The following is a 115,343-nucleotide window of genomic DNA, read 5'->3' as shown; positions in this document are numbered from 1 at the left end:
CAAAAAAGATATGTGGTATAATGACTTAAGACCAGACCGGGAATTACTTAATGATAGATATTCATTAATAATGCTGGATTCAGAAAACGCTTACAGCCGTATGTTAGCCAACGCTGATAAGAAACGTACGATAACTAATCTTTTGAGGTTACGGATGGGAATTCGGGATAAAATCCCTAGGAAAACAGTAGATACCAATCTATTGCTATGTTCTTGGAATATTAAGAATTTTGGCACCTTAAAAAACAGAACTGCGGAATCCTTATATTATATCGCCGAAATAATAAACGCTTTTGATATCGTAGCCATACAGGAAATTAATAGAGATTTAAGCGATTTTAAAAAAGTGCTTAGGCTATTGGGAAGTCATTGGAAACACACATTTAGCGATGTTACCGAAGGCAATTCAGGAAACGATGAGCGCTTTGGTTTTATTTACGATTCGCGCCGGGTAGCCCAGTCTGGATTATCGGGAGAAATTGTAATCTCCCCAGAGTCAGTTGCAGAAGATGCCATTATTAAGCAACTTAAGCGAACGCCCACGTTTACAGGTTTTGAAAGTGGATGGCGTAAATTTGAGGTGGTTAGTGTTCATTTACACCCGGGAGAAGGTTCGGGCAATAGGGCGATTCGGAAAGAGGAGGTACGTTTATTAATGGATATTCTTAGAAAGAAAATTAATTCTGCCGCATTTGAAAATAGAAACATTGTGATTGTAGGCGATACAAACTTATATAAGGAAGACGACGATATAGTAAAGATAATAAATGATACCGGTTTTGAAGAAAGCAATGGTTTACAAGGTAAGTTTACCAATACCAGTTTGAATCAAATTTATGATCGGGTTTTTTTAAATGTAAACGATTACTTTAAAATTGCTATGGATGCCGAGGGAAAGGAGAAGGGCGGGGTTTTCAGTTTATTTGATTACGTCTATATCAATACCCCGGAAGAAATAGCGAATTACCATAGCTTAATGCGGCTTCATAAGGGAAATCCTGATACATTAACCAGTAATGCAAAATTCAAGTCGTATTTTAATAGGTACTGGAAACGAAACCAAATAAGCGACCACCTGCCCATCTGGATAGAACTACAAACTGAAAGCAGTGATGAGTTTTTAGCGAATAAGCTTCGTTGGTTCTGAGTGTTATATTTTGCGCAATACAATTTTTAAGGCATTGCCCTGGCTTTAATTATTGCTGTGAGCTATAGCCAATGGCACGATGGTATTTAGAATTGAGCAGAAACTTACTATTGAAAAATTATTGCTTCCTACTCTAAACTATTCCCGAAAAATAGTAAGCTACGCTGTATCTTTGACCACTGAACAATAAATAGGTAGATTTCATGCAAACCAATTGAAATTTCCTTTTACCTATAAAAATTGGACGACTAACCGAAGACGAAGCAACAATGACAGCCAATACTAAGAATCAACAGGAGATTTTAGCAAAACTCAATATAGAGCGCTTAAACCCCATGCAGCGGGAAGCTCTTAACGTAATTAAAACTACAAAAAACACCATTTTACTTTCCCCAACGGGAACGGGGAAAACCTTGGCGTTTTTATTGCCGATCATTGAATTTTTAGACCTAAATAATCCTGAAGTGCAGGCATTAATCCTTGTTCCTACTCGTGAGCTTGCTATTCAGATTGAGCAGGTAATCCGCAATATGGGTTCGGGATTTAAGGTGAATGCCGTTTATGGCGGTAGGGCTAAAAGTAAAGACAAAATAGAATTAAAACATACCCCCGCTATTTTGGTTGGAACGCCCGGAAGAATCTTGGATCATTTTGACGACGAGCGTTTTTCAAAAGCAAGTATAGCCACCTTGGTGCTTGATGAGTTTGATAAAGCGTTAGAAATAGGTTTTAAAGATGAAATGAGCGAGATATTAGACTCCCTGCCAAATTTAAGTAGGCGCATACTAACGTCGGCCACCCAAGGGGTTGAAATTCCAAAGTTTGTTAATTTAACCGATCCAAAAACTGTAAACTATTTATCTAAAAAAGCCGAATTAAAATTGGTGGTTAAAACAGTGGTTTCTCCTGAAAAAGATAAGCTTACTAGCTTGCTGAAGCTTTTAAATTATTTGGGGAACCAACCTGGAATTATTTTTTGCAATTTTAGGGATAGTATTGCCAGGGTAAGTGACTTTCTAGATGACCACAATATTGGTCACACCTGTTTTTCAGGAGGCTTGGAGCAACAAGATAGGGAACGAGCTCTGATAAAGTTCAGAAATGGTACCAGTAAGATATTGGTGGCTACCGATCTTGCCGCTAGAGGTATAGATATTCCAGAGCTAAAATTTATAATTCATTACGAGCTGCCTCATTCCGAAATAGAGTTCACCCATAGAAACGGAAGAACGGCAAGGGTCAACGAAAAGGGAACTGCTTATGTGCTAAAATGGAAAGACCAATTATTGCCAGAGTTTATTGAGAATTCAGCCGTTTTTAAAATTCCAGATGTAGCTTCACAAAGCGAACAAGCTTGGGAAACGCTTTTTATATCTGGCGGAAGGAAAGATAAAATATCCAAAGGCGATATTGCTGGTCTCTTTATAAAACAAGGCGGAATTCCTCCCGATCAATTGGGCGTGATAGAATTAAAACAGGATTGTGCTTTTGTTTCAGTTCCGTTATCAATTGCAGATAAGCTGGTAAGCAGGTTAAATAATAGCCGCCTAAAAAAGAAGAAAGTGCGAATTTATGTGCTCTAGCTTGCACTCACAAACTAACCAGGACCTTAGGGCTTCCTTTTTCTGAATAATTTTCGCATGTATTTTTTAATTATTATTTCAGATTGGTTATATTGGGCACTATGAGAAACACAAGAATTTATAATTTAAATAATCAGAAATAATGTTAAGAGCATTTATAAATAAGTTGATGAATACCAAAAAGCCAGAACCTAGAAAAGAAGGTACTGTAAAGTTTTTTAATGTTTCAAAAGGATATGGTTTTATTAATATAAAAGGTACCGATGACGATATTTTTGTTCATATATCTAATGTCATTGACAAGATTCGCGAAGGCGATAAAGTAGAGTTTGGTATTGAGCAAGGAGAAAAAGGCCCGAGTGCCACAGAGGTTAAAGTAGTTTAACACAAGAAAATTTTAGTATAAAAAAACCATCTTAACGGATGGTTTTTTTATGCGAAAAAGTTTGGTTCTTATTATAGGGGTGTTTGACTAAAACAGATGAAATGATTTATTAGAAAAGCAGACAATTTAAGGCAATGACGCTAAAATCCCCCTATGGTTTTTTATAAGAAGAATATGGGGCTAGCACATGCTAAGTACGATAATGCTGTACTAAACAATTACACCCGCACATCAAGCTTTTTGTTGGTTAATAGTTGGCTATCTTGATAATGCGGGTGCTCCCTAATATGTAAAAAATATAGCTTGGTTAGCCACGCGTTAACCAACCACTTTTGCTGGCAGTGGCTATGGCATAAGGTGTAATCCAGAATAGGCCAAAAGTAAACAGCACACTATATGAATACGCCCAAAAAGACTCTGATAGGTTGTATCGTTTTGCATAAAACAACATGGGAAAACTAGACATAAGCAAAATTCCGAAAAATGTTGAGCTTAAGAAAAGTATAGGGTGGGTAACAATAAAGAACATCATAAACAGAATAAACGGGTAGCTCATAATTATCTTTAATGATTGGCTTATAAACAACAACCTTGTTCCAGATTTTGCTCCTGATCTAAAGTCTGTAAAAACGTATTTAGACATTTCAATATTTTCACGAACGTTACTACGGCCCCATCTAATAAACATTTTATAGAGCCCGGTATAATTTTCAGGGACATTGGTGTAGGCGTATGCATTTCTTTGAAACAACACTTTATGCCCTTGTTTTAAAATCATATTAGTCATTGCTCGGTCTTCGCCAATATCAGAAGGCTTACCCATAAAAGTTTGTGAAATCCATTCAGGAAGACATTCAAAAACAGCGGTTCTTCTATAAGCCGCCAAGGCACCTGGCGTACATAAAACAGAGTTTAGGCTACTTTCTGCAGACCGAACAAACTCAAAGCTCAACACAAAACTCACATCTAGCATTTTTGGTAAGAGTGCTTTCTTTTTATTTAAAACACGAATATTACCTGCAACTGCACCACAATTTTTATCTGTAATAAACGGGCTTACTAAATTTCTTAAAGTATTAGCTTTTACTATAGAGTCACTATCAACGGTAACAAAAACATCTCCAGACCCTAAGTTAAATCCGCGGTACAATGCATGTCGCTTTCCTTTATTCTTTGGTTGTTGGTAAATATCAACACGGGTACCCAATACTTTTTTCGCTTCTTTCATCCAGTACCATGTATCGTCTTTACTGCCGTCATCAATAGAAAGCAATTGTAGTTTAGCTTTGGGGTAATCACTCTTTGCTAAGCTCATCAGGGTGTCGTAAACTTGTTTTCCTTCGTTATAGGCAGGAACAATAACCGTACATGTTGGCAATTCCGAATCACTTACAGAGGCAATGGCTTTATATTTAAAATACCTGAAGAGGGTATAGACAAAAAAACCGGCTTTAAATATGAATAACCCAGTTGCCAATGCTAAAAATGCAAAGCCTAAAGTTGAGCTTAAACGCTCTTCTCGAAAAGCGGCAAAATCGTTATCTAATAAAAAGAATAGATAAGTAGCTCCAATCATTAAAAGAAAGGTGCTTGCTAAAACAAAAATCCCCCATGGGTTTGATCTCATTTTAGGTGGCGTTCCTGCGGTTTTCATCTTCTTCTCAATATTGGTCAATTCCATTGTAGGTGTTTGTACTTCGGAAGAAAATTTTGCTTTGCTTTTAGCATCTGATTTTTTTATGTTAAGCGTTTCGGTTTCCATAGTCTTCTAATGTGGGGTTTTTAGATGTTTATTTCAGAAACGGTTTTAACAACTGCTATGCCATTGCGTAGGTGTCTGTTAATCAGTAATGTTTAAAAAAAATTATGGTTATGTATGTGTAATTATTATACATATTAGGTATACAATTATACAGCCTGGGTACAAAGAAGAGACATTCAACAAAGTTTTTTAGTAGTGTCCGATTAAAATAATTAAAAAACCACTTGTTTCAACAATAGTAAGCTTTTAGAATAATATTAAAATATAACACCTTGCTATTGAGATTCCAATAAAGGATAAACATTTTAAAAAAATGTATAACAGAATTAACCTAATTATCAAGACTTTACAATTCTAGTCGTACGTCGTTAGTCACTTAGCGAAGCGGTCGTACATCTTTGTCGGACACTAATGAAAGTTTTTCTAAATCCATAAAATTTATTTTAAAAAAACGTGCGTTGATAAATTAATATGTTCTATTTTCGCGCGGTCAAAAAAAAGACAAGGTATGCTGAAGTGCAATTTTAAAAATATATGGACAAATCGGAGTGGGTAAACTACAGCATATACACTGTTTGTGAGTCCCTTTGATAATCTAATAATCAAGGGGATTTTTGTTTAAAATAGACAGTGAAGTTTAAAAGTAAAAATATTGAGAGTAGTATAAAACCAAAAAAATATAATGAAAAGTGTTTTTGCCTTAAAAATTGAAAAACAAATTGTTTTAAGTGAGTTAAAAAGTTACACTCGTGTGCTTCTTGGCTCTACATTACTATCGGCCGCATACGCCTTACTTATTATTCCGCACAATATTGTTCCGGGTGGAATCTTAGGTTTAAGTATTGTAATTAAGGAGGTTACCGGATTTTCTGTGGGGTATATTGCCCTGCTGATAAATATTCCGCTATTGTTGTGGGGCACAAAGGTTCTGGGGGCAAAAACAGGTTTAAAAACCTTGGTTTCAATGGTCTTAGTGTCATTCTATATTGATATGATATCTTCCTTTACAGGAGGTAAAGTATTTATTGACGATGTATTGATGTCTTCTATTTTTGGCGGTGTGATTATTGGTTTCGCAATTGCTATGGTTATGAATGCTGGTGCTACTACTGGTGGTAACGATATTTTAGTACGCATACTTTCAACAAAAATAAGGCTCCCTTACAACAAGCTGATATTGGCTGTTGACGGATCGGTAGTTATACTTGGAGCAGTAGTGTTTGCAGACTTTACAATGGCAGCTTATAGTATTGTTGCTATTGTAGCTATTAGTAAAACTATTGAATACTATATGAAAAAGTCAGTTCAGAATAAGACCATTTTGGTTTTCTCCACAAAAAATATTCTGATTCAAGAAGAAATATTATTAAACAAAAAGAGCACGGACGGTATTTTAAAATTGATTCACCATGACAGTAACGAAAAAATGATCTTGGTTACCCGAAATACTAAAAAACTGGACGTTTTAAAAAATATCATCCTAAGGATTGACCCAGAGGCTCAAATAAATGTATTAGAGTCAAATAATATACTGGATTGAGTTTTGGAATAGGCTTGCTATATATTAAATATGCAAGCCTTACCTTTACCATCTAAAATAGAATATTATGAATCTGACTATTCCCCAATCTGCTTTCCAATTCTTGTTAAAGCTAAAAGAGAACAACAATCGGGAGTGGATGCAGGAAAACAAAAAGGAATATTTGGCAAATGAAAAGGAGTTGAAGTTGTTTTATGCTGAGATTGAGCGAAGGTTAAATATTACCGACGAGATTGCAAAAGTGAAGCTTTTCCGTATCAATCGCGATATCCGTTTCAGTAAAAACAAAACCCCTTACAATTCGCACCGAAGCGTAAGTTTCAGTAGGGCAGGAGCGCATCGTCGAGGTGGCTATTACTTGCGGTTGGAATCGGGAAACAGTTATATGGCGGGTGGTTTTTTTGCTCCAGAACCAGCCGATCTTTTACGAATTCGGAAAGAGTTTGAAGTGGATGCTTCTGAAATACGGGAGATTTTGGCACAACCCGATTTCAAAAAATCTTTTGGTACATTTATGCAGCACAATGCCGTTAAAACTGCACCAAGAGGGTTTAATAAAGAAGATAAAAATATAGATTTAATCCGTTTAAAAAGTTTTACACTTCGGCATAATTTTACCGATGAAGAAGTTTTTTCTTCAGATTTTGCCGATAAACTTATCTATCACTACAGCCTGCTTCGGCCATTCTTTAATTATATGAGCGACGTTTTAACTACCGATCTCAACGGCGTATCGCTCATAGACTAGCATAGTTAAAAAATTATTACACGGCTAAGCTACTTTAGAACTATTGCTACAAGAAACTAGATAAAGCGCTATTGAGCAACTGCTAGGCTTGCATGTTCAAAATACAATAAGTTGTCTTTTAGACGCTCCTTTACAATATCCATCATTCTTTTGTTTAAATCAGAAGAGTTTTGAGTATAAACATTGTACTCTTCTGTTGTAAATTGACCAATGATCATGCCTTTTAAGGAGTTTCGAAATTTCATATCCTTGTGAATTGAATTTTCAATATAATCCATCTTTTTTGCTACATTAAGATCGTAAAACACATCTTTATGTTTCTTGATATAGTTTTTAAAAGCGGCGAGCAAAAGATTATGTTGAAGCTTTATGACAGGGCGAAGCGTTTGATTCTGAAAACATTCATCTGCAGACATAGAAGCTGTAATTTTTGCTGAAGGAATATCAGGCCGCAATTTTAATAGTAAGCTTTCTCTTGTGTCCATAATAAGGTTTTTCTTAAAATTATAAATTTCATTCCTGATATCTAAAGCTTTTAGAATTAGTTATAAACGTTCTTTTCAACAATATGAGCGAATCTTCTTATCTTTGAGAAATTGCATGCTGTAAATTGCGATGCTACAGAAGTGCTAAAACATTACTTTTAATCAAGAATACCATAAGGACTATTATGAGAATATTTTCCCCCGAACAATTATACCAAGCTGACAAAATGAGCATCAAGAAGCAAGGAATCACTTCTGAAGCACTAATGGAGCGTGCCGGAACACAGGTTTTTAATTGGTTGCATCAACGTTTAAAACACTCGCAGGTGCCGATACGTATATTTTGTGGTATCGGGAATAATGGTGGTGACGGTCTTGTGCTTGCCAGACTATTAATTCAACAAGCTTATAATGTAACTGTTTATGTGGTAAACTTTAGCGATGAACGTTCCGATAATTTTCTTGATAACTATCAAAAGTTAAAGTCCATAACAAAGATCGAAGATCGTATTTTAATGAAGGGGGAACATGATTTTCCTTCTATAGATAAAGATGATATTATTGTCGATGCTATTTTCGGGATTGGTCTAAATCGCGCGCCTGAGGGATGGACGAAAAAACTGATTCAATTTCTTAATAAAAGTGAGGCTTTTAAATTAGCCATTGATATTCCCAGTGGTCTTTTTGCAAATGCACCTATTAAAGATGAAGCTTCAGTTGTGAAAGCAGATCATACCCTAACGTTTCAGGTGCCAAAACTAGCTTTTATGTTGCCCGAAACCGCTAATTTTGTCTCAAAGTTTGAGGTTTTGGATATTGGTTTAGATCCTGAGTTTCTCAATAAGGCCGAGCCTTTGGCGCAACTTATATCAAAGCCTGAAGCGCAACGATTTTATATTCCTCGAAAAAAATTTGACCATAAAGGCACATATGGTCACGCTTTGATTGTTGCGGGAAGCTACGGAAAAATTGGAGCGGCCGTTCTTTCAACCACAGCTGCTTTTAAAATTGGTGCTGGAATGGTGACAAGTTTTATCCCTAAGTGTGGTTATACCATTTTGCAAACAGCAATTCCTGAAGCCATGATAATTACCGATAAGCAGGAAGAAGTTATTAGTGCGGTTACTTTAAACTTTAAACCTGCAGCTATTGCGGTGGGGATGGGAATAGGGAAGGGTAAAAACACCGTTAAAGCCCTAGAGAATCTTTTTGAAATCTCTCAAACTCCTTTTGTGATAGATGCCGATGCCTTAAATATAATTTCTGAAAATAAAGAGTTGCTAGAGTTGCTTCCCAAAAACGCTATTTTAACCCCACATCCTGGCGAGCTGGAACGGCTTATCGGGAAATGGAAAAACGATTACGACAAGCTTGAAAAAGTAAAAGAATTCTCAAAAAAATACGAAGTGGTAGTGGTTATTAAGGGCGCTTACTCCATTACTGTTTTTGGAGATCAGCTGTATATAAACACCACTGGAAATCCTGGAATGGCTACTGCGGGAAGCGGTGATGTTTTAAGTGGAATTTTATGCGGCCTACTATCGCAAGGCTATGATCCGTTGCTGGCTTCGGTGTTTGGTGTCTATATGCATGGGCGATCTGGCGACATTGCTGCGGGCCAAATGGGCTATGAACCTGTAATTGCCAGTGATATTATCGATAATTTACCCAAGGCATACCTCGATTTATTTCAGCAGGAAGAAGTTCAGGAATCGCAAGAAAAGAATGAAGAATGAAGAATGAAGAAATTAAGAATTAAAAAAACCTTCACTTTAACTGTCTTTTGAAGTTAAAATGAAGGTTTTCTTATTTAATAAAATTGTTGTAGCGAAGGCTTATAGCAACTCATCAAGTGTTTTTCTTAATTCCGGATTGGAAGGTCTTGGCGCATCGGAAGAAACAATGTTTCCTTCTGGGTCAACAAGTATAAACCTTGGAATTCCTAAAATGGCATAATCTTTTACAAATTTAGACTTCCAGTTTTGATCTGCCATTAATTGAATGCCCACCAATTCTTTTTCCGTGACCATAGATTTCCACTTATCATAGTCTTTAGGCTCATCTATTGAAATACTCACGAATTGCACGTTTTTGTCACTGTAATCTGCTTCAACTTTTTTAAGCGATGGAATTTCGCGCAGACAAGGCCCGCACCAAGTAGCCCAAACATCAATATACACATATTTGCCTTTTAGATCGGCTAAAGAAGTTGTGCCGCCTTTATGGTTTTCATAATCAAAAGTAGGGGAGGGCTTACCTTTTGTAAGGTTTTTTAGTGTGTTATAACGTTCGGTGATTTTTGCCAAACTTTCCGCATCAGGATTGCTATTTTTATATATGGTATAAGCTTCCTTTAATGAGGAGTCGGCTTTTAAACCAAATTGCAAATACGAACTCATGATTTTATCTTTTGCATAGCCATCTGGCAGTACATCATCTACCTTATTTAAATAGACAAGGGTTTCATTTTGATCGTTATTTTTTGAAGTTTCTTCACTTACCAATCGATTAAAGTGCGCGTTCAATAAGTTTTGATAGGCCACCGAATTCCGGAAAGCTAAAGTGTCGGCAAAGTCAATGCTTTCTAATGGTTCATAAAAATCATCAGATACCTTAAAGTTTTCCTTTTTTGTATAATAGCTGTGGGCATTGCTATAGTTTTCAATCACTATGGCCTTGGAATACTTATCTTCATTGGCTAGTGCCTTTTTAAAGTTCTTGTTTGTTATATTATGTGTGGCGTACAGGCTATCTAGACTTTCTTGGTTTTTGTTCAATTCTTCTAAAAAGCTTTCTTCCTCTAGGGAATACAATTTTTTATAATTGGTGTTTTGTTCCTCCCACAAAAACTTAGAAGCTAGAAGGTTATTTACATTTGCTAAATCGCCCGTGTATTTTATAGTCTCGTCGAACCCGTCGGTATTTAGTGTTACTGAAAGATTTTTACCTTTTTCAAGATATATTCCGGTGCGTTCTCTTCCTATATACATTTCATAAAACCCGTCATTTTTTATATAAACAGTATCAGAAAAACCACCTGCACCATCAATTGGAAGTTTAGATTCAAAGCCATTGCCCCGAATAATTGCGTTATCTGCCGCATTGTTCTCAAGCTTTCCGCTTAGTACGGTGTATGTTGGTTTCTCTTCTTGTTTACAAGAAATTATTGCAAGTATGGAAACCAGTAAAATTAATTTTTTCATATAAAATTGTGTTTTTAGTAAGGGGCAAAATTAACCATTGCTTGGGTATAATCATTCATAACAAAGTATTAATTTTATAATGCATCTTAAGGATTAGAATTTATGTTGAAATAGTTTTGGAGTGAATCAAAACTGGTACAACGATTAAAAATCTGTATTTTTGCAGAAACATAAGATTCCCATGCAAAACACTCATTATATAAGCTCAGAAATTCTTGATTTAACCTTGGTAAAGGAAATTATAGAAAACAACAAGTTGTTGGCACTTTCTGAAGAAGCACAACTCAATATAAAAAAATCTCGTGAATATCTAATTGATAAAATGAGGAATAATGAAACTCCGGTATATGGTATAAATACTGGGTTTGGTTCTTTATGTAATGTAAAGATTTCCTCTGAAAACCTTTCGCAGCTGCAAGAAAACCTTGTAATGTCTCACGCTTGTGGTACGGGTGAGTTTGTTCCGAAACCAATCATAAAGTTAATGCTTCTACTAAAGATTCAATCTTTAAGCTATGGCTATAGTGGCGTGCAGATTGAAACGGTTAAGAGGCTAATCGATTTTTATAACAACGATGTGCTCCCCGTAATTTATACTCAGGGCAGTCTTGGTGCTTCTGGCGATTTGGCACCCTTGGCTCATTTAGCTTTGCCTTTGCTTGGAAAAGGAGAAGTTTATTACAACGACGAACGGGTAGCCGCAAAAGCTGTGTTAAAAAAGTTTGATTGGCAGCCCATAACGCTACAGGCAAAAGAAGGATTGGCCTTATTGAACGGAACGCAATTTATGAGTGCCTACGGTATTTATGTTCTTTTAAAAAGCTACAAGTTATCGTATTTGGCCGATCTTATTTCGGCTGTTTCATTAGATGCTTTTGATTGCAATATGAGCCCGTTTAATGCCTTGGTTCATTTTGTGCGCCCACATCGTGGTCAAGTGAAAACCGCAGCGCAAATTTTAGAATTCTTGGAAGGAAGTGAGTTAGGGCTTACTGAAAAGAAAAATGTGCAAGATCCATATTCGTTCCGTTGTATTCCGCAAGTTCACGGTGCAAGCAAGGATACGCTACACTTTGCAAACAAGACGTTTAAAACTGAAGTAAACTCGGTTACCGATAACCCAAATATTTTTGTAAAAGACGATCTTATAATTTCTGGAGGAAACTTCCACGGACAGCCTTTGGCCCTAGCCTTAGATTATTTGGGAATTGCTATGGCCGAACTCGGAAGTATTTCAGAAAGAAGAACTTATCAATTGGTTTCAGGACTTAGAGGTTTACCAGCATTTTTGGTTGATAACCCAGGGCTTAATAGTGGGTTTATGATTCCGCAATACACAGCAGCGAGCATCGTAAGTCAAAACAAACAATTGGCTACTCCAAGCTCGGTAGATTCTATAGTGTCTTCAAACGGGCAGGAAGACCATGTAAGTATGGGAGCTAATGCGGCTACAAAGTGTTTGCGCATTATAGAAAATGTTGAAACCGTCTTGGCAATTGAATTGATGAATGCGTCGCAAGCACTTAAATTTAGAAAACCTAAAAAATCATCAGATTTTGTAGAATCCTTTTTAAAACCCTATCGCTCAGTAGTACCTTTTATAGAAAATGATAGAGTTATGGCAGATGATATTCATGCAACAGTTGCGTTTTTAAAAGCAATGGATGTTGATTCTGAAATATTATTCGATAATTAAATCTATTTTATATGAAACAGAAACTCTTATTGATAAGCTTTATACTTTTTGGAGTTTCTGTCATGGCTCAAAATTATAGACCAGTACTAGACGAATTAAATGAATGGCATGTTACCTCCTGTTATTTTGGATGTCATACCGATGTTTACTTTACTGATGGTGATACATTGGTAAACGGTAAAAGCTATAAGATACTGGATGGATACCACTATATTTCGCGCACTTTTTTATTGCGTGAAGATATAGCTAGCAAAAAAGTATATTTAAACTTAATAGATCCACGCTATAATGAAGAGTACTTGTTGTATGACTTTACCTTAAATGAAGGGGATGTCTTTAATATGCAAAATCCAATTAGTCCGTTTCCTGAGGATGGCGGCCCTTTTTTATTAGATTCCATAGTTGCAAAACCCTTGGTTGACGGTGCAAACTACCGCCATTTTTATTTTTCTCCAACACCCGGAAATACCAGTAGTACGAACAATGCAGTTTGGGTTGAGGGAGTTGGCTCTTTATCGCTTATTAATGCGCCAGGAGGTAAACCCAACATAAATGCTGCAGGGCATCTGAGTTGTTTTTTTAAAAATACTGAAGTTTTTTACGCCAATCTAGACTCTATTGACGATTGTATTCCGCTTCATCTGCAAGTCAAAAATAACAAGTTGCAAGATCTCGTGCTTTCGAAACAAAATAACAGTGATGAATGTGTTTTAACAAATGCACAAAATGTAAAGAAAATTACTGTTTTTAATCTTTCTGGGAAGAAGTTAGATGAAAAAATAAATAACGGAAATACCTCCTTAACCTTTAACCTGTCCGGTTATCAAAATGGTTTATATATTATTTTAGCCTCTGGAATTGGTAATACCCAGAGAGCTTTTAAGATAAATAAATAGTAGTAACTATTTTTTCAAGGTTTTTTCTTCAATCAATTCATTAATCCATTCTTTCGCTCTATCTAAATTGGTGAAATGCCGTAATGGTTTTTTTGAAAAAATTTGTTCAACTTGAAGGTTTGATGCTTTTAGTCCATTTTCACTTACAAAGGCAAGGGCAATTAAGTTTTCAATTTTTGAAGTTTCCAAATACACCAGTGGGTTTACCGAATAACTATTTTTGCGGCATGTTATATAGCCAAAATAAGTGTCTTTGTAATATTTTTCGGCAATATTTATCAAGTTGTGGGTGTGGGCTGGCTTAACCGTAATACCCTCTTTCATAATAACCACAATGTGGTTTTCAAAAACCTGAACTGTTCCAAACTCAAAATGTAAGGTAAGTGGCATTTTATAGGGTATTTAAAGTTCTAAGTTAGAAATTAATATTTAATTAATCGGTTATATTAAAAATAATATCATAAAAAAATCCTCCCAAATATTGATTTGGGAGGATTGTTAATATAAATTTAAAGGGAAACCATTAAGATTCTGTCGTCTTCTTCTGCTTTTTAATTTTAATTGTCAGTTCATTCTTTTTCTCATCTAGATCCATCGTAATAGCATCACCTTCCTGCAAGCTGCTATTGATGATTTCCTCTGCCAGTGCATCTTCAATATATTTTTGAATGGCTCTATTTAAAGGCCTTGCACCATATTGCTTATCAAAACCTTTGTCGGCTATATAATCCTTGGCTTTATCTGTTAGTTTTAAATCATAACCTAGGTCAGATATACGAAGGAATAATTTATTCAGCTCAATATCAATAATTTTATGGATGTGTTCTCTTTCCAATGCATTAAACACCATTACATCATCAATTCGGTTTAGGAACTCTGGTGCAAACGTTTTCTTTAAGGCGTTTTCTATCACACTTTTAGTATGTGATTCTTCTTGGTCTTTCTTTGCAGAAGTACCAAAACCTACACCTTGTCCAAAATCTTTTATTTGTCTGGCTCCAACGTTTGAAGTCATTATAATAATAGTATTTCTAAAGTCAATTTTTCTTCCAAGACTATCGGTTAAATACCCATCATCTAAAACTTGAAGCAGCATATTGAAAACATCGGGGTGTGCTTTTTCAATTTCATCTAAAAGCACTACAGCGTAAGGCTTTCTTCTTATTTTTTCAGTAAGTTGGCCACCTTCTTCATAGCCTACGTACCCAGGAGGTGCTCCCACTAAACGGGAGATTGCAAACTTCTCCATATACTCGCTCATGTCTATACGAATTAAGGCGTTGTCTGAGTCAAACAACTCACGTGCCAGCACCTTGGCCAATTGGGTTTTACCAACACCGGTTTGTCCGAGGAAAATAAAAGAGCCAATGGGTTTATTGGGGTCTTTTAATCCAGCCCGGTTTCGTTGAATTGCTTTTACCACCTTTGCAACCGCTTCATCTTGGCCAATTACTTTACCTTTTATGCGGTCGGGGAGGGCAGCGAGTTTTGTGCTTTCTGTTTGTGCAATTCTATTTACTGGAACTCCAGTCATCATTGAGATAACTTCAGCAACATTTTCTTCTGAAACGGTTTCCTTATGAAGTTTAGAATCTTCTTCCCATTTTTCTTGTTGGTTGGCTAGTTCTTTCTCCAAGTTTTTTTCGTCGTCACGAAGCTTTGCGGCTTCCTCGTACTTTTGTTTTTTTACAACTGTATTTTTCAGTTCCCGTACTTCTTCCAAGTCTTTTTCTAATTTCAGAATCTTATCGGGTACATGAATATTTGTTATATGAACACGAGATCCGGCTTCATCTAAGGCATCAATAGCCTTGTCTGGAAGAAACCGATCGGTCATATATCTATTGGTGAGTTTTACGCAGGCGTCTAATGCTTCATCTGTATAAATAACATTGTGGTGGGCTTCGTACCTGTCTTTTATATTTTGAAGAATTTCAACGGTTTCTTCTACCGTTGTTGGTTCTACCAATACCTTTTGAAATCGTCTTTCCAACGCGCCATCTTTTTCAATATACTGGCGGTACTCATCTAGTGTAGTAGCACCAATGCATTGAATTTCGCCTCTAGCCAAGGCGGGTTTAAACATATTAGAAGCATCCAAAGATCCAGTAGCGCCACCGGCACCAACAATAGTATGGATTTCATCGATAAAAAGAATAATATCATCATTCTTTTCTAGCTCGTTCATAACGGCTTTCATCCGTTCTTCAAACTGACCGCGATATTTGGTTCCTGCAACAAGGCTCGCCAAATCTAAGGTTACAACTCTTTTGTCATAAAGAATACGTGAAACTTTTCTTTGAATAATGCGCAAGGCCAATCCTTCTGCAATTGCCGATTTACCAACACCTGGTTCCCCAATTAGCAATGGATTGTTCTTTTTTCTACGGCTTAAAATTTGCGAAACGCGTTGTATTTCACTTTCACGGCCCACAACGGGATCTAACTTTCCTTCTTCTGCCATAGCAGTTAGATCTCTTCCGAAGTTATCTAAAACCGGGGTCTTAGATTTTTTGTTCGATTTTGCACCAGAGCCTGTAAACAAGTTTTCCTTATTAGGGTCATTACCTGCAGTATCGCCGTCATTTGGGAATGATTCGGCTCTTGGTGATTCTATAAAATCATCATCGTTATTTGTTATCATAAGCTTAAATTGGTCTTTAACAGCATCATAGTCAACCTTCATTTTGTTCAACAACTTTGTGGTAGGGTCATTTTCATTCCTTAGAATGCACAAAAGCAAATGCGCTGTATTGATAGCATTGCTCTGAAAAAGTTTGGCCTCTAAAAACGTGGTTTTTAGTGCTCTTTCGGCTTGCCGGGTAAGGTGGAGGTTCTTTTTGTCGTTTGTATTTATCGAAACCCCCGGATTTGCCGGGCTTAATATTTCTACCTTTCTTCTTAAATGGTTTAAATCTACTGCCAATGCATTAAGAATGGTTACCGCTTTGCCATTGCCATCTCTTAAAAGCCCGAGCATTAAATGCTCAGTGCCAATAAAATCATGACCCAAACGCAGGGCTTCTTCTTTGCTATAAGCAATTACATCTTTTACTCTAGGGCTAAAATTATCATCCATATCTTTATATCCTCTCTTCTTAAAACTACTAAATTAACCAAAATAGGACAAAAACTGTTCCTCTTTGAATTCATTTTAGTAAAAGGACAAAATATATAGGGGAACGCAAAGGATTAATCTATATACTTATTAACGATTCACCCCCTATAATTTGTTAATAAAAAACCGAATAAAACCGTGTAAAAACCCTGTTAAGCCTACAAAAAGATGTATCTTGCTTCATTAGTTTAACAACGACAAATAAATTTATTTTTTATGACGGAAGGTGAGAAATTGATCCCTATAAACATTGAAGATGAAATGAAATCTGCCTACATCGATTATTCGATGTCGGTCATAGTGTCACGTGCGCTGCCAGATGTGCGCGACGGAATGAAACCTGTACATAGAAGGGTTTTGTACGGCATGCATGAATTGGGAATACGCGCGACGGGCTCGCATAAAAAGTCCGCAAGAATCGTAGGAGAGGTACTGGGTAAGTATCACCCTCATGGCGATACTTCAGTATATGATGCCATGGTGCGGATGGCCCAAGAATGGAGCTTGCGTTACCTTTTGGTTGATGGCCAAGGTAACTTTGGTTCTGTAGATGGCGATAGCCCCGCGGCAATGCGATATACTGAGGCACGTATGCAGAAAATTTCGGAAGAAATGCTGGCCGATATTGATAAAGATACCGTAGATCACCAACTTAATTTTGATGATACCTTAAAAGAACCTACCGTACTGCCAACAAGGGTTCCAGGTTTGTTGATTAATGGAGCTTCTGGTATTGCCGTAGGTATGGCAACTAATATGCCCCCGCACAACCTTACTGAGGTGGTAAATGGTACCATCGCCTATATAGAGGATAATGATATAGACATTGATGGGTTAATGCAGCACATAAAAGCACCGGATTTTCCTACGGGTGGTGTTATTTATGGCTATGAAGGCGTTCGCGAGGCGTTTCACACCGGTCGTGGCCGTGTTGTAATGCGTGCAAGAGCAACCTTTGAAGAAATTAAAGGAAGAGAATGTATTGTTGTTACTGAAATTCCATATCAAGTAAACAAGGCGGACATGATTAAAAAGACCGCTGATATGGTAAATGATAAAAAAATTGATGGCATTGCCAACATTCGCGACGAAAGTGATAGAAAGGGAATGCGGATTGTTTACATCTTGAAACGAGATGCCGTTCCCAATATCGTTTTAAACACCTTATATAAGTACACTGCGTTACAATCTAGTTTTAGTGTAAATAATATTGCGCTTGTAAACGGTAGGCCGCAAATGCTCAACTTAAAAGAGTTAATTCATTATTTTGTGGAACACCGCCACGAGGTTGTAGTGCGCCGTACGGAGTATTTACTTCGCAAAGCTGAGGAGCGCGCCCATATTTTGGAAGGATTAATTATTGCTTCTGATAATATTGATGAAGTAATTCGTTTAATTCGTGCTTCCTCCAACGCAGAGGAGGCAAGAGAGCGCTTAATTGAAGCCTTTGAACTTTCCGAAATTCAAGCCAAGGCTATTGTAGAAATGCGCCTACGCCAATTAACAGGGCTGGAGCAAGATAAACTACGATCTGAGTATGAAGAATTGATGAAAACAATTCAGGATTACAAAGAGATACTTGCTAATAAGGACCGTAGAATGCAAATTATTAAAGAAGAGCTAGAGGAAATTCGCGGTAAATACGGCGATGAGCGACGCTCTACTATTGAATATGCAGGAGGCGATGTTAGTATAACAGATTTAATTGCCGATGAACAAGTGGTGTTAACCATTTCGCATGCGGGTTATATAAAACGTACATCCCTTTCAGAATACAAAACTCAGAATAGAGGTGGAGTAGGCCAAAAAGCTTCATCTACGCGTAATGAAGATTTCTTGGAATACCTATTTGTAGGTACCAATCATCAGTATATGATTTTCTTTACCCAAAAAGGAAAATGTTTCTGGATGCGTGTTTTTGAAATTCCAGAAGGCACAAGAACTTCAAAAGGAAGAGCCATTCAGAATCTAATAAACATTGATCCAGATGATAAGGTAAAGGCATTTATTTGTACACAAGACTTAAAAGATGAGGAATATATAAATAGTCATTACGTTATTATGGCTACCAAAAAAGGACAGGTTAAGAAAACATCTTTAGAACAATATTCTAGACCACGAACCAATGGTATTAATGCCATAACAATTAGAGATGATGATGAACTGCTTGAAGCAAAACTTACCACTGGTGATAGTGAAGTAATGCTTGCCGTACGCTCCGGAAAAGCAATTCGTTTTGAAGAAGAAAAAACAAGACCAATGGGAAGAAACGCATCTGGTGTGCGCGGTATTAGATTGGGAGATGATAATGACGAAGTTGTAGGAATGATTGCGGTAAACCCAGGAGATTCTGATATACTTGTGGTTTCAGAAAACGGATACGGAAAAAGGTCCTTAATTGATGACTATCGAGTTACCAATAGAGGCGGAAAAGGAGTGAAAACCATTAATATTACAGAAAAAACCGGTAAATTAGTCGCCATTAAAAACGTAACCGATGAAGATGATCTAATGATTATCAACAAATCAGGAATTGCTATACGGATGGCAGTGTCAGATTTGCGTGTTATGGGGCGTGCTACCCAAGGGGTTCGCTTAATAAAAGTAAGAGAAGATGACGCCATTGCAGCTGTTGCGAAAGCAATGAAAGAAGACGAAGATGAAATAGAAATTGATGCTGAAATTAACGCTGAAAGCAATGATGGCACTACTCTTGATACTGATGAAACTCAAACCGAAAATAACGAATAAATTTTAACACATGAAAACAAGAATTTTAATAACAGGGCTTGCGTTTGTATCTGCAATTTCATTTGGTCAGAAAAGAGAGATCAGAAAAGCAGAAAAAGCTTTGAAATCTAACGATTACAATGAAGCTCTAGATTATCTAAATGAGGCAGAGACAATGATTGGCTCCGTAGATAATGATATGAAAGCACAGTTTTACGCTGCAAGGGGTAAAGCGCTTTTAGGTTCAGCTGGAAATGATTTTGCAAAATTAAAAGGAGCAGCTTCAGCCTTTGCCGAGGCTAAGACGCTAGACCCAAAGGTGGAAGAGCAATTGGCACCGCAAATACAAAACTTGCGAGCAGCATTGATAAACAGCGCGGTTGCCGACCAAAAAGCACAGCGTTATGAAATGGCCACTCAAAAGCTTTACACGAGCTATTTGGCTTCTAATGATCTATCAGATTTATACTTTGCGGCAGCTAATTCAGTAAATAGTCAGGATTATGATACCGCCACAAAATATTATAATATGCTGATAGATGCTGGTTATACGGGAGAAACCGAAGAATTTGTAGCTACAAATAAAGAAACTGGTGAAGTAGAAGCTTTTGAAAGTGAAAACGTTAGAAATATGGCCGTTAAATCTGGTCAATTTATTAAGCCTGAAACCCAAGTAACCGAATCTAAAAAAGGAGAGATTCTTCGTAACTTGACCTTAATTTATATTGAGCAGGGTGATAATGAAAAAGCGGTTCAACTAATGAAAGAAGCGCGAGCTGAAAACCCAAACGATATCTATCTTATTCGTGCAGACGCAGATATGAGCTATAAAATGGGGGATATTGAACGATACAATGAATTGATGAATGAAATTGTAGCTTCAGATCCAGATAACCCTGAAATTTATTTTAACCTTGGTGTTGGAAGCGCAGAGATTGGAAATAAAGAAAAAGCTATTGAGTATTATAAGCAGGCCTTAGAGTTAAAACCAGATTATCAAGGAGCCTTGATTAACTTAGCCGTTTTAAAGCTTTCAGGTGAAAATGAGCTTGTAAAAGAAATGAATAGTTTAGGAAACTCAGCAGCAGATAATAAAAAGTATGATGCACTAAAGCAGGAGCGAAAAGATCTTTATACCGAAACCCTACCTTATCTAGAAAAAGCACTTCAGCTTGATCCAAATAATAGAGAGGTTGTACGAACTTTAATGAATATGTACGGTCAAATTGGTGATGAGGCAATGTTTAAGCAAATGAAAGCTAAGCTTGAAACATTAGAAACGCAAGGATAATATTTACATCCATAATTAATAACAAAACCCCTGAGCTATCAGGGGTTTTTTAGTTTTTAAAAGCAATCTGTTCGATTAAAAAATTCGCTTTATAACACGAAGTTTATGGGTGTGATTCCGCATCTCATAATTAAAAATACCGCTGTGGTCTAGTCTGTCAATGCGTACTTTTCCGTGGGCGTGAATAATATAATTATCCTCCATAATAATGCCTACGTGGGTTATGCTTCCCTCTTCATTGTCAAAAAACGCTAAATCGCCAGGCTCACTTTCTTCAATAAAACTCAAGGCTTCACCTTGTGTAGCTTGTTGGCTTGCATCCCGTAGTAATCTGTGTCCGTTAAGTTTATAGACCATTTGCGTAAAACCGCTACAGTCTATTCCGAACGGAGTTTTTCCGCCCCATAAATACGGACTATTTAAGTAAAGTAGGGCTGTTTCAATTATTTTTTTCTTCGGAAGTGTTTTAGACAAAAATTTCCCTTCAAACGTATGCTGTAAATATTTCGAAGCCGATACGGTACTTCCCAAACAGATTGAAAACAATTGCTTGTCTGGGGCTGTAACAAAATCTACCAAATCTGAAGAAAGCATAGCTTCTTTGTTTTCAAAGCCCACGTAGTCTTCTTCAGAAATTCGGTAGTATTGCTTGTTGTCTATCCAACCTTCATAATTATCAAATGCCAAACGAATACGGCTCCATTTTTTCCGGCTTTCCAAAACTTTGAAATGCTCGCCGTAAAGTACCTGCGTCACCATTTCGCTCATATCAGAAGCTTCTGCTCTAACAGGGACAATACTCAAATTACAGATACCGTAATCCATCTAGAAATTATTGATAATGGTAGTTAAGAAGTAGTACTTAGGCGTTTTCAATTACCATTGCAGAGGCACCGCCACCGCCATTACAAATTGCTGCTGCACCTATTTTGGCGTCGTTTTGTTTTAAAACATTAAGAAGTGTTATCAAAATTCGAACTCCACTACAACCCAGGGGGTGACCTAAAGAAACAGCGCCACCGTTTACGTTAACATTGCTGTCATCAAGGTTCAGTATTTTCATATTGGCGAGTCCAACAACAGAAAAAGCTTCGTTAAACTCAAAAAAGTCAACATCTTTAATGTCAATACCTGCCTTAGCAATTGCTTTTGGAAGGGCTTTAGCTGGAGCGGTTGTAAACCATTTTGGCTCTTGGGCTGCATCGGCATAGCCTTTAATGTAAGCCAATGGAGTTAAACCTAATTCTTTCGCCTTTGCTTCGCTCATTAAAATCATAGCTCCTGCGCCATCGTTTATTGTAGAGGAGTTTGCTGCAGTAGCCGTTCCATCTTTTGAAAATGCCGGTCGCAATGAAGAAATTTTATCCATTCTTACATTCTTAAACTCTTCATCTTCAGAAACCACCACAGGTTCGCCACGACGTTGTGGCACTTCTACTGGAACAACTTCTTCATCAAACTTTCCATCTGCCCAAGCTTTTGCAGAACGTTCATAAGATTTTACAGCAAATGCGTCTTGGTCTTCACGAGAAAACTCGTATTCGGTAGCACATAAATCGGCACAGGTCCCCATGGCATTTTGATCATACGCATCTACCAAACCGTCTTTTTGCATTCCGTCTATCATAGATGCTGGGCCAAATTTTTTGCCTTTGCGCAAATGAAGGTAATGCGGAATGTTGCTCATACTTTCCATTCCTCCTGCCACAACTATATCGGCATCGCCAAGCGCAATAGCTTGAGTGGCTTGCATAACCGCTTTCATCCCTGAAGCACAAACCTTGTTAACCGTTGTTGCCGGAACATTTTCAGACAATCCAGCACCTAAAGCAGCTTGCCGTGCAGGAGCTTGCCCTACACCAGCTTGTACCACATTGCCCATATATACTTCTTGCACCAAATTTGGGTCAAGATTAATCTTTTCTAAAGAACCTTTTATTGCCGCCGATCCTAACTGGGCCGCGGTTAATGAAGAAAGGCTTCCCATAAAACTGCCTATTGGGGTTCTCACTGCGGATACTATAACTACTTTATTGCTCATTACTCGTGTTTTTAAATTTAAAATAACGACAGCGAAATTACGTATTTCTAACTTAAATATCAATCTTTGCAGGTAATGGTTTTGGGATAACTCGTTCCTTATTTATACCTTTACTATATGTTATAAGCTTATGAAGAACCTTTTTTCATTTTTTGCAAAAAACCAGTCCCTTATTTATAAGGTTTTTCTTTTCATATTCGCTACGCTATTGGTTATTTATTTTTTTCCGAAAGGTGGACAATTTAAATATAACTTTCAAAAGGGGAAACCCTGGCAATATGAAAACCTTTATGCACCTTTCAGTTTCACTATAAAGAAGCATGAAGACACTCTTATAAAGGAACGAAAAGAGATTAGGGCAAATGCAATTCCATATTTTGAATACAATAGTGATGTAAAAAACCAGGTTGTTAAAAGTTTTAAAAACAACTTAAATTTACAATATATTGACAGTCTTTACAATACATCTAAGAGAAGTGTTGAGAGGCTGGGAGAAGCATTTTTAACTAATGCTTATAAAAATGGTGTTACAGACGAAATTCACGGCTATGACGGCGATAAGCTAATTTATTTAAAAAAAGGTAACGAAATTGAAGAACGAACTTATTCACAAATCTTCAAAAAAGACAATCTCAACAAAAAAGTTAGAGATCTTGTAGAGAAAAATAATGTTGAAGATGTTCAAGCTTTGCTTTACAATGCCTTAAAAACAGAGTTTCGACCAAACGTAAAGCTCAATTCAAAGTTAACTGAAACAGCTATTAATGCCGAAATAAACGCGTTAAACCCAAATCGCGGCGTCATAGAAAAAGGCGGACGGATTATTGCAAAGGGAGAAGTTGTTGAAGGCGATAAATTCCAAATTTTAAACTCTTTAAAGGCAGAATTCGATAGCCAAATATGGAGTAAGAATAACTACATGTGGTTGTTGGTAGGGTATGCAATGCTGGTTATGCTGGTGTTTTTGATGCTCTTTCTGTTTCTGAAAAACTACAGACCTTATATTTATAACAACAACACAAAGGTTACTTTTATTTTTTTCAACATATTCTTGATGGTTTTCCTTACTACACTCGTGGTAAAGGTTCATGCAGACTATGTTTATGTAGTGCCCATTTGTATTTTACCACTTATATTAAAAGCTTTTTTTGATGCGCGTGTGGGCTTATTTGTGCATGTGCTAACCGTTCTGTTGCTTGGTTTTATTGTTCCCAATAGCTTTGAATATATGTTTCTGCAGTTTATCGCTGGGATTGTAACTGTTCTTACCGTTTCAGAATTGTATAAAAGAGCCAACCTGTTTATTTCCGTAGGACAAATAACCTTGATTTATATTCTTGGCTATTTTGCATTTTATGTTATTCAGGAAGGAAACCTTCAAACAATGGAATGGCAGAACTTTCAATATTTTATACTCTGTGGTTTAGCAACACTTTTTGCACATCCTTTAATTTATTTTTATGAAAAAATATTCGGTTTGGTCTCAGATGTTTCTTTATTGGAACTCAGTGATACTAATTCTAAATTATTAAAGGAGCTATCAAATAAGGCCCCAGGAACTTTTCACCATTCATTAAACGTGGCGAATTTAGCAGAAACTTCTGCAAACGAAATAGGCGCAAATAGCATGTTGGTTAGGGTAGGAGCCTTATACCATGATGTTGGTAAAATGCTTAACCCTACTATGTTTACCGAAAACCAGGCTAATTCAATTAACTCGCATAACGAACTGGACCCAAAGGAAAGCGCCAAGATTATTATAAACCACGTTATAAAGGGAATAGAGATAGCAAGAAAGAACAATCTGCCCGATCGTGTTATTGATTTTATACGAACCCACCACGGTACTAGTTTGGTGTATTATTTTTACAGCAAGGAGAAAGAGCAGCATGGAGAGGCCAATAAAGAAGATTTTATGTATCCCGGCCCCATTCCTTTTTCAAAGGAGACTGCAATATTGATGATGGCAGATAGCGTTGAAGCAGCGAGTAAGAGTTTAAAGGAACCCTCTTCTACAATTATTGATGAATTTGTTGAAAAGATAGTCAACAACCAAATGGCGCAAGGTCAGTTTTTAAATGCAGATATCACCTTCAAGGAAATTGAAATGATCAAGAAAGTATTAAAGAAGAAATTGAACAATATCTATCACTTACGGGTTGAGTACCCCGAATAACTGTGTTTTGTTCTTTTTTTTTGGATTGTAAGATCCTCATAATTAGAAGTCTCATATTTTATTTAAAAAACCTTGTCTTTTTCTTTGGCTTATATCATTAATAAATCTATATTTGCACTCGCATTTCAGGATGCACGTTCATAAAGAAATTGGAGAGGTGCCGGAGTGGTAACGGAGCAGATTGCTAATCTGTCGACGGGCAACCGTCGCCAGGGTTCGAGTCCCTGTCTCTCCGCATTGACATAAAAACAAATATAGCCTCTAAGTTGCCGGATTTAGATTCTGTTTTTAATGTTTAGTATTGATAGAGTTTTAAATAACTTTTTTAGGGTGTAGCGTAGCCCGTTTATCGCGTCTCGAACTTGCTTCGGGAAGGTCATAGGTAAACAAATCGTAAGGAGTTGAAAGTACTTCGGGGTGTAGCGTAGCCCGGTTATCGCGCCTGCTTTGGGAGCAGGAGGTCGCAGGTTCGAATCCTGCCACCCCGACAAAAGCCGGACAATTAAAGATTGTTCGGCTTTTTTATTTTTAAATGACAATTGTTTTAAGGTTCTCCCAGTGGTTTTTGGGAAGATAGCGCATCCCGAAGCAAGTTCGGGACGGTTATAAAGGAGAGTTTAAATAAATAATGTTAATGGTCGCATAGCTCAGCTGGATAGAGCACCTGCCTTCTAAGCAGGCGGTCGAAGGTTCGAATCCTTCTGCGATCACTTGATAATCAAGCGGTTAACGCTTAAATGTGTTAGCCGTTTTTTTGTATGTACCTATTTTGTACCTATGTAGATAAGAGATAATAAAAAAAACCCGCCATTCGATGAGTATAAGAATGACGGGTTGAAAGCCCCAAACGGCTAATATTATTAAATTTTCAAATCTGCCATAAATAACGGCAAACGTTCTGAATCTTTATATTTTTCTAAAAAAGATATTATTTCGTCTTTGTCTTCATTCCCATAAATATAGAAATGATAACCTTTAGCAAGTAGCGTTTTTAATTGATCGGGTGCTAACTCGGTGTTTCTTATAAACTCGATTAGTTCAGCTATGGAATGAAGACGCACTACCATAATTTAATCTTTTAAACTAATTTCGATAACTCTATCTGAATCGGTTGTTAACTCGGTCGCCTTTAAAGTAGGTAGCACAAACTTCGCTAACTGCATAACTATTGTTAAACGCTCATAAGGTTGTAGCGTGTCCAAGTCATCTTGGAACGTGGAAAGGTTGTTTTCCACTAATTCCTTAAACTTTTCCCGTACTTCAGCGGTTGCCTTGTTTTTACTTCCTTTTGGTCTGCCTGCCTTCATTATATTGATATTGTTTATTCGGTTTTGTTGGTGTTACTTCATTTTTGCTATACGCTCCCCATTTGGTATAATTCTATTTTGTGAAGTGTTAGCCGTTAAAATATCGCCAAACAAAATAAGTTTGTACGCTTCACGCTCTGGAATATAATTTTCTGCTATTGCTTCATTTAATAAGTCGCTAATCTTAACGCCTAAATTATACGCTTTTACTTGGCGTTCCGTTTCGGCATAGGTATAACACTTTTGAATCTGTACAGGTTCTGCCACTAACTCAAACTCTCCGCTTTCGGTCTGCTCTATTGGGTAATCTCGCCAAATTGGAAGATTGTACCGTACGTACTCATTTAACGGCTTTAAATCAATTCCCAACGTTTGAAAGTTTAGTTTATCATCTGCATCTGGAAAGGGAAAATTTGGTTTGAAATATTCTAAGATAAAAGCCATTCCCTTATCTCTGATATTATCCCGCTCCTCTTTGTTAAAAGTGGTTTTGCAAACTGTTTCGGCTTTCTCAATTAATATATTTAATTTCTTTACTCCCGTTTCTGCTTGCTTCTTAATCTGTTTAATTTTGTTCTCGTTTGTTTTTAGTAAAATCTTACTCATCGCTTTTTGTTTTTAATTATTTAACTTTTACTGCTGGTACTTTTTTACCTGTTTTTACTTTTACTGCTGGTACTTTCTTTCCAGTACGATAGACTTGTCCGTCTTTGTTTCTCTTATATTCACTCATAACTGTATAAATTTAATTTGTCGCCAATTAGTAAGGCGGTGCGTGTTAGGTCTGGAAATATTTCTTTTGATATTGCACCGTGTAGCGTTGCCTTATTGGGTGCGTTGTCCAGTTCCTTTGCCAGTCTCTTTTTTAATCCTTTTGGTAGTTCGTACATCTTTAAACTTTTTGTTTGTCGTATATTCCCACGATAAAATGTAACTCATCATCTGATAGCTTTGAGTAGTCCAATTGCTGTGCTTCCTGCTTGTGCGTAGCTTCCATTTTCATCTGGGATTGCTTAGGCATTAAATACGGCAACATCTTTATAATGGCGTTAATCTTGTCATTAGGCTCTAACTGCTCAAATATCGTTTCAAGATCGTCAATTTTACTTTCAATAAATGCACCCATTACGTCTTTCATTTGCTGGGTTGTTTTATTCGGCACGCCTGCACGTGTTGACTTTTTCCCCGCTTTGGATGCTGTTTTTGTTGTAAATGCCATTACGTTACTTTATGTTAGTTTAACGTCTTAAAGATATTGGTTATCACTGATTTAGCCTATTTTTTAGGTGCTTAATTGTTAAAACTTATCAACATTTATTTATTTATAGTTTTTGTTTATAGTAGTTAGTCCCATTCATCAAAATCAATCTTTGGAAATACTACTTCTATTTTCTTGTTTTTTACTTCCTTAACTTCTTTTTGACTTAAATCTATTTTGTGAAACCTTAAATACTCTTGAAAGAATTGTTCCCCTCGGTTGTGAGCTTGCTCTATCTCAATATTAAATGCGCTATGCTCCAACGAGGTATTAAAGTCTTCCAGCTTGGGAATATGTCCTTCAATCTCTTTTGGTGTTTTTGGAACGTACTCCCTATTAAAAGCCTTTGCGCCTTGTTTTATGGTCTTATAATCACTCCCTGAATATTGTTCCATTAAATACGCCTTTTCAGCTTCTATGATACTATTATCTCTTTTGATGCTAACATCTGGATGAACGCCCACCACTTCGCCAAGAATAAAAATATATTGAAGTGCTATTTCTCTATTATTGATTAGACGATTAATCTTTAATAATTCCCTTTCGTAAACCTGTATTTTTCTTTGTGCCAATCGGGTTGTATTTGCCTTTTTATGATGCTCAACAACATAACTTACACCCTCTTTATACATATTACTATAAAGAGGGTAGTTTTTATCTGTTTGAGCATAGGGTTTACGCTTCCTTCCTGTTGTTAACTCATTAATTCTCAATATAATACACTTTATAAATTCGTTTGTTTTGGCTTTACCGTTCATTTTAAATTCAATAAATGAGAAATTGCCATTTGTAAATCTTGTTTTCAGCATCTGGAACAACTGTTTCATTCTTAATTTTTTGTTGACTGTTCCCCTCGCATTATTCAAAGCATTTAAGAAATCAATCCGTTTTCTAAATTTAAGGTTCTCTATTGTTTCAAAATCTCGTGATTGTATCATAATATCATCTTTGCGGTGTAAGTGTTTCACAAGCTCCCGAAACAAGTATCTAAGGTTAAATATTACATTGCTATTCTGGCGAATGTGGGAAAGGATTAAAAACAACTGCATTTTTGAAATTGGTTCTCCATTTAGATAGTGAAGTGTTGAAATCATCTCTATACAATTATTCACAAAATCATCAAAACTGCATCTTTCCACAATATTGAAGGATGCCGAAATATATTCGTATTTCTCGGCATAGAATCGAAACCCGGTCGCATCCCCAATTGCTTTTGGATAGGTTAATATCTGTTTACGAACCATCGGCATATAATTTTCTTTTGTCGTTGGTGGTACACTTGAAATATAGGCGAAGGATAAACGCTTATTTGAATAACCGAAAGTATTTGAATAGATAGGTTTGTTTAGTTCGTCAAAACCAAACACGCATTTATCATCAAAAATGGATTGAATAGGTTTTGTTTTCTTGTCGATAAATATAACTCCATCGTGAAGCCTTCCACCTTTCAAATAAGCATTTTCATTCATAAATAAATCAATGTACCTTTTTTCATACTCACACATAAAATCATAAAACAAAGGATTTTTAGAATGTGTAAGCCCTGTAATGATAGTACACTCACTTTCTGAATACCCACAGGAAATGAGAAAGTTTTTTGTTTGCAGAACCGTTTTGTATTTACCACTATTGCACCACTTGTTAAAAAGTACCTTCGCTTCGGATCGGCTTATGTTGTGGTTTTCTTGAAGGGTTGAATACACCTTGTGCCGTTTATCTGCATTTATAGCAAAATCAATAAATGAAGGAAAGGCACTTTTAATATCGCAATCCACAATTTTAAATGGTGTTATCCCTCGAAGCATTCGGGAACATTTCACAAGTGGGTTATATTCTCGAAATCGCTTTTCGCTAATCTTAAAATGATTGGTTGGCAAATCAAGTTCTTTGCAAATCAAAAACAGAATCAAGTAATGCCATCGCTCAACCATTTTAAACCCATAAACACCTTTTATCTCTTTCTCATCTACTTCTTTATATTTCTTATGCAAGTATTCAATATCATAGCGGTACTGGCTCTCTGGTAGCTTCTTTTGATATTGGGCGTAATGGTTAACGTACGTTATATGCTGATGCCTTCCGAAATGTTCAGAATTAAAAAACCAAGCCGATTGAATCACAAGGTAACAGGCGTTAAATAAGGCGGTATCTTTTAATTTGTAGTATGTAGTATCAATTTCATAAATAGCGGTGTAATTAGTAAGGTTACACGCATCAAAGAAACCTTTAACGCCCTCCACAGTATAAACCGCATCGCTAATTGCGTTTTTTGGAAATATACGCTCATAGAAATACGCCATTGCTAACAATGTCAATTCCGAAAAATTTGTGCCTTTACTATCTTTGTTGTCGCCCTGAATGTTCCCCAATGCAATTTGAAAGTTAATTTCACTCTCATCTGAAATGCGGTTTTGTATGTCCGCATCCAGTTTGCTATCATTGAAAAAATCCAGTTTAATATAATGAGAAATAAAGGCTTTTTGTGAAGCCTGTAAACCCATTACTCAAAAGTTTGAAGTTTGTTATTAAATCTACTCTTGAAATACTTGGGATTGGTTGTAACAGCTTCTACAAGCCTTTTGGAACGTGTGCATCTTATTTGTCCAACTACTTGAGCTGTTCCGCTCTCGATCATATCAATAACATCCTGTGTTACCATAAACGTCATATCGGGATAACCTAAATACGTGGCTGCCATTCTACGGCTTATCGGCTTCTTATACAGGATTTTATAAAGTTGCTTTGCATCCTGTATTTTCTTATCTTTACTGCGCTTTGTGTCGCCTAAAACACTTTTAACGCTATGTGGGTTTTTCCTTTTCATAGCGTTATTTTTTTGGAGTTAAGTAAGTGTGAACCTCTTCTTTTATTTCCGCTCTGGTCTTAATCTTGGATTGTTTAATCCAGTCTATAAGTTCAGACTTAAAGAAAAATAAACGATTGTTTTTCTTGTGGTAGGGGATCGCATTTCTTTGACAATAACCGTATAAAGTAGGAACGGTGTAACCAACAATTTTTGAAGCTTCTTTAATTGTCAGCGGCAAATCTTCTTGCGGCTCTTCGGGTTGTAGTTTGTTTTCAAATAGGTTTAGGAATCTTCTAAACTCTTCTCTAAATTGTTCAAATTCCGAAGGTAAATTTTCTAATGTAATACTCATCTTTTCAATACTTTAAATTAATATTGAAGGCAATGTATTACGGTTATGAAGGGGTTTAAATCGCTTAGGGTTGTTCGGTGGGTTTTTAGTATTGGTCAATCAATCTTTAGGTTTTCACCTGTGAAATTCTTTATAATCTGTTATGTTGAATCCGTAAAAACCTTTATCCATAATGTCAAAATATTTTTGTTTTATTAAGGTTGTATTTCCTTTTTCCCTCTTCTCATATTTATCTAAAAAGGCACGGAATATTCTTCTCACATCTTTTTTATATTTAATGTATTTGAAATTTTGTTTTACTGGTTGCTTATCTATAAAGGTAGATTTTATAAATAAATAAAGCTGTTCGTAAGATAGATAATACGTTCCCTTGTCGGTTGGTTCAATCAAAACTTTGAAGTGATTATAAACCTCTTCAATTGATATTCCAGGAGTTAATTCATTTTGTTCTAAAAAAAGGTCTTCAATTTTAACCTGTACATTAAGTCCGTTTTCTGTTACAATTTTTTGTTTAATAAAATCAATGTTTCGCAACATAGTATTATCTATATTTTGCCAAAAATCATATTCATTATCTAAGTCATCTTCTGAATAAAATCTTTCAATATTCCAAAGCAATAAAGTTTTTTGTTTTTTTATTATACTCATTTCTTGCTCAAAGAATTTCAATTCATCTTTTAAAAATGAAATTTCGCTTTTCTCGGGATGTTGATAAAAATATTCTTCTCTATTTGTATAAAAGAGGTCTTCTGTATAATTTAAAAATCTCTCCGAAGTCATCACCATAATAGTTTTGGTAATATCAAAGGTTTCTTTATCTGGGATAAGTTTGTAGTCTTTCATCTTTTAAAGTTCATTATATTATTTGCGTATTCCTTTTTTTCCTTATCCGGGAAACTATTTAAGTAGTTTTGCGTAGTCTGAATATTTTCGTGTCCTAAACTTTCCATAATAGTTTTTAAAGGGATATTGTCCTCATTGTGGGCAATGGTCGCCCAGCTATGGCGTGCCCAGTATGCCGAAATCTCTTTTGGTAGTCCTATTTCCTTGCATAGCTTTTTAAGGTTCTGCGATATGAAACAATTGAAATTACTTATTTTTTTATGCTGAACATCTGCGGGATCACTTTTTAAAATAATATCAAATACTAAATTGTTAGGTTTGGAATTATCACTTCCGTATTTCTCTATGATAGCACGTGTGAAGTCATTCAAATAAACTTTTATTTTCTTTTTTGTCGATACGGTTGTAACTGTTTTTGCTCTATAAAATGAAAAACTATCTTCGTCAAAATCGCTATACTTTAAATTTGCAATATCCTTTACATTCATTCCGTTGCAGGCATAAGAAAAAAACCAAAAATCTTTGGCTTTCGCTTGCTCTGGTGTTAGTGCTTCGGCTTCAAATAATACCGATAACTGTTCTTTGGTTAACGCTTTTTTTACTGCTTGGGCTTTGGGAATTTGATATTTGTTTTTCTCTCCTTTATATTTTCTGAATGGATAAACAATACCTTGCACCTCGTTATTTATTGCAGTATTAAACAAGGCTCGCAAACATCTTAAATACATACTCACAGTAGCTGAACTCCTACCTCTATTGATCATAAAATCTTCATAGCTTTGAAGCCAAGCGGGTGTTATATTCTGAAATGTAAGTTTCTTGTATTCCTTATTTAGTTTCTCCGCTTCTTTTTTATTCTTTTCGTCTTTTCGTGTTTCGTCCGAAATACTAAGTTGAAACGCTATAAAATCAATTATAGACTTTTCGCTTAACTCGTAGGTGTTGGCAGTTCCTATCTTTTTTCTTTCTAATAATGAATTGATAGTTTCAGAATATGCCACATTTAATAAAGAAGTGTTTCCAGCTTTCCCATACATTACTTTTTCAAATGCTTCAATAGTGAACGGCTTTAAAGTTTTTGCTTTCGCTTTTGCATCTGATACCAGTACTTCCAGCTGTTCCCGTTTTTCTCTATTTTTTCCTCTATTGTCTGGATTGATTATTAAATTATATTCGTCCTCACTATATTCAAATTCCGTTGGATAGCGTTTTTGTTTTCCTTGTGCCACAACTTGTAAACGGACAAAATACTTTCCGTTTTTTCTTGGTCTTTGCTTGTGCAGGGTGTAAGTAATTGAATAATCCATTTTAAAGGCTTTTAATGATAGTAACACAAAAATAAGCCTAAAATATCAATGTACCTATAATGTACCTATGAAATAACGCAATGAACGTGTAAAAGATATTAACAAACAAATGTGTTTAAATGCTTAATAGCCTATCTTTACAGGGTTTTAGGAAAGAAAGTATAATAAAGTAATAATGAAAAGATAGTGTATTTTATGCCTTCTAAGCAGGCGGTCGAAGGTTCGAATCCTTCTGCGATCACATTCAAAAACCTCAATCATCTGTTAATTAGATAATTGAGGTTTTATTGTTTTTGGTTTTGCACACAAACTGCACACATAAGGTTTTTGGATGCCGCTTTTACTCCTTTTTTAGCAAAAAATGATAAACACTTTGGTTGCCTGAACTAAGAGAATAAGCACTTTCAAACTCGTAGCTATATTTTGCAAAAAAATTAAGTGCATCAATCATTGAATTAAAAGTTAACTGTTTGCCGTTTTCGTCTTTTACTTGTGTTTCTTTAGAACTAAAAAATTTATTCTCTTGTCCAAAATCAATATCAATATTTACTTTATTGCTCATCATTCTACTTGTTCCTACAATTTGAATGTATTTAACATCAATATCCTTTAACGGAACATCGTTAACGGTTTGTGAAAAACCACTACTTAAAGCGAATAGAGATAAAATAACAGTTGAAATAAGAAATCTTTTCATAATTGTATGTTTTAATGGTTAAGGTTTCAATATACAAAAAAACGGATCAAGAACAATTGTTGTGTTTATGCAAAGATTGTGGTTAATCTAAAAAGGAAAAATTCTATATTTCTAACACCTCTAAATTGTGTTCTGAAAGCTTTTATTTTAGCATCAAACGACTCTGCTGAGGCATTGGTACTTCTATTGTCAAAATAGTTCAGTATGTTTTGGTAATGTATTAGATCAAGAACAATTGTTGTGCTAGAATAAACACTAAAAAACTTTTGAGCAAACCAGCATTTCCTTTTTTCCTTCCAGATTTGTTATAAAAAACAAATAAACAGCTCCACCATCTGCAATTTTCCATTTTTTGCGAAGCTTTGCTACGGTCTCTGGAAAATTTCGGGTAGTAATGTTCGCTTTTTTGAAGGTGAGTGCTGCACGCATTTCAGATTTTGTGTACGGAACCACATCTTCAATCCGAAATCTTCGCCCTGGGAAATTAATTAGAGTTTCACTTGTATAAAGATGTGTGTTTTTATGGAGTTTGTTGAGTTTTAATTGATTTGAAAGCAAATGGAAAGCACCACTTTTTAAAATGGCCGCATTGGGTTCGTATAGATACTTCTGGGGTGCACTGTAGGTTGTTTCGGCTGTTTCATTCCAATGAAAATTGAATTGCTCTATTCTTGACTTTGTAAAATTGACTGTCTTAACTTGCAATGGGTTCTCAGTGCCATTTTTAAGCAGCCACAGTAACTCCTTAACTTCGTTTTCTACAGCTACAACATGAATTTCCATAACATTGCGAAGCTCTTGTAGGCCTACAGATATGTCTAACATAGGAGAGGTTTTCAGAAGGAATAGTTGACTGTTTTCAAGTATTTCTGAAATATGCTCCGGAATATTGGGTTGACAGTCGTTTAAAAAGAAAACTTTACCCTTGCTATCGTGACGTCGGGAAGGATCTGCATAAATAACGCTGTATTTATTATTTAGAACTTTACTTAAACCATCTTCAGCAGAACAATGCACATTTGGTTTATTTAGAACTTTAAAGTTGTGTTGTGCTATTTGAGAAAGCGTAGGGTTGATTTCAAAATGATGTACGGCTGAAAATTTTTCAGAAAAGAAAAAACCGTCAACGCCAAAACCTCCTGTAATATCGGCTAAAGTTTCACCATCAACTAAATTAGCCTTGTATTGGGCTGTTGTTTCAGAAGAAGTCTGCTCTAAGTTTAATTTTGGAGGGAATAGTATATTGGAAGCGGCAAACCATGTAGGGAGTTTCTTTTTAATCTTTCTTCTACTTTCAATTTGTTGCAGCAATTCTTGAATAGCAACTTTTGGAAAAGGACTTCCAGAAAAAGCTAGTTTTGAAAGATCGCCTTCAAAATTTTTAATGAAATCTTGAACTTCAGTATGTAATAGTGCTTTGTTTATCAATTAGAGGTTTTTAGTAAGGCCTTTAACGACCTTATATTCTGAAAGAAACTCTTTTGCAATTACTTTTATTGCCGTGTAAGTTGGTACGGCGAGAATCATTCCCGGAATTCCGAAAACAAAGCCACCTATCAATATTACCATAAAAATTTCTAAGGGGTGGGAGCGAACACTATGCCCAAAAATTACCGGTTGGGTTATAAAATTGTCAAATATTTGAGCTACGGAATAACCGGCTGTCGCAATTGAAAGCAAGGGGAGAAGGCCTGTAGAAAAATCGGCGCCAAGATTGTTTGATACTATTACAAGCAGCATTAATACCCAACCAATAATAGGCCCAAGATAAGGTACAATATTTAAAAAAGCACAAATTAAAGCAACTGCAATGGCATCGTTTACATCTAAGTAAAGCAATAATACGGCATAAAAAAGTGCTAATATTGAAATCTGCAGGAGTAAACCAATAAAGTATCGCGAGAGCAGCTCGTTTATTTTTATTAGAATACGCTTAAACCTGGCTTCGTCGCCTTTGTTTGAAAATACAAGCACAGATCGTGCCACGAGGTACTCATCTCGCAACAGAAAAAAAGAAATAAACAAAACAGAAAAAATTCCAATAATTGTACCCGTAAAACTTCTAAAGAAAATATCTATAAAACTTGGAATGATCTCAGAATCAAAATTTTCAACCCAAGTAGAGCGTTTTACAGCTTCAACCAGCTGAAAGTGATCAACGCCTAAATAATCACTTGCTTGTATGTTGAGTTCATTTAAGTCTTGCTTAACTTGTTCAAAATCTATTTGAGAAATATGCTTTCCTTGTTCAATGAGCACCGGAATAAAAATACTGAGCAGCAAGCTTATGGCACCAATAATCAATAGGAGGGTTACAACGGATGCAATAGTGTTTCTAAATTTTAATTTATTTTTTAAAAACAGTACAACAGGCCGGCCAATTAAAGAAAGGACAATGGCTAGCCCAATAAACAGAATCAAAGCCTGAATTTGGTATAAAAACCAAAGTAAGATCAAAACGCCAACCACAACGGCTAATGCTTTTAATATTCCTATGGTTATTGCTTTTGCAGAAGTTTTCACAGCGTAAATATAAGATATTCCAATTTACAAAGATTCAAAATTATGTTAACCCTAACGGTAGCCGTGCATTGTAAGCATTTACCCGTAGCTCAACCTTGTAACACTAATAACTTACCGTAGTTATTATAAAAAACTAGTCGTGTCCGACTAAGATATAAGACCGCTGCGATGAAAGACATAAGACGTAAGATTTGCTTTTTAATAGATTGAAAACTAGATAAAATTGATTAAACATACTTTTTAATTGATAAATTTTGATGCTAAGTATAATAGCATGCTGTCATTAAATAAAAATATTCTAATTGCCTATTATCTTTGACTCAACAAATTTTCTCACTCTTTTAATCGGACACTAATGATAAAAAACGAAAGATCAATTAGTTTTCAAATACATATTTAACCATATTAGCACCCATTTGAAGGGCTTTTAGTCTAACCTCAGGCGGATCGTTATGAATTTCAGGGTTTTCCCAACCATTGCCAAGGTCAGATTCATAAGTGTAGAGCAACACCAACCTATCTGCAACATAAATACCGAAAGCTTGCGGCCGTTGGCCATCGTGTTCGTGAATTTTAGGCAGTCCTTTCGGAAATTTAAAAACGGAACTAAAGATAGGATGATTTACCGGAAGCTCTCGTAATTCATTGTTCGGAAATAATTTTGTTATTTCCTTTCTTACGTATTGATCCATTCCGTAGTTGTCATCAATGTGAAGAAAACCACCGCTTTTTAAATAATTTCTTAGGTTTTCAACTTCCTCAGCCGAAAAAAACACATTACCATGCCCAGTCATATGTAGTAACGGGTAATCAAAGATATCAACACTTGCAGGAGTAGTGGTTGCCGGTTTTTCTTTAATTGCGGTGTCTATCTGTTCATTGCAAAACTTAATAAGATTGGGAAGCGAAGTGGGGTTGGCATACCAATCGCCCCCGCCACTGTATTGCAACAAAGCTATTTCCTGTGCCGAAACAGTTCCAAAACACAGTAAAAAGAAGGCAGAAAGAAATATTAATCGCATAACTATCAAAAATAAGCATTTAAACCTAAGCGGTTTTCAAATCCTGTTCAATTTCTTAAAATTCGTTTGCAAAGGCAACGCTATGGCAAGCAACAATTGCTGCTGTTTCGGTGCGTAAGCGGCTTTCTCCTAAGGAAACTGGAGTGTATCCAACCTTTTTTGCCAAAGCTATTTCTTCTAAGGAAAAATCGCCTTCCGGACCAATAAGAATTGTAACCTTTTTATTGGGAAGCAATACCGATTTTAGTGATGTTTTTGAGGTTTCTTCGCAATGGGCTATACATTTTATATCGTTGTAATGGTTTTCTGAAGCTATAAAATCCTGAAACGAAACGGCCTCATTCAAAATGGGTAAATAAGCTTTTAAGGATTGCTTCATTGCACTGAGTATCTTTTTTTCGTAACGTTCTGCTTTTACCACTTTTCGTTCGCTATGATTGCAGATTATAGGGGTTATTTCTGATACGCCAATTTCTGTAGCTTTCTCCAAAAACCACTCGTATCGGTCGTTTAATTTTGTGGGCGCCACAACCAGATGCAATTGATAGGGTAAGGCAGCCTGTTTTTCTTTAGAAACAACCTTTACACCACAGCTTTTTGGGTTTGCATTTATTATTTCGGCATCAAAAAAATAGCCTTTCCCATTGGTTATTTTAAAAGAATCGCCTTCCTTCATGCGTAAAACCTTAATAATATGCTTGCTTTCTTCCTTATTGAAAGTAACTTTGGTTGTGGTTTCTGATATATCCGGATTGTAGAACAGTTGCATTTAAATTGGGTTTTATATTAATTACCCTTAATCTTTATGGGCGAAAGCAAGTTTAATCTTGATCACTATATGAAGGGGTCGGGAGTTGTATCAAGTTCACTAGAATTTTAACCGCGCCGATGCTACCACATCGTTTTCTGCAAAGCTTTGGTTTTTGTATTTCAATTCGCCTACAATTGCAATCATTGCAGCATTGTCTGTACAAAATTCAAACTTCGGGATATGGGTTTTCCATCCGTATCTTTTTTCGGCGTCTTTTAGTGCGTTTCTAATTCCACTATTGGCCGAAACGCCGCCGCCTATAGCTATTTCTTTAATTCCAGTTTCTTTTACTGCGTTTTTTAGTTTATCCATTAAGTACGAAACAATTGTAAACTGAAGGCTTGCACAAATATCTTCCATATTTTCTGAAATGAAATCTGGATTTTGTTTTACCTGCTTTTCAACAAAATATAGTACGGAGGTTTTCAATCCGCTAAAACTGAAATCCATAGGCCCTACTTTTGGTTTTGGAAATTTAAAGGCTTTCGGGTTTCCTTTTTGTGCATACTTATCTACCAATGGACCGCCAGGATAGGGGAGTCCAAGAATTTTTGCGCTTTTATCAAAGGCTTCGCCCACGGCATCATCTATGGTCTGGCCAATAACTTTCATTTCAAAATAATCGGTAACTTTTACAATTTGAGTATGTCCGCCGCTAATGGTCATTGCTAAAAACGGAAAATTAGGCGGTGTTTGTCCTGCTGTTTTAATAAAATGTGCCAAAATATGTGCCTGCATATGGTTTACCGCTATCAAAGGAATGCCCAACCCCATGGCCAAAGATTTTGAAAATGAGGTGCCTACCAATAATGACCCCATAAGTCCAGGACCACGCGTAAAAGCGATGGCAGATAATTGTTTTTTGTCGATATTTGCCTGTTGTAGTGCTTGGTGAACTACAGGTACAATATTTTGTTGGTGGGCGCGTGAGGCAAGCTCAGGAACCACCCCGCCATATTGTTCATGAATTGCTTGGGTGGCAACAACATTGCTACATATTGTGCCGTTGTTAATTACCGAAGCAGCAGTATCATCACAAGAGGATTCAATTCCGAGAATGTAGCAGTTTTTTTGTGTCAAAGCAAAAGAGGTATATTTATTGGATGTAAAATTAAAACTTTAAAAGCGTATCAAAAAACTTCGGAAAATAATAGTTCGCACCTTTGTAATCATTGTATTGCTACTTGTGCTTGTGATTATTGTTTTTTCCATTCCAGCGGTACAGACATGGGCAGCAAAAAAAGCTACTACTGAGCTCAACGAAACCTATGGAACTGATATTAATATTAAACGCTTGGGCCTCAACTGGAAGGGCGAAGTAGATGTTCGTGAGGTCTATATTGCCGACCATCATAATGACACTTTAATCTATAGCCAAGAGCTACAAACCAATATTGTAAGTTTTAAACAACTAATTCAAGGAAACCTTGGCTTTGGTAATATTGAACTGGATAACGCCAAGCTTTATTTTAAGACCTATAAAGGTGAAGAAACAGACAACCTTTCAATTTTTGCTAAAAAGTTCGATACCGGAAAACCGAGCACTGAGCCTTTTTCAATGATTGGAAACGATATAACTCTTACCAACAGTAGGGTGAAAATTATAGATGAAAATTTGGATGATCCTAATATTTTTGTGCTAAACCAGGTGAATATCCTTGCCAATAATCTTAAAATATACGGTCCAGAGGTTTCCGTAGAAGTTAAGGCGCTCTCACTAATTGCAGATCGAGGCTTCGAAATTAAAGATTTACAGACCAATTTTTTATACACCGAAACCAATATGAGTCTGGCAGCCCTAAAATTGAAAACTGCCGAATCTAATATTAATGGACTTATAGATTTAGACTATTCAAAAAACGGAATGGCTAATTTTATAAATGAGGTAGTCATAACTGCAGATTTAAAAGATTCAAAAATAGCCACAAACGACTTAAACGGTTTTTACAATGAGTTTGGATCCAATCAGCTAATTGAACTAGACGCAGAACTTCAAGGTACGCTGAACGACTTTAAGGCTAATAATATAAACCTGCAAACCGGTACTACCCGTATTCGGGGCGATTATGCGTTTCAAAATATCTTGGCACTAGAAAAGGGGTACTCCATAACTGGGACCAATCATAATATCGTTACCAACTACTTCGACTTAAGAAGGTTTATGCCCAATGTTATAGGGCAGGTTGTTCCAGCTGACTTAAAAGCATTAAAGAACTTTAACTTACGAGGAAACACTTCAATTAAAAATGATGAACTAAATACCGAATCTAAATTGACAAGCGAAATTGGCCAAGCTTCTTTAGATTTAAAAATAGGGAATATCAGTAATATTGAAAATGCCTATTATCGCGGCAATGTTATTTTTAAAGATTTTAATCTCGGTAAAATAGTTAAAACCACTTCTCTGGGGAAAATGACTGGAAACCTTGATTTTGATGGTCGTGGTTTTGAAAAAGAAAATGTTAACACCGAAGTTTCAGGGAATATTTCTTCCTTTAGTTTTGAAGGGTATAATTATCAAAACATTGCAGTATCAGGAAATTTAAAACATCCCCTTTTTAATGGAGAACTTAGTATAGATGATCCAAATTTAAAACTGGACTTTACCGGTTTGATCGATGCATCTACAGAAACCAACAATTTAGATTTTCGGGCCAATGTTGAATTTGCGGAATTAAATCGGCTTAACTTAATGACGCGTGATAGTATTTCGGTCTTTACTGGGAATATGGTGGTTGATATGGAAGGAAAAACTATAGACGACGTTGTAGGGACCATCAATTTCAATCAAACTTTCTACCAAAATGAGCGCGATTACTACTATTTTGACGATTTTACAATTACTTCTTCCTTCCAAGACTCTGTACGTACTATTGAAATCAATTCGCCAGATATCATCAATGGAGAAATTTCAGGGAAATTTTTAATTGAAGATATACCTAATCTGTTTCAGAATGGGGTAGCGAGTATTTATGCCAATTATATTCCGCGTGAAGTTACCACCAATCAATATATTGATTATGAGTTTGTGGTCTATAATAAAATTGTGGACGTATTTATTCCACAGCTTAAACTAGGGGATAATACGCGATTAAATGGTTCGGTTTCATCTGATGAATCTAAGTTTGAACTAGATTTTAGATCGCCAGAAATACTTCTTTTTAATAACTATATAAGCGAACTAAATGTTCAAATGGATAATGATAATCCGTTGTATAATACGTATATATCAGCAGATTCAATATATACGGGGTTTTATAATCTAAAGAATTTAAACGTTATTAATAAAACGCTTAATGACACCATGTATGTGCGCTCAGAATTTGCAGGTGGTCCTAAAAAGACCGATCTTTTTAACCTTTCGCTATACCATACCATTAACCCTTCAGGAAAATCTGTAATTGGTGTAAAAAAGTCTGATATAACCTACAAGGGCAATGTATGGTATCTAAATGAAAACAACAATAGGCTAAACAAGGTGTCTTTTGATGATAATTTTAATGAGGTGCGTGTAGATTCCTTGGTGCTTAGCCATAATCAAGAGTTAATACAGCTGGCAGGTGTGCTTCGCGATTCAACGTATAAAGATTTAAAGGTTCGTTTTAAAGATGTGAATGTTGGCAATATTGCACCAGAAATTGACAGTTTAAGGCTTCAGGGAAATATGAACGGAAAGCTTGACTTCCTGCAGAAAAATGGGGCTTTTTATCCCAATAGTGCCATAACGATTGACAAAGTGATTATTAATGAGATTCCATTTGGCGACTTAAAGTTTAATGTTGAAGGAAATAAAGATTTGACTAAATATAAAATCAATACTTCCCTTGCCCGAAATGATGTAAAATCTATTAACGCCGTTGGAGAAATTGACGTCTCGCCACAGCATCCAAAAATTCTGCTCAATGTTGATCTAGACCAATTCAACCTCCAGGCATTCAGTCCGTTTGGCGGAGATGTTATAACAGATATTCGTGGGTTAGCCACTGGGAACGTGCGTGTTTCAGGAAATTATAAATCGCCTGATATTTTGGGGAGGTTGACCTTAGAAAATGGCGGTTTACAAATACCATACCTAAATACAGACTTTAATATTGCCGATAATGCTCAGGTTCTTGTAACAAAGAATAAACTTGAAATAGACCGTACCGATATTACGGACACCAAGTACAAAACTGAAGGGGTTTTCTTCGGAAATGCAACCCACACTAATTTTGGAGATTGGGAATTAGACTTAAATATTGAAGCGCCAAATAAATTATTGGTACTGGATACGCCACCAGAAGAAGACGCACTTTATTATGGAACCGCATTTATAAGTGGACGGGCAACAATAGCAGGGCCAATAGATGAATTGGTAATAGATGTTGATGCTACCACCGAAAAAGGAACCGCTTTTAAAATACCTATTAGCGATACGGAGTCTATTAGTGATGATTCGTTCGTGCACTTTTTATCGCCTAAGGAAAAGGAGGCCCGGATAAAAGGAGAAACAACGGTTTCTGAAGAAGTAAAGGGGCTAACGTTAAAGTTTGAACTGGATATAAATAAAAATGCCGAAGTGGAAGTAGTTGTGGACCAACAGAACAACTCTACCTTAAAAGGGCGTGGTGCCGGTATTTTGCTTATAGAAATAAATACAACAGGGAAGTTTCAGATGTATGGTGATTTCCAGGTTTACGAGGGGCAGTACGACTTTAGGTACGGTGGTATTATTCAACGAAACATAGAAGTGGTGCCTGGCGGAAATATTACTTGGGATGGAGCTCCAGAAAAAGCAAATCTCGACCTTAGTGCTGTTTATAAAACACAGGCAAATCCTTCGGTATTACTCGATAATCCAGCTACAAATACCAAAATACCTGTCGAGGTTTTCGTAGAGCTAGATGGAGTACTCGCTCAGCCAGCACTGTCATTTAATATAGACTTTCCAAGAGTGAGTTCTACCTTAAAAAGTGAGTTGCAGTACAAGCTTCAAAACCAGGAACAAATGCAGAATCAGGCACTTTTTCTTTTGGCATCAAACTCATTTGTAAACGATAATTATGCAGGATCTAATGCCTTTGCAGGAACTTTGGCCGATCGTGTTTCTGGATTGGTAAACGATCTATTTACAGATCAAGATGGTAAATTTAGGGTAGGTCTAGATTACTCTGTTGGCAATAGAACGCCCAATCAAGAAACCGCAGACCGTTTTGGGGTAACACTTTCAACTCAAATTAATGAACGAATTCTAATTAACGGTAAAGTTGGGGTTCCAGTAGGTGGCGTTAATGAAACTGCGGTAGCTGGAGATATAGAGGTGCAATGGCTAATGAACGAAGACGGAAGCCTACGGATGAAATTCTTTAACCGGCAAGCAGACCTTCAGTTTATTGGCGAGGATCAAATTTTTGAACAAGGAACTGGAATTTCCTATTCGGTTGATTTTAATACCTTCCGTGAACTTTATCAAAAGCTTTTTGGCAAAAAAATGGTAAAGGAGTCTGAGCTACCTGCAGTTCCCGATGATAGTAGATTTCCGGTAAATTTTAATACGGAGGCAACAAAAACTGAGGAGGGCCAAGACTAATACCACTAGGTTCTTATCGCGTTGTTTTACGCTTTATAATAAACCTATAACGAAGCAATCACAGAAATCTCAACGTTTACAAATTTCGGGAGATTAGCTACTTCAACCGTTTCACGGGCGGGTGCTGTTTCTTCATTAAAGTAAGTGGCATATACTTCATTTATAGCTCCAAAATTATTCATGTCACTAATAAAAATTGAGCTCTTTATAACATTTTCAAACGTCATTCCGGCTTCGGTTAGTATGGCTTTTACGTTTTCCATAACCAATTTGGTTTCAGTAATTATATTTTCGGTAACCAATTTACCAGACTTGGGGTCTAAGGCTATTTGTCCGGAGGTGTAAAGCATATTTCCGTTAAGCACAGCTTGGTTATAAGGACCAATTGGAGCAGGGGCGTTGGTAGTGTTTATTATTTTTTTCATCTGTTAAAAAAATGGATTTATATGTTTTATAAGTTACCTAATTTTTAGGTCTTTGAATTTTACTTCACTTTAAGAGAAAATTACAACCTTTTATCGCTCTCCCTACGTTTGTCGTATTTAATATCACTAAGCACCGAAGATTTAATTCCTATAAAGAAATACCAGGCTGTGTTGATGCTTCCAATTGGCGTCCAGTTGAAACTCATTTGCCAGCTTTCCAAATCGCGCTGGAAACGAAATTGCGTTAAGGTAACACCTTTATTTTTAAAATCATAGCCCGATGAAACCCCAACCGTCCACCGCGGTGCAAGCTGCAGGTTTGTACTCATCATAAAAGATTGGCTCGAAATTTCATTTTGGCGTTGATTGTTGCCATAGGTTATGGTGTAAGCAAAACGTACATCCCAGGGTATTTTGTAATTGTACCAAGCTACATTGGTTTTGTCTTCTTCTTCCTCGTCGTCATTTCTGTAAATTTGCCCGTCATAGATATCTGAGGCTTCTCCAAAAAGGTCATCGGGACGCCCGCCATTTCGGAAGGTTTCATTGTCCATTCTATCCGTATCTTTTGCCCCTCGCGCAAAATCTTTACTGGAAAAAGAATAGTTAATACTAACATTTGCATTGGTTAATCGGAATAAGCTTCCGCCGTTATTAATGTTGAATACGTCAATTTTATTGTTGTTATTGTCTAGCGCATACGGATCTAAGGTTCCGCTAAAGTTAAAGTCTAGTTTTGGAATAATAGGAATACTTCCTGTAAATCGAAGCGGACTCCACTTTAACGAATCGCCGGCAAGATTATATGCTGTTGAAAAGTTTAAGTTGTTCAGCAGCACCACTTTTTTAGGTTCCCGTGCAGTAGTATCTGCATCGCGCACCTTGGCTTCAAATGTATTGCTTAAGGAAAGGCCAACATTACTGGAGTAGGTCTTGCTGGGTGGGCCGTAAAGCGTGTTTTCAAAACGGGAATATTCATAAACGCCCGATTCTACCTCGTTGGCAGTTTCCGGAACAATAAACTCGTCGTAATACCTATCAAATCCTGGATTGATGTTATAACTAATAGAAGGTCGTGCTACGTGGCGAATAGCTTGTATTTTTTTATTTTTTCCGAAGTTAAATAGACCGTATAAAGTAGTTCCTAAACTGGTTGAAAAATTATAGGTGCGGTAACTCTCAAAGCCTGCGACGGTATCTTTTACAATTCCGCCGTTACCGTCATTGATGTTATCGTCATAACGTTGGCGCGTACTTTTAAGCACCCAGGTTTCCCTAAAGTTGGTTCCGGCAGAAGCACTTAGGTATTTTAATATTTTAAAGTTAGTGGTTATTGGAATATTGTGCTGCGCCCCAATTTGTGCATTATTGAACATTTCCGATTTAAAAAAGAGAGAATCAACCGTCTGGATTCTGTTTTCGGCCGTTAGGTCATATTGAAAGTTAATATTTTGAATAATACCTTTTTTGGTTCCGTTTTTTGGCGCAAATGGATAAATTCTAGAAATACTCGCGTTCAAATTAGGAAGTGACATAGAGATTTCCTGTGTTTTCGTATTTTGCGAATGCGTAGCTGCAAGCGTGACGTTAACTTGCGGATCGCCCTCAAAGGTTTTTGCATACGAAACCGACGAACTCAAAGTATTTACTAGAGCACTCGCATTGTTGGTCTGATTTATAGACTGGGTAAAATATTTACTACTACCAATATTTACCGAAGCCGAAAAACGGGAGCTCGGATTACTTTTGGCATCCTGCGAATGCGTCCACCGAATGTTATAGATACTGCTTTCACTATAATCGGGAAAACCACGCTCACTGTTAACCAAACTTTCAAAACGGGCACTGATACTTCCGCGGTATTTATATTTTAAAACATAGGCAGACTCTGCGCGCAAGGCATAACTGCCATTGGTGTAGTAATCGCCCAGTAGGCTCAAATCTAAATAGTCATTGATAGCAAAATAATATCCGCCATTTTGCATAAAAAACCCACGATTGTTATTTTCTCCAATAGAAGGGATTATAAATCCTGAGGTGCGATCTTCAGACAATGGAAAGTAAGCGAAGGGAAGTCCCACAGGTGTTGGCACATCGGCAATATACATATTGGTAAGCCCTGTAACGATTTTCTTTTTAGGAACAAATTTTGCTTTTCGGGTATAGAAATAATACTCCGGGTCGTCAATATTTTTTGAAGTGGTAAATTTTACATCGCGAAGATATACAACAGAGTCATTTACTTTTTTGGTTACTTCGGCAATTACGTTAAAACCATTTTGTTCGGTACGGCTGTTATATACCAAAGCCTTTTCCGAATTGAAATTATAGCGTATAGAGTCGGGTTCAACTTTATTATTTTGCTGCACAAAAACAGGTCGTTGACTATACACACCAGCGCTGTCTATTCCCTTTGCGTAAACTTCGTTTTTGTTGTAGTCTAAAATAATCAAGCCGGCATCTATACGCATATCCTCATAAATAATGTAGGCATTGTTATACATATAGACTTTATTCTCCTTTCTGTTCAACAACACATAATCTTCGCCGTAATAATCAACAACATCGGTAAGAGTTTCTTTTGGTGGTTTTACCGTATCAGTTTTAACGGTGTCTTGCGATTTTTCGTTAACCTCATTAACAATCGGATTTAGATTTACTGAAATAGTATCTTCTTGAGCGGTTTTGGGTATGTTGGCTTCATTTTTGGGAGGAATATCCTGCGCATACAAAACCATACTGCCAAAAAGCAAGAATGTTAAGAAAAATATGAAGTAATGCCTATTGGTCTGCAATGCTCTAATGCTATTATTTTGTAGATTTGGCTCAGTATTTGAAACGGTCAAAAATAAACATATTTTTTGGGGTAGGTTTTTTTTAATGAAAAATTTGGAAAAAAGAACTTGCTACTTAAAAAAAGACCACCAATCAAGGCTGGGTAAAACAGGAAACATGACGAAGGGGAAAGAGCCTATTTTTAAAATACTAATCAATAATCACAATCGTTAATTACTTTATGAGAACGAAAATATACACGGCTGCCGTATTGCTAATAAGCTTTTTATTGTTTCATTTTAACGTTCAAGCAGCAGAAAACCCTATAAAACCATTTGTAGTAGTCTTAGATGCCGGTCATGGCGGTCATGATCACGGTAATACCGGTAACGGTTATAAGGAATCTGAAATTGCCCTAAACATTGTATTAAAAGTAGGGAAGGAGCTAGAAAAAAGACCAAACGTTAAAGTAATCTATACCCGAAAAACCGATGTTTTTGTAGAGCTACGCGAACGTGCGGCCATTGCCAATAGATCTGATGCCGATCTGTTTGTATCAGTACATTGTAATGCGCATAGTAGTAATGCCTACGGAACTGAGACATTTGTTCTAGGACTTCATAAAAGTCAGGCTAACTTTGAGGTGGCCAAAAAGGAGAATGAAGTAATATACCTTGAAGATAATTATGAGGAAAAATATGGCGGTTTTGACCCCAAGGCCCCGGAGTCACTGATAGGCATGGTGCTTATGCAAGAAGAGTATTTAGATCAAAGCATTCTCCTGGCCAGCTTGGTTCAAAATAATATTGTTAACAATCTAAAACAAAACGACCGTAGTGTAAAACAAGCTGGGTTTTGGGTGCTTCACAACACCTATATGCCAAGTGTTTTGATTGAAACCGGATTCTTGACCAATAAAAAGGAAGGTGCTTACCTCAATTCTTCAAAAGGCCAAATTGAAATGGCACGCGAAATTGGTAAAGCCATTGAAGGTTATATTACAAGCCTTTCCGCAACCGATGAAAAAACCAAACACCCTGAGGTTCAAGAATTGGAAATGGAGAAAGCTTTAGAAACCACTAAGGAAGACATCTTTGAAGATGTTGTTTTTAAAGTCCAATTGGCTGCAACCAGTAAACGAATTTCTCCCAAACCTAAAAACTTCAAAGGCCTCAAGGAGGTTACCCGCGATAAGGAGGATGGCTTATTTAAATACTACTACGGCGAAACATCAGATTACAACAAAATTCAGGTTATGAAAACCTTTGTGCAGCAAAAAGGATATCCCACAGCATATATTGTTGCTTTTAAGGAGGGAAAAAAGGTTAATCTATCTGAACTGTTAAAATCGAAAGCCAATTAATGTGCTTTCCTTATATTTATCACTTAAATTTGTTCACAATCTAAAATTATACACTTGAAACTATCGAGAGAAGTTAAAACTGGGGTTCTTGCCATAGGCGCAATCTTGTTATTGATATTTGGTTACAGCTTTTTAAAAGGCACGAATCTACTTGACAAAAATCGCGAATTTTATGTAAAGTACGATAATGTAGAGGGGTTGGCGCAGGCTGCTCCTGTTACTATCAATGGGCTTACAGTTGGTAAAGTTCAAGACATATCTTTCGCCAATTCAAAAGGTGGGCTAGTAGTAAAATTTACCATTGAAAAAGATTTCGAATTTTCAAAAAACAGCATTGTTAGAATTTATAGCGCTGGGCTTATAGGTGGAAAAAACCTTGGGGTGTTCCCCGAATATGATGCCAGCAACATTGCCAAGAGTGGCGATACATTGCGCGGTGATGTTGAAGATGGAATGTTGACCGCCGTTACAAAAGCCTTGGGCCCGTTAGAAAAGAAGGTTAACAACACCTTAGCCACGGTAGATACTTTACTCTTAAACGTGAATGATATTGTTGATGAAAAAACTCGAAAAAATTTAAAAGAGGCAATTGTTAATTTAAATACCACGTTAAATTCCTTTGCAGGAGTTTCTGAGAATTTAAATCATATTTTAGGAAACAACACCGATAAGTTGGACAATACATTTACCAATTTAGACAAAACGGCTGGCAACCTTTCAAAATTGACAGATTCGTTAGCACAGTTAGAGACCGGAAAGCTAGTAAGCGACCTGCAAAATGTAGTTGATAAGATGGACAACATTGTGGCCGGAGTGGATAATGGCGAAGGTTCTATCGGAAAACTTTTAAAAGACGACAAACTATATGAAAATTTAGAAGGAGCTTCAAGACAATTGGAACAACTTCTACAAGATGTAAAACTAAACCCGAAGCGATATGTTCATATTTCTGTTTTTGGCAAAAAGAACAAAGAATATGAAGCTCCCGACAACCCAGATAAATAAACCATGCAGTACATCCCAAATATACTCTTTACAATTGCTTTAGTAGCCGGTATTGGTTATTTTACTATCAATATTCGTAAAATAATTAGAAACATTAAATTGGGGCATGAAGTAGATGCTTCTAACAATACAGCCCAAAGATGGAGCAACGTGGTTCGCATTGCACTTGGGCAGTCAAAAATGGTTGTTCGGCCAATTCCTGGTTTGCTGCATTTAGTTGTTTACATCGGGTTTATTATTATCAATATTGAAGTCTTAGAAATAATTATTGATGGTATTTTTGGGACCCATCGCGCGCTATCAACCGTACTTCCTACTGGGTTATACAACTTTTTAATTGGCTCTTTTGAAATTCTAGCCTTTTTAGTTTTGGTAGGGGTTATATTGTTTTGGACCAGAAGAAATATTCAAAAGCTAAAACGTTTTTGGGCCAATGAAATGAAAGGATGGCCAAAAAATGACGGAAATATCATTCTGTATTTCGAAATGGTTTTGATGATACTATTTCTTGTGATGAACGCTTCAGATCAAGCATTACAGTCACTTGGCGCCGCACATTATGTTGAGGCCGGGGCTTTTCCTATAAGCCAATTCCTTGTACCGCTTTTTGACGGTCTTTCGCAAGGAACATTAATTGTTATAGAACGATCCGCTTGGTGGCTTCATATTTTAGGAATTCTTGCTTTTCTAAACTACTTGTACTTTTCAAAACACCTTCATATTTTATTGGCTTTTCCAAATGTGTACTTTGGAAGTGTAGAACCAAAAGGAAAGTTTAAGAACCTGGACTCGGTAACCCAAGAGGTTAAAATGATGATGGATCCTGATGCAGATCCGTTTGCGGCACCTGCCGATGATGCAGCAGAAGCTCCGGAAAAGTTCGGTGCCAGTGATGTAATGGATTTAAGCCGTACACAATTACTTAACGCCTATACTTGTACTGAGTGTGGCCGTTGTACCAGCGAATGTCCCGCAAATAATACTGGTAAAAAACTGTCGCCCAGAAAGATTATGATGGATACGCGCGACCGCTTGGAGGAAGTTGGTAAAAACATTGAAAAAAATGGCGAATTTAAACCCGATGGCAAGCAGCTGTTAGACGATTACATTACCCAAGAAGAATTATGGGCATGTACCACCTGCAACGCGTGTGTAGAGGCTTGCCCAGTGAGCATAGACCCGTTGAGTATTATAATGGATATGCGTCAATATTTAGTGATGGAACAATCTGCCGCTCCTAACGAATTGAACGTGGCAATGACCAATATAGAAAATAACGGCGCACCATGGCCTTACAATCAACAAGATCGTTTAAATTGGAATAACGAAAACTAAATTCCATACAAACTGGAGAATTCTCTAAAAAAGAATACGAAATGAAAAAGGAGGAAGTAGAAAAAATCTTGCATGATAAAGTAGAAAAAGGAGAACACGTAAGCCCAATTCTTCCAGAGGGTGTAAAAAACTACTTAATAGATATTGACGGCACCATAACCGAGGATGTTCCTAATGAAGAGCCTGAACGAATGGCAACTTGCAAACCTTTTCCCGATGCTTTAAAAACACTTAATAAATGGTATGATGAAGGCCATATGATTTGCTTTTTCACTTCTCGAACCGAAGCGCATAGAGAAGTAACAGAAAATTGGCTAAACAAACACGGGTTTAAATATCATAGCATGCTCATGGGGAAACCACGCGGTGGCAACTACCATTGGGTAGATAACCATTTAGTGAAAGCAACCCGTTACAAAGGAAAATTTACCGATTTAGTAGAGAAAGAAGTTACTATTGAAGTGTTTGATGATTAAGAATTAAAACCTCAACTTTAATAAACGTCAGTATAAATTCTTGACTAAAAAAGTTTAGGGCTAAAATTTAAAAAAATGAGTGAAAATATAAAAGTCCCAACAATGGCCGAATATGCGGCGCAAGGCAAACACCCCGAAGTACTTTTTTTTGTGGGCTGTGCAGGAAGCTTTGACGACCGCGCAAAAAAAATAACCAAAGCCTTTGTGAAATTACTTAACAAGGCAAAAATAGATTTCGCGGTTTTAGGAACCGAAGAAAGCTGTAATGGAGATCCCGCTAAAAGAGCCGGAAATGAATTTTTGTTCCAAATGCAGGCAATGACCAATATAGAGGTGCTTAATGGCTATGGAATAAAGAAAATTGTTACTACTTGTCCGCACTGCTTTAATACCATTGGCAATGAATACCCCGGTCTTGGTGGAGATTATGAAGTAATGCACCATACCCAATTTTTAAAGTCGCTATTAGCAGACGGCAGATTAAAGGTTGAAGGCGGAAAGTTTAAAGGAAAGAAAATTACCTTTCACGATCCTTGCTATTTAGGCAGAGCCAATGGGGAGTATGAAGCGCCTAGAAATCTACTTGAAAAACTAGAGGTTGAATTGGTAGAGATGAAACGAAACAAAAAACGCGGCATGTGCTGTGGCGCAGGAGGTGCGCAAATGTTTAAAGAGCCTGAACCCGGAGATCAAGATGTAAATGTAAAACGAACAGAACAAGCTCAGGAGACTTCAGCCGAAATAATAGCAACCGGTTGTCCGTTTTGTATGGTAATGATGACTGATGGTGTAAAGGCCAAGAATGCCGAAGACAACCTTGAAGTTATGGACGTTGCCGAAATGATAGCATCTGCAGAAGACTTATAAACTTATCTTTTTTTGATTTAAAAGAAAACTTAACTCCGGTGGCTATCGGTAAAGGTTTTCCTATTGATTTAATTATTTTAATATTTCAATCCAAAATGCTTACAGATTTTAAAAACTTACCTGATGATGCCAGAGTTTGGATCTATCAGGCCAATAGAAAATTAAGTGACGAAGAGGTTGCTGAAATTAAAGAACTAGCTGAAGATTTCTTAGTTAAATGGACTGCCCACGGAGCTGCATTGGAAGCAGGTCTAGAATTAAAATACAATCGTTTTATCGTTTTTGGCCTTAACCAAGCAAATGCTTCGGCATCGGGTTGCAGCATAGATGCTTCGGTACATTTTATTCAATCCTTAGAGAAAAAATATGATATAGACCTTCTGGATAAAATGAACGTTACTTTTTATTCTGGTGAATATATTGCATTTAAGCCATTGAAAGATTTCAGAAAAATGGCGAAGGATAAATCCGTTTCAAAAAATACAATTGTCTTTAACAACCTTGTAAATACGAAAATTGAATATCTAGAAAACTGGAAAATACCGGCACACGAAAGCTGGCACAGTAGATTTTTATCCTAATACCATTAGTTAGATATGAAGAAGCTTTTGTTGGCAGGTCTGTTTGTTTTATTGGTATTCCCGGTTCTTGCGCAGGAAAACAATCCATTAATTGTAAAATCTGACTTTCAGAATCAAAAAAAATGGGTGGATAGCATCTACGACAACATGACCCTTGAGGAAAAATTTGGTCAACTCTTTATGGCTGATATTTTTTCTAGTGATCCTAAAGCCAAAACCGACAAACTAAAAGACCTTATAACCAATTACCATCTTGGTGGGGTTATTTTTTCCAAAGGAGGCCCTAAGCGGCAAGCCAAGTTAAACAATGAGTTCCAATCGCTTGCCAAAGTACCTTTACTAGTTGGCATGGATGCCGAATGGGGGCTGTCTATGCGTTTAGATTCTACCTATGCCTTTCCTTGGAATATGACCTTGGGTGCAATTACCGATAATAAAATTGTAGAAAAAGTTGGGCGTCGTATTGGTGAACATTCCAAGCGGCTTGGGGTTCATATCAATTTTGCACCTGTTGTAGATATAAATACCAACCCCAAAAATCCAATAATTGGCAATCGCTCTTTTGGGGAAGACCGTGATAATGTTACCGAAAAGGCACTCGCATTTATGAAAGGAATGCAAAGCGCAGGTGTTATGGGCAGTGCAAAACACTTTCCGGGCCATGGTGATACCGATATGGATAGCCACAAGACGCTGCCAACTATAGATTTTTCAAGGGAGCGCCTAGATACAATAGAACTATATCCATATAGAAAATTAATAAGCGAAGGGCTAAACAGTGTTATGGTTGCCCATTTAAACGTACCAGCCCTAGAGTCGCAATTAAACTATCCTTCTTCACTTTCTTCAGCAATTATAACTGACCTTCTAAAAAAAGAACTGGGCTTTAATGGTCTTATATTTACCGATGCGCTTAATATGAAAGGTGCTTCAAACTTCAAAAAGCCTGGAGAAATAGAACTCGCTGCTTTTTTAGCTGGAAATGACATCCTGCTTATTTCTGAAAATGTTCCAAAGGCCATGGAATTTCTTATCAAATCGTACAATGATGAAACCATTACTGAACAACGTTTGGCATATTCGGTTAAAAAAATCCTTTACGCAAAATACAAAGTAGGCCTCAATAATTATAAACCGGTAAAGACCGACTACCTATTAAATGACCTCAACTCGGTTATTGATGATGCGCTATATGAAGAAGCTATGGACAATGCGCTTACCGTACTTAAAAATGACCGCGCTATTCTTCCTATAAAAGATTTACAGAAAAAAAAGATTGCTTACGTAAATTTTGGGGATGCTTCAGGGGAAGAGTTTTTAGATGAATTAAAGAAATATAGCGAGATTGATTGGGTGAAATCTAATAGCTTGAGTGGTTATATTGAAAAATTGAAAAAATACAACTATGTAATTATCGGTTTTCATAAATCTAATGCTAACCCATGGAAAGGCTATAAATTCACACAAAATGAACTCGTTTGGCTGTATGAAATAGCCCGTACCAACACGGTTATTTTAGATGTTTTTGCCAGACCATACGCGATGCTAGATTTAAAAACAACAGCAAACTTTGAAGGCATCGTCATGTCTTACCAAAACAGTAAAATATCGCAACAGCTTTCTGCCCAGCTTATTTTTGGCGCGCGCGAAGCAAAAGGTAAACTGCCAGTATCTTTAGGCGAAGATTTTCCACTGAATACTTTTTTAAAAACAAAATCACTACGTCGGCTTCAATACGGAACGCCTGAAAGTGTTGGGGTAAACAGCTATAAATTAAAAAAGATTGATTCTCTTGCAAAGCTAGGGATGAGAGAAAAAATGTTCCCTGGTGCACAAATTTTGGTAGCTCGAAAAGGCAAAGTTATCTATCAGAAAAATTTTGGATACCATGAATATAACAAGGAAATTCCCGTAAAGGACACTGATATTTATGACTTGGCTTCATTGACAAAGATTCTTGCTTCCTTACCCATGATTATGGAATTGGTTGACAAAAAAGAATTAAGTTTAAATACCAAACTCTCTAAAATGTTGCCAGCGTATAAAAACTCCAACAAGGCAGATATAACGCTGAAGCAAATGCTTTCGCATTATGCACGATTTAAGCCATGGATACCTTTTTATAGGCATACATTTAACGAGGAAAAAACAGGAATTTCATCCAAATATTACGCCGACATACCGGGTAAAGATTTTAATGTAGAAGTTGCCAAAGACCTATATATGCGGCGAGATTACATAGATACTATATATAAAACCATTCGCGAAAGCGATCTAAACCCCCGTTTGAGATATAAATACAGTGATTTGCCTTATTATATTTTGAAAAAATACTTAGAAAATAAGTTTGATAAACCACTAGAAGTAGCTGTTCAAGAAAATTTATACCAATCACTTGGCGCCAATTACACGCTTTATCATCCGTTGAGCAAATTTTCAAAAAATCGTATTCCACCTACCGAAATAGACAATATTTTTAGAAATCAGAAAGTTCAAGGCTATGTTCACGACCAAGGGGCAGCAATGCTGGGAGGTGTAAGTGGCCATGCCGGTTTGTTTAGTAACACTAATGATGTGGCCAAAATAATGCAAATGTATCTTTGGAAGGGTTTTTACGGCGGAAAAAGATATTTTAACCCAGATGTATTTGATATTTTTAATACGTGTTATTACTGTAACGAAGATGTGCGAAGGGGCGTAGGCTTTGATAAACCCCAATTAGGAACTGTAGGACCAACATGCGGTTGCGTATCCATGACTAGTTTCGGGCATAGTGGTTTTACCGGAACTTTTGCATGGGCTGATCCTGAGCAAGAGATTGTTTATGTGTTTTTATCAAACAGAACCTTTCCAGATTCCACAAACCGAAAGTTGATAAAAACCGATTTACGCAGTAAAATACAGGAAGCTATCTATGAAGCCATTGATTATTAAAATAGCAGTTATAGGTATTTATTTAAGTATAATGTAAACTTGAAACCAGTTAAATGAAAATAGCAATAGTATGTTATCCTACTTTTGGTGGGAGTGGAGTAGTAGCTACAGAGTTAGGTCTAGCACTAGCAGAACAAGGACATGAAATTCATTTTATAACCTATAAACAGCCCGTACGGCTGGAATTGCTTTCAAAAAACATACACTTCCATGAAGTTTCTGTTCCAGAATACCCGCTTTTTCACTTTCAACCCTATGAGCTCGCCTTATCCAGCAAACTGGTAGATATGGTAAAACTCCATAAAATTGAGCTCCTTCATGTACATTACGCCATTCCACATGCCTATGCGGGCTATATGGCGAAGAAAATGCTGGCGGAAGAAAACATCTGTATTCCCATGGTAACAACATTACACGGAACAGATATTACCTTAGTGGGAAACCATCCTTTTTACAAACCTGCAGTTACTTTTAGTATTAATAACAGCGATGTTGTTACCTCAGTTTCCAAAAGCTTAAAAGAAGATACTCTGCATCTTTTTGATATACAAAAAGAAATACACGTAGTTCCTAACTTTATTGATATTCCTAAAAAAATTAATCCGTTTACAGATTGTCAGCGTGACTTGATGGCCGAACCTCATGAGCGAATCATTACTCATGTTAGTAATCTTAGGCCTGTAAAACGCGTGACCGATGTAATTGAAATTTTTGATCGTGTTCAGAAAAAAATTCCTGCAAAATTAATAATAGTGGGAGAAGGGCCAGACCGAGAGGCTTGTGAGAACCTTTGTGCAGAAAAAGGAATTGAAGAAAAGGTACTATTTGTAGGAAACAGCAATGAAGTAGATAAAATTCTGTGCTTTACAGATCTTTTTATTCTTCCTTCAGAAAAAGAAAGCTTCGGGCTTGCAGCACTTGAAGCAATGGCTTGCGGAGTTCCAGTGGTTTCTAGTAACACAGGTGGCTTGCCAGAAGTGAACATTGAAGGCGTTAGTGGCTTTTTAAGCGATGTTGGCAATATCGAAGAGATGGCAGAAAATGCGATGAAAGTTTTAGCATCAGACGAGACTCTAGACAGGTTTAAAAAGCAAGCAATAGAATCTGCTATGGTTTTTGACACTAAAAAGGTTGTTCCTTTATATGAAAAACTATACGAAAAAGCCATTCGCAAAATGAATAAGCCCGTACAGTCTTAACTTGGAACGATTCAATAATTTTTCGTTATAAAGTTCATTGCATTTTGGCGCATAATGTTTGCTACAACTACTTCAGCTTCAATTCTATTGAAATTATTTAAATGCATTCTGTTTTTAGAAAGGTAAGTTTCGGCATGATTTAGCAATTCTTCACCTAGATCTTTCATGTTTTCGGCGGTCCAGAGGCCGTTTATGGGGTTAACAACGCCATCAAAGTCACTGCCTATGCTTTGAATTCCCCAACAATAAAGTCCCTCTTTGTCTAATACTTCAGCAATATGCGCTACTTGTCTCCACACTAATAAAGCCTTTTTTCTAAGCTGTTTTCGTTTGTTTGGAAAAAACACCTTGCTTTTGTTAATAGCCTTAGAGCTTCCTATACGGCGTTCGTCTAGCTGTATTCCAAATATGCCATTGCTACGTGCAATTAGAATTAATTCTTCGTCAAAAAGATTAATGTCAATATCGCGAAACCAATCCTGATGCGCAGGAAAATCGGTTTGGTCTTTTTCCTTACTGGAACGTTTTCCGTTACAACAAGCATGACTAGCGATAATCGGAATATTTTCAGAAGCATATTTATTAGCAAGTAGTGCATAATAAGTATTTCGAGCGGTGGTACTCATATGCTTTATATCGATGGGAATTCGTTTACCTTTGGTGTTGTCTAGTAATAAATCTATTATCTCATGGCCCAAATCGGTAACCCCCGTATTCAAGCCTCTGTTCTGATTTTTCTTTATCAGCCCTATTGAAATACTTCGGGCATGACCGCAGATTTCATTGTAAAAATGATGTGCCAGCGTAATAAAAATAGGGCGCTGCTCCCAGTTTTTAATGGTTTCGATATTCGCTAAAACCTCGGTACGGCTGGCCATATCTTTCTTCATATCAATACCGGTATTAAAACTATGTCCGCCCTCAATGCTCAACACCACGTTTATTATTTTTTTAGTGTCTGTCTCTTCAGTCATATTGTTTTCAATATCGCTATGGCTATCAACAAGTCTATAGGTATAAAAAACGCCGTCAATACGCACTACTTGATTGTGTAGCTGTTGATAATAGTTATATTCATCGGTCAAATCGGCAAAATAGTCTTTATTGCTTCTTACATAATCCATCCGCGATTGACTAATACTCGCGGCAAAATTTACTAAAACATCAGTAATTCCCTTAATACCGAGAATTTCTTTCCCAAAAAAATGTTTTTCAAAAGGATAAAGTGCCACAATCACAACCTTGGTGTCCGATTTGGCGAGTGCGGTAAGATCTGTTTGGGAAAATTTAGTTAGGGTTAAGAACCTATTTAAGAATTTTTCCAAGAAGTTTGGCGGACTATAATGCCAGATGGAATTCTTTCTATTGGGGTCTATATTATTCTTTTTAATTGGGGTGTACTTAAAGCTTTTACTGTATGGTTTTAAGGACGGATGGCAATGTATATCAACATAATTCATTTCGGCAGAGGAATATTTAGAATCTTATAAAATTCCGATATTTCTTCAAGCTTTAAAACAGGATTTTCCCTATTTCTTTAAAAGGAAAATGCCCCAGTTAAGGAGCATTTTCTATGGTAAAAAAGTTTTAGATGTATTCTAAAATTGGTAACGTGCAGAAATTCCAACATCAAAATTTACATCATCACGGTATCCTAAATTGAACTGTGGTCTAAAATCTAAGGAGAGCAACAGCGGAAAATCAAAACTGTATTCAACGCCAATATCTCCCGTTATAAAGGCAAAAACATCCGTTTCCTTGTCTCTTTTATAGGGTGGATAATCGTAATAATCATAGTCATAACTCACCAATCCTGCACCAGCACCGGGACCAGCATACCAGTTAAAACCTCCGTCTATATTCCAAACCCATTGATAGATTCCAGTTACTTTAACGGCATCCCAGTGACGTTTACTGTGCCAACCTAAACCTAGTTCTAACCTATTGTTATCGCCCAAGCCACGTTGATAGTTAACCTCTGGGCCAAAACCATCACTGTCTCCAAGTCTAAGACCAATTGCGTTTTTTGCGATTTCTTGTGAAGTTGCTTGCCAGCCAAAACCAGCGATAAGAAGCATGATTAAAATTGATTTTTTCATTTATTAATTTGTTTTAGTGGAAGAAGTATTTTAACTGATAATTCCTCCGATAGTTAATATTGATTATTTTAGTTTTTACATTTTTTACAAAGTGTAAAAATACTTGTATTACCCTATAATGAGCGTTAACAAGATGCCAATCCCTTTCTAGAATTTTACAAACTTTTGTTAATGAAGTTTTTTACATTTACAGTATTATATGAAAAAGCAGCTCGAAGATTTTAAACGTTTATTTAATGGTGAATTTTTTATAGATTCATTACATAAGTCGTTGTATGCCACAGATGCGTCGGTGTATAGAAAAACCCCACTTGCCGTGGCATATCCGTTAAACGATAGAGGCATAAAACAACTAATTTCTTTTGCCGAAGCAAACAATACTTCCCTAATACCCAGAACTGCCGGTACATCGCTGGCTGGTCAATGTGTAGGTGATGGTATTGTGGTGGATGTTTCAAAGCATTTTACCAAAATACTTTCCGTAGATACCGAAAAAAGAACAGTACGCGTTCAACCCGGGGTAATTCGTGACGAACTCAATGCATTCTTAAAACCTTACGGACTTTTCTTCGGCCCCAACACCTCTACCAGCAACCGTTGTATGATTGGTGGTATGGTGGGCAATAATAGCAGTGGCACAACCTCCATTCAATATGGGGTAACGCGAGACAAGGTGCTAAAGATGAAAACAATACTCTCAAATGGGGAAGAGGTTGATTTTGAATGCCTTTCAAAAGAAGCGTTTATTCAAAAAACACATTTAAATTCTTTGGAAGGAAGTATTTACAAAACTCTTCATAATGAATTAAACGCTAAAGAGACCCAAAAGGAAATTAGAAATGAATTTCCCAAACCGGAGATTCATCGTAGAAACACAGGCTATGCGGTAGATAGTTTGCTCAATACTGCTGTTTTTAGTGAATTTAATGAAGCTATCAACCTGTGTAATCTGCTCTGTGGAAGTGAGGGCACCTTGGCTTTTACTACTGAAATTACGTTACAGTTAGATCCGCTTCCGCCAAAATATACCGCAATGGTCGCTACGCATTACACCACGCTGGAAGCTTGCTTAAAAGATGTGGTTATAGCCATGCAACACAACCTGCATACCTGCGAAATGATGGACGATGTAATTCTAGATTGCACAAAAAACAGCAAAACCTATGAACCTTATCGTCAATTTGTAAAAGATAGCCCCAAAGCAATTCTATTACTAGAGCTTAAAAGTAATTCTGAAGAAGAGCTAGAAGTGCAAACAAATGCGTTATTAAAATCATTAAAAGCTTCTAATTACAGTTACCACAATCCAGTTTTAAGAGGGGAGGAAATTAATATGGCCATGGAACTCCGGAAAGCAGGCCTAGGCTTGCTAGGAAGCATGGTTGGCGATAAAAAGGCTGTGGCTTGCATTGAGGACACTGCAGTGGCCCTAGAAGATTTGTCGGCCTACATTAACGATTTTACCGACTTAATGAAAAAGTACGATCAACGCGCGGTTTATTATGCCCATGCTGGCGCTGGAGAGTTACATTTACGGCCAATATTAAACTTAAAGAAAGGAGAAGATGTTGCATATTTTCGAAAAATAACGACCGATGTTGCTGAACTTTGTAAGCAATATAAAGGTTCTTTTTCGGGAGAACACGGAGATGGCATTGTTCGTGCCGAGTTTATTCCCTTAATGATTGGCGAAAAAAACTACGCACTTTTGAAACGAATAAAAAGTGTTTTCGATCCACAAAATATCTTAAACCCAGGTAAAATTGTAGATGCCTTTAATATGGACGAATCGCTGCGTTACAAAGCAGATCGAACTGAACCGAAGGTGGAAACCATGATGGATTTCAGTGATTATAAAGGTATACTAAGGCTAGCCGAAAACTGTAACGGTAGTGGCGATTGCCGTAAAACAGCAGATGCTGCGGGTGCTATGTGCCCAAGTTATCACGCCACCAAAAATGAAAAAGATACAACAAGAGCACGCGCCAATGCCCTGCGTGAAGTTTTGACCAACAACCAAGCAGCCAATAAATTTAATTCAAAAGACTTAAAAGAGGTTTTTGATTTGTGCATTAGCTGTAAGGCATGTGCCAGCGAGTGTCCCAGCAATGTAGATATTAGCACGGCAAAAGCAGAGTTTCTATATCAATACAACAAGGAAAATGGGGTGTCTTTTTCAAATAAACTCTTTGCAAAAAGTACGAAACTAAATAAAATGGCCGCTAGATTTCCTAAGCTCTCCAATTGGTTTTTCACCAATCATTTTACTTCAAAAGTCGTAAAAAATATAGCTGGCGTTCACAGTAAACGGTCTATGCCACCTATTTCAACTAAAAGTTTCAGTAAAACATACAAAAACACTAATAATCAGTTGGTTAATAAGAGTGTTTCTAGTAAGCAAGTCTTGTTGTTTATCGATGAGTTTAGCAATTATTTAGATGCCGAAATAGCAGTAGATGCGTGCCAACTATTAACAAGTTTGGGCTATAATGTTAAGGTGGTAGATCATTTAGATAGCGGTCGTGCTTTACTGTCTAAAGGTTTTTTAGAAGAAGCAAAAAAGCAAGTAAATAAAAATATTGATTATTTAAGTGGTAGTGTTTCCGGGTCGGTTCCTTTAGTGGGAATTGAGCCTTCTGCTATTCTTTCCTTTCGCGATGAATATCTTAGGCTGGCAGATGATAAAGATATGGCAGAAGCAATTTCAAAGCAAACCTTTTTGATAGAGGAGTTTATCGCCAATGAAATTGAAGCAGGAAATATTTCCGAAGACCAATTTACTTCCGAAGAAAAGCAGATTAAAATCCACGTGCATTGCCATCAAAAGTCGTTGAGCAGCCAAAAAGTGACCTTTGATATTTTAAACCTTCCTAAGAACTTTAAACCCACTATTATTCCGTCTGGATGTTGCGGTATGGCGGGAAGCTTTGGCTATGAAAAAGAACATTACAAGGTAAGCATGAAAATAGGGGAGCTCAAGCTCTTTCCTGCTGTTAGAAAGTCTGCCGAAGCCATAACTATCGCAACAAATGGTACCAGTTGCCGCCACCAAATTTTAGACAGCACGGGAAGAGAAGCGCTACATCCGGTTACCATTCTTTATAATGCACTTTTAAAAAAATAAGAGGTTGAAAGCATATACTTTAGGCAACCAATTTTTCCTTCATTATTTTATTTACCACCAGCGAAATTGCTCCGTCTCCAGTAACATTACAAGCAGTGCCAAAACTATCCATTGCAATGTACAGCGCAATCATTAAGCCTATCATTTCTTCATTAAAACCTAACATAGACTGTAAGATGCCAACCGCAGCCATAATAGCACCTCCAGGAACCCCAGGGGCGGCGATCATTGCAATACCTAACACAAAAATAAAACCGGCAAAAAGGGTGAAACTGAATGGTAAACCTTGTAAAATCATCAAAGCCATTGCACAGGCCGTAATTTTCATGATGCTTCCAGACAAGTGAATGGTTGCACATAATGGGATAACGAAGCCAGCAATCTTTTCTGAAACTCCGTTTTTTAGGGTCTGCTCCAAGGTTACGGGAATAGTAGCCGCTGAAGACTGTGTTCCCAATGCCGTAAAATAGGCCGGCATCATTGTGACCAGCAATTTTATAGGATTCTTCTTTGTAAGGGCGCCAGCAATAGTGTACTGCAGCAGTAACAGTAGAATATGCAGCGCAAAAATGACTCCGATAATACTAATAAATACCGATAATACTGAAAATACTTGTCCGCTAAATGCCATACTAGCAAAAATTCCTAATATAAATAGTGGCAATAAGGGCACAATAACATTTTCTATTAACTGCATAATGATTATTTGAAAATCTTTTACAACCCGCTTTAAACTTGACTCTTCTTGGTATGAGAGCCCTAAACCAATTACAAAAGCAAGAACCAAAGCCGTCATAACATCTAATACCGGTGGTATATTTATACTAAAATATGGGCTTAATTCTGGACCGGATTCTGCAATTTGAGCCGCTGCGTTAACATGCGATTCTAAAAGTTGAGGGAAGATATTTGATGCGGTTAAATATGTCATAAACCCAGAAAATAGGGTAGATCCATAAGCAATAGCGGCTGTAAGCAATAATAGTTTTCCGGCACCTTTTCCTAGATCTGAAATTGCGGGCATTATTAAGCCCATAATAATTAGCGGAATAGCAAAATTCAAAAACTGACCAAAAAAGGCATTAAAGGTTGTGAATATTCTGTTGACGGATTCCGGTGCATACAAACCGAGAACAATTCCTAAGACTATGGCTAAAAAAACCTTAAACAGTAAGTTTGAAAATATATGCTTCATAGTAAATACTTGTTTATAAATGAATTGTTTTTTTGTTTTAGGTTTTATTTAAGCTTGCTAATATACTGCCATTGTAAGTAAGAATCGTCAAATTAAGATGTAATATTAGTGGTATTAGAATTCAAATTCTTCATTAAAAAACAATTAAAATAGTAATATTTGTATCCTGTGGTATGGTATAAAAACCAACCCGAATTCTATTGCTTTTATTATCAAGGCAATAGAAAAATGGAGGCGGTAAATTAAAGTATTTAATCTAACTAAATAGCATAGTAGAATTATGGAAAGTGAAATTTTAGACGAGTATCATCTAATAATTGGAGCGGGACCTGTTGGCCTCTCCGTGGCAAAATCGTTTAAGGAAGCTAACATTCCATACCATCAAGTTGAAGCTGATGATGACGTAGGCGGAAATTGGTATCACGGCACCTACAAATCTGCACATATTCTTTCTGCTAGAAAGGTGATGGAATATCCCGACTTTAAGATGCCGAAGGATTACCCAGATTTCCCCAGCAGCGCGCAAATGCTGGCTTACTACAGAAGTTATGCCTCACATTATAACCTTTCCGAATCTATACAGTTCAATACCAAGGTGGTTTTTGTAAACCCTATAAAAGATAATTTATGGGAAGTGACTTTTGCTAATAACACCACCAAAATTTACAAAGCAGTAGTGGTTTGCAATGGTCATCATTGGAGCAAAAACTATCCACAATACGACGGGGAATTCACTGGAGATACATTTCACTCTAAAGAATACAAATCGCCAGAACAATTAAAAGATAAAAGGGTGCTGGTAATTGGCGCAGGTAACTCTGCTTTTGATATCGCTTCGGAATCGGCCAGAATCAGTTCTAAAAACTTCTTAAGTGTTAGACGCGGTATTTGGATTTTTCCAAAAACTTTTATGGGAAAACCTTTGGCATCGTTGAGCGTACCCCCTATACCTGACTGGTTGCGGGAGCGATTAATAAAAATAATGCTTAAACTTACTATTGGCAGCCATAAAGAATACGGCTTGCCAAAACCAGAGTCCAAGGTTTTTGATCGGCATCCAACTGTCAATACGGAAACCTTAATGCACGTTAAGCACGGGAGAACTATAATTAAAGGTGCCGTAAAAAAGCTATTAGAGTCGCAAGTTGAATTTGAAGACGGCAGTATTGAAGATATTGATACCATAGTTTATGCCACTGGTTTTAAGACGGACTTTCCTTTTCTGCCAAAAGCGCTTTGTCGCGTAGAAAAAGCTCACGTTAAGGTGTATGGCTATAGTATGTACGATACCTATAAAGGACTTTATTTAGTAGGGTGGATGCAACCAAGAGGTGGGGTAGGGTCATTAATTTCGCCCTATGCAAATTTATTAGCAGGTTTTGTAAAGCTTCAAGATAAGATAGAAACTCCGGTGGGAATGGTGCTAAAAGAAATGGGAGAACCTTTGCCTACAAGTCATTTATTTGGTGGTGCACAAGTGATTAAATGGATTGCCAAGACAGAAAAGAATTTAAGTAAAATTGAACAAAAAGGACGTAAACTGGATAAAGCCAACAATGGCTTTACAAACAAACCCTTGGAGCACGCTTCTGAAGCAATCTCTAAGGATATGCAGGTTTATTAAAAAATAACTCCATGTTTAATCAGTAATCAGTATTCAGTAGTTGTTGAATTTTAGTGAGCATTCGTTTTATTTTTTGAATCATTTTTGAATTATTGCGCCCGAAAGTTTACATTTGTTGAAAACCACGCTATGGCAGGCAATTCCTTCGGAACAATCTTTAAACTTACCACCTTTGGGGAGTCTCATGGTCCAGCAATTGGCGGGGTCATAGATGGCTGTCCTTCAGGGATTACATTAGATCTTGAAGCAATAGCTTCTGAAATGAAACGCAGAAAACCTGGGCAATCTGCTATAGTTACCCAACGAAAAGAGGCCGATGAAGTAAAGTTTCTTTCAGGGATATTTGAAGGTAAAACTACGGGAACCCCAATTGGTTTTACTATTGAAAATACCAACCATAAAAGTAAGGACTACAGTCATATAAAAGACATCTATCGTCCTTCACATGCCGATTTTACCTACGACAAAAAATATGGTTTTCGTGATTATCGCGGTGGTGGCAGGTCTTCTGCTCGCGAAACAGCTTGCCGTGTAGTTGCAGGAGCCATTGCCAAACAGGTTATTTCAGCAATAAAGATTAATGCTTTTGTTTCTTCCGTAGGTTCTATTTTTATAGATAAACCTTATCAAGAACTCGACTTTTCTAAAACAGAAAGTAACGTTGTGCGTTGTCCTGATGCCGTTTCAGCATCTAAAATGGAACAGCTAATTAAGGATACCCGTAAAAACGGCGATACAGTTGGCGGTACGGTTACTTGTGTTATCCAAAATGTGCCCATAGGTTTGGGTGAGCCTGTATTTGATAAATTACATGCAGATTTAGGGAAAGCAATGCTTTCTATAAACGCTGTAAAAGGCTTTGAATACGGTAGCGGCTTTTGTGGCGCTAAAATGAAGGGAAGCGATCATAATGACATTTTTAATGAAGACGGCAGTACCAAAACCAATTTGAGCGGCGGAATTCAAGGTGGGATTAGTAACGGAATGGATATTTATTTTCGGGTTGCCTTTAAGCCTGTTGCAACTATTATGCAAAAGCAAAACACCATAGATAGTAATGGCAGTAAAGCTATAGCCGAGGGTAAAGGACGCCATGACCCATGTGTTGTACCACGCGCCGTTCCCATTGTAGAGGCAATGGCAGCTCTGGTTCTGGCCGATTTCTGGTTGTTGAATAAAGTTGCAAATGCACAACGCTAACATGGTATAGAATAAACATTATAAAATTTATAAGGTCTAAATATGAAAAAACTCGCACTACACTGGAAAATCATTATTGGTTTATTATTAGGAATTGTTTGGGCGCTACTTTCCAGCAAGTTAGGGTGGAGTGAGTTTACCATTGATTGGATAGCACCTTTTGGAACCATTTTTATCAATCTATTAAAATTGATTGCAGTACCCTTAGTATTGGTATCAATTATAAGTGGTGTGGCCAATATTGGCGATCCTTCCAGCTTGGGACGAATGGGGGGGAAGACCTTATTTGCTTATTTAATGACCACCCTATTTGCAGTAAGTATGGGGTTGGTACTGGTGAATACAATAAAACCAGGAAAATTGATTGATGAACAAAGCAGAATAGATAATAGAATAAGTTATGAAGTATGGGCCGCTTCAGAAGGTCGTGAAATTAAGGATGGCATAAATTATCTTGATGATCCCGCCTTTATGGATCGTGCACAAAAAATAACAGACCTTTCAAAAAATGACCTGCAAGACGCCACTGTATCGGAGAAAATGGAAACCGCCAAAAAGACAAAGGAAACTACGCCCTTGCAGCCCTTGGTAGACATTGTACCCGAAAACTTTTTCTTTTCTCTGAGTGACAACGGTCTCATGCTTCAGATCATCTTCTTTGGAATATTTTTTGGTATCTGCCTCTTGCTGATACCCAATGAAAAATCAGAGCCTGTACGCGCATTTATGGATAGCGCTATGGAGGTTTTTCTGAAAATGGTTGACTTGGTTATGCAAGCCGCGCCATTCTTCGTATTTGCGCTATTAGCCGGCGTAGTAAGTAAAATGGCCGGAAACGATATTGGTAAGGTATATGAAATTTTTAAAGGATTAAGCTGGTACTCGCTTACCGTATTTACCGGTTTAATGCTTATGATTTTTATTATCTACCCATTGTTTATGAAGCTTATTGTAAGAAAAGTGCCTTATAGAGGCTTTTTTAAGGCAATGGCTCCAGCCCAAACCTTAGCCTTTTCAACTTCTAGTAGTGCGGCAACCTTACCGGTAACAATGGAGTGTGTAGAAGAAAACCTAGGTGTAGATAAAAAAATAACTAGTTTTGTTTTGCCAATAGGCGCAACGGTCAATATGGATGGAACTTGTCTATATCAAGCCGTAGCAGTCGTTTTTCTTGCACAATTACACATGATTGATCTAAGTATTGGGCAGCAATTAACCATTGTGCTAACAGCTACTTTGGCATCAATTGGTTCGGCAGCTGTACCCAGTGCAGGTCTGGTAATGTTAATTATTGTGTTGGAATCTGTAGGCCTAAATCCGGCTTGGATTGCCATTATTTTTCCAGTGGATAGAATTTTAGACATGTTCCGTACCGTAGTAAACGTTACTGGAGACGCTACCGTTTGCTCTGTAATTGCAGACGGAGAGAATATGATGGACTACAATCCGAAAGAAAACCCATCAGCTACTTTCAATATGGATTCTTAAAACCAACTGACTATCAGTGCATTAAATTGCTTTAAGTTGCTTGAAAACTTAAGTTTTTCTTGGTTTACATCGTTTAAATCACTATTTTAGTAACCTACTCCCTGGGAAATAGACCCTTTCTATTCTTTTTGAACCGTCGCCTTCTTGGCGCAGTAAATGAGATTGTTATGGGAAATCACTTTGTATTCTTCGCAATGGCATTGATGCTAACAATGTCTTATGGCCAAGTAGGAATTGGCACCACTACACCTTCGCCCGCTGCTATGCTTGAGGTGAGCAGCACTTCTGATGAAGGAACCACATATAAAGGACTTATGCCTCCTCGGGTGCCAACTATTATTGAGAGAAATGCCATTAATCCATCAGAAATGGACGCTGGTTTGCTCGTTTTTGTAGAAAGCTTAAGATGTTTACAAATCTGGAATGGCGCTAGTTGGGACGATGTTACGTGTACTTCATCTCCTATTCCAATTTTAGCAAGTTGGGATTTTGATGGAAATGATGGTGATGAAGTTAATGTAAGTGCAGATGTTGCATTAAATATTGACAGCGGATTGGTTTCTAGAGGCATTGGAATTAATCCAGCAATAAATGCAAATCGATTTAATGCGAACAATTTTAACGAACCCGACTTCGCAGCCGCATTTGCTAACCATGATTACTTCGAATTTACAATAATACCATCAACAGGCTACCCAATAACAATAACAGAGGTATTTTTTTATTATGAGCGTTCAGCAACCGGTCCAAGGTTAGGTGTATTAAGAAGTGATATTGACAATTTTACCACGAACCTTGCTACGTTTACAGATTTAGCCATGAGTGATTCTAAAACTATTGATCTTTCAAGTCCTGAATTTACAAATCTAACTTCCACGATAATTTTTAGACTTTATCTTTATGGAAATGTCGGGAGTCTTCCTGTTGCTTCTGGTGGATTTGAAGGGCCTGGTAATGATTTGGAAATAAGAGGTACCATAGATTAAAATCAAGCTTTAAAAAGGATGTTTTTTCAATTGAAAATTAAATTAAAGTCCTGATTCTTGACTCTTGCTTCCTGTTTCTCAACGTCCGATCATTATCAGTCTAGGTTTATTATTCATTGAAAACAAATACCATTTAAAGAAACCTCCCCTTCAACTCCTCAGTCGGAATCATACAAGCATCTTTTTTCCCAAACCACTTATAGCGGTTTTTGGCAATATAATCGTAAACGGCATTGCGAATAAATTTTGGGATAATCATAAAACCAAAAAGTAGGGGATAGGTACCGCCCAGGTGTTTAGCAATATGAAGGGCAGCTGAAGATTTTTTGTAGTGTTTATCGCCGTCAATCAAAATAATGGAATCCATTTTTGAAGTGTCTAATTTGAATTTTGAAGCCAACTCGCGACCAACTTCACTTTGTAGCGCAGCAAATTTAAAAACCTGTTTTTTATCCCTTTTAATTACAAAGTTAACAGCACCGTTGCAAAGATTGCAAACGCCATCGAATAAGACTATTTTATAATTGTGAGACATAATCATTATGAAAAAGCACCAAAAAACAAACCTCAATTTTCAGAACCTCAAAATTTAAACGACAGAAGTTTAGTTATGTTTTCGTCATTTTTGAGATTGCAATTTTGTTTTTTGTTTGAGCTTTGAATTTTTTTTTCGCATTTAAAATTTAACCTTACACTTTCTCCAGCTCCGTCAAACTTACATTTGTTGTAAACGTACCGTAATTTACAAACGCCTTGGTTTTTTCTATCGTATCAATCGTACCAATTGCTCTGCCATCAATCATTCGTACCCTGTCGCCAACTTTAAGGATAACTTTAGGCTTTGGTGGTGGCGCTTGTTTTGCTTTTTTCTTTTCTTCCTTTTTGCGCTCGCGGATTACTTCAACCTTTTTTTCAACCTCCTTAATTACCTTTTTTTCCTTGGCCTTAACTGCTTTTTTCTTTTTTGGAGCTAGTTTTTTACGTTTGCTGTTCTCTACCATTACAAGTTTCATCAATTCGTCTAATAGAGGTTTTTTACGCTTGTTGTTAAAATACTTTTCAGAAAGTGAATCAAACTTCTTACCCAAACTGATCAATTTCTGATTGGCGTCAAAAAGTTCCTGATAACTTTCCAACTTGTCTTGAACGCGTGCATTAACTTCTTCCAACTGTTTGTTTTCAATCCGTGCTTTCTGCTCTTCGGTCTTTAAAGATTCCGATGTTTTCCGAAGATTAGAACGCTCTCGCTGAAGGTTGGCTATGGTTTTGTCAAAGCGTACCTTTCCGCGTTCAATCTTTTTCTTCGCCCGATTTATTAAACTGTACGGGATACCGTTTTTTTGTGCAACCTCAAAGGTGTAACTGCTACCGGCCTCTCCCAAATGCAGACTGTATAAGGGTTGTAGTGATTTGTTGTCAAACTGCATGTTTGCATTAATGGCGTGGGGAAGTTCGTTGGCAAGTAGTTTTAGATTGGTGTAATGGGTCGTTATTATTCCGAATGCCTCCCGTTCATAAAACACTTCTAAAAAAGTTTCGGCTAAGGCACCACCAAGCTCTGGGTCACTTCCTGTTCCGAATTCATCAATTAAGAAAAGGGTGTTTTTGTTACACTTTCTAAGAAATTGATTCATCTTTTTTAAACGGTAACTATACGTACTTAAGTGATTTTCAATAGACTGATTATCGCCAATATCAGTTAAAATTCGTTTAAAGTAGTACAGCTCACTTTGTGGTTCAACGGGAATAAGCATTCCGCTCTGTAGCATGACCTGAAGCAAACCAACGGTTTTTAATGTAATACTTTTACCCCCGGCGTTTGGCCCGGAAATAACAATTATTCTTTTTTCAGGGATTAATTCGATGTCCTGCGGAAATGTTTTCTCCTTTCTCTTATTGTTTGAGACCAATAACAAGGGGTGATATGCCTTTTGGAGGGAAATTCTTTTTTGAGAAGTTAAAATTGGTAAAACGGCATTTATCTTCAAAGCATATTTAGCCTTGGCATATAGCACGTCCATTTGTATCAAAAAGTCTTGATAACTCGCTATAATTTCGGCTTGTGGCCTGACAAATTCGGTCATTGCCTTTAAAATTCGCTTAATTTCCTCGTCCTCCTCATAAATCAAATTGCTGAGTTCATTGGCGTATTCCAAAGTTTCCTGCGGTTCAATATAAACAATGCTTCCGGTTTTGGAGCTGCCCATTACGGCACCTTTAACTTTTTTACGATGCATGGCCGTAACGGCTAGTACGCGTCTGTTTTCTACTACCGATTCGCGGATGTCATCTAAAAGTTCGCGTTGCGCATAATTTGAAAGCGCTTTATTAAATGAAGAATTGATCTTGCCCTTTACAACATTTAGTCTTCTTCGAATTGTACCAAGCTCATTTGATGCTTCATCTTTTATCTGACCGTATTTATCAATTCGTTTGTTTATTTCTTCGGAAATACCTGAAGTATAGTTTACTGCTTCAGAAAAGGAATTTAGATGAATATAAAACTCTTCAAATTTTTTAAAGAATTTCAGTAGAATTCGCGTGGTTTCAGCAATAGAAAGTATTCTTCGGAATCCTGAAATTTCCAACGAACTGTTTTCAATATCAAGCAAGCGAAGTTCCCTAAAAACAGGGTCAAAACCGTGATTCGGGATGCGGTTATCCCCGCTAAATGAAGCGGTAAACTCCTTTACCCGATACAGTTCCGGACTAATTTCAGAAAAACTCTGAAAAGGAGCAATTTGCAACACGCGTTCCTGGCCGGGCTCGGTAACACAAAATTCCGAAACTTGACGCAACACTGAAGGAAATTCCAGGTCGTCTAAAGTTTTATTGTCTATACGGGCTTTCCGCTTTTTTTCCATTAATTTTACTTTTTGGGAATTGCGCAAAAGTAAGAATAATGGAAGTAACAATCGAGTCTGGATGGAAGGCTATTTTAAAAGAAGAATTTGAAAAGCCATATTTTAGGGAGTTGGTTGACTTTGTAAAGTTGGAATATGCCGAAACACAATGTTTTCCTCCTGCAAATCAGGTTTTTGCAGCCTTTAATCATACGCCTTTTGAAGCGGTAAAAGTTGTGATAATAGGGCAAGACCCCTATCATGGTCCTGGACAGGCGCATGGATTATGCTTTTCGGTTGGGGAACATGTAAAGATTCCGCCTTCACTACGGAATATTTTTGAAGAAATAAAAACAGATACCGGTACACCAGCACCAAACAATGGTTATTTAGAACGTTGGGCAAAACAAGGTGTTTTATTGCTTAATGCCACCTTAACAGTACGAGCGCACAATGCGGGAAGCCATCAACGAAAAGGCTGGGAAAAATTTACTGACGCTGTTATTCAAAAACTTTCTGACGAAAGGGAAGATCTTGTGTTTTTACTTTGGGGCGGACCAGCCAAAAAGAAAGGCGCCAAGGTTAACACTGAAAAGCATTTGGTACTTACCAGCGGACATCCATCACCTTTAGCGGCAAACAGAGGCTATTGGTTTGGTAATAAACATTTCAGTAAAACAAACGAATTTTTAAAAAGTAAAAAGAAGAAACCAATTCAATGGTAATGCTTCGGCAAGTTTAGCAAGCTTTGATACGATAAGAAGCTGAACAAGAAATAGTGAAAAAATAAAAAGTTTCTATTCTTCTTCTGGTACATCAGGCTCCGTAGTGTCATTACAGCTAAACTGCAACAACAAGAAATTTGTGACTAACAAAGCTCCTAAAACGATTAAAAAAGTAGTCATAACAGTTGTTTTTATATAAACAAGATGCAAGATCTACTTTCGGGTTGCGTAAGTTTTAAGATAAATTTTAGAAATTGTATAAAATGCTGTTATCCTGCAACTTATTGTCAATTAAATCTAGGTCTAATAGTTTTTGTTGAATGTTTTCCAATTCTTTTGAAGTAAGTTGCCTGTCTGTCCAAGTTGTTAATGACAACCATTCGCGAACATCTTCTATCTCAAGTCCATAACGTTCCGAGATAATTTGGTCAATATTCGGGAGCGTCTTGAAATTATCGGTAACAGCATTGATTTCTTCTAAAATTGACTCTATGCTCTCTGGTTCGCGCTCTAAAATATCGTTGCGAACCGCAATTACAAAGCTGGGCCATGGCGTAGGCGATTCCCCCACCAAACGGAAAGTGCCATTATCTACATGTGGTTTGGTCATGAATTTTTCCCACATAAAATAATCGCCATTACCCTTTGGAAGTCCTTCCAAAGCACCGTCTAAATTATCAATCACCTTAAATTTTAGATCACTTTTTAGATCCCATTTGTGATTTTCGGCGTTCACAAAAGCCATTAAGTGCGAACCAGATCCATATCTACTTATTGCTGCATCGGTTCCTTTTAGGTCGCTAATTTTTTGATGTTTCGAAGCTGCGGCAACATGAATTCCCCATATTAAAGGCGATTCTACATAAACCTGTACTATTTTGCTGTGGTTGCCGTTTATGATATCGCGAACCATGCCTTCCGTAAGAATTACAGCCATATCAATTTCCTTATCGCGCAGTGAGGCGGCCATGTGGCCAGTACCACCAGGAAAGTCTTTCCAACGGAGGTTAATTCCTTTTTCCTGAAATTTTTTGTCACGAAGACCAATATACCAAGGCAGGTTAAAGTGCTCTGGCACCCCGCCAATTAAAAATTTTTTCATTGTGTGATTTTTTCTAAGGTATATTGAATTAGTTCATCGACGGTTTTTGAAGCGTTCTTGCTAAATGTACCCGAAGCTCGATTGGCAATTATAGCATTCATAGATGACGCTTTATGCCCCAGCAATTTTGCCATAGCGAACATGGTAGCGGTTTCCATTTCAAGATTTGTGATTTTTTTATTTTTATACCGGAAAGATGTAAGCTTCTCATTTAAAAGAGGATCTTTCAGCTTTGCCCTTAGCGTTCGCCCTTGCGGTCCATAAAAGCCAACATTGGTAATGGTTATACCAGGAATTGTTTTTTCTGACGAAATTTTTTCAAACAATTCGCTATCTGCCATTACCGCGTATGGAACCGATTGCTTTGGGTTCCATCCTGTATGTTTCATAAAAGATTGCGCGAAATCTGGAATAAATAGCTCCGAAGCTTCTTCGTAATAATGCATCACGTTGTCCAGCCCAATTGCCATCTGGCTGATTAAAAAATCATCTACTTCAACCTCTGCAGCTAAACTACCAGATGTTCCAATTCTAACGATTTCAAGCGATGTGAGTTGCTCCTTTACTTGTCGCTTTTCAAAATCTATGTTTACCAAGGCATCCAACTCATTAAACACAATATCAATATTATCGGGGCCTATACCTGTTGAAATTACGCTAATTCGCTTGCCGTTGTATGTGCCTGTGTGTGTTTTAAACTCTCTGTGTTCGGCCTTGGCATCAATCGTATCAAAGTATTTTGAAACTTTTGAAACACGACCCGGATCGCCAACGGTAATTATGGTTGGTGCCAATTGGGAAGGAGCAAGATCTAAATGGTAGATTTTACCTTCTGGCGTTAAAATAAGTTCGCTAGGTTGTATGGTTTTTGAATTCAAATTGTGTGATTAAGGTTAAGTAATTGGGGTTAATATACGGCTATAGAAAACTACAGCTTCTATTCAAAAGAAAAAATCATGCGTATCGCTATTAGAATCACCCGCCAACGCGTTTCACTTGAAAACCTTTATCTTTTAAAAACTTCATAATTTTATCGCGATAATCGCCTTGAATGATGATTTGTTCGTTTTTAAAACTTCCGCCAACACTCAAAAGCTTTTTTAATTCCTTAGCAAGAATTTTAAAATCGCTGTCGGCGCCATTGTAACCCTCTATAATGGTAGTAGGTTTCCCTTTTCGTTTTTCGTATTTACATAGCAACGGCTCTTCCTGAAGCCATACTGTTGACTCGTCCTCTGTTTTAGGGACTTCCTTAGGTTCATGTTCTGGAAATAGATTTTTTAACTGGTCTTCTAATGATTCCAATGTTTCTGGTTTTTGGTGAACTTAATTTTATTGTGAATTATAAGTTCAAAATTAATTCAACTTAAATGATTGCATTATCTCTTCCATTTCAGCCGAATACTTATCAAACACATCTTCTTCAGAAGTAAAAGTGAGAATATAGGCTTTATTGTTTTCTAAAAAGTAATATTGAATAAACTTTAAATTTAACTTATTAATAGTGATGGTATAGACTAATCTTTGAAATATAGCATCGCCTTTTTTAAATCGTTCATTCGAAATTAATTTCCCCCTAGAGTTTATTTGATCTACAGATATTTCTACAAATGTATTTAAATCGATATCGCGATCCGTGAAGTTTTGAATTACCAAATTAATGTTTTCAACAAAATTATCAGTAGTATCGGTTTTTTCAGTAGATAGAATAAATTCGCTGGAATTTACACCACTCTCATCCAAAGTAAGATCAGACGGATATGAAATTGAATATCCGTTTTTATTCAATTCCTTGGTGTTGCCGTTTTTATTCGATTGGCAACCTGCGAGTTGAAAGATTACTAGGATAAAAAACAAGCTTTTTATTTGCATCTTTTTGGCAGTTTTAATCTTTAGCTATTTTATAATTACTGACAATTAGTTACTTTTTTATTAATCCAATTTCTACCAATCGTTGGTGTAGAAATTCGCCTGCAGTAATATCTTCATAAGCTTTTGGATGATCGGCGTCTATACATTCCTCTAGGCAATTCAGCTTCATATCACTACGCGGATGCATAAAGAAAGGGATGGAGTAACGTGGGTTTCCCCATTCTTCACGTGGTGGATTTGCCACACGGTGTATGGTAGATCGCAATTTGTTATTGGTCAATCTTTCAAGCATGTCGCCAACGTTAATTACCAGCTCATCTTCATTTGGGATTGCGTCAATCCACTCGCCATCTTTTCGCAGCACTTGTAGGCCACCAGCAGAGGCACCCATTAACAAGGTTATCAAGTTGATGTCACCGTGAGCTCCAGCTCTTACTGCTCCTTTAGGCTCTTCCTGTATGGGTGGGTAGTGAATTGGGCGTAAAATACTGTTGCCATTGCTTGCCCAGTGATCAAAGTAAAACTCGTCTAGACCAATGTAGAGCGCTAGGGCACGTAACACATAAACGCCAGTTTTTTCTAGCATTCTATAGGCTTCCATACCGGTATGATTGAAATCTGGAAGTTCTTTTACTTGTACGTTTTCTGGATATTCCTCAGTAAGGTTTGCATCATCAGCTGGCTCTTGTCCAAAGTGCCAAAACTCTTTTAAATCGCCTTCTTTCTTCCCTTTAGCGTGTTCTTTTCCAAAGGAAACATAACCCCGTTGTCCGCCAAGACCTGGAATTTCATACTTTTCCTTGGTTTCAACAGGCAATGCGAAAAAGGTTTTTATCTCTTTATATAATTCATCTACCAGTTCGTCACTAAGAAAATGATTGCGCAACGAAACAAATCCGATATCTTCATAGGCGGTTCCAATTTCTTTTACAAACTTTTGTTTTGTCTTAGGATCATCAGAAAGAAAATCGGCTAAATCTACACTGGGTATATTATTCATATCAAAAAATTTTAGATTACAAATATACCAAAAATGAGAAGGTTTTAAAGTAGATAAAAGATGGTGTTATATTTCCTTTACCAAGCGGATTTATCTATTTTTGAATTTACAATTTTTTATGCTGAAATAGCATTGCTTTGTTTTCAAGTAAATTTTGTGTTGACTAAACAAGAAGTTTCATTTAATTTTAAACAGAGCCCAAGAACGATTTAAAAAAAAACTTTCATACATGAAACCTAAAACCGCTCCCCAAATTTTATTTAATTACGATCGAAAAAACCTAGACGATGCCACTTTGCTAAAACTGTATCGACGAATGTTGAAGCCAAGAGTAATAGAAGAGAAGATGTTGATTCTGTTGCGCCAAGGAAAAGTTTCAAAATGGTTTAGCGGAATAGGACAAGAAGCTATTTCGGTAGGGGTTACTTCAGTTTTGGAGCAAGATGAGTACATTTTGCCAATGCATAGAAATCTTGGTGTATTTACCTCTCGCGAAATACCATTAGATAGACTATTTTCCCAATGGCAAGGAAAAGCAAACGGCTTTACCAAAGGTCGAGATAGAAGTTTCCACTTTGGTACCCAGGAATTTCATATTATAGGTATGATCTCGCACTTGGGGCCACAATTTGGCGTTGCTGACGGAATTGCTCTAGCAAACAAGTTAAAGGAAAACAATAAAGTTTGCGCCGTCTTTACCGGAGAGGGTGGAACCAGTGAAGGAGATATTCACGAAGCTCTGAATGTGGCTTCCGTATGGCAACTACCGGTTCTTTTTTGTGTTGAAAACAACGGATATGGGCTTTCAACCCCTACTAATGAGCAGTACAACTGCGAGCATATTGCTGATCGCGGCAAAGGCTACGGAATGGAATCGCATATTATTGAGGGTAACAATATTTTAGAGGTTTATACAAAACTTACTGACCTTGTTGAAGACATGCGCGAAAACCCACGCCCAGTTTTGTTAGAGTTTAAAACCTTTAGAATGCGCGGGCATGAAGAAGCCAGCGGTACAAAATACGTTCCTAAAGATTTAATGAATAAGTGGGGCTTACGCGATCCGTTGACAAATTACGAAAGCTTTTTACTGGAGGAAGGTATTCTTTCTGAAGAAAATATTCAGGAGTTTAAAGATGAATTTAAGCAAGAGATTGATGAAGGGCTTAATGTTGCCTTTGCCGAACCCGATGTAGATTTTAATGAAAGTATTGAATTAAGTGATGTGTTTAAACCTTTTGACTATAAAGAAGTTAAATCAAGTTCAGAAAAGGAAAACATTCGTCTTGTTGATGCTATTTCGCAAGGTTTAAGACAGGGAATGGAGCAACATGATAATTTGGTTATTATGGGGCAAGACGTGGCAGAGTATGGAGGAGTTTTTAAAATAACCGACGGCTTTGTTGAACAGTTCGGGAAAGACCGTGTTCGGAATACGCCTATATGTGAATCGGCTATTGTGTCAACAGGAATGGGACTTTCCATTAACGGGTTTAAATCGGTAATTGAGATGCAGTTTGCAGATTTTGTAAGTTCAGGTTTTAACCCAATTGTAAATTACCTGGCTAAAAGTTTTTATCGGTGGAATGAAAAAGCCGATGTTGTAATACGCATGCCTTGTGGCGCTGGAGTAGGGGCGGGACCGTTTCACAGCCAGACCAATGAAGCTTGGTTTACCCATATTCCGGGGCTTAAGGTTGTATATCCCGCTTTCCCGTATGATGCCAAAGGCTTGTTGACAACCAGTATTGAAGATCCAAACCCGGTATTGTTTTACGAACACAAAGCACTTTATAGAAGTATTCGCCAAGACGTTCCAACAGATTACTACACTTTGCCATTGGGGAAAGCTTCTTTATTGAGAGAAGGAGAAGATATCACGATAATCACGTATGGCGCCGGTGTACATTGGGCCATGGAAACTTTGGATGAAGCGTCTGATATTCAAGCAGATTTAATAGATCTGCGGAGCTTGATTCCTTTAGATACTGAAGCAATTTATACTTCGGTAAGGAAAACAGGGAAAGTAATTATTTTACAAGAAGATTCGATGTTTGGCGGAATTGCTTCAGATATATCGGCAATGATAACGGAAAACTGCTTTGAAAATTTAGACGGGCCGGTAAAACGCGTAGGGAGTTTAGATACGCCCATTCCCTTTGCAGCTAACCTAGAATCTGGGTACCTTCCTAAGAAGAAGTTTAAAGAATCACTCTTAGATTTATTGTCTTATTAGTTATTTAACATCTGCTGTTAAATATTAGATAAAGACTATTCAAACGTTAAAATTGTTCTTTACTTTAGTGAAATACTAATCATTAAAACAAAAAATTATGTTACGTTGGATTGTTATTTTTCTAGTAGTTGCAATCATTGCAGGAGTTTTCGGTTTTGGAGGTATCGCAGAAGGTGCCGCTGATATCGCAAAAATCATATTTTATATCTTTATAGTATTGTTAGCTATATCCTTACTTTCAAGGTTATTCAGAAGATAAAATCTATAAACGAATCACTTTTAAATCACTTTAAACATCTATGAAAAAAATCCTCATTTTGACCGTAATTGCGGTCACGGCTTTCGCTTGCGGTACTCCCAAAACAGTTCAGGAGTCTCGTAAGGTAATAAAAGGCTATTGGTCTTTAGATAATATAACCTATGATGCCACAGGAACCTTTAATGTTACTCTTTTCAATGATACTTCGGCAGAATGTCTTGAAGGTAGTAATTGGAGGTTTATCCCTAATAACAACACCGGTAATTATACGGTTGAAAATCCGGATTGTCCAACCGGGCAAAGAGACTTTATCTTTAGTATTCAAGAGATAGATCAGTCTACCGGTTTATATGACTTTCTTTTAAAGCCGACTAATGCAAAAGGAAAATCAGAAACCGATGTAGGTTTTAGGTTGCGTTTGGCGCAGCTTAATGATGCTACAATGCGTTGGGAGCAAACAGTAAGCCTAGATGGCAAACCCTTTAAAATAAACATGAACTTTACTAAAATTCAAGATTAATTATTATGAACAAATTTTTTAAACAAACTGGCTTAGTCGCCCTAGCCTTAACACTAGTTATTAGTATGGGAAGTTGTGAGGCAACTCGCAATGCCAACAACAAACAAAAAGGTGCCGTAATTGGTGCTACCGGCGGAGCGGTTATTGGTGCCATTTTAGGTAACAATGTTGGTAAGGGTGGTAACGGAGCCCTTGGTGCTGTAATTGGCGGTGTTGTTGGTGGTGGTGCTGGTGTACTTATCGGTAACAAAATGGACAATCAAGCCAAAAAAATTGAGGAGGAAATACCAGGTGCTCAAGTAGAGCGAGTAGATGACGGTATTGTAGTAACCTTTGACGAAAACAGTGGTGTTTATTTTGATACTGCAAAGTATGCAGTAAATGCTGCATCTCAAGCAACTTTAGATAAACTTGCCAATGTTTTAAAAGAATACCCAGATACCAATGTATTGATTGTTGGGCATACAGACAGCGTAGGTGCAGATGCTATCAATATGACGCTTTCTAAAAACAGAGCCATGTCTGTTACCAATTATTTCACTCAAAATAAAGGTTTGAGCGCAGGTAGATTTACCACCAATTGGTATGGCGAAGAAGCTCCAATTGCGGATAATTCAACCGCAGCTGGTCGTGCTAAAAACAGACGTGTGAATCTTGCTATTGTTCCTAACGAAAAAATGAAGAACGAAGCAAAAAAACAGGCTGGAGAATAATATATTCTAAACATTTTAAAATCCCGTACCATTTTATGGACGGGATTTTTTAGCTTTAAACCAAAAAATATGGCGGTTACAAGTAAATGGGATGTTATTGTGATTGGGGGAGGTCTTGCCGGGCTAACGGCAGCACTTCACTTGGCTAATCATGATGTTGCTGTTTGCTTGATTGAAAAAAATGAATATCCAAATCATAAAGTTTGTGGCGAGTATGTAAGCAACGAAGTTCTGCCGTACTTACAAAAGCTAGATATTGATCCGTTTAAAGGTGGAGCAAAACAGATAACGAAGTTTCAACTAACTAATGTAAAAGGACATTCCATAACTGCCAATCTACCTCTCGGAGGATTTGGAATTAGCCGTTATAGTTTTGATAATCTGATCTATAAAACCTTAAAAAACAAGGTAGAAGTTATTTTTGATACCGTTGAAAAAGTAAGTTTCACAAATGAAACCTTTAACGTTACCACGCAACAAAGTGATGTTTTAAAAGCCAATTTTGTTGTGGGTGCCTTCGGAAAGAGATCTAACCTCGATACTTTTCTAAATAGAAGTTTTATGCAAGGGAAATCACCTTGGCTAGCCGTTAAAGCACATTATAATTTTAATTTTGCTGATGATGTAGTTGCCCTACACAATTTCAATGGTGGGTATTGTGGTTTAAGCAAAACTGAAACAGGTGCTGTAAACGCATGTTATTTAACCACTTTTAAAGCTTTTAAGAAATATGGAAAAATCAATCTTTTTCAAAAGAAAGAGCTTGCAAAAAATCCGTTCTTAAATGAGTTCTTTACAACAGCCGAACCTATATTTAATAAGCCATTGACAATTAGTCAAATTTCATTTCAGAAAAAGAATCCGGTAGAAAACCATATTTTTATGATAGGAGACAGCGCAGGGTTAATTCATCCTTTGTGCGGAAATGGAATGGCTATGGCTATAAGAAGTGCCCAAATTTTTTCAGAATTATTATTGGAGTCATTTCAAAAAAACAACTTTAATCGGGCCAATCTTGAAGCTGCTTACTCAAACAAGTGGCAACATGAATTTGAGGGCAGATTGCGAACAGGCAGAATGGTGCAACGGGTTTTAATGAACCCTATGGCTTCAAAAGTTGGGTTTAATTTGGCTAAAGCCATACCCTCAATTGTACCTATGATTATTAAAAATACTCATGGCTCAAAAGCATTATGATTACCTTTAGCAACAAATATAGGTCTGAACAGAAAGAAATAATGGACAGTCTGGATTTTCGGGGAACGGAAATGCAAAACCTGTTAAAAGATTTAAAAACGGTTAATAAGTGGTTGGGAGGAAACAGCATAACCATTGACGGACTTAAGAAGTTGTTGATAACATGCTCAAAGTCTGAAAAAATCACTATTTTAGATATAGGTTGTGGCGATGGGGAGTTGCTTCGGAAATGTGCAGACTTCGGAAGAAAAAACAACTATAATTTTGAATTGATAGGTGTAGATTTTAACGACAATATTCTCCAATTTGCGAAAGCCCAAAGCGAGGAATATTTGAATATAGAGTTTATAAATGTTGATGTATTTTCGGAAAAAAAATTAATTCCAAATTGCGATATTGCACTGTGTACCCTGTTTTTGCATCACTTTAATGATGTTAAAATAGAAGCTATTCTCAATGCGCTTTTAACAAGATCAAGAATTGGAGTGTTAGTTAACGATTTGGAACGAAATTGGGTGGCTTTCAATCTGTTTAAAGTTGTAAGCCAGCTCATCTTAAAAACCAAAACAGCCAATCACGACGGCTTGGTATCTATAGCCAGAGGCTTTAAGAGGCAGGAACTTGTACGTATTTCAGGAAAAATCCCAAATCAAAAAAGTAAAATCCATTGGCGATGGGCATATCGATTTCAATGGATACTTAAAAAGGAGTTATGAGTGTTAAAATTACCACAGTTGCAAAGCAATTACCCAAATACAGCCGGGAAACCGCGGAGATTATTCCTTTTGTAAAACAGTGGATGCATGGTCAGGAAAGTCGTTTTCAAAGAAAGGCAATTAAAATTTTTGAAAGTGCCGGTGTTGATAAACGGTACTCCATAATGGATCCCCTAGAAGTCTTTACCAATACCAGTTTTCAGGCCCGTAATGATATTTATATTCGTGAAGTTACCCAACTTGGGAAGAAATGCCTAGAAAAAGCCCTAGATAAGGCAAACTGGCAACCTACTGACATTGACTTTATTATTACCGTAAGCTGCACCGGGATTATGATTCCATCTGTAGATGCCTATTTGATAAACGAACTGGAAATGAAGCAGGATATTGTACGGCTACCAGTTACCGAAATGGGATGCGCGGCTGGAATTTCAGGTATCATCTATGCGAATAAGTTTTTAAAGGCCAACCCGGGCAAACGAGCAGCCGTAATTGCCTTGGAAGCTCCAACGGCCACTTTTCAACTGGAAGATTTTTCCATGGTCAATATCGTAAGCGCAGCTATTTTTGGTGATGGAGCTTCTTGCGTTTTAATGTCGTCTAATAATAATGATGATGATGGCCCCAAAATAGTGGACGAAGCCATGTATCATTTTTACGACGCTACAAATATGATGGGTTTTAAGCTCGTAAATACAGGACTGCAAATGATCTTAGATAAGTCGGTTCCTGATAAAATTGCAGCACATTTTCCTAAGATTATCCATCCGTTTTTAGCGCAAAATAATTTAGGAATTGAAAACATTGATCATCTAATTTTTCATCCTGGAGGTCGAAAAATAGTTGAAACCGTTGAAGATTTATTCGGAAGTCTAGGCAAAAATATAGATGATACCAAAGAAGTACTTAGATTATATGGCAATATGAGTAGTGTTACGGTTTTATATGTTTTAGAGCGTTTTATGGATAGCAATCCTTCTAAGGGCGATTTAGGCTTAATGCTTAGCTTTGGGCCTGGCTTTTCTGCACAGCGCGTATTGTTAAGGTTTTAGATATGGAGAATTCAAAAAAAGATTGGGCAATAATTCTTGGTGGCAGCAGCGGTTTAGGTTTAGCGAGTGCAAAAAAACTTGCTTCAAAGGGAATGAACATTTGTATAGTTCATAGAGATAGAAAAAGTAATATTCCAGAATTTGAAAATGAGGTTGCCAAGCTCAGAGAAAATGGAGTTTTGGTTAAAACTTTTAATAAAGATGCGTTAAAAAGAGAAGTCAGGAACCAGATAATTGCCGAGCTTCCTAAAAATAGCGTAAAGTTGTTGATGCACAGTATTGCAAAAGGAAGTTTAAAACAAATGAACGCCTCAGAAGCTGATAAACTAAAAAAGCAAGACTTTGATATAACAATTCATGCTATGGCAACAAGTTGGTACGAATGGACGCAGAGTTTAATTAATATGGAGCGATTTGCCACAAAAGCTCGAAATATTGCTTTTACAAGCGAAGGTAACACAAGGGTGTGGCCGGGGTATGCCGCCGTTTCTTCTGCTAAGGCGGTATTGGAGGCGTTAATGAGAAATATGGCCGTAGAACTTGCTCCTTTAGGGATTACCTCAAACTGCATTCAAGCTGGAACTACTAAAACGGCGTCATTTACGGTAATTCCTGGAAGTGAAAAATTGGCTGAAATGGCGAAAATCAGAAACCCATTTAATAGATTAACAACGCCAGAAGATGTAGCTAACGCAGTTTATCTGCTCTGCAAAAATGAAGCCGATTGGATTAATGGTATGGTATTAAAAGTAGATGGTGGGGAGAGCCTGCGCTAATACAGCACTTAGTACTGAGTAAACTTAAAAAAATATTTGGCACGATTAAAATAATATAAAATGATACGAGATTATTGGAATGAAGAATGGAAAGACGTCGAATTTGATGAGAAAATTTCGGAAAATGAGAAGTTTAAAATATCAAATTACGGGAGGATTATTAGTTGTAATAAGGAAAAAGAATTCCTTGTGAAAAAATACTATATAAACGGTTACCAAAACTTACCCGTTAAACAGAAAAAGAACGGAAAACAGACAAGCAGATACGTACACAAGCTTGTTGCGGAACATTTTCTTGAAAAGAACAATGGAGTATGTGTCATTCATTTAAACTATGACAAAACCAACAATCACGTTGATAACCTGAAGTGGGCAACCAAAAGGGAAAAGGAACTTCATCAGTTTAACAATCCGAATTGGGAGAGCGTTATTAAAAAAAGAAATAAAAAGATTGGTAAATTAGACAAAGGAAAGGTAAAGATTATCAAGCGCCAATTAAAAAACAACAGGACCAGAATTAATATGATTGCTAAACGCTTTGGAGTTTCTGATACGCAGATTCACCGAATAAAAAACGGAGAAAACTGGAGCTCTGTAACCGAGTAAAGAGCTTCAAAAACCTCTTGAACAGCTTGTTGTTACTAGTTATAACTCTGCACCTTATTAATAAAATTAGTGTTATTTAAGGTTCTAGTTTATTCTAGCGTTGATTTCAATGTTCCATATAAAAACACAAGGGTTTCAAGTTGGTCTGAATGGAGAAAATCCGGTTATTCCCATTAGGGATAGGGTAAAAATAATCGGATTTTCGGCATTTTGTTTTTACCCCTCCCTAAAGGGTGAAAAAATACCGAAAATTTCAAATATTCAACCTAATAGCTGTTTTAAACTAGAGCCTTATTTAATTAACTTTATATCATTAATTTGAAAACCGATAAAATCATAGAAAAACTCCCGTATTCAGAACCGTTTCTATTTGTTGACGAGCTAGTCTCCATTTCTACTAAAGGCATAACAGGAAGCTACACTTTTATGGAGGACGCTTATTTTTATCAAGGTCATTTTAAAAATAATCCAGTTACTCCAGGAGTTATTCTTACCGAATGTATGGCACAGATTGGTTTGGTGTGTTTCGGTGTTTTTTTATTGGAAAATGATAAAATTTCGCAACCAATGAGTTTTGCTATGAGTAGTACCCAAATAGACTTTTATATACCCGTATTCCCAGGGGAAAAAGTAACAGTAGTTTCTGAAAAAATATATTTTAGGTTTGAAAAATTAAAGTGCAAGGTAAAAATGTTGAATTCAAAAGATGAAGTTGTCGCTCAAGGAAGCATCAGCGGAATGGTTTTAAAAGAAGGTAAATAAACATGAAAAAACGGGTTGTTATAACGGGCTTAGGAGTTGTTGCTCCTAACGCAGTAGGTGTTTCAGCCTTTTCTGAAGCTATAAAGAAAGGTGTGTCTGGTATTGAATTTTTTCCAAGCTTACACGACCTTAACTTCTCCTGCCAATTGGGCGGTAAACCAACTATTTCAGAAGAAAAAAAACTAGAATATTTAACAAAACTTCAACTTCGAAGTTTTAATAGCAGTGGCATTATCTATGGGGTGATAGCTGGTATGGATGCTTTGAAAGATGCTAATTTAAAACCGGCAAAACAAGAAGATGATCCTTTGTGGGATTTGGGGATAATTTTTGGAGCAGGAACTAGTGGCGTTGAAAAGTTTCGTGAGGCAATCAATAAAATAGACAATAAAAAGGTGCGGCGCTTGGGTAGTACTTCTGTTGCACAGACTATGACAAGTGGGGTAAGTGCATATTTAGGAGGGCTTATTGGCGCGGGAAACTGCGTTTCGGCGAACTCATCTGCTTGTGCAACAGGGACAGAAGCACTTTTGATGGGCTATGAACACATTGCCAATGGAAAGGCAAGATATATGCTTTGTGGCAGTACAAGTGATCACGGACCTTATATCTGGGGTGGTTTTGATGCAATGAAGGTCACAACCTATAAGTATAACGATTCGCCAAATAAAGTTGCTGGCCCAATGAATGCAAATGCTAACGGATTTGTACCCGGAAGTGGGGCAGGAGCCTATATTTTGGAGTCTTTGGAAAACGCCCAAGAAAGAGGCGCAACCATTTATGCAGAAGTTATGGGAGGAGCTGTAAACAACGGCGGACAGCGAAATGGCGGCAGCATGACGGCTCCAAACAGCAAAGCAGTACAAAAATGTATAGTAGAAGCTCTAAATAATGCGAATGTATCAGGAACTGAAATAGACTATATCAACGGGCATTTAACCGCTACAATTAAAGATCCGGATGAAATTGAAAATTGGACAATTGCATTAAATAGGAGAGGAGCAGAATTTCCATATTTAAACTCGCTTAAAGGAATGATAGGCCATTGTTTAGCTGCAAGCGGAAGCATTGAAATTGTTTCGGCAATTCTTCAACTTTATGAAGGTTATGTTTTTCCTAATATTAATTGTGAACCACTGCATCCAAAAATTACAGCTTTAATCAATTCAGAAAAAATTGTTACACAGTGTTTACAAAAGCCCCTAAATATTATTGCAAAAGCCAGTTTTGGCTTTGGTGATGTAAACGCTTGTGCTATCTTTAAAAAAAATGAAAACCTATGACTTCAGAAGAAATATACGGAAAACTGGAACCGATAATTAGAATTTACTTACCTGAAGATGTTTCTGCAACCCAAATTAAAAAATCTAGCGACCTTACACGTGAATTGAACATTAACTCATCGCACTTGGTTGATATTGTTTTGGATATAGAAGATGTATTTGATATTGAATTTAAGAACGAGGATATGGAAAAACTTCGCAATGTAAACGATGCTATTTTCTTAATACAGCAGAAGGTTTCAAAATAATGTAATGTGTTGATTACAAAGCTTTAAATTGTCTTTAATTCCTGACGGTTAGTGCGTTAAAGTAAGTTAAAGTAATTGGAATAGTTTTTTTGTTTTATTAATTTCAATTTATAGCGTCCTAAACGTTCATAAGGGAACCGTTGAAAGCCTTTGCTTAATGGGGCTTTAGAGATAATATGAAGCTTAAGGGTCTGTAATTGAGAATTTCTGTTTTTTGACCTATCGAAAATTTAGAGAAAATTTCGTAAGCCTAGCCCCGACAACTGTACGGGGTTTTTGGTTGGTTCCGATAGCTATCGGAATCATCAATGAAATCAAAGATTTACGAACTCCAATTTTATTATTGAAAAGAGTGAGTAAAAAAAATGAACAAATTAAATATTTAGGACGGATTGAATTTCAGGCTATAATTTAACACAAAAACCATGAAAAATTTAGCTACTTTAATACTTTTACTAATTAGTTTTTCAGCCTTTTCTCAGGATCCATTTTTACAAAACTCCAATCCTCAAGCAAAGAAAAAAGCTGTGGAAATTACTAATAAATATATTCCAGAACTTGGTTTAACTGGGGAACAACAGTTGTTATTTCAGCAGAAGGTTGAGGAATATGTACTTCGCCGCAATAAGCTTAAAGCTGAGTTTAGCGAAAAAGAAAAGCTTAACTTGCTTTATCAACTGCAAGAGGAGGAGACGGCAGATATGCAAGATATCTTAACGCGACCACAATTAGAAGTTTACAAACAAGTTAAGCCAAAATTTCAACCCTTAGAAAAAGTGGAGAAAGACTAGTTATTCTTTATTCTTTTCAATAAAATTCTCATTTTCTGTTGTTTTCTCAATATCTGGCGCAGTATCATTAGAAGGGCTTTGCTCCAGACCAGCAGACTCCACATCAAAAAATTCCATTATCTCTGGCGGATTGTCAATTTGCTTGGTTCTCTTGCCCTTAATTGCAATTGGTCTCGATATAACAGAATCGTCATTTTGAATTATCTTCAGCCAATCATCGGCATCAAATTCTGATGTACTATCTGCCGATATATCTAGTTGTCGTTTATCTACCAAATCACCAATTTTTACGCCAAGGGCTTCAGCAATATCGGCCCATTGGGTATCGGCTACTCTAGTTTTGGCCAAGTCTATAGCGAGGTATTTTTCATCTATACCCGTTAAATAACTAAGGGTATGATTGCCAACTCTTGTGTTACTACTATATATCAGGGTTAATTGTTTATCGTTTCGTGCTATTACTCCCATTTCTTTCATATTAATTAATATGTTTTCATTTTTTCTTTACGTTTTTGCAGTTGCGTACGAAGTTCAGTAACAACCTTAGCAACAGAAGCTTCAAAAGAAGCCGTAGAGGTTTCTGAAAATATTGTGGGTCCCGGTACACTTAACCGAACACTGCAAATTTTTCCGATTTCGGGATTGGTAGCGTTTTGTTTTTTAAAATACACATCTGCACTTACAATGGAGTCGTATTTTGTTTCCAGTTTATTTAATCTTTCTGTAATAAAGGCCTCCAACCTAGGGCTGGCCGTCACGTTGTGGTACTCGAAATTTATCTTCATAATTTTCTGGTTTTGTTATCATTTTTAAATATACGACAGCCAAAAAGCCATTCCAAATTTTTAATAGGATTTTGTGAAATTAATCTTCCTTAGTATTTGATTAAGTACAGAATTGTCAGGCAAATAAACACAACCTAAACTTCGTACATAACACAGAAATAGGCAAGTAGTGCGGTAGAGCGTTAAATGTTTTTTAATTTCTTTTTGAGACCAATTAAAGTCGTTATTTTTAAATAACATGAAAATATAAACATATAGCTATGATAAAAAAACATACTCCTGTAGATTTTCCAATTTTAGATAGCATTAAACAGCGGTGGAGCCCGCGTAATTTCGCAGATACTCCAATTAAAGAAGCCGAGGTAAAAACACTATTGGAGGCCGGAAGATGGGCGCCAAGTTGTGCCAACATTCAGCCATGGCGAATTATTTGGGGAATTAAAGGAACAGAAATGTACGATCGTATTTTTAATTGTTTAGATGAATTTAACCAAACCTGGGCCGGAAATGCGCAGGTGCTTTGGATAAACGCATTCAAAAAAACAATGAATGATGACCAAAAAGAAAATTTTCATGCACTTCACGATCTCGGACTTTTTATGGGGAATGTAATAACTCAAGCAAATAGTATGGATATTGCCGTTCACCAAATGGCTGGAGTGCAATTTATGAAAGCACAAAAGGAGTTTAATTTTCCAGACGATTATCACGTAGCAACCGCTGTTGCCTTTGGATATTTTAGTGACAATGCTAAGGGTTTACCAGATGATCTTAAGAAACAAGAACTTGAATGGGAACGAGAACGAATAGAACAGGAAGAATTTGCCTTTAACGGTAATTTTTCGGAATAAAATAATAAAGCAGCAATTATGGAAAAGAAACATGCAGACTTTCAAGATGAATATAGAAAATCTTCAAATTTTGGAAAAACCGATAGAAAAAAGAATCTTAAAATAAAAGGAGATGGGGAACTGAAGCTGGAAAAAGACAATGAGATGAAAGCAAAAACGGAAAAGAAAAGAATCAAGAAGTCTCTGGATAAGCTTACTTCCGAAGAAGAATAAGCTTTAAAAATAAATGAGAGAAGTTTCCAAGCTAATAAAAAATCCCTCCATAAAGGGATTTTTTTATTGATTTAAAGTCAGGATTAAAAAAGCTCATCCTGGGTCAATATCTGCTCCCGGTTTTGGCTTTGCCTTAGGTTTTGGCGCATCTTTATTAGGTTTTGGTTTTGTCTCCGTTTTTTTCGGATCATTTTTAGGTGGTGTTGGCATAATTCAAATATTTTACATTAAAGAATACCTAAAGATAAGGATTTTAACGCTAAAATTCTTATTTATTCTAGCTTATTTAAGAGGTGACTAGCAGAAATTCAGTAACTTAGCGTTACTAACCGAGTATTATGAAGCTTCACTCCTTTTTTAAGCAATGTCACAAAAAGGAAGTCTTTAAATTATTGTCGATATACGTGGTCTCTGCGTGGGTTATTTTGCAGGTACTTTCGGTAACTTGGCAACCTTTGGGGCTCCCTCATAAAAGTGTTACATTTCTTATCATAACCTTATTACTTTGCTTTCCACTTTACATTTTTTTAATTTGGAAGTACAAGGTTGTTACCTTTCATAAAGCAGAAACTGAAGCTGATGCAAATGAGAAAGACCTTAAACAAATTGCAACTTTCAATAGAGTCTATTTTTCTGGTTTGGGGCTAATCACTACCCTTTGTGTAGTAACAGTTTTTTTTATCGTCAACAAAAACTTTTCTCAAGAGGCCAATATAGAACTACTAAAAATTGAAAGAAGCGATAAAATTGCAGTTTTAAAATTTGGTAATAATACTGGAAGTTCAAAATATGATATTGTAGGTAAAATGGCATCAGACTGGATCATCCATGGAATAACAGAAAATCAAGTGGCACAGGTAATAACACAGGATTTAGTTGATGAGTACAAGTTGATTTTAAATGGCAAAAAGGCAAATAATAACGAGATTGAAATGGTAAAAGAATATCTAAAACCCAGTAAAATAATTACAGGAAACTATTATCTTAAAAAAGGCAAGCTTATTTTTCAGGGGATGCTGGTTGATGGAAAAACAAACAAAACCGATATCTCTTTCAAACCCACTGAATGTCCGTCAGAATACCCATTGCAGTGTATTGAAAACTTAAATGAATCCATTATTGGTTATTTTGTTACTGAAGATAAAAAGAAGTTGATGCTTCAGGAAACACCACCAAAATATGAAGCCTATAAATATTTACTGGAAGCTAAAAATGCCAATGAAAACGGAGATTACATCACCTACTTAGAAAAGGCAATGAATGCCGATTCCTCATTTTTTGAACCCAAAGTTTTGCGCGTTGCTTATTATTACAACCAAAAGAACTATAAAAAAGCAGATTCATTGCTAGGCTTTATAAAGCCAGATTCTTATACCAACAAGCGACAGTTAAACTTGCTAAATATGTATAACGCACTTTTAAAAGGCGATAACCGAAGCGTTTACAATTCAATTTTAAAGGAATATTATATTGCACCTTTTGATCTAATAACCAACAAAACGGCTATGGTTATTGCTTTGCAATACGTAAATAAACCCAAAGATGTTGAAGCCATTTATAACGCGGTAGATATGGACAGTATGAGTCTTCAAAACTGTGCGTATTGCGTGCAACGAATATATGTGAAGGCATACGCAGACATAGAGTTGGAAAAATACACAACAGCCATTAAAAATATTGAAAATGCCCAAAGCGAAAACGGAGCGCATTTATTAAATAAACCATTGGTCATAGCTTACGTGCGTGCGGGTAAAACCGAAGTCTTGGATCGGTTTTTAAGAAAAATTGAAATAACCTCAGACCCAGCAGAAGTTCAAGAACTGTATTTGCAGGTAGGGAAAGAGTTTTTACTGAAAGATAATAAAGCCAAAGCAGAACGATATTTCAGTAAGATAATTGAAGACCAATCGAATGCCGAGGATTCCAAAACGCTTGCCAATGCCTTGTTTTATATGAAAGAATATTCGCGAGCAGAAGAAATCTTTATCAAGATGCCCGAAGATATTGGAACATTGACCAAACTGGCGATTTGTAATTTTAAACTTGGCCAAGTTTCCGAAGCAGAAAATAACGTCAAAGCTTTAAAAAGCTTGCGGGCAAATTTTCAGTTTGGAGCAGTTGATTACGCATTAGCCCAATATTATGCAGCAAGTAATAATATAGATGAGTTAAATAAACATCTGCTAAGAGCCGCAGCTAAAGGCCATTTATACCATTGGAAATATTTTAAAAATGATCCGCTATTCGTAAAACACAATAAATCTAAAGCGTTTAAAGAAGCCTTAGATTTTTGGAAATAACCTCAATATATCGCGCTTCTGGGTCCTTGATTGAATAATAACTTAAACTACTATGAGCAAGCTAAAAAACGCCCACGCATTAATAATTGGGGTAGGCAGCGATGACCTTCCTGAAACGGTAGCAGATGCCAAGGCACTTTATGGAATTTTAAGCGATAAGGAATACGGCGGCTATTATAAAAAAAATATAAGCCTAATTACTAAAGCCCAAGCCACACGCCAAGGAATTCTTCAGGCGTTTGACAAGTTGCTTGAAAGAACCGATGAAAATTCATCTGTGCTCCTGTATTACTCGGGCCACGGCGGTATGTATAGCGATAATACTTTTATAAAAGATAAAGCAAAAAAAAAGCCTGAGGAAGAAAACAAAAAATATTTTCACCTCTGTCCCTTTGATTATGATCCTAAAAACTACAAAACAACGTGGATTAAAGCCGAAGAAATAAAGTATAAAATCTCACAGCTAAAATCTAGAAGACTTATTTTCTTTCTTGATTGTTGTCATGCTGCAGGAATGACTGCTGGCATTTCAGGCCTTAGCACACAGCAGCCCAAACATACCAATGCTGATGGCTTGGCTCAAAACTTGGATGACGGTCGTGGAATGACCATTGTTTCTGCATGCCGCGCAGAAGAGTTGAGCGTAGTTATAGAGGGCGAAGAAAACAGTCTTTTTACCAAATGTATGATTGAAGCGCTAAGGGGAGAAGGGAAACACAATGACGACGATCCGCATGTGCGAATTTTTGAAGTAGTGCAATATATTTTTAAAAAAGTTCCCGAAACATATCCCGACCAAAACCCCTATGCAAATCTGCAGATATTTGAGGATTTTGTGATTAGTGTTACTTCAGGATTTATGGCAAATAATGTAGCACAAGGAAATGTTGAAACTTTAGATAATACAATCAAAGGCGCTATAAAAGAACCAGTTACAGTTTTTAGAGAAACAGAAAACTCGAATAGCGCCATACTGTTTGTTCACGGGTTTTCTGGAGATGCAGAAAACACTTTTTCGGAGGCGCCAAACTTGCTAATGGCCTCAGAAGATATGGATGGATGGAATATGTTTCCGTTAGGTTATAGCAGCAATGTGGTACCTGAAATGGGGAAAAATATCTGGGGCTGCCCGAATGATATTAAACGGAATTCAGATTTCCTGCTGACCTCCATCAAGAATAAGTTTTATAAGTATAAGCGGATAGCTATTGTGGCGCACGATTTGGGCGGGATTGCGGTGCAACAAGCCATATTGGAACTGGAAAAAAGTGATTTAGACAGAATTAGTCATGTTATCCTCTTCGGAACCCCAAGCAACGGATTGCCGGAAATTCAATTTAAAAACTTTAGAGCTCATGAGAAAGACGAAAAAGATTTAAAGGAGGGAAGCCTTTATATTCGTAAACTTAGAGGTGCTTGGAACCAAAAGTTTCAAAACGGATATCCATTTACCTTTAAAAGTATTGCCGCCGCAAGAGATGATTTTGTGCCAATTTCTTCAAGTTTAGAGCCTTTTCAAAAAGAAAATCAAGAAATAATAGATGGTGACCACTTTTCTATAGTTCAGATTGATAACGCTGATGACGATAGCTATCAATTACTTTTAAACACCTTGATGGACAAAGGTTTTCTCAATACTTTTTCAAATAAGGAAGAAATAAACTTAGCCTTAGGGCAGTATAATGAGGTTGTCAATACACTTCTTCCTAGACTGAAAGCACTTGACAGCAAAGGTTTAGAACAATTAATTTATGCTCTGGAAGCAGCTGGTAGGGAAGAGGAGGCTATAAAGATTTTAAGAGAACATCCAATTGCAAAGAACAATTCAAATTTACTGGGAATTATGGGCGGGCGATATAAACGTCAATATCTGAAAAACTTTTTGGAAGAAGATTTAAATATGGCTTTTAAGCATTACAGGGATGCGCTGGAAATTTCCGAAGCAACAAAAGATTGTTCACAAATATATTACCAAGCAATAAACTTGGCCTTTTTGAGCTTAATGAAAAATGATAAACCAAATATGGCTGCATTTGCCCAACAAGCTTATCAAGCCACCGAGCAAGATCCCTTTCCAAGTCTTTGGAAGTTTGCAACCATTGCCGAAGCCTATCTCTATAAAGGAGACTTTAAGCAGGCAAAGGAAAATTATGCAAAAGCCGCAGAAATGGCCGGATTACGAGAAAAAATTTCTATTCATGCCAATGCTTATAACGCTTATATTAGCTTAATGCAAACCAACAATCCGCAGGACAGCTTCTTGAGTTTCTTAAAAACTAAATTCTTATCATAATTTAATTCCATGAATAAAACGGCACTGTTAATAGGCTTATAATCAGAATAAAACATTTTTTTTAAGTACTTTAGTATATTCCAAAATTAAATTAAAATGGCAAACGGCGGTATTTTTTTTAGCTACTCTAGAGATGATTCTTCATTTGTTTCCAGCCTCGCAAAAAGTCTTCGCGAAGCAGGGGCACAAATCTGGTTGGACAACCTAGACATTCAGCCTGGCCATAGATGGGATGAAAGCATTGAAGCTGCCTTAAAGTCATCGCACACCTTGTTGGTTATATTATCAAAATCTTCGGTAAAGTCTGATAATGTGATGGACGAGGTATCATACGCTTTAGAAGAAAACAAAAAAGTAGTACCGGTTCTTTTAGAAGAATGTGATATTCCTTTTAGATTAAGGCGTTTACAGTATGCCAACTTTACAGAAGGTCATGAAAAAGGAGTTGCAAGTCTAATTAAAGCACTTAAACTAGATAAGCAGGTAGCTCACAAATTAATTGAAGTTACCGAAATACCATCCACACCGAAACAAAAATCAAAGCCAACACCATCTGAACCTGCTAAATCACCTATACAACAAAAGGATATTCCAGAAACGCCTTTAAGGCAAGAAACCAAAAGTTCTAACAAGACCTTATTATACGTTATTCTAGGTTTGGCAGTAGTTGTAATTTTGGTCGTAATTGGTCTTGTGGGAGCCGATAGTGACTCAGAACACGAAATACCAGCAGTGACCGAAACGCATTACAACAACGAGGTAATAGAAACGGGTAACATGCCGACCGATGATACTACAATAGACTTCTCAGAGACCGCTATAAACCAAGATTGGACCTACGCCAAAAACCTGAATACTATTGAAGGCTATATTCAATTTGTGAGTACCTATGGAAAAAACAATGCCTATTATAACGAAGCCTTCACCCGAATGAAAAACATGTTTTCAGACAGTGGCTATGTAAAGTATGGCATTGTAAATGTGGAACAATATTTTACTAAAACCCTGTATTTTGAAGGCACCGAGCTAACTATCCCGGTACAAGGCGATTTTATAAGCCCAAAAATGGAGAATGAAATATGGAAGAACAATTATACCACGGGATATTACGTTCAGCCAGGAAGGTATTACTTGGTGCTTGATGTTGCAACAGACAATAATAACGTGGTATGGGTTCATTTGGCCATCTAGCGATGCCAATAGAGAAGTGTGCTTAATTCTTCTTGGTGCTTGGCTTAAAGTGAAAGTATATCATCTTAATGCCGAAATAAAAAGCTAATAATCAATACTATATTAATTTACTTTAAAATTATAACAGCGTGCTTAAATTTAGCCAAGAAGAAACCCCGAAACTCAATTACCTTAAAGCAAAAAAGAAGCCAATTCCTATTAAATGCGTTCAGATACACGAGTCTTTTGAAGTGGAAACCATGGAAGGTCTTATGAAAGGAAAAGCTGGAGATTGGTTGATAATTGGCGTTAATGATGAAAAATATGTCTGTGACGATGCTATATTTAAAAAGACCTATGATATTATTGACGAAACCTAAAAGTAGATCAGGCTATTACAGAGATACAATCTAATTTATTTTTTGAAGATCATTCTTAGAACAGAACGCAGAACATGAAGATAGTATTACATCAATTTGGTATTCGTTTACATTTACAGTAGAACTATAAATACAGCAGAGCTATAAAATAGGGGATGATTATATTGGGAGCTCACGCAATACATATTAGCAACAGCATTTCTAAGAGGGACGCTTCTAAATATTCTATTTTACATAATATAAATTATAGAACAAACGTATTCATGTGAGTAAAATAGCGAATAGAACATTTTCGTTCTATTTTACATAGTTGCAGATATGATACCTTTAGGTTCATATCGATAGTAATTATGTAACAGCTATTTTACGGGAAGTTAATTGTAAACATTCGTAAGCTATAATTAGCCGTTATATAAAATTGCAATGAGCTATAGCTAAGCTTTCTAAAACAAATAGGTACTAGTCGGAGATTACTATAATTGCAGATTCCGTTCATAATCCATTCGCTGACTCAATACCCTAATAATATAAATACCATCTGCAGCTTTTAAATAAAATATGGTGTGTGTTGTAAAAGAAAATCGCGTGAAATCTGCGATATAATCAGAGGCATCCCGCCCTAAATTTACATTTCTTCCTAGAAGCTTAAAAGTTTCGTGCATCTCGAAAAAATACTTTTGAGCTTGAATAAGTCCAAATTTACTTATACAGAATTCGTACATCACTTCTAAATCAAACTCTGCTTTACTCGAAAGTTTATAAACGCCCATCTTTTTTCATGCGTGTTTCAACATCTTTCATTATTTCTGGAAGCGTTTTATTACTCAAACCACTTTCTAAACCTTCGACAAGTTTGGATTTTAACGATAGGAATTCAACACTCATAGCTTGATCCTGCCTTACAAGATTTCGTATATACTCACTATCATTAGTAAATTCTCCAGCTTGGACTTGAGCTTTAATCCAATCATCTTGTTGTTGGGTAAATGTAATTGTTTTACGAATTGTTGCCATTGTATAAAATTTTAAAACGTCATACTATTGGTGCAATATAGTGATTAAAGTTTAATTCTATAGTTTTAATCTTATGATACAAACTTCTACGCCGCCCCTACTCCCACCTTCGCAGAAAATGCTACGAAGGACGACGGCCTACGTAAAAAAGAGTGTCTACTTACTCCATTTCAATTTGAGAAAGAGGTTCTCCACAGTCTCCATTCCAAATTTCATGAAACCCTAGAAAAATCTTCCAGCAAGAAAATTCAGTTGTGATACATTGTTTCTAAAAAAGCAAACTCACCCCTAAACAACCCCAAAATAACGCACAAACATACAACCACAGGTTTGCCAACTATTTTACATAAAAAAACACCTGCCATTAAAAATAGCAGGTGTTACATTTTTACTATTTGTAAGAAAAATTAGTTATTCCCCAAAATCAAGGGCAGGCCACCATCTCCAGACCCAATTACCACAACTTTGGCATTTGGTGATTCAGCTAGTTTTTTAGTGGCATCAATTCCTTTGTCTTGAAGGATTTTATCGGTTAGAGAAGCACTCAAAATCTTGTTTGCATCTGCTTTCCCTTTTGCTTCAATTCTTACTTTTTCGGCTTCTTTGGTCGCTTTTTCTAAACGAAATTCATATTCCAAAGATTCCTGCTCTTGTCTAAGTTTACGCTCAATAGCATCTTTTATGGTTGGTGGAAGCGTTACATCGCGAACCAAAATCTCATTTAATTGAACGTATTGCTTGTCTAAAATCTTTTTAGTTTCTTCATAAATTTCTTCCTGAATGGCATCACGCTTGCTTGAATAAAGTTGTTCTGGTGTGTAGCGCCCTACAACACTTCTAGCCGCACTGCGTATTGCTGGCATTATAACGCGTTGCAAGTAATTTTCACCTTTTTCCTGGTGCAGTTTTGCCACATCACTAAATACGGGCTGATACCATGCAGAGGCATCTAGTTTAATCTCAAGTCCGTTTGAAGATAGCACCTGCATTTTTTCGCTAAGTTCCTGTTGGCGTACTTCGTAAACAAAAACCCTGTTCCAAGGGGCAATAATGTGAAAACCTTCGCCCAATGGCGGTTCATCGGTAACTACACCATTTCCGAAGGTCTGGTATAACACTCCGGCATGTCCAGAATTAATGGTTACTGATGATTTTGCAATGAGAATAATAAGTAAAATTGCTCCTATTATTACGGGTACAGTTAGTTTTGGTAGTTTTTCCATGTTTCTTTTTAGTTTGATTGATTGTTTAGATAAGTCCGTTGTATTTTCGAATAAACCATTCTGCCGAAAGCGCCAGTACAATAAGCGCCAAGAGGTACTTCCAATCTATTAAAGGCACTACCTTCTGTTCGCTGCGTTCTATGTTCTGAAAGTTCTTGTTTTCTATTAAATTCTTCAATAAAGCATCCCATTCCGAAGGAAAATAAGCATTTCCATTGGTTTGCTGGGCTACGCGATTTAGCTTCTCAATATCGGCATTTAAAAATTGTTGTTCCACGTTAAAATTCAAAATTGTAAAGCTTCCGCTACTGGAAACAGCTTCATCCTTTACTGAAACCGTATAGTTATAAGATCCTGCTGGCAAGCTGTTTAAATCTACTTCAAAGTAATTGTTTCGCAAAAGCATGGGGAAAACTCTAAGCTTTTCGGTCTCTTGATTTTTAACCGAAATATTTAAAGCAGCACGATTGTCAAAAGCATAGTTTTTATCGAAATATTGCGCTGAAATCTTGATTGGATTGTTGTTGTAGTAAAAGGTTTCTGAAGCTACCTCTAGCCTATTCCGGCGCTTATTTGAAGCCAAATACTGCACTATATTCCCTATAAAATCATCGAATTCCTGAAAGCTCTCTGTTTCAACGAATTTGTTGGCTCGCCAACGCCAAAATCCCTCTCCGTCCCAAAGCGCTTCCCGTTTGCCGTCTATTTCCATGGTGACAAACAATGGGTTTCCGGTGGCAATACCATTTACGGTTTGCTCCAACATAATTTCGTGGGGCACATTAACCCGTAGTGAACCAAACCCAGTGTGCAAAGGCGGAAAATTATCAAAACCAATAGCCGTTACCGCAAACGTACCATAGTTGGGATTTCGTTCGGCCTGTACTATTTCGGTTTGATTAGAAACCTGTTTGGTAAAACTCTTTTGGGCAGCGTTTAAAAAACTCCAGTTGGTTTGAAGTCCAGAAATGATCCAAGAGTTTTTCTGCAATTTATTCAGCTCAGCAAACACCGAAGCAAAATTTCTATTGGGCTGATATAGTATTACAAGTTGATAGTCATTAAGCAGCTTAACCGCCTCTATGGGCTTTTTTATGCTCAGGCTACGCTGCTCATTGCTGCTTATCGCCTTTTTTAATGCACCCAGGTCTGGATGCGACAATGTACTAACCACTAATACATTGGTGGCTTGGTCTATTACTTCAACAGCGAATTGCTTGGTGTTGTTTGTCTTGTTTTTTTCATCGGCAAGCGGAAGTATTTGTCCTGTGTATTTTTGAAGTCCAACGCTATTGGCAGATAGCGTAAGGTTCAGGGTTTTTGAGGATTCTTCTTCAGAAAACGAAACCTTTTCACGATACACAGTTGAACCCCCTTGTTTAATCACAAATTCCGAGTTAACCGGCGCCGTTCCGCTATAGTTTAAAATGACTTCAACAGGAAACTGATTTTTTAAGAACGCATAGCGATTGGTGTTGAGCTGTTCAATTTTTAGATCGGTATATTTTATGGAATCACCCATAATAACCGGATAAATTGGGTTTTTAAACGTTGCAGCGGTAAATTCGTAATCGGAACCCAAGGTTTGGTTTCCATCAGTAATTAGTACGGTTGGTGCCGTTTCCTTTTTAAAAAGAGCATTGGTGGAAGCCAAGGCCTCAGCAATGTTCGTGTTTTTCTCAAGAAATGAAAGAGAGTCATTTTCACGAAATTCACTTCCAAAGGAAAAGTAAGAAACTGCAAATTTTTCATTAAGCGCTTTATTTTCCTTTAGTTTTTTAAGTAGGTCTAAGGTTTTTTCATTCTGCTCCAACTCCCCTATCGATGCCGAATTATCAATTAGAACCGGAAGTTTCGGTTTTTCAACAGTATAGGTTTCACTTTTAAACTTTGGGTTGATAATTAAAAGTAATATTGAAAAGACGGTAATAAAACGCAATATTCCAAAAACCCATCGTAATGCACCTTTCTGCTTCTGTTTATATCCATACATAAAAATCGCCAAGGCAATAGAAATTACTCCGGCGATGATAATATAAAGTATGGTTTCTGTGGACACTAAAAAAGCTTGTGGTTTAAGGTTTCAAGTTGATTATAGTAGGTATATTGATTCATGTAAATATAATTGTTCATTTTTTTTCATTGCCAAAAAAACGAACTCATCTCGATAGCTATCGGAACAAGGCTGAGCAAAACTTTACTAAAAATATCCCTCGTTGCGGTGCAAGCTAAAGACTCATATTATTTTTTTATCAAATATGTTTATTTCTACTTTACTAACAACTAACGGCTACTATCTAAGTAAGCATACCGCCGTCAACATTAAGCACTTGGCCGGTAACGTATGCCGAAAGATCACTTGCCAGATAAACGCAGGCGTTAGCAACGTCTTCTGGTGTGCCGCCGCGTTTTAGTGGAATCATGTCTGCCCATGCTTTTACAGCATTATCATCTAATTTCTCGGTCATTTCGGTTTGTATAAATCCGGGTGCAATAGCGTTACAACGAATAGAACGCGAACCCAATTCCTGCGCTACCGATTTAGTAAACCCAATAACCCCAGCTTTTGAAGCGGCATAGTTGGTTTGCCCAGGGTTACCACGAACACCCACCACGGAGCTCATGTTAATAATAGCGCCTTTTCGCTGTTTTAGCATGGTGCGCTGTACGGCTTTGGTCATGTTAAAGACGGACTTTAGGTTTACCTCAATCACTTTATCAAAGTCTTCTTCCGAAATACGCATCAAAAGGTTGTCTCGTGTTATTCCGGCATTATTTATAAGCACATCAATACTTCCGAAGTCCTTTAAAACGGCTTCTACCAATTTCTGTGATTCTTCATAAGAGGCTGCATCACTTTGGTAAGCCTTGGCTTTTACACCAGTTTTTGAAGCTTCGTCTGCAATAGCATTTGCCGCTTCGGCAGATGAGCTATATGTAAATGCTACATTGGCGCCATGTTTGGCAAATGTTTCAACGATTCCCTTCCCTATTCCGCGGCTTCCGCCGGTAATAATAGCTGTTTTCCCTTCTAATAATTTCATATTGTAATGCGTTTTTGATTGGTCTTCCTTATTAAATAAAACACCTACAAGGTTTTAGAAACCTTGCAAGAAACACCTACAGATCTTAGAACTCCTGTAGGAGAACCGCGAAAGATGGCATTTCAAATATAACAAAAGCTTGCGGGTTCTCCATAAAAAAAGCCCTGCGAATTTCGCGGGCTTTAGTGGAAAAGACCTACAAGCGAACTCCTGTAATTTTGGGCTTTGCCTGTAGGTCTGTTTTATAATTAACCTAATACTTCTTTTACTTTTTTACCAATTTCGGCAGGTGAATCTACAACGTGTATGCCACATTCGCGCATCACTTTTTTCTTAGCTTGTGCGGTATCGTCGCTTCCGCCAACTATTGCACCAGCATGACCCATTGTACGACCTGCAGGAGCTGTTTCACCAGCGATAAAGCCAATAACCGGCTTTTTTATTCCACTTTCCTTATACCATTTAGCGGCATCTATTTCCAGTTGGCCACCAATTTCACCAATCATCACCACCGCCTCACTTTCGGTATCATTTATAAGCAACTCTAAGGCTTCTTTAGTTGTAGTACCAATAATTGGGTCGCCACCAATACCAATTGCAGTAGTAATACCAAGATCTTGTTTTACTACTTGGTCTGCAGCTTCATAGGTAAGCGTTCCTGATTTTGAAACAATACCCACTTTTCCTTGTTTGAAAACAAAACCTGGCATAATTCCAACCTTTGCTTCGCCTGGAGTAATAACGCCAGGACAGTTAGGACCAACCAAACGGCAGTCTCTATCTTTTATATAGTTTGAAGCTGTAATCATGTCCTTCACTGGAATACCTTCGGTGATTGTAATAATCACTTTTATTCCAGCATCGGCAGCTTCCATAATAGCGTCTGCGGCAAATGCCGGCGGCACAAAAATAATAGTTGTATCTGCTCCAGTTTCTTTAACGGCTTCTGAAACAGTGTTAAAAACTGGTTTGTCAAGATGTTTTTGACCACCTTTTCCAGGCGTTACACCACCAACCACGTTGGTACCGTACTCAATCATTTGTTCGGCGTGAAACGTACCTTCACTTCCTGTGAACCCTTGAACAATTATTTTTGAATTTTTATTTACTAAAACGCTCATTTGTAAGTATTTTCTATTGATTATTTAATATTGCTCTTTAAGAAAAGCTTTATTGTTATTTTCTGGAATTGCCGCAAAGATACGGCTTTTGTCAAAGCTAATAAAGAATATTATACCTTAACCTTATGATAACTTTCTGTGGTGTCATCATTGTCGGTTACCGGCTGACTAATTTGATAACCGCGATATATTTTATCGTCCTTAACTTCAAAAATGCTCATGAAATGGGCAATCCCAAGTTCCTCATCGGGATTTTCCATAGTGCGAACATAGTATTTGTACCGAACCGTTACATGCGGGCCGTCTGCCAATAAGTGACTTACTTCTACTCTTATATCATCATACGATTTTCTCACTTCGCTAAAAAACGTAACAATATCATCATAATTTTTAATGGAAAGACCAGTGGGGCTGTTCCAGATAAGTGTTAAATCGGGATGAAAAAACCGCTCCATTACATCTTTATCACCTAAAATATCAGACCGATAAAAATCACGTACTACTTCTTTCGCTTCTTTACTCATGACAATCTATCTAATTTTTCTATAATGTCTGGAATTAACCTGATTGAAGCCAATTCCTTATACTTTTTTCTAAATTCATCTGCAGGCGTACCAAAATACGATTTATGCCCTGGCAAGGATTTACTCACGCCACTTTGAGCGGAAATAACCGCTTTTTCGCCAATGGTAATACCGCTTGTAACCCCAACTTGCCCCCAGATGGTAACAAAATCCTCAATTAAAACGCAGCCAGCTATACCAACCTGCGAAGCTATTAAACAACGTTCTCCTATAACAGTATCATGACCTACATGTACTTGATTATCCAGCTTGGTTCCTTCACCAATAGTAGTAGAACCCGTTACCCCGCTATCAATGGTGCAAAGTGCGCCAAGGTCAACGTTGTCTTTAATAACAACATTGCCGCCACTTTTAAGCTTATCAAATTTTTCGGGACGATTTTTATAATAGAATGCGTCGCTACCTAAAACTGTTCCAGCATGTATGGTTACATTATCGCCAATAACGGTATCGTCATATATACTCACATTAGAATGGATCAAGCAGTTATCGCCAATCTTTACATTGTTGCCCACAAAAACATTAGGCTGCAGGGTGGTTCCCTTGCCTATTGTCGCTGTTTCCGAAATAATACTGGTGGCTTTTTGAAAAGGATTGAAGTATTGGGTAAGCTTATTAAAGTCTCGAAACGGATCGTCTGAAACCAATAAAGCTTTCCCCACTGGGCATTCCACTGTTTTGTTGATGAGAATTACTGTAGCTTGCGACTGTAATGCCTTGTCATAATACTTTGGATGATCTACAAAAACAATGTCGCCGGGCTGTACCACGTGAATTTCGTTCATTCCAAATACCGGAAAATTAGCCTCGCCAACATAATCGGAACCGATAATCATGGCAATATTTTCTAGCGTTTGGGGAGTTGGAAATTTCACGGGTTTGTTGCTTAAAGTTTATATTTATTTAATTGAATTTAGGTCACGGTTATTCCTGAGCTTTAACCTCCTTAATCCTTGATTCTTTCTTGATATTGGCCTTTATCGGTATCAATTCTAACTTTATCACCTTCGTTTATAAAAAGCGGGACGTTAATTTCAGCACCAGTTTCAACAATGGCTGGTTTGGTAGCGTTGGTTGCGGTGTTGCCTTTTACACCAGGTTCTGTAGAAGTTACTTCTAAAATTACGTGTGCTGGCATTTCTACTGAAAGTGGCATCCCGTCTTCGGTATTGACCAGTACGGAAACAACTTCGCCTTCTTTCATTAATCCAGGTGTATCAAGTATTTCTTCCACCAACCTAATTTGCGAATAATCCTCGGTATTCATAAAGTGATACATATCGCCCTCACTATATAAATATTGAAATTTGTGGGTTTCAACACGAACATCGTCTATTTTATGTCCTGCGGAAAAAGTGTTGTCAACTGTTTTTCCCGTAGTTACACTTTTAAGTTTTGTACGCACAAAAGCAGGTCCTTTTCCCGGTTTTACATGAAGAAATTCAATAATTTTATAAATGTCATTATTATAACGAATGCAAAGTCCTTTTCTGATATCTGATGAAGTAGCCATGGTACTGTAAATATTATAAGTTAGTAGTGAAATGTAAGTAATTAAGTTGTAAAACTTAGTTTGAATTGAAGTATCCTTTCATAATACCGCGTTTGGAGTTTTTGATAAACTGAAGAATCTCATCACGCTCTGGAGTTGCTTCCATCTCGGCTTCAATGATTTCCGTTGCCTGTGTAGTATTATAGCTTTTTTGATACAACAACCTATAAATGTTCTGTATTTCGGTAATTTTTTCCGACTTAAACCCTCGTCTGCGTAGTCCGATTGAATTGATACCAACATAACTTAAAGGTTCGCGAGCGGCTTTTACATAGGGTGGCACGTCTTTTCTAACCAGTGATCCTCCGGTAACAAAGGCGTGGTTCCCAATCATACAAAACTGGTGTACCGCAGTCATCCCAGCCAGAACCACGTGGTTTCCAACCGTAATATGCCCTGCTAAAGTGCTGTTATTGCTAAAGATGCAACTGTCGCCAATAATACAATCGTGGGCAATATGGCAATAAGCCATAATCCAGCAGTTTTTTCCGATGACCGTTTTTCCGCGGTCAATGGTGCCTCGATTTATGGTAACATATTCCCGGATGGTTGTGCCATCTCCAATTTCAGCAGTAGTTTCCTCATCCTTAAACTTTAAGTCCTGCGGAATTGCAGAAATTACCGCTCCTGGAAATATATTGCAGTTTTTGCCAATTCTGGCACCTTCCATTATGGTGACATTGCTTCCAATCCAAGTTCCTTCACCAATCACCACATTGTTATGAATGGTTGTAAAAGGCTCTATTACTACGTTTTTAGCTATTTTAGCGCCCGGATGGACGTATGCAAGTGGTTGGTTCATTTTTCTTGATTATTGTTTTTTATAAATGAAATTTGTTCGCACCCTAAAATAATCATTTTAATTTAGGCTTCTTGAACGTTCATTATCCATCTATAAGTTTTTTGTTTTTACCATTTGGGCCATTAACTCAGCCTCGGTTACCAATTTGTCATTTGCATACGCATTCCCTTGCATATGAACAATTCCACGACGAATGGGCGATATTAATTCAAGCTTAAAGATAAGCGTATCTCCCGGGTTTACTTGTTGTTTAAACTTTACATTGTTTATTTTCATAAAAAACGTAAGATAGTTTTCAGGGTCGGGTACGGTGCTCAATGCCAATATACCACCAGTCTGGGCCATAGCCTCAACAATTAAAACGCCTGGCATTACTGGAGCTCCGGGAAAGTGACCCACAAAGAATGGCTCGTTCATGGTAACATTCTTAAGGCCAATAACGCTAGTATCCGTTAACTCCATAATTTTATCTACCAGTAAAAACGGAGGCCTGTGCGGTAGCATGGCCATTATTTCGTTTACGTCTTTTACAGGGGGTTGGCTGATGTCAAATTGTGGAATATTATTTCTACTTTCTGCTTTTATTAGCTTAGAAAGCTTTTTTGCAAATTGTGTATTAATATGGTGTCCAGGCTTATTGGCAATCACCTTTCCGCGAATGCGAACACCAACCAGAGCCAAATCGCCTATAACATCTAATAATTTATGTCTGGCGGCCTCGTTCGGGTAATGCAAGGTAAGGTTATCTAGGATACCGTTTGGTTTAACCGATATGGTATCCTTTCCAAAGGCAGTACGCAATTTTTCCATGGTACTGGGCGATAGCTCCTTATCTACATAAACTATTGCGTTGTTTAGATCGCCGCCCTTAATCAAGCCGTGATCTAGTAACATTTCTATTTCATGTAGAAAGCTAAAGGTTCTCGCATTGGCAATTTCATCCTTAAAATCTGAAATGTTCTTTAGCGAAGCATTCTGAGTGCCTAAAACCATGGTACCAAAGTCAACCATAGTTGTAATTTGGTATTCATTTGCGGGCATTAAAATTATTTCGCTTCCACTTTCTTCATCGGAAAAAGTGATAACTTCCTTTACCACATATTCTTTTCTTGGCGCTTCTTGCTCTACTAGCCCAGCTTTTTCAACCGCCTCAACAAAATATTTTGCCGAACCATCCATTATTGGTGGCTCAGAAGCATTTAGCTCCATGATGCAATTGTCTATTTCTAGACCTACCAAAGCTGCAAGCACATGCTCTGAAGTCTGTATTTTAACACCGCGTTTCTCCAAGTTGGTACCGCGTTGTGTATCTACAACGAGATTAACGTCGGCTTCAATTTCTGGATGTCCCTCCAAATCTATTCTTACAAAAGAATACCCATGATTTTCGGGGGCAGGCTTAAACGTTATCGTAACCTGCTTGCCGGTATGCAAACCGACTCCGGTAAGTGAAATCTCCTTACCAATGGTGCGTTGTTTTACCACACTTTTATTCATTTTCTAGATTTTTTTCAACCGTATTAATCCTACCTATTATTTTCGGTAAGTTTTTAAAATGTACATAACTTTTATTAAAATCGCCATAATTTAAAGCTGGTGATCCCTGAAGGCGTTCATTATCCTTTACGTTTCTGCCTATTCCACTTTGGGCCTGGATCTGTACGTTATCGCCAATTACAATATGGCCAGCAATACCAACTTGCCCGCCAATCATACAGTTTTTACCTATTTTAGTAGATCCTGCAACTCCAGTTTGGGCGGCAATTACTGTATTTTCACCTATGATAACATTATGAGCTATCTGAATTTGATTGTCCAGCTTTACGCCTTTTTTAATTATAGTTGACCCCAAGGTAGCACGATCTATTGTTGTACCTGGACCTATATCTACATTATCTTCTATAATTACATTCCCAGTCTGCGGAACTTTTTTATACTCTCCTTTCTCATTGGGCGAAAACCCAAATCCATCTGCGCCAAGTACTACTCCGCTATTTATAACGCAGGCTTTCCCTATAACGGTTTCAGAATATAATTTTGCTCCTGTGAATATAATTGAATTATCACCAATAGTAACGTTATCACCTATATATACATTCGGGTAAATTTTTACGTTATCGCCAATTTTTACATTTTCTCCCACATAGGCGAACGCACCTAAATACAGGTTTTCGCCATGCTGTGCGGTTTCCGAAAGAAAAACAGGATTTTCTATCCCCGTTTTATTCAGTTTTACTTGGTTGTAATATTCCAATAATTGCGAAAAAGCCTCGTAAGCATTATCTACGCGTATTAAGGTAGTATCTAAATTATGATCAGGAACAAAATCTTTATTTACAATGGTTATGGCCGCTTTTGTTGAATAAATATAATGCGTGTACTTGGGGTTTGCCAGAAAAGTTAGACTCTCGTTACAGCCTTCCTCAATTTTAGCAAGTTTTGAAACAACTACATCTTCATCTCCATCAACTGTACCGTTTAGAATTCCTGCTATTTGCGCCGCTGTAAATTTCATCTGATTATTGGTTTAATTTAACCGAATTATAAAAAATATGCAACCGCAAAATAAGGCTTTTATTATAAACTGAATATGGGTCGTAAATTTTCATTCTTGCAAAAATAGAAAAAAAGGAGTTAGTCCTATGGTCTATTGTCATTGTTTTTTGGATAACAAATATAGTGTTTGACTACAGATATTGAAAGTGCTTCCAAATTCAACTGGTCGCTAGCCTTTGCCACTTCAATGATCTTTCCGTTCTTTTTCAATAGATTAATGGTTTCTTTTTCCATACTGTATGCCTGATTCTCTAGCTTACCCGTGAAAACAAAATACGCAGCGTCTTCTTCAGAAAGACCATAAGTTTCCATAACCTTTAATTTTTTGGTCTTTAGTTTTTTAGACGAAAAAGGTTTTGATTTTACCTTTATCTTTAATAAATCTCTATTCAAAAGCATTTTTGAGAGGCTCTTAAGCACAAAATCGTCGTGTTCAATCCATGATTTCATTCCCGAAAGAATATCATTGTCGTCTAATTGTGAAAAGGTTTCTAAAATTTCTTCAGAAAAACTATCTAAACTAATATGGTTATTTAGAAAAAACGTCAGGTTCTTACTTGCTGGAAGTTTTATACCGCGTTCAGAAAGCTGCTTTGCCCGTTTTAAGACGCGTACCAAAAGTTGCTCTGCCACAATTCCGGTTTTATGAAGATAAACCTGCCAATACATTAACCTACGTGCCACCAAAAAGTTTTCTACCGAATAGATACCCTTCTCTTCCACCACCAGCTTATCATCTTTTACGTTTAGCATGGCTATTAAACGCTGGGCGTTCACCGTGCCTTCTGGAACACCTGTATAAAAACTGTCGCGCTTTAGGTAATCTAACCGGTCCATATCCAATTGTCCTGAAACCAGCTGATGCAGAAACTTGCGCTCGTATTGGTCCTTAAAAACTGCAATGGCAAGCGTTAAGTCATTGTTAAACTTTCGGTTTAAATCTTCCATAAAAAGCAGTGAAATCTCCTCGTGACTTACGTTTTCAACAATACTGTGTTCCATGGCATGCGAAAAAGGACCGTGACCAATATCGTGCAGCAAAATTGCAATATAGAGTGCTTCTTCTTCTTTCTTAGATATCTTAACCCCCTTTGAACAAAGAACTTGCACCGCTTTTTGCATTAAAAACATAGCGCCCAACGCGTGGTGAAATCGTGTGTGGTGCGCCCCGGGATAAACAATATATGAAAAACCCATCTGCGATATTCTACGCAATCTTTGAAAGTATGGATGCTCCATTAATTCAAAAACCAGTTTACTTGGTATGGTAATAAAACCGTAGATAGGGTCGTTTAAGGTTTTGAGCTTTGGAAGAGTTTTCAAATTTTAACTTTAAATTAGTAGGAACAAAAATGGTTTGCGATAATTCGGGGCTATTTTTGAAGGAAATTCTTCAAAGTAACAAGAATTACGAATAAATTAAATATAAATACACTCTTGCGATAATTGCCTGAGAGTAAAACGACAAATATACTAATATGAGCGAAATAAAAGTACTATGGGTAGATGACGAAATTGATTTACTTAAACCACATATTCTATTTCTGAAAAACAAAAATTATAAAGTAACTACGGCCCAAAGCGGTACGGAGGCCTTAGAGGAAATAAAGAATGAACGCTTTGATATTGTTTTTTTAGACGAGAACATGCCAGGACTCACCGGGCTTGAAACGCTCGCGGAAATAAAGGAGCTGCAAGCATCGATCCCTGTGGTTATGATTACCAAAAGTGAAGAGGAGTATATTATGGAGGAAGCTATTGGAGCGAAAATAGCCGATTACCTCATAAAACCCGTTAATCCAAATCAAATTCTACTTAGTTTAAAAAAGAACTTAGACCACAGTAGGTTAGTTTCAGAAAAAACAACGTCAAGTTATCAGCAGGAATTTCGAAAAATAGCAATGGATCTTTCCATGGTTAACAGTTTTGAAGAATGGAAAAGCCTCTATCAAAAATTAGTTTATTGGGAACTGGAACTTGAGGAAATTGAGGATTCTGGGATGTTTGAAATCTTGGAGTCGCAAAAAACAGAAGCCAATAGTCAGTATTGTAAGTTTATTGAAAAAAACTATCCAAACTGGTTTAGCGAGCCAACTGAAGCGCCAACCATGAGCCATACCTTGTTTCGCGATAAAATTCAACCCCAATTAAGTCAAGGAACTCCTACCCTACTTGTTGTTATTGACAACTTAAGGGTTGACCAATGGAAGGCCTTTGAGCCTACCGTAACAAATGTTTATAAAAAAACGCAAGAAGAACTTTTTTGCAGTATTCTGCCCACTGCAACCCAATATGCCAGAAATGCCATTTTCTCAGGACTTATGCCCAGCGAAATGGAAAAAATGCACCCCGACCTTTGGCTAAACGATACAGACGAAGGCGGAAAAAACATGAAGGAGAAAGAGTTTTTAGCGGCACAACTAAAACGTTTGGGCTTGAAGTTAAACTGGAGTTATCATAAAATTTCAAGTTTAAAACAAGGCAAAAAACTTGTAGAGAATTTTAAAAGCCATAAAGATGAAGATTTAACAGTGCTTGTATACAATTTTGTCGATATGCTTTCGCATTCAAAAACCGAAATGGAAGTAATCAAGGAGCTGGCTTCAACCGATAAATCGTACCGTTCACTTACCCAAAGTTGGTTTAAGAATTCTCCGCTTTTAGAAATCATTCAACAAGCAGCACGTTTGGGCTTTAAGCTAATTATCACTACAGACCACGGGACTATAAACGTAAAAAACCCATCTAAAGTTATTGGCGATAAAAACACCAGTTTAAACCTTCGGTATAAAACGGGGAAAAGCCTGACCTACGAAGACAAGGAAGTTCTCGCTGCAAAAGACCCAAAGTCTATTTGCCTGCCCGCCATAAACATGAGCAGTTCCTTTATTTTTGCAAAAGGAGATTACTTTTTTGCCTATCCTAATAACTACAATCACTATGTAAGTTATTATCGCAATACGTACCAGCACGGAGGGGTTTCATTAGAAGAAATGATTATACCATTTAGCGTATTTACACCAAGATAAACACGCAAGAAAAATTCTCGCCCTAACAATCTAATTTTTATAAATGGGTTGTAGGGCGTTATTTTTTTATATTCGCTCGTTTTTATGAATACAGAACTAACATACACTCAAGATCAAATTACAGCGGTTGCCAAGAAGGTATTAACAGCTTCTTCCTCAAAAATATTTCTTTTTTATGCCGAAATGGGTGTAGGAAAGACAACCCTTATAAAAGAAATTGCCAAACAACTTGGGGTTACGGAAACTTCTGGGAGCCCTTCGTTTTCAATTGTCAACGAATACGAAGGAAATGACGGAGCCATATATCATTTCGACTTTTATAGAATAAATAGTATTGATGAGGCCTATGATATAGGTGTAGAGGACTATTTTTATAGCGACAACTATATTTTTATAGAATGGCCCCAAAAAGTTGAGGCGTTATTGCCTGAAGATGCAATTGCGGTAAATCTAAAAAAGAATAAGGACGGAAGCAGAACCTTAACGATGTAAGCGCATGTTAAAAACGTAAAAACCTTACTTTACAAAATACTAGAAACAAAGTGCTACTCCATAAGAAACAGCTATACAAGTGTCAGATTATTATTGAGTTAAAGTTTAGCCCTAATTTTTGATTCTTTAACCAGAAAATAGAGATTATCAATCTATGATACCATTTTGATAAGTATTCATGTAATGGAACTTATTTGAATATATATTTTTTCAGACTTCAACATTTAGATTTTAATCCTTACATTAGTGCTTTGATTTAACACAGTTCTGATGCCTTCACAGTTTTCATTTAAATATTGTATTACTTAAATGAAAAAATAAAGGGGCAGTTTGACAATAAGCATAAAGTATTAACTATAAAAACTTTAAAGCAAAAGCCAATCTAAAATTTGTAGCCAACAATAATAACCTAAAATGACATAGCAAATGTTAAAAACATACCGACATTTCTTAAAATTTCTTTCAGTTTAAAGGATTTAACGGTAGTTTAACCTGTAAATATACCATAAACAGAGTTACCCAAATTAAATTTTTTCGTTGTAAGTTTGAGTTAAATTAATCGAAATAAACAACTTATTATGAAAAACCTAAAAGTTATTATCGCAGCCTCAATTTTTGTAACTGGACTCTTTGCTTCTTGTACACCAGAAAGTATCGAAGATGAGCAAGCGCCCCAACAAATCGATGTCCGAACAGTCAAAGTACCGCCAAATGGATAAAAAAAGCTTAGTGCAAGGAGGTATTATAGTTTTAATAATTGCCTGTACCCCTTTATTTTATTACGCTTATGAAAGTTTCCCTACCGATTTACAGGTGTGGGAAACTTCTTTTTTTACTTTCAGTACAAGATATCTTTCAGTTTATCATTATGCCTGGTTTATTACAGGGAAACTGATTCCAATCATTCTTCTTTTAATATGGTTCTTCACCTGTAAGCATTGGTGGCACTGGATTATTTTAGTACCTATAACCATGTATATTTTTCAGTTGTATAGTATTGTTAAACAGAATTACAATGTAGATGAAGTTGAAATTATTTATGTGATACCAATTATGATGGTAGTAATTCCGTTGGTTTATTTAATAAGAGCAAAGCTTTTTAATAAAATGCGCCAAAATGATCTACATTCTTTTGAAAAGGATCTTTTAGAGAAAAAACCCATCTGGAAGCAAATAAAGGAGCTCCTTCGCTAATTTTTCAATCACCTTAAAAAAATTGAAAACTATTCCGTAAATTGAAACCACCAATCTTAAAACATGCCAACATCACTCTCACCATTTACTAAAGCACAATTAATTCCGCAGGAAGAAACACTTGAAGTCTCCCGGCAAAGTGGAGAACTTTTTATCGGTATTCCTAAAGAGGCTTATTTTCAGGAAAAAAGAATCTGTCTAACTCCAGATGCGGTAAATGCAATTGTCAATAACGGCCACAAAGTATTGATTGAAGAAGGAGCTGGTAACGAGGCTGGATTTTCAGATAAAGATTACTCCGAAGCGGGAGCCCAAATTACGGCAGACACTAAAAAGGTATTTGGCTGCCCAATGGTCTTAAAAGTGGAACCACCTACATTAGAAGAGCTAGAACTTATAAACCCTAAAACCGTTCTTATCTCTGCCCTTCAGCTTAAAACTAGGAAAAAGTCATACTTTGACATGCTTTCTAAGAAAAAAATTACAGCACTGGCTTTTGAATTTATTAAGGACCGTGACCATAGTTATCCGGCCGTTACCGCACTAAGCGAAATTGCCGGTACCGCCTCTGTATTGATTGCTGCCGAATTAATGGTAAATGCAAAAAAAGGAAATGGTTTGCTCTTTGGGAACATAAGTGGCGTACCCCCAATTGAGGTAGTTGTTATTGGTGCTGGCACGGTAGGCGAGTTTGCCGTTAGATCTGCACTAGGTTTAGGCGCCAACGTAAAGGTGTTTGATAGCTCCATTACCAAATTGAGAACTATCCAAACACATTTAGGACAAACATTTTACACCTCTACCATTCAACCAAAAAACCTTACCAAGGCACTCAGGCGCTGCGATGTTGCAATAGGTGCAGTCCGGGGCCATAACCGCGCTCCTATTATTGTTACTGAAGAAATGGTACAGAAAATGAAAAAAGGAGCAGTAGTTATTGATGTTTGCGTAGATATGGGCGGCTGTTTTGAAACTACCGAAATGACCACCCACGACAAGCCAACGGTTATAAAGCATGAAGTAATACACTATGGCGTCCCCAATATTCCTGCGCGATACCCTAAAACGGCGTCAATTTCCATCAGCAATATTTTTACGCCCTATATTTTGGAAATTGCAGAAAATGGCGGACTTGAAAATGCAATCCGTTTTGACGCTGGTTTAAAAAATGGTTTGTATTTTTACCGCGGAATTCTAACAAATAAAGCAGTGGCAGATTGGTTTGATATCCCCTACAGCGATATAAACCTGTTATTTTTCTGATTTATTTTCTACATTTTAAAAATAATAGACAAGATAAGTGTTCTCCAGATACCGTTAGTACCGAATAACAGACCTTACCTATACAAAGCCCTAAGCCCATACTATGAAATTAGCACACCGATTACTTTATTTTTCTGGCGGATTTATAATTGGAATAATCATATTGTTCTTCATCCTAAGCGGGAAGAAAACATCTTGCGCGTACGGTCCAGAATCAAGAACCCTTAAAAATATTCGCCTAAAAGAACGTGCTTTTACTGAAACTACATTACAAGTGCTTCGTGAAAACCAAATGGATACTTCGGCAATTTCAACCTTATTGATTGATGGCGACGTGATATTTTCTGAAAGCAATACCAGCCTCGATTCCTGCAACCTGTATGTTATTGAAGGAATGATTTCAGAAAAAAACTTAAAAATTAAAGTTGAAAACTGTGATAAAGTGGCTAAAGTCACTGAAGCGGCAGTAACTAAAGAGTAAGGAATTATAAAAGACTGAAGAACCAAGCTTTTAAAGCTTTCTTCTCGCTTTCTCTTTCTTTAATAAGGTAAGCTCTCTACTGGTCTGCCCCGCTACCGAAGTATTTTCTTCTGCACGCCTAATTAAATAGGGCATTACATCTTTTACGGGACCAAACGGAATATACTTTGCCACGTTATAACCTTCGGCACCGAGGTTAAAGGTAATGTGATCGCTCATTCCATAAAGTTGCCCATACCACACTCGCCTATCATTTTTTGAAATTCCGTCTCGTTTCATGATGTCCATCGCAAGATACGTGCTCAACTCATTATGAGTACCAATAAACAATTCAATATCATCAAGGTTATCCATGATGTATTTCATGATCGCGTTAAAGTTATCATCGGTGGCTTTTTTACTTTCGCAAATAGGGCTGTTATAGCCATTTTCTAATGCGCGTTCATTTTCTTTTTCCATATAAGCGCCACGAACCACTTTAAAACCTAATTTAAAACCTTTGGCCTTTGCTCTTTTATGAAGTTTCTTTAAATAATCTAAACGGTCCCAACGATAACATTGCAGGGTGTTGAAAATAATTGGCGTTTCGGTGTTGTAGCGTTCCATCATGCGCTCGCACAAATCGTCTGCCGCATCCTGAATCCAGGACTCTTCCGCATCAATTAACAAGCTAATCCCAGCGGTGTGTGCTTCTTTTGCTACGCGATCATAACGTTTCTCAATATTTTCCCATTGTTCTTTTTCAACTGGGGTCAAAGCTTTGTTCTCCGTGACTTTCTGCCAAATGTCAAATTTCCCAAACCCAGACGGCTTAAACACGGAAAAGGGCATCGTATCCTTATTTTTTGCAAATCCAGTAAGTTCAATAACTTTATTTGCGGTTGCATCAAATTGACTATCCTCTTCTTTCCCTTCAACTGAAAAATCTAATACTGAAGAAACCCCTACGTCATATAGCCTCTCAACAGTAGGCATACAATCTTCTTCATTAATACCACCGCAAAAATGATCGAATACCGTGGAGCGAATTAAGCCTTCAACGGGAAGATGCAGGTTTAGCGCCAACTTAGTTACCGCAGCCCCTATTTTAACCAAGGGCTCTTTTGAAATCATTGTAAATAGAAAATTAGCGCGTTCTAGTTCAGAATCGCTTTTTAATCGAAACGCTGTTTCGGTATTATCAAAGAGGGAGTTTGACGTCATAAAAAACTAGAATAAAGTCCGCAAATATAGTTAGATTTGAACTCTGATTAATAAAGATTAACACCAAATTTATTGAAAATGGCAAAAAGCAAAAAAGGAGCAGTCTATAAGAACGAAAGGGCTTGGAAAGCTATTTCTAAAATAATGATTCAGCCCGAGATTTCAAGTGTTTTTATTCTAACAGATACCAATACTGCTTTGCATTGTCTGCCTGTTTTTCTTCAGAAACAAAATTTTAAAAATCCACCACATATACTAAAAATTGAAACGGGAGAAGAACATAAAACAATCCATACTTGCTTGAAAGTCTGGAAAATATTGTCTGAAAAAGGAGCTGACAGAAAAAGCCTTATAATTAATCTTGGCGGTGGCGTTGTTACCGATCTTGGCGGCTTTGTAGCCTCAACTTACCAACGCGGTGTTACCTTTATTAATATTCCCACTTCCCTACTCGCTATGGTGGATGCTTCTGTGGGCGGTAAAAATGGAGTTGACCTTGGATATATAAAAAACCAAATTGGCGTTATCAACCCACCAGAAATGGTGGTTCTCGACACCGAATTTTTAAAAACACTCCCTCCTGAACATATAACTTCCGGTTTGGCAGAAATGCTAAAGCACGGTATTATCCACAGTAAAGCGTATTGGGAACGTGTTAAAAACGCCGATTACACCAAAACAAATGAATTTGAGAGCTTAATTTGGGATTCCATTGAAATTAAAAGGGAAATAGTTACTAAAGACCCTTTTGAAAACAATCTTCGAAAAACATTAAACTTCGGGCATACGCTTGGGCACGCTATAGAATCGTATTTTTTGGAAGCTTCAAATAAAACCAAGTTATTACATGGCGAAGCGGTGGCGGTTGGCATGATATTGGCCACTTACATCTCAAATAAAATGCTTAATTTTCCTTCAGAAACACTAACTGACATTACCAATAATATTTTAAAGCATTTTCCGAAACAATCATTTACTGAAAATGACATTGAAGCAATCATCAAATTGCTTGTATTCGACAAAAAGAATAGAAATGGGCAAGTACTCTTTGTACTATTGGAAGATATTGGCAACTATAAAACGAATTGCATTGTAAACAACGAACTGATTCACAAAGCTT

The 115,343-nt window shown here is 37.0% G+C and carries 104 protein-coding genes and 3 tRNA genes (1 of these 107 only partly in view); 55 read left to right on the top strand and 52 right to left on the bottom strand.

Going from position 1 to position 115,343, the window contains the following annotated elements; genetic code table 11:
• Nucleotides 1-10: 10 nt before the first annotated feature.
• The 3 genes from QPK98_RS05055 (at nt 11) to QPK98_RS05045 (ending at nt 3,115) form a co-directional block, all read left to right on the top strand.
• Complete coding sequence (locus QPK98_RS05055) at nt 11-1,147, top strand: endonuclease/exonuclease/phosphatase family protein (protein WP_310991970.1); 1,137 nt, start codon at nt 11-13, stop codon at nt 1,145-1,147.
• Nucleotides 1,148-1,416: 269 nt separating this feature from the next.
• Nucleotides 1,417-2,730, top strand: coding sequence for a DEAD/DEAH box helicase (locus QPK98_RS05050; protein ID WP_310991969.1), 1,314 nt, complete (start codon nt 1,417-1,419; stop codon nt 2,728-2,730).
• Between the two features lie 169 nt (nt 2,731-2,899).
• Nucleotides 2,900-3,115, top strand: coding sequence for a cold-shock protein (locus tag QPK98_RS05045; RefSeq protein WP_310991968.1), 216 nt, complete (start codon nt 2,900-2,902; stop codon nt 3,113-3,115).
• 307 nt (nt 3,116-3,422) lie between these two features.
• On the opposite strand, the gene QPK98_RS05040 is transcribed toward QPK98_RS05045, so the two are convergent.
• A complete protein-coding gene (locus QPK98_RS05040) occupies nt 3,423-4,742 on the bottom strand; it encodes a glycosyltransferase family 2 protein (RefSeq protein ID WP_435373089.1) in 1,320 nt (439 codons plus the stop codon).
• Between the two features lie 817 nt (nt 4,743-5,559).
• On the opposite strand from QPK98_RS05040, the gene QPK98_RS05035 reads away from it, so the two are divergent.
• Both QPK98_RS05035 and QPK98_RS05030 read left to right on the top strand, forming a co-directional pair.
• The gene (locus tag QPK98_RS05035) at nt 5,560-6,417 is read left to right on the top strand and encodes a YitT family protein (protein WP_310991967.1); all 858 of its coding nucleotides are present in this window, start codon (nt 5,560-5,562) and stop codon (nt 6,415-6,417) included.
• A gap of 67 nt (nt 6,418-6,484) precedes the next feature.
• A complete protein-coding gene (locus tag QPK98_RS05030; RefSeq protein WP_310991966.1) occupies nt 6,485-7,165 on the top strand; it encodes a DUF2461 domain-containing protein in 681 nt (226 codons plus the stop codon).
• A gap of 68 nt (nt 7,166-7,233) precedes the next feature.
• Here QPK98_RS05030 and QPK98_RS05025 read toward each other — a convergent pair whose 3' ends face one another.
• Nucleotides 7,234-7,650: a glyoxalase gene (locus QPK98_RS05025; RefSeq protein ID WP_310991964.1), complete on the bottom strand. Its 417-nt coding sequence runs from the start codon at nt 7,648-7,650 to the stop codon at nt 7,234-7,236.
• A 185-nt stretch (nt 7,651-7,835) separates the two neighbouring features.
• Here QPK98_RS05025 and QPK98_RS05020 point away from each other — a divergent pair, with 185 nt between their 5' ends.
• Nucleotides 7,836-9,386 carry an NAD(P)H-hydrate dehydratase gene (locus QPK98_RS05020; protein ID WP_310991962.1) on the top strand — a complete coding sequence of 517 codons (1,551 nt, stop codon included), beginning with the start codon at nt 7,836-7,838 and terminating at the stop codon, nt 9,384-9,386.
• A gap of 99 nt (nt 9,387-9,485) precedes the next feature.
• Here the strand turns inward: QPK98_RS05020 and QPK98_RS05015 are convergent, their stop codons facing one another.
• On the bottom strand, nt 9,486-10,853 hold the full coding sequence (locus tag QPK98_RS05015; protein WP_310991960.1) for a TlpA family protein disulfide reductase: 1,368 nt from the start codon (nt 10,851-10,853) through the stop codon (nt 9,486-9,488).
• A 181-nt stretch (nt 10,854-11,034) separates the two neighbouring features.
• Here QPK98_RS05015 and hutH point away from each other — a divergent pair, with 181 nt between their 5' ends.
• Complete coding sequence (gene hutH / locus QPK98_RS05010) at nt 11,035-12,549, top strand: histidine ammonia-lyase (protein WP_310992116.1); 1,515 nt, start codon at nt 11,035-11,037, stop codon at nt 12,547-12,549.
• Nucleotides 12,550-12,560: 11 nt separating this feature from the next.
• On the top strand, nt 12,561-13,445 hold the full coding sequence (locus tag QPK98_RS05005) for a T9SS type A sorting domain-containing protein (RefSeq protein WP_310991959.1): 885 nt from the start codon (nt 12,561-12,563) through the stop codon (nt 13,443-13,445).
• Between the two features lie 6 nt (nt 13,446-13,451).
• On the opposite strand, the gene QPK98_RS05000 is transcribed toward QPK98_RS05005, so the two are convergent.
• Nucleotides 13,452-13,835, bottom strand: coding sequence for a hypothetical protein (locus QPK98_RS05000; protein WP_310991957.1), 384 nt, complete (start codon nt 13,833-13,835; stop codon nt 13,452-13,454).
• 133 nt (nt 13,836-13,968) lie between these two features.
• The gene (locus QPK98_RS04995) at nt 13,969-16,524 is read right to left on the bottom strand and encodes an ATP-dependent Clp protease ATP-binding subunit (protein WP_310991956.1); all 2,556 of its coding nucleotides are present in this window, start codon (nt 16,522-16,524) and stop codon (nt 13,969-13,971) included.
• Between the two features lie 255 nt (nt 16,525-16,779).
• Here QPK98_RS04995 and gyrA point away from each other — a divergent pair, with 255 nt between their 5' ends.
• Complete coding sequence (gene gyrA / locus QPK98_RS04990) at nt 16,780-19,314, top strand: DNA gyrase subunit A (protein WP_310991955.1); 2,535 nt, start codon at nt 16,780-16,782, stop codon at nt 19,312-19,314.
• Between the two features lie 10 nt (nt 19,315-19,324).
• Nucleotides 19,325-20,584 carry a tetratricopeptide repeat protein gene (locus QPK98_RS04985; RefSeq protein ID WP_310991954.1) on the top strand — a complete coding sequence of 420 codons (1,260 nt, stop codon included), beginning with the start codon at nt 19,325-19,327 and terminating at the stop codon, nt 20,582-20,584.
• 75 nt (nt 20,585-20,659) lie between these two features.
• On the opposite strand, the gene QPK98_RS04980 is transcribed toward QPK98_RS04985, so the two are convergent.
• Nucleotides 20,660-21,409 carry a C40 family peptidase gene (locus tag QPK98_RS04980; protein ID WP_310991953.1) on the bottom strand — a complete coding sequence of 250 codons (750 nt, stop codon included), beginning with the start codon at nt 21,407-21,409 and terminating at the stop codon, nt 20,660-20,662.
• A 37-nt stretch (nt 21,410-21,446) separates the two neighbouring features.
• Nucleotides 21,447-22,625: an acetyl-CoA C-acyltransferase gene (locus tag QPK98_RS04975; RefSeq protein WP_310991951.1), complete on the bottom strand. Its 1,179-nt coding sequence runs from the start codon at nt 22,623-22,625 to the stop codon at nt 21,447-21,449.
• A 130-nt stretch (nt 22,626-22,755) separates the two neighbouring features.
• Here QPK98_RS04975 and QPK98_RS04970 point away from each other — a divergent pair, with 130 nt between their 5' ends.
• From QPK98_RS04970 to QPK98_RS04955, 4 genes are all read left to right on the top strand, one after another.
• The gene (locus QPK98_RS04970) at nt 22,756-24,801 is read left to right on the top strand and encodes an HD family phosphohydrolase (RefSeq protein ID WP_310991950.1); all 2,046 of its coding nucleotides are present in this window, start codon (nt 22,756-22,758) and stop codon (nt 24,799-24,801) included.
• A 151-nt stretch (nt 24,802-24,952) separates the two neighbouring features.
• Nucleotides 24,953-25,036: transfer RNA gene (locus tag QPK98_RS04965), tRNA-Ser, on the top strand.
• 178 nt (nt 25,037-25,214) lie between these two features.
• Nucleotides 25,215-25,289 (top strand) — tRNA-Pro (locus QPK98_RS04960).
• 148 nt (nt 25,290-25,437) lie between these two features.
• A tRNA-Arg gene (locus QPK98_RS04955) sits at nt 25,438-25,511 on the top strand.
• A gap of 150 nt (nt 25,512-25,661) precedes the next feature.
• On the opposite strand, the gene QPK98_RS04950 is transcribed toward QPK98_RS04955, so the two are convergent.
• The 17 genes from QPK98_RS04950 to tsaD all read right to left on the bottom strand — a co-directional run bounded on the left by QPK98_RS04950 (nt 25,662) and on the right by tsaD (nt 38,807).
• Nucleotides 25,662-25,868 carry a hypothetical protein gene (locus tag QPK98_RS04950; RefSeq protein WP_310991949.1) on the bottom strand — a complete coding sequence of 69 codons (207 nt, stop codon included), beginning with the start codon at nt 25,866-25,868 and terminating at the stop codon, nt 25,662-25,664.
• Between the two features lie 3 nt (nt 25,869-25,871).
• Nucleotides 25,872-26,108 (bottom strand): hypothetical protein, encoded by a 237-nt coding sequence (locus QPK98_RS04945; RefSeq protein WP_310991948.1) that lies wholly within the window; start codon nt 26,106-26,108, stop codon nt 25,872-25,874.
• A gap of 33 nt (nt 26,109-26,141) precedes the next feature.
• Nucleotides 26,142-26,714 carry a hypothetical protein gene (locus QPK98_RS04940; RefSeq protein WP_310991947.1) on the bottom strand — a complete coding sequence of 191 codons (573 nt, stop codon included), beginning with the start codon at nt 26,712-26,714 and terminating at the stop codon, nt 26,142-26,144.
• Between the two features lie 119 nt (nt 26,715-26,833).
• Nucleotides 26,834-26,998, bottom strand: coding sequence for a hypothetical protein (locus QPK98_RS04935; RefSeq protein WP_310991946.1), 165 nt, complete (start codon nt 26,996-26,998; stop codon nt 26,834-26,836).
• Nucleotides 26,999-27,000: 2 nt separating this feature from the next.
• Entirely contained in the window at nt 27,001-27,327 is a 327-nt protein-coding gene (locus QPK98_RS04930) for a hypothetical protein (RefSeq protein ID WP_310991944.1), read from the bottom strand.
• A gap of 125 nt (nt 27,328-27,452) precedes the next feature.
• A complete protein-coding gene (locus tag QPK98_RS04925; protein ID WP_310991943.1) occupies nt 27,453-29,867 on the bottom strand; it encodes a hypothetical protein in 2,415 nt (804 codons plus the stop codon).
• Nucleotides 29,867-30,190: a hypothetical protein gene (locus tag QPK98_RS04920; RefSeq protein ID WP_310991942.1), complete on the bottom strand. Its 324-nt coding sequence runs from the start codon at nt 30,188-30,190 to the stop codon at nt 29,867-29,869. Before QPK98_RS04920 ends, QPK98_RS04925 begins: the two co-directional genes overlap by 1 nt.
• 4 nt (nt 30,191-30,194) lie before the next feature.
• A complete protein-coding gene (locus QPK98_RS04915) occupies nt 30,195-30,524 on the bottom strand; it encodes a helix-turn-helix domain-containing protein (RefSeq protein ID WP_310991941.1) in 330 nt (109 codons plus the stop codon).
• 114 nt (nt 30,525-30,638) lie between these two features.
• On the bottom strand, nt 30,639-31,367 hold the full coding sequence (locus tag QPK98_RS04910; RefSeq protein ID WP_310991939.1) for a hypothetical protein: 729 nt from the start codon (nt 31,365-31,367) through the stop codon (nt 30,639-30,641).
• On the bottom strand, nt 31,364-32,674 hold the full coding sequence (locus tag QPK98_RS04905; protein WP_310991938.1) for a tyrosine-type recombinase/integrase: 1,311 nt from the start codon (nt 32,672-32,674) through the stop codon (nt 31,364-31,366). The genes QPK98_RS04910 and QPK98_RS04905 overlap by 4 nt, the downstream gene beginning before the upstream one ends.
• 340 nt (nt 32,675-33,014) lie before the next feature.
• Nucleotides 33,015-33,371 carry a hypothetical protein gene (locus tag QPK98_RS04900; RefSeq protein ID WP_310991937.1) on the bottom strand — a complete coding sequence of 119 codons (357 nt, stop codon included), beginning with the start codon at nt 33,369-33,371 and terminating at the stop codon, nt 33,015-33,017.
• A 65-nt stretch (nt 33,372-33,436) separates the two neighbouring features.
• Entirely contained in the window at nt 33,437-33,577 is a 141-nt protein-coding gene (locus QPK98_RS04895; RefSeq protein WP_435373088.1) for a transposase, read from the bottom strand.
• A 49-nt stretch (nt 33,578-33,626) separates the two neighbouring features.
• A complete protein-coding gene (locus QPK98_RS04890) occupies nt 33,627-34,799 on the bottom strand; it encodes a THUMP-like domain-containing protein (RefSeq protein ID WP_310991936.1) in 1,173 nt (390 codons plus the stop codon).
• Nucleotides 34,800-35,894, bottom strand: coding sequence for an AI-2E family transporter (locus QPK98_RS04885; RefSeq protein WP_310991935.1), 1,095 nt, complete (start codon nt 35,892-35,894; stop codon nt 34,800-34,802).
• Nucleotides 35,895-36,271: 377 nt separating this feature from the next.
• Entirely contained in the window at nt 36,272-36,916 is a 645-nt protein-coding gene (locus tag QPK98_RS04880) for a DUF4159 domain-containing protein (protein WP_310991934.1), read from the bottom strand.
• A 55-nt stretch (nt 36,917-36,971) separates the two neighbouring features.
• Nucleotides 36,972-37,685 (bottom strand): 16S rRNA (uracil(1498)-N(3))-methyltransferase, encoded by a 714-nt coding sequence (locus QPK98_RS04875; protein WP_310991933.1) that lies wholly within the window; start codon nt 37,683-37,685, stop codon nt 36,972-36,974.
• Nucleotides 37,686-37,784: 99 nt separating this feature from the next.
• Entirely contained in the window at nt 37,785-38,807 is a 1,023-nt protein-coding gene (tsaD, locus tag QPK98_RS04870; protein ID WP_310991932.1) for a tRNA (adenosine(37)-N6)-threonylcarbamoyltransferase complex transferase subunit TsaD, read from the bottom strand.
• A gap of 106 nt (nt 38,808-38,913) precedes the next feature.
• Between tsaD and QPK98_RS04865 the strand changes: the two genes are divergently transcribed.
• Nucleotides 38,914-43,296 (top strand): translocation/assembly module TamB domain-containing protein, encoded by a 4,383-nt coding sequence (locus tag QPK98_RS04865; RefSeq protein WP_310992115.1) that lies wholly within the window; start codon nt 38,914-38,916, stop codon nt 43,294-43,296.
• A gap of 44 nt (nt 43,297-43,340) precedes the next feature.
• Here the strand turns inward: QPK98_RS04865 and QPK98_RS04860 are convergent, their stop codons facing one another.
• Both QPK98_RS04860 and QPK98_RS04855 read right to left on the bottom strand, forming a co-directional pair.
• Nucleotides 43,341-43,721: a Rid family detoxifying hydrolase gene (locus QPK98_RS04860; RefSeq protein WP_310991931.1), complete on the bottom strand. Its 381-nt coding sequence runs from the start codon at nt 43,719-43,721 to the stop codon at nt 43,341-43,343.
• Nucleotides 43,722-43,801: 80 nt separating this feature from the next.
• Nucleotides 43,802-46,567 carry a putative LPS assembly protein LptD gene (locus QPK98_RS04855; RefSeq protein WP_310991930.1) on the bottom strand — a complete coding sequence of 922 codons (2,766 nt, stop codon included), beginning with the start codon at nt 46,565-46,567 and terminating at the stop codon, nt 43,802-43,804.
• A gap of 170 nt (nt 46,568-46,737) precedes the next feature.
• Here QPK98_RS04855 and QPK98_RS04850 point away from each other — a divergent pair, with 170 nt between their 5' ends.
• From QPK98_RS04850 to bshA, 8 genes are all read left to right on the top strand, one after another.
• Nucleotides 46,738-47,859 (top strand): N-acetylmuramoyl-L-alanine amidase family protein, encoded by a 1,122-nt coding sequence (locus QPK98_RS04850; protein ID WP_310991929.1) that lies wholly within the window; start codon nt 46,738-46,740, stop codon nt 47,857-47,859.
• Between the two features lie 54 nt (nt 47,860-47,913).
• Entirely contained in the window at nt 47,914-48,864 is a 951-nt protein-coding gene (locus QPK98_RS04845; protein ID WP_310991928.1) for an MlaD family protein, read from the top strand.
• Between the two features lie 3 nt (nt 48,865-48,867).
• Entirely contained in the window at nt 48,868-50,199 is a 1,332-nt protein-coding gene (locus QPK98_RS04840) for a 4Fe-4S dicluster domain-containing protein (protein WP_310991926.1), read from the top strand.
• A gap of 41 nt (nt 50,200-50,240) precedes the next feature.
• Nucleotides 50,241-50,675 (top strand): LNS2 domain-containing protein, encoded by a 435-nt coding sequence (locus QPK98_RS04835; protein WP_310991925.1) that lies wholly within the window; start codon nt 50,241-50,243, stop codon nt 50,673-50,675.
• A gap of 75 nt (nt 50,676-50,750) precedes the next feature.
• Entirely contained in the window at nt 50,751-51,542 is a 792-nt protein-coding gene (locus QPK98_RS04830) for a (Fe-S)-binding protein (RefSeq protein ID WP_310991924.1), read from the top strand.
• Between the two features lie 95 nt (nt 51,543-51,637).
• Entirely contained in the window at nt 51,638-52,123 is a 486-nt protein-coding gene (locus QPK98_RS04825; RefSeq protein ID WP_310992114.1) for an ABC transporter ATPase, read from the top strand.
• A 15-nt stretch (nt 52,124-52,138) separates the two neighbouring features.
• Nucleotides 52,139-55,057 (top strand): serine hydrolase domain-containing protein, encoded by a 2,919-nt coding sequence (locus QPK98_RS04820; protein ID WP_310991923.1) that lies wholly within the window; start codon nt 52,139-52,141, stop codon nt 55,055-55,057.
• Between the two features lie 53 nt (nt 55,058-55,110).
• A complete protein-coding gene (gene bshA / locus QPK98_RS04815; protein ID WP_310991922.1) occupies nt 55,111-56,256 on the top strand; it encodes an N-acetyl-alpha-D-glucosaminyl L-malate synthase BshA in 1,146 nt (381 codons plus the stop codon).
• An 11-nt stretch (nt 56,257-56,267) separates the two neighbouring features.
• Here bshA and QPK98_RS04810 read toward each other — a convergent pair whose 3' ends face one another.
• Together QPK98_RS04810 and QPK98_RS04805 are read right to left on the bottom strand one after the other, a co-directional pair.
• Complete coding sequence (locus QPK98_RS04810) at nt 56,268-57,716, bottom strand: membrane dipeptidase (RefSeq protein ID WP_310991921.1); 1,449 nt, start codon at nt 57,714-57,716, stop codon at nt 56,268-56,270.
• A 138-nt stretch (nt 57,717-57,854) separates the two neighbouring features.
• On the bottom strand, nt 57,855-58,355 hold the full coding sequence (locus tag QPK98_RS04805) for a hypothetical protein (protein ID WP_310991920.1): 501 nt from the start codon (nt 58,353-58,355) through the stop codon (nt 57,855-57,857).
• Between the two features lie 199 nt (nt 58,356-58,554).
• Between QPK98_RS04805 and QPK98_RS04800 the strand changes: the two genes are divergently transcribed.
• Nucleotides 58,555-61,479 carry an FAD-binding and (Fe-S)-binding domain-containing protein gene (locus QPK98_RS04800; RefSeq protein WP_310991918.1) on the top strand — a complete coding sequence of 975 codons (2,925 nt, stop codon included), beginning with the start codon at nt 58,555-58,557 and terminating at the stop codon, nt 61,477-61,479.
• A 19-nt stretch (nt 61,480-61,498) separates the two neighbouring features.
• Here QPK98_RS04800 and QPK98_RS04795 read toward each other — a convergent pair whose 3' ends face one another.
• Nucleotides 61,499-62,674 (bottom strand): dicarboxylate/amino acid:cation symporter, encoded by a 1,176-nt coding sequence (locus tag QPK98_RS04795; RefSeq protein ID WP_310991917.1) that lies wholly within the window; start codon nt 62,672-62,674, stop codon nt 61,499-61,501.
• Between the two features lie 280 nt (nt 62,675-62,954).
• Here QPK98_RS04795 and QPK98_RS04790 point away from each other — a divergent pair, with 280 nt between their 5' ends.
• From QPK98_RS04790 to QPK98_RS04775, 4 genes are all read left to right on the top strand, one after another.
• Complete coding sequence (locus tag QPK98_RS04790) at nt 62,955-64,298, top strand: flavin-containing monooxygenase (protein WP_310991916.1); 1,344 nt, start codon at nt 62,955-62,957, stop codon at nt 64,296-64,298.
• A 129-nt stretch (nt 64,299-64,427) separates the two neighbouring features.
• Nucleotides 64,428-65,498, top strand: coding sequence for a chorismate synthase (aroC, locus tag QPK98_RS04785; RefSeq protein WP_310991915.1), 1,071 nt, complete (start codon nt 64,428-64,430; stop codon nt 65,496-65,498).
• Between the two features lie 42 nt (nt 65,499-65,540).
• A complete protein-coding gene (locus tag QPK98_RS04780; RefSeq protein WP_310991914.1) occupies nt 65,541-66,986 on the top strand; it encodes a dicarboxylate/amino acid:cation symporter in 1,446 nt (481 codons plus the stop codon).
• A 167-nt stretch (nt 66,987-67,153) separates the two neighbouring features.
• Nucleotides 67,154-67,972 (top strand): phage tail-like protein, encoded by an 819-nt coding sequence (locus QPK98_RS04775; protein WP_310991913.1) that lies wholly within the window; start codon nt 67,154-67,156, stop codon nt 67,970-67,972.
• Nucleotides 67,973-68,105: 133 nt separating this feature from the next.
• On the opposite strand, the gene QPK98_RS04770 is transcribed toward QPK98_RS04775, so the two are convergent.
• Together QPK98_RS04770 and QPK98_RS04765 are read right to left on the bottom strand one after the other, a co-directional pair.
• Entirely contained in the window at nt 68,106-68,507 is a 402-nt protein-coding gene (locus QPK98_RS04770; protein ID WP_310991912.1) for a thiol-disulfide oxidoreductase DCC family protein, read from the bottom strand.
• Nucleotides 68,508-68,661: 154 nt separating this feature from the next.
• Complete coding sequence (locus QPK98_RS04765) at nt 68,662-70,836, bottom strand: endonuclease MutS2 (RefSeq protein WP_310991911.1); 2,175 nt, start codon at nt 70,834-70,836, stop codon at nt 68,662-68,664.
• A gap of 38 nt (nt 70,837-70,874) precedes the next feature.
• Here QPK98_RS04765 and ung point away from each other — a divergent pair, with 38 nt between their 5' ends.
• The gene (gene ung, locus QPK98_RS04760) at nt 70,875-71,540 is read left to right on the top strand and encodes a uracil-DNA glycosylase (RefSeq protein WP_310991910.1); all 666 of its coding nucleotides are present in this window, start codon (nt 70,875-70,877) and stop codon (nt 71,538-71,540) included.
• Between the two features lie 247 nt (nt 71,541-71,787).
• On the opposite strand, the gene QPK98_RS04755 is transcribed toward ung, so the two are convergent.
• From QPK98_RS04755 to QPK98_RS04735, 5 genes are all read right to left on the bottom strand, one after another.
• On the bottom strand, nt 71,788-72,642 hold the full coding sequence (locus tag QPK98_RS04755) for a substrate-binding domain-containing protein (protein WP_310991909.1): 855 nt from the start codon (nt 72,640-72,642) through the stop codon (nt 71,788-71,790).
• The gene (locus QPK98_RS04750) at nt 72,639-73,520 is read right to left on the bottom strand and encodes a nucleoside phosphorylase (RefSeq protein WP_310991908.1); all 882 of its coding nucleotides are present in this window, start codon (nt 73,518-73,520) and stop codon (nt 72,639-72,641) included. Before QPK98_RS04750 ends, QPK98_RS04755 begins: the two co-directional genes overlap by 4 nt.
• A gap of 97 nt (nt 73,521-73,617) precedes the next feature.
• Nucleotides 73,618-73,947, bottom strand: a complete 330-nt coding sequence (locus QPK98_RS04745; protein WP_310991907.1) for a translation initiation factor — start codon at nt 73,945-73,947, stop codon at nt 73,618-73,620.
• Between the two features lie 51 nt (nt 73,948-73,998).
• The gene (locus QPK98_RS04740) at nt 73,999-74,514 is read right to left on the bottom strand and encodes a hypothetical protein (RefSeq protein WP_310991906.1); all 516 of its coding nucleotides are present in this window, start codon (nt 74,512-74,514) and stop codon (nt 73,999-74,001) included.
• A 49-nt stretch (nt 74,515-74,563) separates the two neighbouring features.
• On the bottom strand, nt 74,564-75,514 hold the full coding sequence (locus tag QPK98_RS04735; RefSeq protein ID WP_310991905.1) for an isopenicillin N synthase family dioxygenase: 951 nt from the start codon (nt 75,512-75,514) through the stop codon (nt 74,564-74,566).
• Nucleotides 75,515-75,743: 229 nt separating this feature from the next.
• Here QPK98_RS04735 and QPK98_RS04730 point away from each other — a divergent pair, with 229 nt between their 5' ends.
• The 13 genes from QPK98_RS04730 (at nt 75,744) to QPK98_RS04670 (ending at nt 86,673) form a co-directional block, all read left to right on the top strand.
• The gene (locus QPK98_RS04730; RefSeq protein ID WP_310991904.1) at nt 75,744-77,750 is read left to right on the top strand and encodes an alpha-ketoacid dehydrogenase subunit alpha/beta; all 2,007 of its coding nucleotides are present in this window, start codon (nt 75,744-75,746) and stop codon (nt 77,748-77,750) included.
• Between the two features lie 97 nt (nt 77,751-77,847).
• Entirely contained in the window at nt 77,848-78,009 is a 162-nt protein-coding gene (locus QPK98_RS04725) for a DUF1328 domain-containing protein (RefSeq protein ID WP_310991903.1), read from the top strand.
• 40 nt (nt 78,010-78,049) lie between these two features.
• A complete protein-coding gene (locus tag QPK98_RS04720) occupies nt 78,050-78,529 on the top strand; it encodes a lipocalin family protein (RefSeq protein WP_310991902.1) in 480 nt (159 codons plus the stop codon).
• 5 nt (nt 78,530-78,534) lie between these two features.
• Nucleotides 78,535-79,242, top strand: a complete 708-nt coding sequence (locus tag QPK98_RS04715; RefSeq protein ID WP_310991901.1) for a YiaD family glycine zipper/OmpA-like lipoprotein — start codon at nt 78,535-78,537, stop codon at nt 79,240-79,242.
• A gap of 69 nt (nt 79,243-79,311) precedes the next feature.
• Nucleotides 79,312-80,439: an NAD(P)/FAD-dependent oxidoreductase gene (locus tag QPK98_RS04710; RefSeq protein WP_310991900.1), complete on the top strand. Its 1,128-nt coding sequence runs from the start codon at nt 79,312-79,314 to the stop codon at nt 80,437-80,439.
• Complete coding sequence (locus tag QPK98_RS04705; RefSeq protein ID WP_310991899.1) at nt 80,436-81,155, top strand: methyltransferase domain-containing protein; 720 nt, start codon at nt 80,436-80,438, stop codon at nt 81,153-81,155. The genes QPK98_RS04710 and QPK98_RS04705 overlap by 4 nt, the downstream gene beginning before the upstream one ends.
• Entirely contained in the window at nt 81,152-82,207 is a 1,056-nt protein-coding gene (locus QPK98_RS04700) for a type III polyketide synthase (protein ID WP_310991898.1), read from the top strand. Before QPK98_RS04705 ends, QPK98_RS04700 begins: the two co-directional genes overlap by 4 nt.
• Before the next feature lie 2 nt (nt 82,208-82,209).
• Nucleotides 82,210-82,983: an SDR family oxidoreductase gene (locus tag QPK98_RS04695; RefSeq protein WP_310991897.1), complete on the top strand. Its 774-nt coding sequence runs from the start codon at nt 82,210-82,212 to the stop codon at nt 82,981-82,983.
• Between the two features lie 60 nt (nt 82,984-83,043).
• Nucleotides 83,044-83,589: an NUMOD4 domain-containing protein gene (locus tag QPK98_RS04690; protein WP_310991896.1), complete on the top strand. Its 546-nt coding sequence runs from the start codon at nt 83,044-83,046 to the stop codon at nt 83,587-83,589.
• A 318-nt stretch (nt 83,590-83,907) separates the two neighbouring features.
• Nucleotides 83,908-84,351: a 3-hydroxyacyl-ACP dehydratase FabZ family protein gene (locus tag QPK98_RS04685; protein WP_310991895.1), complete on the top strand. Its 444-nt coding sequence runs from the start codon at nt 83,908-83,910 to the stop codon at nt 84,349-84,351.
• 2 nt (nt 84,352-84,353) lie between these two features.
• Nucleotides 84,354-85,634 carry a beta-ketoacyl-[acyl-carrier-protein] synthase family protein gene (locus QPK98_RS04680; RefSeq protein ID WP_310991894.1) on the top strand — a complete coding sequence of 427 codons (1,281 nt, stop codon included), beginning with the start codon at nt 84,354-84,356 and terminating at the stop codon, nt 85,632-85,634.
• Complete coding sequence (locus QPK98_RS04675) at nt 85,631-85,882, top strand: acyl carrier protein (RefSeq protein ID WP_310991893.1); 252 nt, start codon at nt 85,631-85,633, stop codon at nt 85,880-85,882. Before QPK98_RS04680 ends, QPK98_RS04675 begins: the two co-directional genes overlap by 4 nt.
• A gap of 425 nt (nt 85,883-86,307) precedes the next feature.
• Nucleotides 86,308-86,673, top strand: a complete 366-nt coding sequence (locus tag QPK98_RS04670; protein ID WP_310991892.1) for a hypothetical protein — start codon at nt 86,308-86,310, stop codon at nt 86,671-86,673.
• Here QPK98_RS04670 and QPK98_RS04665 read toward each other — a convergent pair whose 3' ends face one another.
• Together QPK98_RS04665 and hpf are read right to left on the bottom strand one after the other, a co-directional pair.
• Nucleotides 86,674-87,141, bottom strand: coding sequence for an arsenate reductase family protein (locus QPK98_RS04665; RefSeq protein ID WP_310991891.1), 468 nt, complete (start codon nt 87,139-87,141; stop codon nt 86,674-86,676).
• Nucleotides 87,142-87,155: 14 nt separating this feature from the next.
• The gene (gene hpf, locus QPK98_RS04660; RefSeq protein WP_310991890.1) at nt 87,156-87,458 is read right to left on the bottom strand and encodes a ribosome hibernation-promoting factor, HPF/YfiA family; all 303 of its coding nucleotides are present in this window, start codon (nt 87,456-87,458) and stop codon (nt 87,156-87,158) included.
• A 260-nt stretch (nt 87,459-87,718) separates the two neighbouring features.
• On the opposite strand from hpf, the gene QPK98_RS04655 reads away from it, so the two are divergent.
• From QPK98_RS04655 to QPK98_RS04630, 6 genes are all read left to right on the top strand, one after another.
• Nucleotides 87,719-88,309 carry a nitroreductase family protein gene (locus QPK98_RS04655; protein ID WP_310991889.1) on the top strand — a complete coding sequence of 197 codons (591 nt, stop codon included), beginning with the start codon at nt 87,719-87,721 and terminating at the stop codon, nt 88,307-88,309.
• Between the two features lie 18 nt (nt 88,310-88,327).
• On the top strand, nt 88,328-88,522 hold the full coding sequence (locus tag QPK98_RS04650) for a hypothetical protein (RefSeq protein ID WP_310991888.1): 195 nt from the start codon (nt 88,328-88,330) through the stop codon (nt 88,520-88,522).
• Nucleotides 88,523-88,860: 338 nt separating this feature from the next.
• Nucleotides 88,861-90,822, top strand: a complete 1,962-nt coding sequence (locus QPK98_RS04645; RefSeq protein ID WP_310991887.1) for a tetratricopeptide repeat protein — start codon at nt 88,861-88,863, stop codon at nt 90,820-90,822.
• Nucleotides 90,823-90,874: 52 nt separating this feature from the next.
• Complete coding sequence (locus tag QPK98_RS04640; protein WP_310991886.1) at nt 90,875-93,115, top strand: caspase family protein; 2,241 nt, start codon at nt 90,875-90,877, stop codon at nt 93,113-93,115.
• Between the two features lie 96 nt (nt 93,116-93,211).
• On the top strand, nt 93,212-94,306 hold the full coding sequence (locus tag QPK98_RS04635) for a toll/interleukin-1 receptor domain-containing protein (protein ID WP_310991885.1): 1,095 nt from the start codon (nt 93,212-93,214) through the stop codon (nt 94,304-94,306).
• Nucleotides 94,307-94,434: 128 nt separating this feature from the next.
• Nucleotides 94,435-94,665, top strand: coding sequence for a hypothetical protein (locus QPK98_RS04630; protein WP_310991883.1), 231 nt, complete (start codon nt 94,435-94,437; stop codon nt 94,663-94,665).
• Nucleotides 94,666-95,138: 473 nt separating this feature from the next.
• Here QPK98_RS04630 and QPK98_RS04625 read toward each other — a convergent pair whose 3' ends face one another.
• The 13 genes from QPK98_RS04625 to QPK98_RS04565 form a co-directional block, all read right to left on the bottom strand.
• Complete coding sequence (locus QPK98_RS04625; RefSeq protein WP_310991882.1) at nt 95,139-95,435, bottom strand: type II toxin-antitoxin system RelE/ParE family toxin; 297 nt, start codon at nt 95,433-95,435, stop codon at nt 95,139-95,141.
• Nucleotides 95,422-95,679 (bottom strand): ribbon-helix-helix domain-containing protein, encoded by a 258-nt coding sequence (locus QPK98_RS04620; protein WP_310991881.1) that lies wholly within the window; start codon nt 95,677-95,679, stop codon nt 95,422-95,424. The genes QPK98_RS04625 and QPK98_RS04620 overlap by 14 nt, the downstream gene beginning before the upstream one ends.
• A 407-nt stretch (nt 95,680-96,086) precedes the next feature.
• A complete protein-coding gene (locus tag QPK98_RS04615; RefSeq protein WP_310991880.1) occupies nt 96,087-96,902 on the bottom strand; it encodes a prohibitin family protein in 816 nt (271 codons plus the stop codon).
• A 25-nt stretch (nt 96,903-96,927) separates the two neighbouring features.
• A complete protein-coding gene (locus QPK98_RS04610) occupies nt 96,928-98,961 on the bottom strand; it encodes a VWA domain-containing protein (RefSeq protein WP_310991879.1) in 2,034 nt (677 codons plus the stop codon).
• Nucleotides 98,962-99,199: 238 nt separating this feature from the next.
• The gene (gene fabG / locus QPK98_RS04605; protein ID WP_310991878.1) at nt 99,200-99,946 is read right to left on the bottom strand and encodes a 3-oxoacyl-[acyl-carrier-protein] reductase; all 747 of its coding nucleotides are present in this window, start codon (nt 99,944-99,946) and stop codon (nt 99,200-99,202) included.
• A 248-nt stretch (nt 99,947-100,194) separates the two neighbouring features.
• Entirely contained in the window at nt 100,195-101,067 is an 873-nt protein-coding gene (gene sucD / locus QPK98_RS04600; protein WP_310991877.1) for a succinate--CoA ligase subunit alpha, read from the bottom strand.
• A gap of 110 nt (nt 101,068-101,177) precedes the next feature.
• Nucleotides 101,178-101,591 carry a nuclear transport factor 2 family protein gene (locus QPK98_RS04595; protein ID WP_310991876.1) on the bottom strand — a complete coding sequence of 138 codons (414 nt, stop codon included), beginning with the start codon at nt 101,589-101,591 and terminating at the stop codon, nt 101,178-101,180.
• A complete protein-coding gene (locus tag QPK98_RS04590) occupies nt 101,588-102,526 on the bottom strand; it encodes a UDP-3-O-(3-hydroxymyristoyl)glucosamine N-acyltransferase (RefSeq protein ID WP_310991874.1) in 939 nt (312 codons plus the stop codon). The genes QPK98_RS04595 and QPK98_RS04590 overlap by 4 nt, the downstream gene beginning before the upstream one ends.
• A gap of 71 nt (nt 102,527-102,597) precedes the next feature.
• Nucleotides 102,598-103,164 (bottom strand): elongation factor P, encoded by a 567-nt coding sequence (gene efp / locus QPK98_RS04585; RefSeq protein ID WP_310991873.1) that lies wholly within the window; start codon nt 103,162-103,164, stop codon nt 102,598-102,600.
• Nucleotides 103,165-103,219: 55 nt separating this feature from the next.
• Nucleotides 103,220-104,005: an acyl-ACP--UDP-N-acetylglucosamine O-acyltransferase gene (gene lpxA / locus QPK98_RS04580; RefSeq protein WP_310991872.1), complete on the bottom strand. Its 786-nt coding sequence runs from the start codon at nt 104,003-104,005 to the stop codon at nt 103,220-103,222.
• A gap of 90 nt (nt 104,006-104,095) precedes the next feature.
• Nucleotides 104,096-105,502 carry a bifunctional UDP-3-O-[3-hydroxymyristoyl] N-acetylglucosamine deacetylase/3-hydroxyacyl-ACP dehydratase gene (locus QPK98_RS04575; RefSeq protein ID WP_310991871.1) on the bottom strand — a complete coding sequence of 469 codons (1,407 nt, stop codon included), beginning with the start codon at nt 105,500-105,502 and terminating at the stop codon, nt 104,096-104,098.
• Entirely contained in the window at nt 105,495-106,520 is a 1,026-nt protein-coding gene (lpxD, locus tag QPK98_RS04570) for a UDP-3-O-(3-hydroxymyristoyl)glucosamine N-acyltransferase (RefSeq protein ID WP_310991870.1), read from the bottom strand. The genes QPK98_RS04575 and lpxD overlap by 8 nt, the downstream gene beginning before the upstream one ends.
• A 125-nt stretch (nt 106,521-106,645) precedes the next feature.
• A complete protein-coding gene (locus QPK98_RS04565) occupies nt 106,646-107,884 on the bottom strand; it encodes an HD domain-containing protein (RefSeq protein ID WP_310991868.1) in 1,239 nt (412 codons plus the stop codon).
• Nucleotides 107,885-108,039: 155 nt separating this feature from the next.
• On the opposite strand from QPK98_RS04565, the gene porX reads away from it, so the two are divergent.
• The 6 genes from porX to QPK98_RS04535 all read left to right on the top strand — a co-directional run bounded on the left by porX (nt 108,040) and on the right by QPK98_RS04535 (nt 113,020).
• Entirely contained in the window at nt 108,040-109,590 is a 1,551-nt protein-coding gene (gene porX, locus QPK98_RS04560) for a T9SS response regulator signal transducer PorX (RefSeq protein ID WP_310991867.1), read from the top strand.
• An 84-nt stretch (nt 109,591-109,674) separates the two neighbouring features.
• Nucleotides 109,675-110,082, top strand: coding sequence for a tRNA (adenosine(37)-N6)-threonylcarbamoyltransferase complex ATPase subunit type 1 TsaE (gene tsaE, locus QPK98_RS04555; RefSeq protein WP_310991866.1), 408 nt, complete (start codon nt 109,675-109,677; stop codon nt 110,080-110,082).
• A 578-nt stretch (nt 110,083-110,660) separates the two neighbouring features.
• Nucleotides 110,661-110,801, top strand: coding sequence for a hypothetical protein (locus QPK98_RS04550; protein WP_310991865.1), 141 nt, complete (start codon nt 110,661-110,663; stop codon nt 110,799-110,801).
• Nucleotides 110,794-111,276: a hypothetical protein gene (locus QPK98_RS04545; protein ID WP_310991864.1), complete on the top strand. Its 483-nt coding sequence runs from the start codon at nt 110,794-110,796 to the stop codon at nt 111,274-111,276. The genes QPK98_RS04550 and QPK98_RS04545 overlap by 8 nt, the downstream gene beginning before the upstream one ends.
• 63 nt (nt 111,277-111,339) lie before the next feature.
• Nucleotides 111,340-112,539: an alanine dehydrogenase gene (locus QPK98_RS04540; RefSeq protein ID WP_310991863.1), complete on the top strand. Its 1,200-nt coding sequence runs from the start codon at nt 111,340-111,342 to the stop codon at nt 112,537-112,539.
• 103 nt (nt 112,540-112,642) lie between these two features.
• On the top strand, nt 112,643-113,020 hold the full coding sequence (locus QPK98_RS04535) for a hypothetical protein (protein ID WP_310991861.1): 378 nt from the start codon (nt 112,643-112,645) through the stop codon (nt 113,018-113,020).
• A 30-nt stretch (nt 113,021-113,050) separates the two neighbouring features.
• Here the strand turns inward: QPK98_RS04535 and QPK98_RS04530 are convergent, their stop codons facing one another.
• Nucleotides 113,051-114,223 (bottom strand): proline dehydrogenase family protein, encoded by a 1,173-nt coding sequence (locus QPK98_RS04530; RefSeq protein WP_310991860.1) that lies wholly within the window; start codon nt 114,221-114,223, stop codon nt 113,051-113,053.
• A gap of 78 nt (nt 114,224-114,301) precedes the next feature.
• Between QPK98_RS04530 and aroB the strand changes: the two genes are divergently transcribed.
• Nucleotides 114,302-115,343, top strand: partial view of a 3-dehydroquinate synthase gene (gene aroB / locus QPK98_RS04525; RefSeq protein WP_310991859.1) — the 5' portion only. It continues 23 nt past the right edge of the window; the window shows 1,042 of its 1,065 coding nt (coding positions 1-1,042); it begins with the start codon at nt 114,302-114,304; its stop codon lies beyond the right edge, outside the window.

The sequence above is a fragment of the Aequorivita marina genome (genome assembly GCF_031631895.2).
GTDB classification, from domain to species: Bacteria; Bacteroidota; Bacteroidia; order Flavobacteriales; family Flavobacteriaceae; genus Aequorivita; species Aequorivita marina.
Note: the sequence above shows the minus strand (reverse complement) of the source record. Positions and strands in the feature narration are given on the sequence as shown.

Bases quoted from the DNA above. Each gene is read 5' to 3' on its own strand.
- QPK98_RS05055 (WP_310991970.1), top strand. From the start codon at position 11: ATGTGGTATAATGACTTAAGACCAGACCGGGAATTACTTAATGATAGA.
- QPK98_RS05050 (WP_310991969.1), top strand. From the start codon at position 1,417: ATGACAGCCAATACTAAGAATCAACAGGAGATTTTAGCAAAACTCAAT.
- QPK98_RS05045 (WP_310991968.1), top strand. From the start codon at position 2,900: ATGAATACCAAAAAGCCAGAACCTAGAAAAGAAGGTACTGTAAAGTTT.
- QPK98_RS05040 (WP_435373089.1), bottom strand. From the start codon at position 4,742: ATGAGATCAAACCCATGGGGGATTTTTGTTTTAGCAAGCACCTTTCTT.
- QPK98_RS05035 (WP_310991967.1), top strand. From the start codon at position 5,560: ATGAAAAGTGTTTTTGCCTTAAAAATTGAAAAACAAATTGTTTTAAGT.
- QPK98_RS05030 (WP_310991966.1), top strand. From the start codon at position 6,485: ATGAATCTGACTATTCCCCAATCTGCTTTCCAATTCTTGTTAAAGCTA.
- QPK98_RS05025 (WP_310991964.1), bottom strand. From the start codon at position 7,650: ATGGACACAAGAGAAAGCTTACTATTAAAATTGCGGCCTGATATTCCT.
- QPK98_RS05020 (WP_310991962.1), top strand. From the start codon at position 7,836: ATGAGAATATTTTCCCCCGAACAATTATACCAAGCTGACAAAATGAGC.
- QPK98_RS05015 (WP_310991960.1), bottom strand. From the start codon at position 10,853: ATGAAAAAATTAATTTTACTGGTTTCCATACTTGCAATAATTTCTTGT.
- hutH (WP_310992116.1), top strand. From the start codon at position 11,035: ATGCAAAACACTCATTATATAAGCTCAGAAATTCTTGATTTAACCTTG.
- QPK98_RS05005 (WP_310991959.1), top strand. From the start codon at position 12,561: ATGAAACAGAAACTCTTATTGATAAGCTTTATACTTTTTGGAGTTTCT.
- QPK98_RS05000 (WP_310991957.1), bottom strand. From the start codon at position 13,835: ATGCCACTTACCTTACATTTTGAGTTTGGAACAGTTCAGGTTTTTGAA.
- QPK98_RS04995 (WP_310991956.1), bottom strand. From the start codon at position 16,524: ATGGATGATAATTTTAGCCCTAGAGTAAAAGATGTAATTGCTTATAGC.
- gyrA (WP_310991955.1), top strand. From the start codon at position 16,780: ATGACGGAAGGTGAGAAATTGATCCCTATAAACATTGAAGATGAAATG.
- QPK98_RS04985 (WP_310991954.1), top strand. From the start codon at position 19,325: ATGAAAACAAGAATTTTAATAACAGGGCTTGCGTTTGTATCTGCAATT.
- QPK98_RS04980 (WP_310991953.1), bottom strand. From the start codon at position 21,409: ATGGATTACGGTATCTGTAATTTGAGTATTGTCCCTGTTAGAGCAGAA.
- QPK98_RS04975 (WP_310991951.1), bottom strand. From the start codon at position 22,625: ATGAGCAATAAAGTAGTTATAGTATCCGCAGTGAGAACCCCAATAGGC.
- QPK98_RS04970 (WP_310991950.1), top strand. From the start codon at position 22,756: ATGAAGAACCTTTTTTCATTTTTTGCAAAAAACCAGTCCCTTATTTAT.
- QPK98_RS04950 (WP_310991949.1), bottom strand. From the start codon at position 25,868: ATGGTAGTGCGTCTTCATTCCATAGCTGAACTAATCGAGTTTATAAGA.
- QPK98_RS04945 (WP_310991948.1), bottom strand. From the start codon at position 26,108: ATGAAGGCAGGCAGACCAAAAGGAAGTAAAAACAAGGCAACCGCTGAA.
- QPK98_RS04940 (WP_310991947.1), bottom strand. From the start codon at position 26,714: ATGAGTAAGATTTTACTAAAAACAAACGAGAACAAAATTAAACAGATT.
- QPK98_RS04935 (WP_310991946.1), bottom strand. From the start codon at position 26,998: ATGTACGAACTACCAAAAGGATTAAAAAAGAGACTGGCAAAGGAACTG.
- QPK98_RS04930 (WP_310991944.1), bottom strand. From the start codon at position 27,327: ATGGCATTTACAACAAAAACAGCATCCAAAGCGGGGAAAAAGTCAACA.
- QPK98_RS04925 (WP_310991943.1), bottom strand. From the start codon at position 29,867: ATGGGTTTACAGGCTTCACAAAAAGCCTTTATTTCTCATTATATTAAA.
- QPK98_RS04920 (WP_310991942.1), bottom strand. From the start codon at position 30,190: ATGAAAAGGAAAAACCCACATAGCGTTAAAAGTGTTTTAGGCGACACA.
- QPK98_RS04915 (WP_310991941.1), bottom strand. From the start codon at position 30,524: ATGAGTATTACATTAGAAAATTTACCTTCGGAATTTGAACAATTTAGA.
- QPK98_RS04910 (WP_310991939.1), bottom strand. From the start codon at position 31,367: ATGAAAGACTACAAACTTATCCCAGATAAAGAAACCTTTGATATTACC.
- QPK98_RS04905 (WP_310991938.1), bottom strand. From the start codon at position 32,674: ATGGATTATTCAATTACTTACACCCTGCACAAGCAAAGACCAAGAAAA.
- QPK98_RS04900 (WP_310991937.1), bottom strand. From the start codon at position 33,371: ATGAAAAGATTTCTTATTTCAACTGTTATTTTATCTCTATTCGCTTTA.
- QPK98_RS04880 (WP_310991934.1), bottom strand. From the start codon at position 36,916: ATGCGATTAATATTTCTTTCTGCCTTCTTTTTACTGTGTTTTGGAACT.
- QPK98_RS04875 (WP_310991933.1), bottom strand. From the start codon at position 37,685: ATGCAACTGTTCTACAATCCGGATATATCAGAAACCACAACCAAAGTT.
- QPK98_RS04860 (WP_310991931.1), bottom strand. From the start codon at position 43,721: ATGAAAAAAATAATAAACACTACCAACGCCCCTGCTCCAATTGGTCCT.
- QPK98_RS04850 (WP_310991929.1), top strand. From the start codon at position 46,738: ATGAGAACGAAAATATACACGGCTGCCGTATTGCTAATAAGCTTTTTA.
- QPK98_RS04840 (WP_310991926.1), top strand. From the start codon at position 48,868: ATGCAGTACATCCCAAATATACTCTTTACAATTGCTTTAGTAGCCGGT.
- QPK98_RS04835 (WP_310991925.1), top strand. From the start codon at position 50,241: ATGAAAAAGGAGGAAGTAGAAAAAATCTTGCATGATAAAGTAGAAAAA.
- QPK98_RS04830 (WP_310991924.1), top strand. From the start codon at position 50,751: ATGAGTGAAAATATAAAAGTCCCAACAATGGCCGAATATGCGGCGCAA.
- QPK98_RS04825 (WP_310992114.1), top strand. From the start codon at position 51,638: ATGCTTACAGATTTTAAAAACTTACCTGATGATGCCAGAGTTTGGATC.
- QPK98_RS04820 (WP_310991923.1), top strand. From the start codon at position 52,139: ATGAAGAAGCTTTTGTTGGCAGGTCTGTTTGTTTTATTGGTATTCCCG.
- bshA (WP_310991922.1), top strand. From the start codon at position 55,111: ATGAAAATAGCAATAGTATGTTATCCTACTTTTGGTGGGAGTGGAGTA.
- QPK98_RS04810 (WP_310991921.1), bottom strand. From the start codon at position 57,716: ATGAATTATGTTGATATACATTGCCATCCGTCCTTAAAACCATACAGT.
- QPK98_RS04805 (WP_310991920.1), bottom strand. From the start codon at position 58,355: ATGAAAAAATCAATTTTAATCATGCTTCTTATCGCTGGTTTTGGCTGG.
- QPK98_RS04800 (WP_310991918.1), top strand. From the start codon at position 58,555: ATGAAAAAGCAGCTCGAAGATTTTAAACGTTTATTTAATGGTGAATTT.
- QPK98_RS04795 (WP_310991917.1), bottom strand. From the start codon at position 62,674: ATGAAGCATATATTTTCAAACTTACTGTTTAAGGTTTTTTTAGCCATA.
- QPK98_RS04790 (WP_310991916.1), top strand. From the start codon at position 62,955: ATGGAAAGTGAAATTTTAGACGAGTATCATCTAATAATTGGAGCGGGA.
- aroC (WP_310991915.1), top strand. From the start codon at position 64,428: ATGGCAGGCAATTCCTTCGGAACAATCTTTAAACTTACCACCTTTGGG.
- QPK98_RS04780 (WP_310991914.1), top strand. From the start codon at position 65,541: ATGAAAAAACTCGCACTACACTGGAAAATCATTATTGGTTTATTATTA.
- QPK98_RS04775 (WP_310991913.1), top strand. From the start codon at position 67,154: ATGGGAAATCACTTTGTATTCTTCGCAATGGCATTGATGCTAACAATG.
- QPK98_RS04770 (WP_310991912.1), bottom strand. From the start codon at position 68,507: ATGTCTCACAATTATAAAATAGTCTTATTCGATGGCGTTTGCAATCTT.
- QPK98_RS04765 (WP_310991911.1), bottom strand. From the start codon at position 70,836: ATGGAAAAAAAGCGGAAAGCCCGTATAGACAATAAAACTTTAGACGAC.
- ung (WP_310991910.1), top strand. From the start codon at position 70,875: ATGGAAGTAACAATCGAGTCTGGATGGAAGGCTATTTTAAAAGAAGAA.
- QPK98_RS04755 (WP_310991909.1), bottom strand. From the start codon at position 72,642: ATGAAAAAATTTTTAATTGGCGGGGTGCCAGAGCACTTTAACCTGCCT.
- QPK98_RS04740 (WP_310991906.1), bottom strand. From the start codon at position 74,514: ATGCAAATAAAAAGCTTGTTTTTTATCCTAGTAATCTTTCAACTCGCA.
- QPK98_RS04735 (WP_310991905.1), bottom strand. From the start codon at position 75,514: ATGAATAATATACCCAGTGTAGATTTAGCCGATTTTCTTTCTGATGAT.
- QPK98_RS04730 (WP_310991904.1), top strand. From the start codon at position 75,744: ATGAAACCTAAAACCGCTCCCCAAATTTTATTTAATTACGATCGAAAA.
- QPK98_RS04725 (WP_310991903.1), top strand. From the start codon at position 77,848: ATGTTACGTTGGATTGTTATTTTTCTAGTAGTTGCAATCATTGCAGGA.
- QPK98_RS04720 (WP_310991902.1), top strand. From the start codon at position 78,050: ATGAAAAAAATCCTCATTTTGACCGTAATTGCGGTCACGGCTTTCGCT.
- QPK98_RS04715 (WP_310991901.1), top strand. From the start codon at position 78,535: ATGAACAAATTTTTTAAACAAACTGGCTTAGTCGCCCTAGCCTTAACA.
- QPK98_RS04710 (WP_310991900.1), top strand. From the start codon at position 79,312: ATGGCGGTTACAAGTAAATGGGATGTTATTGTGATTGGGGGAGGTCTT.
- QPK98_RS04705 (WP_310991899.1), top strand. From the start codon at position 80,436: ATGATTACCTTTAGCAACAAATATAGGTCTGAACAGAAAGAAATAATG.
- QPK98_RS04700 (WP_310991898.1), top strand. From the start codon at position 81,152: ATGAGTGTTAAAATTACCACAGTTGCAAAGCAATTACCCAAATACAGC.
- QPK98_RS04695 (WP_310991897.1), top strand. From the start codon at position 82,210: ATGGAGAATTCAAAAAAAGATTGGGCAATAATTCTTGGTGGCAGCAGC.
- QPK98_RS04690 (WP_310991896.1), top strand. From the start codon at position 83,044: ATGATACGAGATTATTGGAATGAAGAATGGAAAGACGTCGAATTTGAT.
- QPK98_RS04680 (WP_310991894.1), top strand. From the start codon at position 84,354: ATGAAAAAACGGGTTGTTATAACGGGCTTAGGAGTTGTTGCTCCTAAC.
- QPK98_RS04675 (WP_310991893.1), top strand. From the start codon at position 85,631: ATGACTTCAGAAGAAATATACGGAAAACTGGAACCGATAATTAGAATT.
- QPK98_RS04670 (WP_310991892.1), top strand. From the start codon at position 86,308: ATGAAAAATTTAGCTACTTTAATACTTTTACTAATTAGTTTTTCAGCC.
- QPK98_RS04665 (WP_310991891.1), bottom strand. From the start codon at position 87,141: ATGGGAGTAATAGCACGAAACGATAAACAATTAACCCTGATATATAGT.
- hpf (WP_310991890.1), bottom strand. From the start codon at position 87,458: ATGAAGATAAATTTCGAGTACCACAACGTGACGGCCAGCCCTAGGTTG.
- QPK98_RS04655 (WP_310991889.1), top strand. From the start codon at position 87,719: ATGATAAAAAAACATACTCCTGTAGATTTTCCAATTTTAGATAGCATT.
- QPK98_RS04650 (WP_310991888.1), top strand. From the start codon at position 88,328: ATGGAAAAGAAACATGCAGACTTTCAAGATGAATATAGAAAATCTTCA.
- QPK98_RS04645 (WP_310991887.1), top strand. From the start codon at position 88,861: ATGAAGCTTCACTCCTTTTTTAAGCAATGTCACAAAAAGGAAGTCTTT.
- QPK98_RS04640 (WP_310991886.1), top strand. From the start codon at position 90,875: ATGAGCAAGCTAAAAAACGCCCACGCATTAATAATTGGGGTAGGCAGC.
- QPK98_RS04635 (WP_310991885.1), top strand. From the start codon at position 93,212: ATGGCAAACGGCGGTATTTTTTTTAGCTACTCTAGAGATGATTCTTCA.
- QPK98_RS04625 (WP_310991882.1), bottom strand. From the start codon at position 95,435: ATGGGCGTTTATAAACTTTCGAGTAAAGCAGAGTTTGATTTAGAAGTG.
- QPK98_RS04620 (WP_310991881.1), bottom strand. From the start codon at position 95,679: ATGGCAACAATTCGTAAAACAATTACATTTACCCAACAACAAGATGAT.
- QPK98_RS04615 (WP_310991880.1), bottom strand. From the start codon at position 96,902: ATGGAAAAACTACCAAAACTAACTGTACCCGTAATAATAGGAGCAATT.
- fabG (WP_310991878.1), bottom strand. From the start codon at position 99,946: ATGAAATTATTAGAAGGGAAAACAGCTATTATTACCGGCGGAAGCCGC.
- sucD (WP_310991877.1), bottom strand. From the start codon at position 101,067: ATGAGCGTTTTAGTAAATAAAAATTCAAAAATAATTGTTCAAGGGTTC.
- QPK98_RS04595 (WP_310991876.1), bottom strand. From the start codon at position 101,591: ATGAGTAAAGAAGCGAAAGAAGTAGTACGTGATTTTTATCGGTCTGAT.
- efp (WP_310991873.1), bottom strand. From the start codon at position 103,164: ATGGCTACTTCATCAGATATCAGAAAAGGACTTTGCATTCGTTATAAT.
- lpxA (WP_310991872.1), bottom strand. From the start codon at position 104,005: ATGAACCAACCACTTGCATACGTCCATCCGGGCGCTAAAATAGCTAAA.
- QPK98_RS04575 (WP_310991871.1), bottom strand. From the start codon at position 105,502: ATGAATAAAAGTGTGGTAAAACAACGCACCATTGGTAAGGAGATTTCA.
- lpxD (WP_310991870.1), bottom strand. From the start codon at position 106,520: ATGAAATTTACAGCGGCGCAAATAGCAGGAATTCTAAACGGTACAGTT.
- porX (WP_310991867.1), top strand. From the start codon at position 108,040: ATGAGCGAAATAAAAGTACTATGGGTAGATGACGAAATTGATTTACTT.
- tsaE (WP_310991866.1), top strand. From the start codon at position 109,675: ATGAATACAGAACTAACATACACTCAAGATCAAATTACAGCGGTTGCC.
- QPK98_RS04550 (WP_310991865.1), top strand. From the start codon at position 110,661: ATGAAAAACCTAAAAGTTATTATCGCAGCCTCAATTTTTGTAACTGGA.
- QPK98_RS04545 (WP_310991864.1), top strand. From the start codon at position 110,794: ATGGATAAAAAAAGCTTAGTGCAAGGAGGTATTATAGTTTTAATAATT.
- QPK98_RS04540 (WP_310991863.1), top strand. From the start codon at position 111,340: ATGCCAACATCACTCTCACCATTTACTAAAGCACAATTAATTCCGCAG.
- QPK98_RS04535 (WP_310991861.1), top strand. From the start codon at position 112,643: ATGAAATTAGCACACCGATTACTTTATTTTTCTGGCGGATTTATAATT.
- QPK98_RS04530 (WP_310991860.1), bottom strand. From the start codon at position 114,223: ATGACGTCAAACTCCCTCTTTGATAATACCGAAACAGCGTTTCGATTA.